At 67.3% G+C, this 111230-nt stretch carries 114 protein-coding genes and 2 tRNA genes (2 of these 116 cut by a window edge); 65 read left to right on the top strand and 51 right to left on the bottom strand.

Annotated features, from left to right (window positions below; genetic code table 11):
- The 3 genes in view from flgA to flgF are tightly spaced (at most 15 nt apart) and all read right to left on the bottom strand, a layout consistent with a single transcriptional unit that may run on beyond the window.
- A protein-coding gene (gene flgA, locus M9917_RS14450; RefSeq protein WP_297254563.1) for a flagellar basal body P-ring formation chaperone FlgA crosses the window boundary here: on the bottom strand, nucleotides 1-564 show its 5' portion. The gene continues 480 nt to the left of window position 1, outside the view; only the first 564 of its 1044 coding nucleotides appear in the window; it begins with the start codon at nucleotides 562-564; its stop codon lies beyond the left edge, outside the window.
- 10 nt (nucleotides 565-574) lie between these two features.
- The gene (gene flgG / locus M9917_RS14445; RefSeq protein ID WP_297254562.1) at nucleotides 575-1366 is read right to left on the bottom strand and encodes a flagellar basal-body rod protein FlgG; all 792 of its coding nucleotides are present in this window, start codon (nucleotides 1364-1366) and stop codon (nucleotides 575-577) included.
- A 15-nt stretch (nucleotides 1367-1381) separates the two neighbouring features.
- Nucleotides 1382-2125, bottom strand: a complete 744-nt coding sequence (gene flgF / locus M9917_RS14440; RefSeq protein WP_297254561.1) for a flagellar basal-body rod protein FlgF — start codon at nucleotides 2123-2125, stop codon at nucleotides 1382-1384.
- Between the two features lie 285 nt (nucleotides 2126-2410).
- Here flgF and fliL point away from each other — a divergent pair, with 285 nt between their 5' ends.
- The 9 genes from fliL to M9917_RS14395 all read left to right on the top strand — a co-directional run bounded on the left by fliL (nucleotide 2411) and on the right by M9917_RS14395 (nucleotide 12114).
- On the top strand, nucleotides 2411-2920 hold the full coding sequence (gene fliL, locus M9917_RS14435; RefSeq protein WP_297254560.1) for a flagellar basal body-associated protein FliL: 510 nt from the start codon (nucleotides 2411-2413) through the stop codon (nucleotides 2918-2920).
- Nucleotides 2921-2960: 40 nt separating this feature from the next.
- The gene (fliM, locus tag M9917_RS14430; protein WP_465246357.1) at nucleotides 2961-4088 is read left to right on the top strand and encodes a flagellar motor switch protein FliM; all 1128 of its coding nucleotides are present in this window, start codon (nucleotides 2961-2963) and stop codon (nucleotides 4086-4088) included.
- Nucleotides 4089-4100: 12 nt separating this feature from the next.
- On the top strand, nucleotides 4101-4556 hold the full coding sequence (locus tag M9917_RS14425) for a DUF6468 domain-containing protein (protein ID WP_297254559.1): 456 nt from the start codon (nucleotides 4101-4103) through the stop codon (nucleotides 4554-4556).
- Nucleotides 4553-5344: a MotE family protein gene (locus M9917_RS14420; protein ID WP_297254558.1), complete on the top strand. Its 792-nt coding sequence runs from the start codon at nucleotides 4553-4555 to the stop codon at nucleotides 5342-5344. Before M9917_RS14425 ends, M9917_RS14420 begins: the two co-directional genes overlap by 4 nt.
- Before the next feature lie 99 nt (nucleotides 5345-5443).
- Entirely contained in the window at nucleotides 5444-6283 is an 840-nt protein-coding gene (locus M9917_RS14415) for a hypothetical protein (RefSeq protein ID WP_297254557.1), read from the top strand.
- 541 nt (nucleotides 6284-6824) lie between these two features.
- A complete protein-coding gene (locus tag M9917_RS14410) occupies nucleotides 6825-7229 on the top strand; it encodes a YbhB/YbcL family Raf kinase inhibitor-like protein (protein ID WP_297254556.1) in 405 nt (134 codons plus the stop codon).
- Nucleotides 7230-7375: 146 nt separating this feature from the next.
- The gene (locus tag M9917_RS14405) at nucleotides 7376-7693 is read left to right on the top strand and encodes a hypothetical protein (RefSeq protein WP_297254555.1); all 318 of its coding nucleotides are present in this window, start codon (nucleotides 7376-7378) and stop codon (nucleotides 7691-7693) included.
- A gap of 138 nt (nucleotides 7694-7831) precedes the next feature.
- Nucleotides 7832-8209 (top strand): helix-turn-helix domain-containing protein, encoded by a 378-nt coding sequence (locus M9917_RS14400; RefSeq protein ID WP_297254554.1) that lies wholly within the window; start codon nucleotides 7832-7834, stop codon nucleotides 8207-8209.
- A 488-nt stretch (nucleotides 8210-8697) separates the two neighbouring features.
- Complete coding sequence (locus M9917_RS14395) at nucleotides 8698-12114, top strand: hypothetical protein (RefSeq protein WP_297254553.1); 3417 nt, start codon at nucleotides 8698-8700, stop codon at nucleotides 12112-12114.
- An 8-nt stretch (nucleotides 12115-12122) separates the two neighbouring features.
- Here M9917_RS14395 and M9917_RS14390 read toward each other — a convergent pair whose 3' ends face one another.
- The 5 genes from M9917_RS14390 to M9917_RS14370 all read right to left on the bottom strand — a co-directional run bounded on the left by M9917_RS14390 (nucleotide 12123) and on the right by M9917_RS14370 (nucleotide 16424).
- Nucleotides 12123-12467 (bottom strand): lipid-A-disaccharide synthase N-terminal domain-containing protein, encoded by a 345-nt coding sequence (locus M9917_RS14390; RefSeq protein ID WP_297254552.1) that lies wholly within the window; start codon nucleotides 12465-12467, stop codon nucleotides 12123-12125.
- Nucleotides 12467-13210: a glycosyltransferase family 2 protein gene (locus tag M9917_RS14385; protein ID WP_297254551.1), complete on the bottom strand. Its 744-nt coding sequence runs from the start codon at nucleotides 13208-13210 to the stop codon at nucleotides 12467-12469. The genes M9917_RS14390 and M9917_RS14385 overlap by 1 nt, the downstream gene beginning before the upstream one ends.
- A 76-nt stretch (nucleotides 13211-13286) precedes the next feature.
- Nucleotides 13287-14984, bottom strand: a complete 1698-nt coding sequence (locus tag M9917_RS14380; protein WP_297254550.1) for an ArnT family glycosyltransferase — start codon at nucleotides 14982-14984, stop codon at nucleotides 13287-13289.
- A 106-nt stretch (nucleotides 14985-15090) separates the two neighbouring features.
- Nucleotides 15091-15345, bottom strand: a complete 255-nt coding sequence (locus tag M9917_RS14375; RefSeq protein WP_297254549.1) for a hypothetical protein — start codon at nucleotides 15343-15345, stop codon at nucleotides 15091-15093.
- Between the two features lie 110 nt (nucleotides 15346-15455).
- Nucleotides 15456-16424, bottom strand: a complete 969-nt coding sequence (locus tag M9917_RS14370; RefSeq protein WP_297254548.1) for an NADPH:quinone oxidoreductase family protein — start codon at nucleotides 16422-16424, stop codon at nucleotides 15456-15458.
- A gap of 372 nt (nucleotides 16425-16796) precedes the next feature.
- On the opposite strand from M9917_RS14370, the gene M9917_RS14365 reads away from it, so the two are divergent.
- Both M9917_RS14365 and M9917_RS14360 read left to right on the top strand, forming a co-directional pair.
- Entirely contained in the window at nucleotides 16797-17618 is an 822-nt protein-coding gene (locus M9917_RS14365; RefSeq protein ID WP_297254547.1) for an enoyl-CoA hydratase/isomerase family protein, read from the top strand.
- 243 nt (nucleotides 17619-17861) lie between these two features.
- Nucleotides 17862-19073, top strand: a complete 1212-nt coding sequence (locus tag M9917_RS14360) for a multidrug effflux MFS transporter (RefSeq protein WP_297254546.1) — start codon at nucleotides 17862-17864, stop codon at nucleotides 19071-19073.
- 32 nt (nucleotides 19074-19105) lie between these two features.
- On the opposite strand, the gene M9917_RS14355 is transcribed toward M9917_RS14360, so the two are convergent.
- From M9917_RS14355 to M9917_RS14320, 8 genes are all read right to left on the bottom strand, one after another.
- Nucleotides 19106-20365, bottom strand: a complete 1260-nt coding sequence (locus M9917_RS14355) for an MFS transporter (RefSeq protein ID WP_297254545.1) — start codon at nucleotides 20363-20365, stop codon at nucleotides 19106-19108.
- Nucleotides 20366-20508: 143 nt separating this feature from the next.
- Nucleotides 20509-22572 (bottom strand): acetate--CoA ligase family protein, encoded by a 2064-nt coding sequence (locus M9917_RS14350; protein WP_297254544.1) that lies wholly within the window; start codon nucleotides 22570-22572, stop codon nucleotides 20509-20511.
- A gap of 123 nt (nucleotides 22573-22695) precedes the next feature.
- The gene (locus M9917_RS14345; protein WP_297254543.1) at nucleotides 22696-23832 is read right to left on the bottom strand and encodes an ABC transporter ATP-binding protein; all 1137 of its coding nucleotides are present in this window, start codon (nucleotides 23830-23832) and stop codon (nucleotides 22696-22698) included.
- A gap of 34 nt (nucleotides 23833-23866) precedes the next feature.
- The gene (locus M9917_RS14340; RefSeq protein ID WP_297254542.1) at nucleotides 23867-24718 is read right to left on the bottom strand and encodes an ABC transporter permease; all 852 of its coding nucleotides are present in this window, start codon (nucleotides 24716-24718) and stop codon (nucleotides 23867-23869) included.
- Nucleotides 24715-25617 (bottom strand): ABC transporter permease, encoded by a 903-nt coding sequence (locus tag M9917_RS14335; RefSeq protein ID WP_297254541.1) that lies wholly within the window; start codon nucleotides 25615-25617, stop codon nucleotides 24715-24717. The genes M9917_RS14340 and M9917_RS14335 overlap by 4 nt, the downstream gene beginning before the upstream one ends.
- Before the next feature lie 2 nt (nucleotides 25618-25619).
- Nucleotides 25620-26477, bottom strand: a complete 858-nt coding sequence (locus M9917_RS14330) for an enoyl-CoA hydratase/isomerase family protein (protein ID WP_297254540.1) — start codon at nucleotides 26475-26477, stop codon at nucleotides 25620-25622.
- A 390-nt stretch (nucleotides 26478-26867) separates the two neighbouring features.
- Nucleotides 26868-27896, bottom strand: a complete 1029-nt coding sequence (locus tag M9917_RS14325) for an extracellular solute-binding protein (RefSeq protein WP_297254539.1) — start codon at nucleotides 27894-27896, stop codon at nucleotides 26868-26870.
- 184 nt (nucleotides 27897-28080) lie between these two features.
- A complete protein-coding gene (locus M9917_RS14320) occupies nucleotides 28081-29253 on the bottom strand; it encodes an extracellular solute-binding protein (RefSeq protein ID WP_297254538.1) in 1173 nt (390 codons plus the stop codon).
- Between the two features lie 255 nt (nucleotides 29254-29508).
- Here M9917_RS14320 and M9917_RS14315 point away from each other — a divergent pair, with 255 nt between their 5' ends.
- Nucleotides 29509-29823, top strand: coding sequence for an ArsR/SmtB family transcription factor (locus M9917_RS14315; protein WP_297254537.1), 315 nt, complete (start codon nucleotides 29509-29511; stop codon nucleotides 29821-29823).
- 67 nt (nucleotides 29824-29890) lie between these two features.
- Here the strand turns inward: M9917_RS14315 and ccrA are convergent, their stop codons facing one another.
- From ccrA to M9917_RS14290, 5 genes are all read right to left on the bottom strand, one after another.
- Nucleotides 29891-31132, bottom strand: coding sequence for a crotonyl-CoA carboxylase/reductase (gene ccrA / locus M9917_RS14310; RefSeq protein ID WP_297254885.1), 1242 nt, complete (start codon nucleotides 31130-31132; stop codon nucleotides 29891-29893).
- Between the two features lie 681 nt (nucleotides 31133-31813).
- Nucleotides 31814-31890, bottom strand: a tRNA-Arg gene (locus M9917_RS14305).
- A 31-nt stretch (nucleotides 31891-31921) separates the two neighbouring features.
- The gene (locus M9917_RS14300) at nucleotides 31922-32227 is read right to left on the bottom strand and encodes an ETC complex I subunit (RefSeq protein WP_297254536.1); all 306 of its coding nucleotides are present in this window, start codon (nucleotides 32225-32227) and stop codon (nucleotides 31922-31924) included.
- A 70-nt stretch (nucleotides 32228-32297) separates the two neighbouring features.
- Nucleotides 32298-32374 (bottom strand) — tRNA-Pro (locus tag M9917_RS14295).
- A gap of 71 nt (nucleotides 32375-32445) precedes the next feature.
- On the bottom strand, nucleotides 32446-32928 hold the full coding sequence (locus tag M9917_RS14290) for a DUF192 domain-containing protein (protein ID WP_297254535.1): 483 nt from the start codon (nucleotides 32926-32928) through the stop codon (nucleotides 32446-32448).
- Between the two features lie 177 nt (nucleotides 32929-33105).
- Here M9917_RS14290 and M9917_RS14285 point away from each other — a divergent pair, with 177 nt between their 5' ends.
- From M9917_RS14285 to M9917_RS14275, 3 genes are all read left to right on the top strand, one after another.
- Nucleotides 33106-34926: a hypothetical protein gene (locus tag M9917_RS14285; RefSeq protein ID WP_297254534.1), complete on the top strand. Its 1821-nt coding sequence runs from the start codon at nucleotides 33106-33108 to the stop codon at nucleotides 34924-34926.
- A 106-nt stretch (nucleotides 34927-35032) separates the two neighbouring features.
- On the top strand, nucleotides 35033-35620 hold the full coding sequence (locus M9917_RS14280; protein ID WP_297254883.1) for a CatB-related O-acetyltransferase: 588 nt from the start codon (nucleotides 35033-35035) through the stop codon (nucleotides 35618-35620).
- A gap of 70 nt (nucleotides 35621-35690) precedes the next feature.
- Nucleotides 35691-36509, top strand: coding sequence for a class I SAM-dependent methyltransferase (locus tag M9917_RS14275; RefSeq protein ID WP_297254533.1), 819 nt, complete (start codon nucleotides 35691-35693; stop codon nucleotides 36507-36509).
- Here the strand turns inward: M9917_RS14275 and M9917_RS14270 are convergent.
- The 4 genes from M9917_RS14270 to aspS are packed head-to-tail and all read right to left on the bottom strand — an operon-like array spanning nucleotide 36506 to nucleotide 39898.
- Nucleotides 36506-37393, bottom strand: coding sequence for a glycosyltransferase family 2 protein (locus M9917_RS14270; RefSeq protein WP_297254532.1), 888 nt, complete (start codon nucleotides 37391-37393; stop codon nucleotides 36506-36508). The two genes, M9917_RS14275 and M9917_RS14270, sit on opposite strands and share 4 nt — an antisense overlap.
- A 42-nt stretch (nucleotides 37394-37435) precedes the next feature.
- The gene (locus M9917_RS14265; protein ID WP_297254531.1) at nucleotides 37436-37744 is read right to left on the bottom strand and encodes a hypothetical protein; all 309 of its coding nucleotides are present in this window, start codon (nucleotides 37742-37744) and stop codon (nucleotides 37436-37438) included.
- A 7-nt stretch (nucleotides 37745-37751) separates the two neighbouring features.
- Nucleotides 37752-38120: a hypothetical protein gene (locus tag M9917_RS14260; RefSeq protein ID WP_297254530.1), complete on the bottom strand. Its 369-nt coding sequence runs from the start codon at nucleotides 38118-38120 to the stop codon at nucleotides 37752-37754.
- A complete protein-coding gene (aspS, locus tag M9917_RS14255; protein ID WP_297254882.1) occupies nucleotides 38120-39898 on the bottom strand; it encodes an aspartate--tRNA ligase in 1779 nt (592 codons plus the stop codon). The genes M9917_RS14260 and aspS overlap by 1 nt, the downstream gene beginning before the upstream one ends.
- Before the next feature lie 147 nt (nucleotides 39899-40045).
- On the opposite strand from aspS, the gene rnd reads away from it, so the two are divergent.
- The gene (rnd, locus tag M9917_RS14250; RefSeq protein WP_297254529.1) at nucleotides 40046-41185 is read left to right on the top strand and encodes a ribonuclease D; all 1140 of its coding nucleotides are present in this window, start codon (nucleotides 40046-40048) and stop codon (nucleotides 41183-41185) included.
- Nucleotides 41186-41198: 13 nt separating this feature from the next.
- Here rnd and fliP read toward each other — a convergent pair whose 3' ends face one another.
- The gene (gene fliP, locus M9917_RS14245) at nucleotides 41199-41906 is read right to left on the bottom strand and encodes a flagellar type III secretion system pore protein FliP (protein ID WP_297254528.1); all 708 of its coding nucleotides are present in this window, start codon (nucleotides 41904-41906) and stop codon (nucleotides 41199-41201) included.
- Between the two features lie 197 nt (nucleotides 41907-42103).
- Nucleotides 42104-43390 carry a flagellar biosynthetic protein FliO gene (locus M9917_RS14240; protein ID WP_297254527.1) on the bottom strand — a complete coding sequence of 429 codons (1287 nt, stop codon included), beginning with the start codon at nucleotides 43388-43390 and terminating at the stop codon, nucleotides 42104-42106.
- A 226-nt stretch (nucleotides 43391-43616) separates the two neighbouring features.
- On the opposite strand from M9917_RS14240, the gene M9917_RS14235 reads away from it, so the two are divergent.
- From M9917_RS14235 to cckA, 7 genes are all read left to right on the top strand, one after another.
- Nucleotides 43617-44018, top strand: coding sequence for a flagellar basal body rod protein FlgB (locus M9917_RS14235; RefSeq protein ID WP_465246356.1), 402 nt, complete (start codon nucleotides 43617-43619; stop codon nucleotides 44016-44018).
- 3 nt (nucleotides 44019-44021) lie between these two features.
- The gene (gene flgC, locus M9917_RS14230; RefSeq protein ID WP_297254526.1) at nucleotides 44022-44432 is read left to right on the top strand and encodes a flagellar basal body rod protein FlgC; all 411 of its coding nucleotides are present in this window, start codon (nucleotides 44022-44024) and stop codon (nucleotides 44430-44432) included.
- Between the two features lie 18 nt (nucleotides 44433-44450).
- Complete coding sequence (fliE, locus tag M9917_RS14225; protein WP_297254525.1) at nucleotides 44451-44771, top strand: flagellar hook-basal body complex protein FliE; 321 nt, start codon at nucleotides 44451-44453, stop codon at nucleotides 44769-44771.
- Entirely contained in the window at nucleotides 44771-45037 is a 267-nt protein-coding gene (fliQ, locus tag M9917_RS14220; protein WP_297254524.1) for a flagellar biosynthesis protein FliQ, read from the top strand. The genes fliE and fliQ overlap by 1 nt, the downstream gene beginning before the upstream one ends.
- A 56-nt stretch (nucleotides 45038-45093) precedes the next feature.
- Nucleotides 45094-45849 (top strand): flagellar biosynthetic protein FliR, encoded by a 756-nt coding sequence (fliR, locus tag M9917_RS14215; protein ID WP_297254523.1) that lies wholly within the window; start codon nucleotides 45094-45096, stop codon nucleotides 45847-45849.
- Between the two features lie 7 nt (nucleotides 45850-45856).
- The gene (gene flhB / locus M9917_RS14210) at nucleotides 45857-46924 is read left to right on the top strand and encodes a flagellar biosynthesis protein FlhB (RefSeq protein WP_297254522.1); all 1068 of its coding nucleotides are present in this window, start codon (nucleotides 45857-45859) and stop codon (nucleotides 46922-46924) included.
- A 73-nt stretch (nucleotides 46925-46997) separates the two neighbouring features.
- Nucleotides 46998-49502 carry a cell cycle histidine kinase CckA gene (gene cckA, locus M9917_RS14205; protein WP_297254521.1) on the top strand — a complete coding sequence of 835 codons (2505 nt, stop codon included), beginning with the start codon at nucleotides 46998-47000 and terminating at the stop codon, nucleotides 49500-49502.
- Nucleotides 49503-49522: 20 nt separating this feature from the next.
- Here the strand turns inward: cckA and M9917_RS14200 are convergent, their stop codons facing one another.
- The 3 genes from M9917_RS14200 to M9917_RS14190 form a co-directional block, all read right to left on the bottom strand.
- Nucleotides 49523-50239: a maleate cis-trans isomerase family protein gene (locus M9917_RS14200; RefSeq protein ID WP_297254520.1), complete on the bottom strand. Its 717-nt coding sequence runs from the start codon at nucleotides 50237-50239 to the stop codon at nucleotides 49523-49525.
- Nucleotides 50240-50358: 119 nt separating this feature from the next.
- The gene (locus M9917_RS14195; protein WP_297254519.1) at nucleotides 50359-51234 is read right to left on the bottom strand and encodes a hypothetical protein; all 876 of its coding nucleotides are present in this window, start codon (nucleotides 51232-51234) and stop codon (nucleotides 50359-50361) included.
- 19 nt (nucleotides 51235-51253) lie between these two features.
- Nucleotides 51254-52009 (bottom strand): SDR family NAD(P)-dependent oxidoreductase, encoded by a 756-nt coding sequence (locus tag M9917_RS14190; protein ID WP_297254518.1) that lies wholly within the window; start codon nucleotides 52007-52009, stop codon nucleotides 51254-51256.
- 115 nt (nucleotides 52010-52124) lie between these two features.
- Between M9917_RS14190 and M9917_RS14185 the strand changes: the two genes are divergently transcribed.
- The 12 genes from M9917_RS14185 (at nucleotide 52125) to M9917_RS14130 (ending at nucleotide 65707) form a co-directional block, all read left to right on the top strand.
- A complete protein-coding gene (locus M9917_RS14185; RefSeq protein WP_297254517.1) occupies nucleotides 52125-53537 on the top strand; it encodes a dihydroorotase in 1413 nt (470 codons plus the stop codon).
- Between the two features lie 43 nt (nucleotides 53538-53580).
- A complete protein-coding gene (locus M9917_RS14180) occupies nucleotides 53581-54774 on the top strand; it encodes a pyridoxal phosphate-dependent aminotransferase (protein ID WP_297254516.1) in 1194 nt (397 codons plus the stop codon).
- A 98-nt stretch (nucleotides 54775-54872) separates the two neighbouring features.
- Nucleotides 54873-56084 carry a hydantoinase/carbamoylase family amidase gene (locus M9917_RS14175; RefSeq protein ID WP_297254515.1) on the top strand — a complete coding sequence of 404 codons (1212 nt, stop codon included), beginning with the start codon at nucleotides 54873-54875 and terminating at the stop codon, nucleotides 56082-56084.
- Entirely contained in the window at nucleotides 56084-57085 is a 1002-nt protein-coding gene (locus M9917_RS14170) for an ornithine cyclodeaminase family protein (protein ID WP_297254514.1), read from the top strand. Before M9917_RS14175 ends, M9917_RS14170 begins: the two co-directional genes overlap by 1 nt.
- 96 nt (nucleotides 57086-57181) lie before the next feature.
- Entirely contained in the window at nucleotides 57182-57913 is a 732-nt protein-coding gene (locus tag M9917_RS14165) for a GntR family transcriptional regulator (RefSeq protein WP_297254513.1), read from the top strand.
- An 88-nt stretch (nucleotides 57914-58001) separates the two neighbouring features.
- Nucleotides 58002-58676, top strand: a complete 675-nt coding sequence (locus M9917_RS14160; protein WP_297254512.1) for an amino acid ABC transporter permease — start codon at nucleotides 58002-58004, stop codon at nucleotides 58674-58676.
- A 4-nt stretch (nucleotides 58677-58680) separates the two neighbouring features.
- Entirely contained in the window at nucleotides 58681-59340 is a 660-nt protein-coding gene (locus M9917_RS14155; RefSeq protein ID WP_297254511.1) for an amino acid ABC transporter permease, read from the top strand.
- 29 nt (nucleotides 59341-59369) lie between these two features.
- The gene (locus tag M9917_RS14150; RefSeq protein ID WP_297254510.1) at nucleotides 59370-60161 is read left to right on the top strand and encodes a transporter substrate-binding domain-containing protein; all 792 of its coding nucleotides are present in this window, start codon (nucleotides 59370-59372) and stop codon (nucleotides 60159-60161) included.
- A gap of 320 nt (nucleotides 60162-60481) precedes the next feature.
- Nucleotides 60482-61567 (top strand): recombinase RecA, encoded by a 1086-nt coding sequence (gene recA / locus M9917_RS14145; RefSeq protein ID WP_297254509.1) that lies wholly within the window; start codon nucleotides 60482-60484, stop codon nucleotides 61565-61567.
- Nucleotides 61568-61862: 295 nt separating this feature from the next.
- A complete protein-coding gene (gene alaS, locus M9917_RS14140; RefSeq protein WP_297254508.1) occupies nucleotides 61863-64505 on the top strand; it encodes an alanine--tRNA ligase in 2643 nt (880 codons plus the stop codon).
- Nucleotides 64506-64687: 182 nt separating this feature from the next.
- Nucleotides 64688-65164, top strand: coding sequence for a hypothetical protein (locus M9917_RS14135; protein ID WP_297254507.1), 477 nt, complete (start codon nucleotides 64688-64690; stop codon nucleotides 65162-65164).
- Between the two features lie 81 nt (nucleotides 65165-65245).
- Nucleotides 65246-65707 (top strand): hypothetical protein, encoded by a 462-nt coding sequence (locus tag M9917_RS14130; RefSeq protein ID WP_297254506.1) that lies wholly within the window; start codon nucleotides 65246-65248, stop codon nucleotides 65705-65707.
- A 91-nt stretch (nucleotides 65708-65798) separates the two neighbouring features.
- Here M9917_RS14130 and M9917_RS14125 read toward each other — a convergent pair whose 3' ends face one another.
- Together M9917_RS14125 and M9917_RS14120 are read right to left on the bottom strand one after the other, a co-directional pair.
- Nucleotides 65799-67013 carry an NADP-dependent isocitrate dehydrogenase gene (locus M9917_RS14125; protein ID WP_297254505.1) on the bottom strand — a complete coding sequence of 405 codons (1215 nt, stop codon included), beginning with the start codon at nucleotides 67011-67013 and terminating at the stop codon, nucleotides 65799-65801.
- Nucleotides 67014-67207: 194 nt separating this feature from the next.
- Nucleotides 67208-67615, bottom strand: a complete 408-nt coding sequence (locus M9917_RS14120; protein WP_465246355.1) for a flagellar assembly protein FliX — start codon at nucleotides 67613-67615, stop codon at nucleotides 67208-67210.
- Between the two features lie 278 nt (nucleotides 67616-67893).
- Between M9917_RS14120 and M9917_RS14115 the strand changes: the two genes are divergently transcribed.
- The 8 genes from M9917_RS14115 to flaF all read left to right on the top strand — a co-directional run bounded on the left by M9917_RS14115 (nucleotide 67894) and on the right by flaF (nucleotide 73536).
- Nucleotides 67894-68976 (top strand): flagellar basal body P-ring protein FlgI, encoded by a 1083-nt coding sequence (locus tag M9917_RS14115; RefSeq protein ID WP_297254876.1) that lies wholly within the window; start codon nucleotides 67894-67896, stop codon nucleotides 68974-68976.
- Nucleotides 68976-69329: a rod-binding protein gene (locus M9917_RS14110; RefSeq protein WP_297254504.1), complete on the top strand. Its 354-nt coding sequence runs from the start codon at nucleotides 68976-68978 to the stop codon at nucleotides 69327-69329. Before M9917_RS14115 ends, M9917_RS14110 begins: the two co-directional genes overlap by 1 nt.
- Complete coding sequence (locus tag M9917_RS14105; RefSeq protein ID WP_297254503.1) at nucleotides 69319-69804, top strand: hypothetical protein; 486 nt, start codon at nucleotides 69319-69321, stop codon at nucleotides 69802-69804. Before M9917_RS14110 ends, M9917_RS14105 begins: the two co-directional genes overlap by 11 nt.
- A gap of 193 nt (nucleotides 69805-69997) precedes the next feature.
- The gene (locus M9917_RS14100; protein ID WP_297254502.1) at nucleotides 69998-70429 is read left to right on the top strand and encodes a FlaG family protein; all 432 of its coding nucleotides are present in this window, start codon (nucleotides 69998-70000) and stop codon (nucleotides 70427-70429) included.
- A 446-nt stretch (nucleotides 70430-70875) separates the two neighbouring features.
- Nucleotides 70876-71742, top strand: coding sequence for a flagellin (locus tag M9917_RS14095; RefSeq protein WP_297254501.1), 867 nt, complete (start codon nucleotides 70876-70878; stop codon nucleotides 71740-71742).
- A gap of 179 nt (nucleotides 71743-71921) precedes the next feature.
- Nucleotides 71922-72770: a flagellin N-terminal helical domain-containing protein gene (locus tag M9917_RS14090; RefSeq protein WP_297254500.1), complete on the top strand. Its 849-nt coding sequence runs from the start codon at nucleotides 71922-71924 to the stop codon at nucleotides 72768-72770.
- A gap of 27 nt (nucleotides 72771-72797) precedes the next feature.
- Complete coding sequence (gene flbT / locus M9917_RS14085) at nucleotides 72798-73238, top strand: flagellar biosynthesis repressor FlbT (protein ID WP_297254499.1); 441 nt, start codon at nucleotides 72798-72800, stop codon at nucleotides 73236-73238.
- Entirely contained in the window at nucleotides 73174-73536 is a 363-nt protein-coding gene (flaF, locus tag M9917_RS14080) for a flagellar biosynthesis regulator FlaF (RefSeq protein ID WP_297254498.1), read from the top strand. The genes flbT and flaF overlap by 65 nt, the downstream gene beginning before the upstream one ends.
- Nucleotides 73537-73609: 73 nt before the next feature.
- Here the strand turns inward: flaF and M9917_RS14075 are convergent, their stop codons facing one another.
- The 7 genes from M9917_RS14075 to M9917_RS14045 all read right to left on the bottom strand — a co-directional run bounded on the left by M9917_RS14075 (nucleotide 73610) and on the right by M9917_RS14045 (nucleotide 82151).
- On the bottom strand, nucleotides 73610-75130 hold the full coding sequence (locus tag M9917_RS14075) for a hypothetical protein (protein ID WP_297254497.1): 1521 nt from the start codon (nucleotides 75128-75130) through the stop codon (nucleotides 73610-73612).
- 7 nt (nucleotides 75131-75137) lie between these two features.
- Complete coding sequence (flgK, locus tag M9917_RS14070; RefSeq protein WP_297254496.1) at nucleotides 75138-76586, bottom strand: flagellar hook-associated protein FlgK; 1449 nt, start codon at nucleotides 76584-76586, stop codon at nucleotides 75138-75140.
- Between the two features lie 55 nt (nucleotides 76587-76641).
- A complete protein-coding gene (locus M9917_RS14065; protein WP_297254495.1) occupies nucleotides 76642-78018 on the bottom strand; it encodes a flagellar hook protein FlgE in 1377 nt (458 codons plus the stop codon).
- A 179-nt stretch (nucleotides 78019-78197) separates the two neighbouring features.
- The gene (locus M9917_RS14060) at nucleotides 78198-79211 is read right to left on the bottom strand and encodes a YcjF family protein (RefSeq protein ID WP_297254494.1); all 1014 of its coding nucleotides are present in this window, start codon (nucleotides 79209-79211) and stop codon (nucleotides 78198-78200) included.
- 13 nt (nucleotides 79212-79224) lie between these two features.
- Nucleotides 79225-80673 carry a YcjX family GTP-binding protein gene (locus tag M9917_RS14055; protein WP_297254874.1) on the bottom strand — a complete coding sequence of 483 codons (1449 nt, stop codon included), beginning with the start codon at nucleotides 80671-80673 and terminating at the stop codon, nucleotides 79225-79227.
- 10 nt (nucleotides 80674-80683) lie between these two features.
- Complete coding sequence (locus tag M9917_RS14050; RefSeq protein WP_297254493.1) at nucleotides 80684-81211, bottom strand: SixA phosphatase family protein; 528 nt, start codon at nucleotides 81209-81211, stop codon at nucleotides 80684-80686.
- A gap of 94 nt (nucleotides 81212-81305) precedes the next feature.
- Nucleotides 81306-82151 carry an AAA family ATPase gene (locus tag M9917_RS14045; protein WP_297254492.1) on the bottom strand — a complete coding sequence of 282 codons (846 nt, stop codon included), beginning with the start codon at nucleotides 82149-82151 and terminating at the stop codon, nucleotides 81306-81308.
- 214 nt (nucleotides 82152-82365) lie between these two features.
- Here M9917_RS14045 and M9917_RS14040 point away from each other — a divergent pair, with 214 nt between their 5' ends.
- From M9917_RS14040 to M9917_RS14025, 4 genes are all read left to right on the top strand, one after another.
- Entirely contained in the window at nucleotides 82366-84159 is a 1794-nt protein-coding gene (locus M9917_RS14040; RefSeq protein ID WP_297254491.1) for a cation:proton antiporter domain-containing protein, read from the top strand.
- Between the two features lie 146 nt (nucleotides 84160-84305).
- Complete coding sequence (locus tag M9917_RS14035) at nucleotides 84306-85226, top strand: DMT family transporter (RefSeq protein ID WP_297254490.1); 921 nt, start codon at nucleotides 84306-84308, stop codon at nucleotides 85224-85226.
- A gap of 77 nt (nucleotides 85227-85303) precedes the next feature.
- On the top strand, nucleotides 85304-85924 hold the full coding sequence (locus tag M9917_RS14030; RefSeq protein WP_297254489.1) for a helix-turn-helix domain-containing protein: 621 nt from the start codon (nucleotides 85304-85306) through the stop codon (nucleotides 85922-85924).
- A gap of 2 nt (nucleotides 85925-85926) precedes the next feature.
- Complete coding sequence (locus M9917_RS14025) at nucleotides 85927-86331, top strand: (R)-mandelonitrile lyase (protein ID WP_297254488.1); 405 nt, start codon at nucleotides 85927-85929, stop codon at nucleotides 86329-86331.
- Between the two features lie 15 nt (nucleotides 86332-86346).
- On the opposite strand, the gene M9917_RS14020 is transcribed toward M9917_RS14025, so the two are convergent.
- From M9917_RS14020 to lysM, 6 genes are all read right to left on the bottom strand, one after another.
- The gene (locus M9917_RS14020) at nucleotides 86347-87288 is read right to left on the bottom strand and encodes a c-type cytochrome (protein WP_297254487.1); all 942 of its coding nucleotides are present in this window, start codon (nucleotides 87286-87288) and stop codon (nucleotides 86347-86349) included.
- A 252-nt stretch (nucleotides 87289-87540) separates the two neighbouring features.
- Nucleotides 87541-87972, bottom strand: coding sequence for a c-type cytochrome (locus M9917_RS14015; protein WP_297254486.1), 432 nt, complete (start codon nucleotides 87970-87972; stop codon nucleotides 87541-87543).
- A 132-nt stretch (nucleotides 87973-88104) separates the two neighbouring features.
- Nucleotides 88105-90414 carry a xanthine dehydrogenase family protein molybdopterin-binding subunit gene (locus M9917_RS14010; protein ID WP_297254485.1) on the bottom strand — a complete coding sequence of 770 codons (2310 nt, stop codon included), beginning with the start codon at nucleotides 90412-90414 and terminating at the stop codon, nucleotides 88105-88107.
- 126 nt (nucleotides 90415-90540) lie between these two features.
- Nucleotides 90541-91500, bottom strand: a complete 960-nt coding sequence (locus M9917_RS14005; protein WP_297254484.1) for a YiiG family protein — start codon at nucleotides 91498-91500, stop codon at nucleotides 90541-90543.
- A 41-nt stretch (nucleotides 91501-91541) separates the two neighbouring features.
- Nucleotides 91542-91859, bottom strand: a complete 318-nt coding sequence (locus M9917_RS14000; protein WP_297254483.1) for a rhodanese-like domain-containing protein — start codon at nucleotides 91857-91859, stop codon at nucleotides 91542-91544.
- 87 nt (nucleotides 91860-91946) lie between these two features.
- Entirely contained in the window at nucleotides 91947-92387 is a 441-nt protein-coding gene (gene lysM / locus M9917_RS13995) for a peptidoglycan-binding protein LysM (RefSeq protein ID WP_297254482.1), read from the bottom strand.
- Between the two features lie 146 nt (nucleotides 92388-92533).
- Between lysM and M9917_RS13990 the strand changes: the two genes are divergently transcribed.
- Both M9917_RS13990 and M9917_RS13985 read left to right on the top strand, forming a co-directional pair.
- Nucleotides 92534-92962, top strand: coding sequence for a GlcG/HbpS family heme-binding protein (locus M9917_RS13990; protein WP_297254481.1), 429 nt, complete (start codon nucleotides 92534-92536; stop codon nucleotides 92960-92962).
- Nucleotides 92963-93064: 102 nt separating this feature from the next.
- The gene (locus M9917_RS13985) at nucleotides 93065-94126 is read left to right on the top strand and encodes an NAD(P)/FAD-dependent oxidoreductase (RefSeq protein ID WP_297254480.1); all 1062 of its coding nucleotides are present in this window, start codon (nucleotides 93065-93067) and stop codon (nucleotides 94124-94126) included.
- A 9-nt stretch (nucleotides 94127-94135) separates the two neighbouring features.
- On the opposite strand, the gene M9917_RS13980 is transcribed toward M9917_RS13985, so the two are convergent.
- Nucleotides 94136-96616, bottom strand: a complete 2481-nt coding sequence (locus M9917_RS13980) for a hypothetical protein (RefSeq protein WP_297254873.1) — start codon at nucleotides 96614-96616, stop codon at nucleotides 94136-94138.
- Nucleotides 96617-96789: 173 nt separating this feature from the next.
- Nucleotides 96790-98025 (bottom strand): urate hydroxylase PuuD, encoded by a 1236-nt coding sequence (locus tag M9917_RS13975; RefSeq protein ID WP_297254479.1) that lies wholly within the window; start codon nucleotides 98023-98025, stop codon nucleotides 96790-96792.
- A gap of 70 nt (nucleotides 98026-98095) precedes the next feature.
- Between M9917_RS13975 and uraH the strand changes: the two genes are divergently transcribed.
- Together uraH and puuE are read left to right on the top strand one after the other, a co-directional pair.
- Nucleotides 98096-98449 (top strand): hydroxyisourate hydrolase, encoded by a 354-nt coding sequence (gene uraH / locus M9917_RS13970; protein WP_297254478.1) that lies wholly within the window; start codon nucleotides 98096-98098, stop codon nucleotides 98447-98449.
- 68 nt (nucleotides 98450-98517) lie between these two features.
- Nucleotides 98518-99942: an allantoinase PuuE gene (gene puuE / locus M9917_RS13965; RefSeq protein ID WP_297254477.1), complete on the top strand. Its 1425-nt coding sequence runs from the start codon at nucleotides 98518-98520 to the stop codon at nucleotides 99940-99942.
- 7 nt (nucleotides 99943-99949) lie between these two features.
- Here puuE and M9917_RS13960 read toward each other — a convergent pair whose 3' ends face one another.
- Nucleotides 99950-100690, bottom strand: coding sequence for an alpha/beta fold hydrolase (locus M9917_RS13960; protein ID WP_297254476.1), 741 nt, complete (start codon nucleotides 100688-100690; stop codon nucleotides 99950-99952).
- A 154-nt stretch (nucleotides 100691-100844) separates the two neighbouring features.
- Here M9917_RS13960 and M9917_RS13955 point away from each other — a divergent pair, with 154 nt between their 5' ends.
- Nucleotides 100845-101003, top strand: a complete 159-nt coding sequence (locus M9917_RS13955) for a hypothetical protein (protein WP_297254475.1) — start codon at nucleotides 100845-100847, stop codon at nucleotides 101001-101003.
- 5 nt (nucleotides 101004-101008) lie between these two features.
- Here M9917_RS13955 and M9917_RS13950 read toward each other — a convergent pair whose 3' ends face one another.
- The gene (locus tag M9917_RS13950) at nucleotides 101009-102412 is read right to left on the bottom strand and encodes an SNF2-related protein (RefSeq protein ID WP_297254474.1); all 1404 of its coding nucleotides are present in this window, start codon (nucleotides 102410-102412) and stop codon (nucleotides 101009-101011) included.
- 106 nt (nucleotides 102413-102518) lie between these two features.
- On the opposite strand from M9917_RS13950, the gene M9917_RS13945 reads away from it, so the two are divergent.
- Complete coding sequence (locus M9917_RS13945) at nucleotides 102519-103907, top strand: M20 family metallopeptidase (protein ID WP_297254473.1); 1389 nt, start codon at nucleotides 102519-102521, stop codon at nucleotides 103905-103907.
- 7 nt (nucleotides 103908-103914) lie between these two features.
- Here the strand turns inward: M9917_RS13945 and M9917_RS13940 are convergent, their stop codons facing one another.
- Nucleotides 103915-104172, bottom strand: coding sequence for a hypothetical protein (locus M9917_RS13940; RefSeq protein WP_297254472.1), 258 nt, complete (start codon nucleotides 104170-104172; stop codon nucleotides 103915-103917).
- A gap of 236 nt (nucleotides 104173-104408) precedes the next feature.
- Here M9917_RS13940 and M9917_RS13935 point away from each other — a divergent pair, with 236 nt between their 5' ends.
- From M9917_RS13935 to M9917_RS13880, 12 genes are all read left to right on the top strand, one after another.
- A complete protein-coding gene (locus M9917_RS13935; protein ID WP_297254471.1) occupies nucleotides 104409-104738 on the top strand; it encodes an RcnB family protein in 330 nt (109 codons plus the stop codon).
- 503 nt (nucleotides 104739-105241) lie between these two features.
- A complete protein-coding gene (locus tag M9917_RS13930; protein WP_297254470.1) occupies nucleotides 105242-105493 on the top strand; it encodes a hypothetical protein in 252 nt (83 codons plus the stop codon).
- Complete coding sequence (locus tag M9917_RS13925; RefSeq protein ID WP_297254469.1) at nucleotides 105486-105917, top strand: hypothetical protein; 432 nt, start codon at nucleotides 105486-105488, stop codon at nucleotides 105915-105917. The genes M9917_RS13930 and M9917_RS13925 overlap by 8 nt, the downstream gene beginning before the upstream one ends.
- Entirely contained in the window at nucleotides 105914-106924 is a 1011-nt protein-coding gene (locus M9917_RS13920; protein ID WP_297254468.1) for a DNA cytosine methyltransferase, read from the top strand. The genes M9917_RS13925 and M9917_RS13920 overlap by 4 nt, the downstream gene beginning before the upstream one ends.
- A complete protein-coding gene (locus M9917_RS13915) occupies nucleotides 106921-107409 on the top strand; it encodes an endonuclease VII domain-containing protein (RefSeq protein WP_297254467.1) in 489 nt (162 codons plus the stop codon). Before M9917_RS13920 ends, M9917_RS13915 begins: the two co-directional genes overlap by 4 nt.
- The gene (locus M9917_RS13910) at nucleotides 107406-107741 is read left to right on the top strand and encodes a hypothetical protein (protein WP_297254466.1); all 336 of its coding nucleotides are present in this window, start codon (nucleotides 107406-107408) and stop codon (nucleotides 107739-107741) included. The genes M9917_RS13915 and M9917_RS13910 overlap by 4 nt, the downstream gene beginning before the upstream one ends.
- A complete protein-coding gene (locus M9917_RS13905; RefSeq protein ID WP_297254465.1) occupies nucleotides 107725-108219 on the top strand; it encodes a hypothetical protein in 495 nt (164 codons plus the stop codon). The genes M9917_RS13910 and M9917_RS13905 overlap by 17 nt, the downstream gene beginning before the upstream one ends.
- Nucleotides 108209-108577, top strand: coding sequence for a hypothetical protein (locus M9917_RS13900; RefSeq protein ID WP_297254464.1), 369 nt, complete (start codon nucleotides 108209-108211; stop codon nucleotides 108575-108577). The genes M9917_RS13905 and M9917_RS13900 overlap by 11 nt, the downstream gene beginning before the upstream one ends.
- The gene (locus M9917_RS13895; protein ID WP_297254463.1) at nucleotides 108577-109317 is read left to right on the top strand and encodes a hypothetical protein; all 741 of its coding nucleotides are present in this window, start codon (nucleotides 108577-108579) and stop codon (nucleotides 109315-109317) included. The genes M9917_RS13900 and M9917_RS13895 overlap by 1 nt, the downstream gene beginning before the upstream one ends.
- A 307-nt stretch (nucleotides 109318-109624) precedes the next feature.
- Entirely contained in the window at nucleotides 109625-109915 is a 291-nt protein-coding gene (locus M9917_RS13890) for a hypothetical protein (RefSeq protein WP_297254462.1), read from the top strand.
- Complete coding sequence (locus M9917_RS13885; RefSeq protein WP_297254461.1) at nucleotides 109908-110126, top strand: hypothetical protein; 219 nt, start codon at nucleotides 109908-109910, stop codon at nucleotides 110124-110126. Before M9917_RS13890 ends, M9917_RS13885 begins: the two co-directional genes overlap by 8 nt.
- Nucleotides 110116-110514: a hypothetical protein gene (locus tag M9917_RS13880; RefSeq protein WP_297254460.1), complete on the top strand. Its 399-nt coding sequence runs from the start codon at nucleotides 110116-110118 to the stop codon at nucleotides 110512-110514. The genes M9917_RS13885 and M9917_RS13880 overlap by 11 nt, the downstream gene beginning before the upstream one ends.
- A 260-nt stretch (nucleotides 110515-110774) precedes the next feature.
- Here M9917_RS13880 and M9917_RS13875 read toward each other — a convergent pair whose 3' ends face one another.
- Nucleotides 110775-111230 carry the 3' portion of an SOS response-associated peptidase gene (locus tag M9917_RS13875; RefSeq protein WP_297254459.1) on the bottom strand. 300 nt of this gene lie beyond the right edge of the window, so only the last 456 of its 756 coding nucleotides appear in the window; its start codon lies beyond the right edge, outside the window — the gene reads right to left on this strand; it ends in the stop codon at nucleotides 110775-110777.

The raw sequence follows: 111230 nt of genomic DNA, 5'->3' as shown, positions 1-111230 counted from the left end.
CCGCGCCTGCAGGCGCCGCGAGCGGGCGTCGAACGAAAGATCGACCACGGCGACCTCGCCGGTGAGCTCGGGCTCGACGGAGACGGCGGGCGCGCCCCCGTCGATCGCCAGCGCGAAGATGCGGGCATCGACGCCGAAGCGCTCCTGCAGGCCGGTCTTCACCGCCGCTTCGAGGTCGGCTGCGGTGATGCGGCGCGCGGTGCGCGTCACCACGACCTGGGCGAAGCCCTGGCTGTCGAGCTGCGACGCCTCGCGGACGATGCCGGCCGCGCGCGCCGCCTCGACGATGCGCGCGACCTGGATCGTGCCGGTCTCGCCCAGCGCCGGCGCCCGGAAGGCGGCGGTCGCCGCCGCCTCGCCGGTGAGGCCGGGGATGAGGTCGCCGAAGGTGACGAGATCGCGCGCCAGATGAAGCTCGGGGCGCAGCTGCAGCTTGGCCGGCAAGGTGGCGGCAGCAGGCGCGGCTGCGGCCGGGGCGACAGTAACCGGCGCCGGCCCGGCCTGCGGCGCGGCGAGCGCGGCCGTGCCGGAGAGGATGAGCGCGATCAGGCAGATGCGGATCATGATGCGCCCCCTAGCCGCGGAACATCTGGGTCGTCGCCGACATCATCTGGTCGGCGGCGGTGATGACCTTGGAGTTCATCTCATAGGCGCGCTGCGCCGCGATCAGCGAGGAAAGCTCCGTCACCGCCTGGACGTTGCCCTCCTCGAGATAGTTCTGCTGGAGGGTGCCGAAGCCCTCGCCGCCGCCGAAGCCGTCGATCGGCTGGCCGGAGGCGGCGGTCTCCAGATAGAGGTTGTCGCCGATCGACTCGAGGCCGACCTTGTTGACGAAGCGGACGAGCTGGATCTGGCCGAGCTGCTGCGGCGCGGTCTGGCCGGGCACCATCGCCTCGACGATGCCCTGCGCGTTGATGCTGACGCTGGTCGCATTGTTCGGCACGGTGATGCCGGGCTCGACCTGGTAGCCGTCGCGGGTGACGAGCTGGCCCTGCGAATCGAGGTCGAAGGAGCCGTCGCGGCTATAGGTGGTGCGCCCATCCGGCATGCGGACGCGGAAGAAGCCCTCGCCGCGGATGGCGAGATCGTAGGGCTTGTCCGTCGGGGTGAGGTTGCCCTGGGTCATCGCCCGGCCGGTCGAGACCGTCTTGACGCCGGAGCCGATGAAGGTTCCGGCCGGCGCCTGGGTGTTCTGGTCGGAGGTCGCGGAGCCCGCGCGGCGGAAATGCTCGTAGAGCAGGTCCTGGAAATGGATCTGCTGGCGCTTGTAGCCGGTGGTCCGGACGTTGGCGATGTTGTTGGAGATGACCTGGACGTTCATCTCCTGGGCCATCATGCCGGTCGCGGCTGTCTGCATGGCGCGCATGGTGCTCGCTCCCTATCAGGCCTGCTGGTCCGCCAGGCGCGAGATCGCCCGGCTGCGCAGCTCGTCGGATTTGGTGATCATGTTGGCGACGCTCTGGTAGTTGCGCTGCACCTCCATCAGGCGGGTCAATTCGACCACGGCCTTGACGTTGGAGCGCTCGATGGCGCCGGGCTCCAGCCGCGCTTCCGGCCCTGCCGGCTTGGCGGCGACCGTCGCGGAGAACAGGTTCGAACCCTCGCTCGCCAGCGCCTTCGGATCGGCGAAGCTGACCTGGCGCAGCTTGCCGCGCGTGCCCTGGTCGCTGCTGACGGTGCCGTCGGCGGCGATGCGCATGGAATGCTCGCTCGAGCCGAAGGCGATCGGCCCCGCCTCGCCCATCACCGGCAGGCCGGTCTGGGTGACGAGCTTGCCCTGCTTGTCGAGGGTGAGCGAGCCGGCGCGGGTATAGCGCTCGCCGGCCGGCGTCTGCACCACGAGGTAGTTGTCGCCCTTCAGCGCGACGTCGAGCGGGTTGCCCGTGAGCTCGATCATGCCCTGCGACAGGTCGAGCGGCGTGCCCTTGTCGACGACGTAGGAGAGCGACCGGTCGGCCGGCCGGAAGGCATCGGCCCGGGCGACCGGCATCAGATATTCGTTGAAGCGGGCGCTACGCGCCTTGAACCCGTTGGTGCCGACATTCGCCATGTTGTTGGCGATGACGTCCAGCTCGCGCGCCAGAGCCACCTGGCGCGACAGGCCGATGAGAAGCGCGTTCTCCACGGCTTAACTCCCGATCATGTCCCGCGGCGACCTCGACGCTCCCCAGCGCAGTCGCCACGGCCCATCCCCGGCAAGCCCCGTGCCAGCATGGTAAGTTTCCCTAACATACTGATATCGTTGAGTATGACCATCGACCAAGCCACCGGAGCGACCCGGCACGGGCTGTTCGAGCGGCAAGAACGGCCCGGCAAATCCTGCCGCCCTTAACGACGCGTTAACCGTAACCGACGAAGGTGGAGAAAGGGGCGCCGGGACGGCGCGCGGGCGGCCCGGAGCGCGGCAGAGATGGCGAAGAAAGCCAAGGCGGAAGAGCAGGAAAGCTCCGGCGAAGAAGCGCCGAAGAGGAAGAGCAAGAAGAAGCTCTTCATGATCATCGGCGGCGTCGTGCTGCTGGCGGCGGCCGGCGGCGGCGGCTGGTTTGTACTGAAGAAGCCCTCGCCCGAGCAGATCGCGGCCGCCGAGGCCGCGGCCAAGGCCAAGAAGCCGGTCGCCTTTCTCGAGATGAAGGACATGATGATCGGCATGTCCAATGGCGGCCAGCAGGACCGCCAGCCGGTGATGAAGATCAAGGTCGTGCTGGAGATCGCCGACGCGAAGGCTTCCGAGGAGGTCAAGCCGCTCTTGCCGCGCATCGAGGACGCCTTCCAGGTCTTCATGCGCGAGTTGCGCCCGTCCGACCTCGAAGGCTCGGCCGGCATGTACCGGCTCAAGGAAGAGCTCTTGCGCCGCGTCAACCTGACCGTCTATCCGGCCAAGGTCGACGCCGTGCTGTTCAAGGAACTGCTGGTGCAGTGAGGCTGCAAGGCCCGACCGCACCCGAGACGACGGCAAGACGATGAGCACCGAGCGCGACACCCTGGCCCCGAGCGACGAGCTGCCGACCCCGGACGGGATGGCGGCCGGCTGGTCGGCGATGCCCGACATCATCGAGGACGACGGCGAACAGGAAGGCGGTACCGACCGCCTGATGTCGCAGGAAGAAATCGACACGATGCTCGGTTTCTCCGGCGGCGACGAGAAGGACGGCCGCAACGGCATCCAGGCGATCGTCGATTCCGGCTCGGTCGCCTATGAGCGCCTGCCGATGCTCGAGATCATCTTCGAGCGTCTGGTGCGCCTGCTCTCGACCAGCCTGCGCAACTTCTTCACCGACAATGTCGAGGTCACGCTGGAGAGCATCCGCTCGGTGCGCTTCGGCGACTATGTCAACTCGATCTCGCAGCCGGCGCTGCTTTCGGTGTTCAAGGCCGAGGAATGGGACAATTTCGGCCTCATCACCATCGAATCGGCGCTGATCTATTCCGTCCTCGACGCGATGTTCGGCGGCAAGCGCGGCCAGCCGGCGCCGCGCATCGACGGGCGCCCCTTCACCTCGATCGAGATCCGCATGATCCGCCGGGTCATCGAGCTCGTGCTGAGCGATGCGGAAGCCGCCTTCAAGCCGCTCTCGCCGGTCAACTTCACCGTCGACCGGGTCGAATCCAACCCGCGCTTCGTCTCGATCTCCCGGCCCGCCAACGCCGCGATCCGCGTCGAGCTGAAATTCGACATGGAGGGTCGCGGCGGCGCGCTGCATCTGCTCTTGCCCTACGCCACGATCGAGCCGATCCGCGAATTGCTGCTCGAAAGCTTCATGGGCGAGAAGCTCGGCCGCGATCCGACCTGGGAGAACCATCTCGCGACCGAGGTCTGGCAGGCGGGCGTCGCCGTCACCTGCGTGCTGCACGAGACGCAGCTTCCGCTGAAGCGCATGATGAAGCTCGAGATCGGCGACACGCTGATGTTCGACGCCCGCCCCGATTCGGTCGTCTCGCTGCGCTGCGGCGAATTCATCGTCACGGAAGGCCGCATCGGCCGGGTCGACGACAAGATCGCCGTGCAGGTCGTGAGCCCCCTGCGCCGCTCCAAGACCACCATCGCCGCCTTCGACAGCCTCGCCAGCCATCTCGGCGCCACGACCTGAACCAGGGATGCCATGACGATCAACCTCATCGCCGACGGGCTCGTCGCCAGCCTCCTCGTCGCCACCATCGTCACCTGCTTCATCCTGGCCCGGCGCATCGAACGCCTGAAGGCCGACGAGGCCGGCATGCGCCAGACCGTCGGCGCGCTGATCACCGCGACGGACAATGCCGAGCGCGCCATCGCCGGGCTCAAATCGACGCTGGGCGATTGCGACCGCACGCTCGAGGAACGCCTGCGCACGGCCGAGCGCTACGCCGCCGATCTCGCCGCCCAGGTCGAGGCCGGCCAGGCCGTGATGGAGCGCATCGGCAAGATCGTCGGCGCGGCGGGCCTCGTCGGCGCCAAGCCCGCCCCGGCCGAGGAGCCTGCCGCACCCGCGCCGGTCTCCCGCCTCGAAAGCGCGGCCCAGTCCGCCGCCGCCATCCGCGCCCGCGCCGCCCGCCGCCTGGAGGAACAGGCGGCGTGATCGAACGGCCCCGCCTCCTGCCGGCCGTGATCCTCGGCGCCATGAGCCTGCTCGCGCTGAAGCTCATCGCCTGGACGACCGAGCCCGGCCCCGGCCGGATTCCGGTCGAGCCGGAGGTCTGGGGCCTCGCCAAGGTCATCGCGCGCGCCCATGCGCCCGACGTCTTCGATCCCGAGACGACCGGCTCCGTGCCTTCGCCCGATCCAAAGAAGGCCAAGGAGAAAGAGGAGGCCGAGGCGAAGGCGCAGGCCGCCCGCGCCGCCAATCCCGCCAACAAGGCCGGCCTGATGAATGGTTCGGCCCAGCCGGCCTCGCCGGCCGAGAAGGCTCTTCTGGAGCGCCTCGGCGAGCGACGCGAGGAGCTGGAGAGCCGGATGCGCGAACTCGAGATGCGCGAACGCCTGCTCGACACCGCCGAGAAGAAGCTCGACGGGCGCGTCGGCGATCTCAAGGCGCTCGAGGAGAAGAGCGGCGGCACGGCCGGCAAGCCCTCCGCCGAAGAGAGCAAGGCCATCCGCAACCTCGTGATCATGTACGAGAACATGAAGCCGAAAGACGCCGCGCGCGTCTTCGACCGGCTCGGCCTCGACGTGCTCGTGCCGGTGGTCGAGCAGATGAATCCGCGCAAGATGTCCGAGGTGCTGGCGGCGATGTCGCCCGAGCGCGCCGAGAAGCTGACGGTCGCGCTGGCGACGAGCGGGCGCGGCGCCGGCATCGAGCGCGTGGCGAACGACGCCCCCCTGCCCGGCAACGAACTGCCGGCGATCGCTCCCGCGCCGCAGCGCTGAGCCGTATTACCCAAGAGCACATGGATTATAGAGGCGGTCAGGGCTTGGCTGCCATGCAACAGAGGCATGGAAAGAACGGGATTTACGGCTGATTGAGCCATGGACGACTGCTTTGATGAGCTCTATATTTTAGTTCGTCTAAAAAGAATACGGGCTTCACTCATGAAACGGACCGCTATAGCGGTATCTGCAATCATTGCCTTCGCCGGAGGCGCTGTTGCATTCGACAAGCTCGTTCTGCATCCGCAGCGTCAGGCCATCAAGATTCTGCGGTATGCCAGCCTCGCCGATGCGAGACGCATCGCTCTTCTCGAACAGCAGGCGGTGAACCTGCTGAAGCAGGATCACCACCCCAGCCTGGCTCCGGTCGAGGCCTGCATCAGTCACGCGGTGCCGGCGGTGAAGGCGGACTATGATGCGCTCGGGTCCGAGTTTGCGAAGTGCAAGGAGCTGATCGCGGCCAAGATCGCGGCCGTCATTCCCTCGCCTTCGGACGAGGTGACCTTCCTGTTCTTCCTGACGGGGCTGACGAGCCAGCTCGGGGCCTATGGCGCGAGCGATTCGACCGACGCCCGGCAGATCGCCAAGGACGATACGCTCAACTGCTCACAATCCATGTTCTTCATCTCCCAGACGACCAAAGCGCTGTTCCCGTCCATCAAGGTGACGGAGATCGCCCTGTTCAATACGGCGCTGGGAGCGCATGGCCTCGTGGAGGCTCGCGTGAACGACCGCCCCTTCGTCCTCGATGGCTCGACTGGAACGGTCTATCTCGCTTCGATCCGCCAGATGACACAGCCGGGCCCGAAGCGGGTCCGGATGATCGATTTCTTCGATGAAGCCGACCCGCGCCTCGCCACCTTGCTGGAAGAGATGACGCGATCGGTCCAGCTCGGCTGGATGAAGCCTTCCGATATCGTCAGCAAGCATAGGCTGTGACGCCGAACGCCGGCGCGAGAAGGGCAGAAGTGAACGAAAAGGCCCGGTCACGCTTCCGCTGGACCGGGCCTCGGCTGCTTTGAAGAGCGACGCAAGCGCGGAAACGTCTCTATTTCGACGAGGCGACGACCCGACAGCTATCTCCGCCGTATCCGTTGCAAAAGCCCAAGGCGGCTTTTCTTGCCGCAGCCACGCTCTCAACACCGTATTTGTAGCCGCAACCCTTGGTCCTGCCTTTGGCGAAAGCCTTCGGCCCCGGCGCAGCCGAATACTTCTGATAAACGTCGTTGCAGGTTTGGCTCATCCCTGCAGGCTGGGCAAATGCCGAAGATGAAATGCCGCCAACGAGGAGCGATACAGCCAAAATTCGAATCACAGCGATCTCCAGATTCAGTCAACCCGTATGGGCCTGATGAAACGTATGGGAATCAACCCACCAGCGCAACGGCACTCTTCACAAAGAAAATGCCCTATGGCAGCATGGAGAACCGCAATACGCTGCGACACGCCGGTTTTGATCGATACGAAGGTAACAAGGCTGATGAGATCGCTTGCCCTTGCTGCTGTCGCAGCAACCCTTGTCGCGGGCTGCAACGAAAGCCGCACATCACCGGCGACGAGCGCGGCCCTTCCAAAACTGGCGGTTTCATTCGCCTGGTGCCAGGGAACCTCGCCATCGTTCCAGGTCAGCGGGATTCCGGCCGGCAGCAAGGTTCTGGAACTTCGGATGAAGGATCGGCAAGTGCCGCAATGGAACCACGGCGGCGGGGACGTTCCGGTCAAGGGAGCGTCCATGGCAATCCCGTGCGGCACCATTTCGGGCGTGTATAACGGCCCGAATCCGCCGGGAAGAGAGGTTCACGATTACGACTGGACCGTGACGGCGCGTGACGCCAATGGCGCCCCGACGGCTGTCGGCACGGCTTCCAGGAAATATCCGCAGTAGCGTCCGAACCGCCGGCAGCGAACTGCCAGCGGCCGCCCCCGTGCCGAGCCGGGAAGGACGGCCTGCATGTGTCAGTCGCCCCTTGCCGTCGAGCAGAGCACGGCAACGAAGAGACCGATGCAGGCGCCCACGGAGGCGGCAATGAGATGCGTGACGACCGCCATGGTCAGTCGCCTCCCGGAACGACGAGAAGGAGCAACCGGCCCGCGCCGACCGGTACAGCCGCGGGCAAGGCCGGCACGATGATGGCGGAGCCGACGGGCATCTATCGACGCGCCTCGGCGATCAAGGGTTCGGCGGAGGACGTCGCGTCCATGCAGATTGCGATGAACTGCTGGGCGCTCACCTTGCCGCCCGTATGCCGCTCGACGAGTCTCGCCAGCCTCACGCTGGGGTTTCGATCTCCACGCAGCGGGCGCGTGATCGTGCTCGCCGAGCATCCGATCCTGGCAGCCAGACGATAGGCATTCTCGCCCGTCTCGGCAAAATAGGCATCCAGTGCGTTCATAGTCGCAACATTTGCCGATTTGGCAAATGTAAGTCAAGAACAAATTTGCCTATTTGGCTCTGGATCATTTTTGCCAAAAAGGCAAAGTCTCGGAATGACGAATGAGAACGCGATTCAGGCTCTCCGCGAAGCGCGCGGACTGACACAGGAGCAATTGGCAGAACGCGTCGGGCTTTCGATTTCCTATGTGAGCCGGTTGGAGAAGGGCCGCAGGAACCTGTCGGTCAAGCATATCGATCGCTTCGCCGCCGCGCTCGGAGTTCCGCGGGAGCGTCTTCTCACGAAGGAGGACGTTCCGCTGACCGAGGAGGACCAGGAAGATCTGGCCCTCCTCCGCCAGGCTCGCGATCGCGGGGTGATTGGGGAAGTGCGAATGTACGTTCGCTTTCGCTTATCAGAAATTGAAGGAACCGACGCGCCTGCGCCCGGCGCTCCGGTCCGAGGGACTGTAGTTCGGAAAGGACCGAAATAAGCTCCGTATCGGTATCCATGATCCCCCACGCAACTTATGTTCCCATTATGTTCACGTTCACACAGAGGTTGACAGATCGTCAATAGCGGGAAAGTTGTCGCCTTTCGGACCGCGCCTGGACGTGCAGGAACTGTAGGTCATCACCATAAATTGCCAAACAGGTAATTCAGCCTTTAACCGTAATTTGCCAAACTGGCAATAATTAACCTCCCGCTTCCCCAGCGGAAAGCGGGGTCGCTTTCTGTATCGCACGATGGAGCCGTCAGCGGCTTGCGGCCCTGGAAACCCGCAGCGGGCATCCGCGAAACGGGCGCGGACCATGCTCCTGCAAAAATCCGCAAGCGGCCGGCCGAACGGCCGTAAACATCGCGGTCGGGGAAACAGCGGCGTTAAGACCCCATTATGGTTGACGCGCTAGCGTGTCGGAGGGCCGCCGCGTTCTGAAGGCGTCAGGCGGCCCGCTGTCGCGTTTGGTCGGGTGTCACGGTTTGCGTCTGTCGCGTTCCCTCGCCTTCGGTATCGGGCTGGCCGCTCTCACGCTCGCCGCCGGCCTGAAGACGCCCGCCTTCGCCGCGGGCGCCAAGCTCAGCGGCGAGGCGATGCCGGCCGGCTTCGGCCGCCTCTCGCTCAGCTTCGACGCCCCGACCCAGACCCGTATCCGCATCGCCAACGGCGTGCTGATCGTCGCCTTCGACGGCGAGGTTGCGCTCGATGCTGCGCGGATCGCCCGCGAATTGCCGGCTTACGTCTCGATCGCCCGCCTCGATCCCGACGGGCGCGGCCTGCGGCTCGCGCTGACCCAAGCCTACAAGGCGAACCTGATCGAGGCCGGCGACAAGGCCTTCATCGACCTCCTGCCGCAGAACTGGTCCGGCGTCCTGCCCGGCCCGCCGCCGGAGGCGATCGCCGCATTGACCGAGCGGCTGCGCCTCGCCGAGGCCAAGGCGAGGGACGCGGCGCGCCAGCCGGCCGCGCCCCCCGCGGTCATGACGATGCGCGCGGCGAGCCTGCCGACGCTGGAGCGCCTGATCTTCACGGCCCCGACTGACACCAAGCTCGCAAGCAAGCTCGCCGACGGCGCGCTGAAGCTCGTCTTCGACCGGCCGCTGGCGATCGAGACGCATGCGATCCGCGCCGCCCTGCCGGCCGGCATCGAACTTGCCGCGCTCGACGCCGGCAAGAACGCGCTGAGCCTGACCCTGTCGCTGCCGGCGGACTGGCAGGCCCGCAGCTTCAGCGACGAGACCGGGCTGGTCGTGGACCTGCTGCGCCCGATCAAGGAACAGGCGCTCTCGCTCGCCGATCTCGGCAAGCCCGCCGCTGCGCCGGCCCCGGCCCCGACGGCTCTTGCCCCGATGGCTCCTGCCCCGACGGCCGAGCCCGCGCCCGCGCTTCAGCCCGCCGCGGCGCCCGCCCCCGTTGTTGCCGCCCCGCCGGCGAAGCCGGAGCCGCCGCCCGGTCCGGTCACCATCGCGGCCGAGGGCAAGCGCCTCGACTTCCGCTTTCCCCGCCCGACGGGCGCCGCCGCCTTCCTCGACGCCGGCGTCATGACGCTCGTCTTCGACACGCGCGACACCATCGATCCGGCCAGGCTTTCCGGGCTGCTGCCCGGGCTGATCGCGGACAGCACGGTCACGCGCGAGGGCAAGGTCACCCTCGTCAGGCTCAGGCTCGCGGGCCAGCCGCTCGCCCGCCTCTTCGACGACGGCACGGCCTGGTCGCTCGACCTCGGCGAGGATGCCGGCCGGCCAGCCAGCCCGGTCGCGCCTGAGCGCGGCATGGACGAGCGCGGCCAGACCATCGTCACCGTGCCACTCGCCGGCCTGACCGGCGTCCACTGGCTCGAATCGGGGCCGGGCGGCCTGCCCGTCGCGGTCGCGACCGCCACCGGCCCGACCCGGCTCACGCCAAAGCCCTACCGCTTCGTCGAGTTCGGCCTGCTGCGCACCGCGCAGGGGCTCGCCGTCCAGCCCCAGGCCGACGATATCGCGGTGCGGGCCGGAACCGGCGAAATCCGCATCGGCCGCGGCGGCGGGCTCACCGTCTCGCTCGATGTCGGCACGCCCGCCGCCAAGGCCGAGGCGTCGGCCGAGGCGAGGCCTGAGGCCCCACCCCTGCTCGACGCCGACGACTGGGCGAGGCTGCGCGCCGGCAACCTGCGCGAGCGTGGCCATGCCCTGATGCTCGACGCCAGCGACACCTCGCAGGGCCGCCGGTCGCAGGCCCGGCTGGCGCTGGCGCGCTTCTATGCCGCCAACGGCCTGATGCCGGAGGCCGCGGGCGTGCTGAACGCGCTCTTGGCCGACGACGCCGCGATGCGCGGCAACCGCGAGGCGCTCTTCCTCAAGGGTGTCGTCGCGGCCGGCCTGCATCGCGACCAGCAGGCGCTCGCCGCCTTCGAGGCCGCCCCGATCAAGGACGAGGCCGAGACCGGGCTCTGGCGCGCGCTGATGCAGCAGCGCCTGAACCGCAACGCCCAGGCGCTCGTCGACTTCCGCCGCAGCGAGACCGTGCTCGAGCGCTATCCGGCCGATCTTCGGGGTGAGTTCCGCGAGGCGATGGCGCGCGCGGCGCTTGCCCAGCAGGACATGGCCGTGGCCGAGCGGCAGATCCAGGCGCTGGCCGAGATGCCGCCCGGCAGCTTCGAGCGGGAGCGTCTGGCCCTGCTGCAGGCGATGCTCGACGACGTCGGCGGCCACCCCGACGCCGCGATGAACGGCTACAGGCCGCTCTTCGAGGCGAGGAGCCGCCCCGTCGCGGCGGAGGCGCAGCTGCGCGCCGTCAAGCTCGCGGACGCCGAAAAGCGCGACGACCTCAAGCCCGACGAGGCCGTCGCCCGACTGGAGACGGTCGCGGTGATCTGGCGCGGCGGCCGGCTGGAGATCGAGGCGCTGGCCGAGCTCGGCCGGCTCTATGTCGACCGGCAGCGCTGGCGCGACGCCTTCATGGTCGCGCGCCGCGCCAACGAGAACTTCCCCGACGATCCGCTGACCCGGCGCATGCACGACGAGACGGCCCAGCGCTTCGCCGAACTGTTCAGCGGCGCGGGGCTCGCCGATCTGCCGCGCATCGAGGCGCTGGCGCTGTTCTATGATTTCAAGGAGTTCCTGCCGATCGGCCGGCGCGGCGACGAGATCACCCGCCTGCTCGCCGACCGGCTGGTCGAGCTCGACCTGCTCGACCAGGCCGCCGAGATCCTGAAATACCAGATGGACCGGAGGCTCACCGGCGCCGCGCGCTCGACGGTTGCGGCGCGGCTCGCCATGATCGAGCTGATGAACGGCAAGCCGGCCGATGCGGTGCGCGCGCTCAACACCACGCGGCTCGTCGAGCTGCCGGCCGACGTCAAGCGCGCGCGCCTCCTGCTCGAGGCCAAGGGGCTGTCCGATCTCTCCCGTACCGACCAGGCGCTGGAGATGCTGGAAGGCGAGCGCGGGCCCGAGATCGACCGGCTGCGCGCCGACATCCACTGGACCGGACGCCGCTGGCGCGAGGCGGGCGAAGCCTATGAGCGCCTGCTCGGCGAAAGCTGGCGCGGGGAGGACGCGCTCAGCGACGGCGAGCGCGCCGACGTGATGCGCGCCGGCGTCTCCTATGTGATGGCCGGCGAGAGCCTGTCGCTCGACCGGCTGCGCAGCAAATTCGCCACCAAGATGGCGCGCGGCCCCGATGCGCGCACCTTCGCCTTCGTCACCGGGGCTGATCGCGGCCGCGCCTCCGACATCCGCGAGATGGCGCGCGCCACCGCCAACGCCGACACCCTCTCCGAATTCCTGAAAGCCTATCGCGAGCGCTACCCGGCCTATTCCGCCGCGATGCGCGCAAGCCCGGCGCCGGCGGCCGGCAAGCTGCCCTCGCCCGCCGACGGCGCGGCGGCAGGATCCGCGGCGCCGTCGCGGAGCTGAGGCTCCACCTATCCCGGCCCGGAATTCGTGTCCTCGCCGCGCGCCCTGGCGCGCAGCACGAATTGCAGGTTGCGGACATAGACGAAGACGCCGAAACCCTGGCCGAGGATGAAGACCGGATCGCGCCGGTAGAGCGCATACATCAGGAGCAGCGCCCCGCCACCGATCGAGAACCACCAGAAGGTCATCGGCACGACCGAGCGCCCGGCCTTCTCGCTCGCCCACCATTGCACCACGAAGCGCATGGTGAAGAGCCCCTGCGCGACGACGCCGAGCAGCACCCACCAGTCGACGTTGTTGACGAAGACGTCGTGGAAATAGCGGCCGATGGTCTGCTGGAGGTCGATCAGCATCACGGCGTCTCCGAGGTGATCCGGGGCACGCGCTTGCGCCGGCGGATCAGCCACCACACCCCGGCGAGATCGAGGATGCCGACCCAGAGCCGGTCGAAGAAGCCGTAATTCGAGACGCCGGAGAGCCGCGGCCGGTCGCGCACGTCGACATGCAGCACCTCATAGCCCTCGCGCGCCATCAGCGCCGGCATGAACCGGTGCAGCGCGTCGAAATAGGGCAGAGCGAGATAGGCTTCGCGGCGGAAGCATTTCAGCCCGCAGCCGGTGTCGCGCGTATCGTCCTTCAGCACGCGCACGCGCACGCCGTTGGCGATCTTGGACTGCCAGCGCTTGAAGCCGGTATCCTTGCGCCCGACGCGCTGCCCCTGCACCAGCCCGGCCTGGAGCCCGGCCTTCTGCAGAACCTCGACCATCTGCGGCAGGAAGGCGGGATCGTTCTGGCCGTCGCCGTCGAGCGTCGCCACGATCGCCGAGCGGGCATGGCGCACGCCGCTGCGCACCGCAGCGCTCTGCCCGCAGGACCCGGCATGGGTGACGACGCGCAGCCAGGGCCGCGTCGTCGCAAGCTCCGCCAGCGCGGCGGCCGTGCCGTCGGTCGAGCCGTCGTCGACATAGACGACCTCGAACGGGCCGAGGCCCGCGCAGGCCTTCTCGATATCGGCGACGAGCGGGGCGATGTTGCCGACCTCGTTGCGCACCGGCACAACGACGCTGATGAGGGGATGGGAAGCGGTTTGGGTCAAAGGGGCATCATCCGGGAAAACGGCCCGCAAACTGCGTCAGCTCAGCCGAGAGGGCAAGGGTTTCGAAAGCGGGGTCTTAATCAGGCGTACGGGCGAAGACGGCGATCGCGAGCCTCTTCCCGCCATTGAGGTTGAAGCCGTTGATCGTGGTGACGAGGCGCGGCCTTGGCGCCTGCCCCGCCAGCGCCGCCTCGAAATCGGCGGCGAAGCGGCTCTCGACGAGGGCGATGCGGCAGCCCGGCCCATTCAGGAAGGCGGCGGCGCCCGCTCCGCTCGCGGCCATGGCGAGGTCGGTTCCGGTCAGGAAGACCAGGCTCGGCTCGCGATAGCCGAGCGTCACCACGGCGGGATCGGCGCAACCGACGGCCCTGACCGCCTCCTCGAGCCGCGGCGACAGCTTGAGCGAGCGCAGGCTCTCCACCGCTAAGGGATAGACGGCGACGGTCAGGAGGAGGCTCGCCGGGACACAGCGCCAGAGCGCGCCCTCGACATCGCCCCGCCGGAACGCCGCCACGACGGCGGCCCCGCAGATGAGGGCGAGCACGAAGAACGGCACGGCCAGGAACGGCACCGCCCGGTCGAGCGTCCAGTTGCCGTAGAGGATCACGCCCATCAGCATGAGCGGCACGATCACCACGAGGCTGGCGGTGAGCACGGCGCCGCGCCGGTTACGGTCGATGCCGCCATTCACCACGGCGAGCAGCAGGAGCGCGGTGATCGCCGGATAGAGCGGCAGCACGTAATGCGGCAGCTTGGTCGGCACCGCCTCGAAGACGAGCCAGGACGGCACGATCCAGGCGATCAGGAACAGGATCTGCGGCTCCTTGCGCCGCCCCCACGCGAAGGGCACCGCCATCGCCGCGAAGGCGGCCGCCGGCCAGTAGGTCGCGAAGAAGAACAGGAGGTAGAGACCCGGCGGCCCCCAATGCTTCTCCTGCCCCTCGGCGACCTTGCCGAGCATGTCCTGCCCGACGCTGTCGGCAAAGAAGCTGCCGCCGGTCTTGAGCATGATCGCGGCAAACCAGGGCAGCGCGACGACGAGGCACAGCAGGAGACCCCAGCCGAAGCGCAGCGGCTTCAGCCAGCGGAAGGAACGTTGGCTTGCGCTCAGCACCAGGATGGCGAGGCCCCAGACCATCGGCACGATCGGCCCCTTGATCAAGAGGCCGAGCGCCGTCGCGCCCCAGAACACCAGCCAGTTGTAGCGGCTCGGCACGAAGGCAAGCGAGCGCGTCCAGTCGAGCCAGGCCCGCGCCAGCGCGCCCATGCTCGCCACCGCGCAGGCCGCCAGCAGCGCATCGGTCTTGGCGATGCGCGCCTCGACGCCGAGCAGCACGGCCGCCGCCATCAGCGCCCCGCCGAGCAGGGCGAAGGGCGGCGACAGGAAGGCGAGCAGCGCCCAATAGGTCAGCAGAACGGTCGCGGTCGCGCCGACGAGCGAGGGGATGCGGTAGAGCCAGATCTGCGTGCGCGCCTCGGGCACGCCGAGCGCCTCGCCGGCCCTGACCGTCGCGCTCTGCAGCCAGTAGATGCCGACCGGCTTCTTGTGGCGCGCCTCGTCCTGGAAGCGGATATCGACGAGATCGCCGCTCTCCAGCATCTGCTTGCTCGCCTGGGCGAAGCGCGGCTCGTCGCGGTCGAGCGGCTGGAGCGTCGAGAAGCCCGGCAGGAATGCGGCGAGCGAGAGCACGATGAGGACGATGCAGGCCCGCAGATGGCTGGCGCTCGCCGCATCCTTGAAGCGCGTGATCGCTGGCGTGAGCGAAACCATCATCCATCCCTGCGGGCCACCGGCCTGTCCTGCCGGACCTTTCCGGCACGATCGAGGCACGGGCCGCGGGGGGTTTACGCTGCCGGGCGTGGGTCGGCAAGCATGGCGGTCAGTCGGCGGGCCTGTCGGCCTCGACGCGGATCGCCTGGAGCATGCGCGGCGACAGCGTCACGGCCGGGCCAGTTGGCGGCGCGTCCGGGCCCGCGCCGGCCGCCGGATGCGCGGGAAGCGCGCACACCGCTCTTGGGGCGAGCGCGGCGGAGAGGTCGCCCAAAGGCAGGCTCGCCATAGGGATGGAGCCGGGCTCCGCCACGGCCGGAAGCGCGAGGGTGGCAGCGAGAGCGGCGGCGAGGAGCCGTGGCATGGATGTTCTCCGCATCTTCCCCCGCTCTCGACAACCGGGCAGGAGGCCGCCTGTTCCGCGCAGGCCGGAACGAAGCCGACGCAGAGGCGGGGAAAGCCGGCCCGCTCCGGTCACATGGTGATGACGATCTTTCCCCGGACCTTCCGTTCGACGATCAGCGCGAGGGCGTCCGAGATCCGGTCGAGCGGAAAACGCGCGCCGATCTGCGGCGAGAGCAGGCCGTCGGCCACCTGCTTCAGGAGCCATTCGGTGTTGCGCCTGTGGGCGTCCTGTTCCCGCTGCGCCCAGGCACTCCAGTGAATCCCCATGACGTCGATCGATTTCAGCATCACCAGATTCAGCGGCAGACGCGGTATCTCGCCCGCCGCGAAGCCGACGACCAGATACCGGCCGCCCCACCCTGTCGCGCGCACCAGCTCCTCGGTCAGCTTTCCGCCGGTGACGTCGAGCACGACATCGGCGCCGTTTTCGCCGGTCAGCGCGCGCACCGCCAGTTTCACATTGCCGGAATCGGGGTCCACGAACATGCCGACGCCTTGCTCGCGCAGATCCGAAGGCTCGCCACGGGTGCAGGCGATGATACGCGCGCCCAGCAGATGCCCGAGCTCGATGGCGGCACTTCCCACGCCGCCGCTCGTGCCAGTGACCACGAGCGTTTCTCCCGCGCGCAGGCCGGCGCGGTCCCTGAGCGCATAGAGCACGGTTCCATAGGTGACGATGAGCGCGGCCGCCTGGTCCAGCGAGACCTGGTCCGGAACCCGTATGAGACCGGCCTGCCCGACGACGACCCGCTCGCGCGCGGCGCCGTAGCCGACATAGGCGCAAACCCGGTCGCCGACCCGAAAATCGGTGACGGCCGCGCCGACGCCGACGATATGCCCCGCACACTCGCCGCCGGGCGAAAACGGCCGCGGCGGCTTCACCTGGTAGCGGTCGTTGATGATCAGCGTATCCATGAAATTGAGCGCGGTCGCCTCCACCTGGATGACGACCTCGCCGGGCCCGGCCATCGGCGCCTCGATATCGCGGATTTCGAGGCTGTCGACCGGACCGGCGACGATGGAAAGAGCTGCACGCACGATTTTATCCCTCTTTACGACTCGATGCCGACTTCACGGACAGCCAGCGGGGCGGGCTGTCGCGCAGCCGGCCCCGCATCGCCGCCCTGGGCGCAAGCGCCCGTTTCAGCGATTGTCCTGACGTTTATCGCCCACGACCGGAAATGCCGCGCGCGCCCCAGAAGGGCGCTTGCTATAAACGTTCTATCATTTTACTATTATCGAACCGATAAGATAAGCCTGCGTGGTCCCGACCATGTGGTGAGCCTCGCATCACCGAGATCGACCTCATTTCCATCAAGGTGCTGTCAGCCCGATCCGGGCTGCGGATGCGTCGGTGCCACGATCATAAAAGGCAACCCCATCACAAATGCCAAGGAGGAGCTAAACATCATGGCCGAACCGCTCGTGCTCTACGAAGTCGACGACCGCGTCAGCATCGTGACCATAAACCGTCCCGACAAGCTGAACGCCATCAGTCCGGATCTCAAGCAAACGCTGCTCGAGACGCTGCACCGGGCCGACCGCGATCCCGACACACGGGTCGTGCTGCTCCGCGCCGCCGGGCGTTCGTTCTGCGTGGGCTACGATATCGGCAACCCCAAGGATCCGGAAAAGGAAAAATGGCGCTACGACGCGCTGCGCTGGCATGAATCGCTGCGTGCCTCGATCATCTTCGAGCTCGCGCCCTGGGACATGAAGAAGCCGGTCGTGGCACAGGTGCAGGGCCATGCGCTGGGCGGCGGCTGCGAGCTGGCGATGCTCTGCGACGTGACCATCGCGGGCGAGAGCGCGCTGTTCGGGGAGCCGGAAATCCGCTTTTCCAATGCCGGCCCGGCGATCGTGATGCCGTGGTTCATCGGCCTGAAGAAAGCGCGCGAGCTGCTCTATCTCGGCGACATGATCGACGCCAAGGCCGCGCTCGATCTCGGCATGATCAACAAGATCGTGCCGGATGCGGAGCTCGGAGCCGCGGCGCTCAAATTCGCCAAGCGCATGTCGATGATCTCGGCCGACGCGCTTTACAACACCAAGCTGTCGATCAACCGCGGCGCCGAGGCCATGGGCTTCCGCAACGCGGTCAATGTCGGGGTCGACGTGGTGTCGATGCTCTATGCGGCCCGGACGCCGGAAGGCGACCAGTTCAAGGAGATCACGGCCGAGAAGGGGCTCGGCGCGGCCCTGAAATGGCGCGGCGACCAGTTCAAGACCTGATTGTCTTCACCAGGCACGAGCGTGCGGTGATGCAAGACACCGGTCCGCGGCGCAGGCAGCGCCGGGGACCGGTTCTCCCTCGACGACGGCGCGCTCGCGCCGTTCCACGCCGGCTCCCGCCGATATCGACCTGATTGATGGCTTCCACCGCCCCCTTGGCCGAGGACCGGCATCGGCATGGAGGCGGCGGGGCGCGGTTCCGTCCCGGCAAGAATGGTTTTCCGACACTGTATCGGGGTATCCATGGACCTGAACCTGCCGAGCGATGAACAGGCCCCCCGCCGCGCGCGGACTTCGCCCGCGCGGACCATTTCCCTGCCGCTGCTCGTCGTCATCACCGCCCTGCCGGCAGTGACCATCAACATATACCTCCCGTCCATGCCGGGAATCGTCACGTATTTCCAAACCGATATTCCGACCATCCAATATGCGTTGTCGCTCTACCTGCTCGGCCTGGCCGTCGGGCAGCTCGCCTATGGGCCGCTGTCCGACAGGCTCGGACGCCGCCCCGTGCTGTTGGCGGGCATGGCGATCTACAGCACCGGCTCGCTCCTCTGCTCGCTGGCGCAGGGAATCGAAATCTTCCTGGTGGGCCGTGTGCTGCAGGCGATCGGCGGCGGTGCCGGCATGGTGCTCGGCCGCGCCATGGTCCGCGATGTCTACGACGAGGCGCGCGTCGCTTCGGTGCTGGGCTACACGGTCATGGTCACCACGATCGCCACGGCGGTCGCGCCGATCATCGGAGGCACCCTCGACGAAGCGTTCAACTGGCGCGCGCCCTTCCTGTTTCTGGCCGGGCTCGGCGCTGTCGTGGTGCTTGCCTGCATCGTGTGGGCGAAGGAGACCAGAAACCCGTCGGCCGTGCCGTCCGGCAAGGTCTGGATGGGCTATGCGCGGGTTCTGAAGTACTGGGCGTTCTGGCGTTTTCTGCTTTATTCGTCGCTGCTCACCGCATCCTACTTCGTCTTCATCGCCGGCTCGCCCGTCGTGGTGATCGAGCTATGGGGCTACAGCCCGACCCATTTCGGCGCCTGGTGGATCGTCGGCTCGCTCTCCTACTTCATCGGCAGCTACATAGCGGGCCGCTATTCCGAACGCCTCGGCACCGAGAACATGCTGCGCCTCGGTTCGCCGATCCTTCTGCTGGGGGGCGCCATGTTGATGGGGCTGCTGGCGATCGGGCCGCACCATCCGCTCTCCCTGTTCGCGCCCATCGGCGTGATCTTCATCGGCTCCGGCGTGGTGCAGCCCAACATCGTCTCGAGCGCGATCAACGTCGATCCCAAGAATATCGGCTCGGCGTCGGGGCTGCTCGGCTGCACGCAGATCCTGTTCGGGATCATGGCGATTTCGCTGCTCGGCCTGTTTCCGACGGGCGAGCCGCTCTATTTCGGCGCGATCTGCGCCGGCGCCCTTCTGGCCGGGGTGCTCGCCGGCTTCGTCCTGAAGCGTTGAGGTCCGGCGCGAACCTCGCGTCGATGCGGGATTTACACGGCTTCGACCCGGCGCGTTTGCCCCGCCGGCGGCGTCCTCATCCGCAGAACCAGAGAGCCGATCAGGATCACGTTGAGCCCGTTCCAGCCGATGCCGTTCAGGAAGGCGACGAAATAGGACCCGGTCTGGTCATAGATCCAGCCCGAAATCCATCCTCCGAACGCCATGCCGAATATGTTTCCCGCGGCGACGACCCCGATGATCGCTCCGGCGGAACGCGCGGGAAGATATTCCCGCACGATCAATGGATAGGACGGCAGGATCCCCCCCTGCGCGAGGCCGAACACGACGCTCACCAGCTGCAGCGAGGCCAGCCCATCGGCGTGGATATAGAAGGTGAGCGCCAGCATCTGCAGCAGGGAGCCGACGAAAAGGATGGTGACGGGCCCGACGATGTCGATGATCGCGCCGCAGACGAAACGTGAAGCGATGCCACCGAGAAGCATCATGGAAATGAGTTCGCTTCCCTGACTGACGGTGAAACCGAGGTCGCCGCACAGCGCCACGATGTGAATCTGCGGGATCGCCATGGCGATGCAGCAGCTCACGGCGGCCAGGACGAGTATCGATTTGATCGTCAGCGGCGACAGGCCGACATGTTTCGCCTTTTGGGACGAGCTGCGATCCGCCTCGTCGAGGACATCCGACGGAACGCGGCGGCGCAGCAGGAACGACAGCGGCACCACCATCAGCAGGACACCGCCGATCAGCAGGTGCACATCGCGCCAGCTGCCGTCGCGCACCATATTGCCGATGATTATCGCCCAGAGCGCGCCGGACAGATACCCGGCGGAGGACACGACCGTGATCGCCATGCCGCGCCGTTTTCGGAACCAGTGCGAAATATCGGCGGTGAGCGGCGCGAGGCCGACGGCGGCACCCAGACCGACGAAAAGCTGGGTCAGCAGGAACGGCCAGAAACTGTGCATCATCGCGCCGACCAGATAGCCGAGGCTGGCGAGGATGGAGCTGACCACCAGGATATTGGCCACGCCGTATCGATCGCTCCAGCGGCCGAGCACGGGCCCGCCCACCAGATAGCCGAACATGATGGCGATGTAGGGATAGGAGGCTTCCGTGCGCGTCAGGCCGAACTCGCTTTGAAGCACGGGCATCAGCGTCACCGACGTCCACATGCTCGCATTGGTGATCATGCCGATGAGCACCGAATAGAAGGCCCGCCGCCAGGAATACCAACCGTCCATGTCGATCGCCATCGCAACGGCGGCGGGCGGTGAATCGTGCTGCATCATTCGAAATCGCTCTTCCCGTTCGCTCGACCCGGCGCCGGCATGTCTCAATCCAGCTTCGTGCGGCATGACGCCGGCAACGCGCGCGAAAGAGGCACGCCGCGTGAGGCGCGCCTCTCTTTCCCTGAGTCCGGCAGGGGTTCGGGCTATCCCTTCGGGATCACCAGCGTGTCGACGATCACCGCGGCCTTGGGCGTGACCATGATCGGGTTGAGGTCGATCGCCGCGATCTTGTCGCCGAACTCGCGGGCAAAGGCATCGAGTTTCTCGATCAGCGCCACGACGGCGTCGATGTCGCAAGCCGGCTTGCCGCGAACGCCGCGCAGCAGCGGATAGCCCTTCAGGCTTTCCAGCATCGCCCTCGCCTCGCCCGCGGCCAGCCCCACCGGCCTGACGCTGACGTCGTCGAACAGCTCGGCCCAGATTCCCCCGGTTCCCACGATCAGGAACGGCCCGAGCTCCTCATGGTTGGTGAAGCCGGCAAAGAGCTCGACATCGCCTGCCATCATCGGCTGGACGACCACGCCGCCGGGCGCGATCGCGCTCAGCTTGTCGAAGCCATCGGTGACGGCCAGCGCGTCCTTGACGCCGACCAGAACGCCGCCGACCTCGGTCTTGTGAAGCAGGCTCGGATCGGCGACCTTCATGACGACCGGATAGCCGAGCTCGGACGCCGCCCGCACCGCGGCATCCGCCGAAAGCGCGTGACGGGACTCCACCACCGGCAATCCGGCCGCCGTGAGCAGATCGGATGTCGGCATGCCGGAGGACGGCGCCTTGATCGCATTGAACAGCGCGCGCGTCTTGGCCACGTCGAATGCGGGGGCGGGAGCCATCTTGTGCGCCGCTTTCCCGTCGGCGACCAGGTGGCTCAACGCCTCCAATCCTTCCGAGAGACCGGACAGGACCAGGATATTGCCCTTGAGGCCGCTTTCGGCGATCTCGCCGGGCACCGTGCCGTCGACCGTATCCAGCATCACCACGACCTTGTCGTGCTTGGCCGCCAGGGCCTTGTGCGGGATGAGACGCTCTTCCAGCTCGCCCCGGTCGGTGTTGGTCGGGTACGAGGAAAACCCGGCGGCGCTCAGGACGATGTCGATGTTCGGGTCGGACGCGATTTCGTGCAGCAGCGCCGGGTGATTGTTTTCCAGGTCGTCCATGCCCCAGTAGTCCAGGGGGTTGGTGGTCGCCAGGAAGTCCGGCAGCCGCTTCCGCAGCAGAGCGGCGGTATCGGGCGTGAACGGCACATGCGTCAGGTCGGTCTTGTCGGTCTGATCGAGGATCAGCTCGATCTGGCCGCCGGAGGCGGTGATGCTCGCCATGCGGTTCGACCGGGGGCGCCTGTCGAGCTGCATCGCCAGCAATGTCTCGAGCAGCGCTTCCATCGATCTGGCGCGATGCACGCCATGGCGCGCGAACAGGGCGTCGTAGAGGCGATCGGGCGCGGCCAGCGCGCCGGAATGCGCCGCAGCGGCCTGGGCGCCCGCCTCGCTCGTTCCCGACTTCAGGACGACCACCGGCTTGCCGGCCGCCTTGGCCCGGTCGCACTCCGCGAAGAAGCGCTCGGGATCGCGGATGGTCTCCAGGAACGCGCCGATGACCTTCACGCCCGGATCGTCGACGAAGTAGCGAAGCAGGTCGGCGCTGTCGACGACGGCTTCGTTTCCGGCGGAAACGATCTGGCTCCAGCGCACGCCGCGATTATTGTCGGTCAGGGCGGTCGTCACGGAGCCGCTTTGCGAGATCAGCGCCACGACGCCGGGCTCGTAGGCGGCCACCTTGCCCATATAGAGCGCCGTGCGCGAGGTGAAGTCGACCAGCCCCTGGCAGTTGGGGCCGACCAGCGCGAAATCCGCATCGAGCGAGATCTGCCGCATCCGCTGCTGGCGTTCACGGCCGATCTCGCCGGCCTCGGCGAAGCCGATGGCCAGCACGACGGCGCCGCCGATGCCCAGGCTGATGGCTTCCTCGACGACGGGAAGCACCCGGTCCCGGTTCAGGCCGATCAGGATCGCATCCGGAACCTCAGGGATATCGGACAGGGAAGGAAAGCAGGGCGCCCCGGCCACTTCGCTATAGCGGGGATTGACCGCGTACACCTTTCCTTCGTAGCCCATGTCGGGGAAGCTGAGTATCGATTTCTTCAGCCACTGATGGGACGGGCTGGCCCCCACAACGGCAATCGACTTCGGGCGGAAAAGCCGCTTCATTGACTTACTGTCTATATACTTCTTTTTAGGCACGACTATCCACCTCTCCAGATAGAGAACATCGAAAATTCGCTCGGACCTGCGGCAGCTCGCCCCCCTGGCGAGTCGGCGCGCGTCCCTTCCTCAGGCCGCCTCGGCCGTGTGGGAACCCTTGACCCGCTCCGTTATCGGCACGGCGACGCAGCGGGTGAGATCCAGCGCCATATCGAGATTGCGGCCCGCCGACGCGGCATCGAGATGATGGCCGGGCACTTCGATCTGGAAATCGGAGTTGGTGCCCGGTCCATGCGCGATGCCGACGATCCGGGTGACATCGCCCATGTAGACCGACTCGTGAGCCTGCAACGTGACGCGCATCTCGTTCGGCTTCACATCCTGCGCGAAGCGGAACGCCTGGGCCGGCACGGCGACGGCGATCTCCCCGGAGACATGCGTGCCGGCGAGAATGTCGACTTCCTTGTCGAAGACGGGAATGTGCACCCGGATCATGCCGTCCCCGAGCGGGCGCACGGCCTTGCCGGCAACCAGGTTGTGGCCGCCGAAGAAGGTGGCGACGAAGCTGGAGCTGGGCTGCCGGTAGAGCCGCTCCGGCGTGTCGATGGCTTCCACCCGCCCGTCGAGCATCACCGCGATGCGGTCCGACAGCGTGAGGGCTTCCTCCCGGTCGTGGGTGACGTAGACGACCGTGGTCTTGGTCTCGGCATGGATACGCCGCAGTTCGCCGGCCATGCGGATGCGCAGCTCGCGATCGAGCGCGCCCAGCGGCTCGTCCATCAGAAGCAGTTCGGGGCGGAACGCCAGCGCTCTGGCCAGTGCGACCCGCTGCTGCTGTCCGCCGGAAAGCTCACGCGGCAAGCGCGCGCCCATTCCGGCCAGACCGACCAGCTCCAGCATTTCGTCGACGCGGCGAACGCGCTCCGCCTTGCCCCATCCCCTCATCTTCAGCCCGTAGGCGATGTTGTCGCCCGCCGACATGTGGGGGAACAGCGCGTAGTTCTGAAACACCATGCCGATATTGCGCTCGGCGGGGGTCATTCTCGAAACGTCCCGGCCGCTGAGCAGGATCAGGCCGCCGGTTATATCGGTGAAGCCGGCGATCATCCTCAACACGGTCGTCTTGCCCGACCCCGACGGCCCGAGCACCGTCAGAAATTCCCCCTGCGCGACCGACAGATTGATCCCGCGAACGGCTCTCGCCGGACCGAAGTTCTTCGTCAGCGACTGCAGCTCCAGCCCCGATACGATAGACGTGCCCGCCATTGCGAAGCGCTCCTCCAGAATTAAAGTAATGCGTCTATCTCGTGCTGTTGGAGCGCCAGTAGCTCGCAACCGCAGCCAATATTCCCGTAAACACCATCAGGATCGTCGAGATCGCCAGGACCACAGGCTCCATGCCGGTCCTGAGCGAGTCGAAGATTCCCTTGGGCAGCGTCACGAGCCCCGGCCCGCCGATGAACACGATCAGCGTCGATTCATCGAACGACCCGATGAACGCGAAGACGAACGCCGCGGCCATCGCCTGCACGAGCAGCCGCGCGGTGATGTTCACCGTCGCCCGCGTCTTGCTCGCGCCCAGGGTCATGGCGACCAGCTCGAGCTCCTTGGGGATGCGGTTGATGGCCGTTCCGACGATGAGCAGCACATAGGGGAACGCATGCGTCGCATAGACCAGCACCACCCAGAACGGCGACCCCATCACGCGGGCCTGCAGGAAGACCATGTAGACCGAGACCGCGTAGGCGACGCCCGGCAGGATCAACGGCGCCAGGCCCACGCCCGCCAGAACCTGCCTGCCCCAGACCTGGCCGCGGTTCAGCGCGATGGCGGCGGGCACGGCGACGGCGAGCGCCAGCATCGCCGACGACAGCGCCAGCCCGAACGAGGTGCGCACGGCCGTCAGCCAGAACTTGGCATCGGCGAGTATCTCATATTGCCGGAAGCCCCATTCCCGCGGCGGGAAGATCATCAGCTTCTCGTTCGAGAACGAGAGCACGACCACCAGAGCCGCGGGAACGAGCGTGAACAATACCGCGATCGTCAGCACCAGGACCAGAAGTCCGGTAAAGATCGCCCTGACACTCCAATGCGCAAGGATTTGGTTCGAGCGGCTGAGAGTAGAGCCGCCATGCATGGCTGCAGTGCTCATCCCAATGCCTTCCTGATACGATCGGCGCCGACGATCTTGAACGCGAGGAGTATGACGATGGAAGCCGAGACCACGAGCACCAACGCTGTTATCGCAGCCGCGTTGAGATCGAAGAATGTGAATACATTCTGGTAGATCAGCGAGGCCGTGAACGGCGAGGTGATGCCGCCGAGGATCACCGGCGTGAGGAAGAACCCGGTCGACAGAACGAAGACCAGCATCGTCGTCGCCAATATTCCCGGGATCGCCAACGGGATCACGATCGAGACGATCGCCCGCAGGCGCGCCGCGCCGAGGCCCTCGGCCGCGCGTACGATGTCGAGATCGATGCTCGAGAAGGCCACCACGAGCGGCAGTACCGCGAAAGGCAACATCTGGCTGACCATGCCGATGACGACCGCCAGCTCGTTGTAGAGCAAGGCGAGCCGCGTCTTGTCGCTGAGGATGCCGGTCGCCACGAGGAAATTATTGACGAGGCCATTCGTCTGCAGGATCACGGTCCAGGCGTAGAGCTTGATCATCGTGCCCATCCAGAACGGGACGAGCACCGATGCGAGGATGATGAACCGGACCGTGGCGCTGCGCGTGGTCTTCAGCGTCCAGGCCAGGACCCCGCCGAACAGGATCGCCAGCACCGTCACGATGGCGGAAATCACATAGGTCGTGCGCAGCACCACCAGGTTGGAGCTGTCGCTGAAGAAATCGACGAGATTCTGCAGCGCTCCTTCGGAGAACACGGCTATCTGCGTCAGCCGGATGAACGGGTAGACGACGAAGAACGCCAGCATGGCGGCAAACGGCAGGACCAGCAGCAGGCTTGGCAGAGCGCCGATTTCCGGGCGCCAGGCGCGGCTGCGAGATTTGTTGCGTTTCGCGACGGCACTGCTGTCCAAGGCCATCGTCACTGCACTCCTCCGCTCTTTCCATACAATTCATCGACCTGGCTGAACTGCGCGTCACGCCATTTGAGGGCCGCGCGCAAGCCGTCCTTCTTCTGGACCTCGCGGAACGCCAGCCCCTCGGCCGTCTCCGAACCGTGAATGATCGCGGTCAGATTGTCATGGAAAGCGATCGCATTGCGGAAGCCCGCCATCTCATAGGTCCGGTTCAGGCCGGCCTTCAGGAGGCGCAGCGCAAGCGGCGCGACCTTCGACATCAGCTGCGCGTGATACATGGCGGCGCGCTCATGGTCGCCGTCGGGCACGACCTCGTTGATCATGCCGAGCTCATAAGCGCGCCCGGCGGCTATCAGCTTGCCCGAATAGAGGATCTCCCGCGCCGCCTTCATCGGCACCAGCCAAGGCAGCACCAGGGTGGAACTGGAGGCGAACCGGATCTCCGGCTCGCCGAACTTGGCCGTTTCCGTCGAGACCGTCAGGTCGCACAGCATGGCGATCTCGCAGCCGCCGCCGACCGCGTAACCATGGACGGCCGCGACGATCGGCTTCGGAAAATCCCAGATCGCCAGCGGGAAATGCCCGACCTCGCCGTCGTACATCTTCTGGTATTCGGCGACCGTCGGCTTCCTGTCGCCGCTGCCGCCGCCCGAAATGTCATAGCCCGCCGAGAAAGCGCGCCCCGAACCCGCGAGCACCACCGCCCGAACCCCGTCGTCGACGGCCAGTTCCGCCAGCACCCGGACGATCTCCGTGCGCAATTCGAGATTGAATGCGTTCAGGCTGTTGGGACGGTTGAACCTCAGGAGGGCAACAGGTCCGTCCCTTTCGATGATGAGGACGGGATCTGGGTTTTCGGACATTGGGTGTTCCTGAACAAGATGGCTGCCTGGGTGTTCGGTCCCGGCATTTGGTGGATTGGGCTCAACCTGATTTGCGGATGTCCACTGCTTGCAGATGGTCTACCGGGTGTCGGACACGCGAGGGTCTCGACCCGGCGGGCGGGGTTGCGTGCCGCGACGAAGCCGGCGAGGCGCCGGCAAGCCGGTGCGAGGAATAAAGGCCTCGGTTGTCGGCGTGGAGCAACAGCGCCGCGTTCATCCTGGAATGGCAGGCGGACGGCACAACATCATTCACCGAAGCGCGCGGAAGCCGGAGCTGATCCGCAATCTCAGGAACGAAACATTTCGTCAGGCTTTTGGGTAACCGGGAGCCACGGCGGTGAGCCGCGGCACCCGGCGCTGGTCACGCCCTTACCGGTTGGTGATGAACTTCTGCCAGGCCGCCCTCATATCCTTGGACTGCTGCGCCTGGAGCGGACCGGAAATGATCACGACGTCCTTGCCGACGGGAAGCGAATTCGCAATCTCCGGCGCGATGCGGCTGGCCAGTTCCTTGCTCGGCGTCGGATAGGTGAGCGCGGTGGTCCATGCCGCCTGACCTGCGTGCTGGCGGCCGAACCAGTCCAGGAAGATGAACGCGACATCCTTGTTCGGCGCGCCCTTCGGCACCAGCCAGCCACCGTCGACGCCGAGCACCGCGCTTTCCCAGAAGATCTGGAGATTTGGCAGGACATCGCGTCTCACGACATGCGCGCGCCCGTTCCAGATGTAGGAAATCGCGACCTCACGGTCGACCAGGACCTGTTCCTGCTGGGCTCCGGACTCCGGCCAGACCTTGATGTGCGGGCGGATTTCCTCGAGCTTGGCGACGGCCTTCTTGATATCGATCGGAAACAGGTTCTTGCGGTCGGCACCGGCGGCGAGCGCCGCGAACTGCAACGGGTAGCTCCAGGAACCCAATATGGAGCGCGAGCCCGGGAAATCCTTGACGTTCCAGAACTCTGCCGCGTTGGTCGGGCATTTGGCGACCATATCGCGGTTGCAGGCGATCGCGCCCGCCGTCCCGCCATAGGACACCAGATCCTCGAAGACCGTGCCTTCGCGGCTCTCCTTCTTCAAGGAGGCCATGAGCTCGGGCGGAAAGGCTTCGAGAAGACCGTCCTTGCGCAGAAGCGATGCCGTACCGCCATCGAGCAGGTCGATCTGAAGCGCACCCTGATTCGTCTGCAGGCGTACCATGGCGTCGAAATCGCCGGTCGCCGGGATGATGTTGATCTTGACGCCGGTCTGCTTTTCGAACGGCTCGAAGAAATTCTTGCGGCTCGCTTCCGTCCAGGCGCCGCCCCATGAGACGACATTCAGCTGGCGGCCCTTCAGATCCTGCGCATGTGCCGCCATCGGCGCCGCAGCGCCAAAGCCGGCCACAAGGGACAGCACCATATACGCGCCCAGGCGGGCGTTTATTTGCATCACGTTTCCCTCCCCAACTCGGTAACATTTACGATTGAACTTGATCGTCAATTCTTGATTTTGTTGTGCGTTGTTCAGGTCAAGCCAACCGTTAGGCCGATTATTGAAACTGCTGCAGCCGGCGCCGGCCCGGCGCGCCGGGCATCGTCGGCGATCATCGGGACGTGACGAATTTCTGCCAGGCGGCCCTCATATCCTTGGCCTGGTCGGCCTGAATGGCGCCATCGATCATCACGATATCCTTGCCGACAGGCAGAGAGCTGGCGATCTGGGGCGGAAGGCGGCTGGCCAGTTCCTTGCTCGGCGTCGGATAGGTGAGCGCGGTGGTCCATGCCGCCTGGGCTGCGTGCTGGCGGCCGAACCAGTCCAGGAAGGCGAAAGCGACCTCCTTGTTCGGCGCGCCCTTCGGCACCAGCCAGCCGGTGTCGCTCGGGAGAACCGCGCTCTCCCAGAAAAGCTCGAGGTTCGGCAGCACATCGCGCCTCACGACATGCGCGCGCCCGTTCCAGATGAAGGAAATCCCGACCTCGCGATCGACCAGCACCTGTTCCTGCTGGGCTCCGGACTCCGGCCAGACCTTGATGTGCGGACGGATCTCTTCCAGCTTGGCGACCGCTGCCTTGATATCGATCGGCATCAGGTGCTTGCGGTCACCGCCGGCGGCGAGCGCCGCGAAATGCAGCGGAGCGGTCCAGTTGCCGAGGATGGAGCGCGTGCCCGGGAAACCCTTGACATCCCAGAACTCCGCCGCGTTGGTCGGACATTTCTTGATCAAGTCGTGGTTGCAGGCGATGACGGTCGCCGTATTGCCGTACTGCAACACATCCGCGGAGACCATGCCGTCCCGGCTCTGCTCCTTCAAGGAGGCCACGAGCGCGGGCGGGAAGGTCTCGAGATAGCCGTCCTTGCGCAGGAGCGGCGCCTGGCCGGCATCGAGCAGGTCGATCTGAAGCGCGCCCTGATTGATCTGCAAGCGCACGACGGCATCGAAATCGCCGGTCGCCAGGATGACGTTGACCTTTGCGCCGGTCTCTTTTTCGAAGGGCTCGAAGAAATTCTTGCGGCTGGCTTCCGTCCAGGCGCCGCCCCATGAAATGACGTTCAGCTGGCGGCCTTTCAGATCCTGCGCCTTCGCCGTCGTCGGCCCGCCGCCGCCGAAGCCCGCAATCAGGAAAGATAGCACTATAGATGCGCCAATACAGGCGTTTCGCTGTCTCAAACTTTCCTCCCTGGTTCCGCTAGGGCTTCCGGTCGAGCTTGGGTCTTTGCACGAAACTAGCGAACCAGCCTCGGAAAAGACTGCTGCGGTCCTATTCGGATAAGTCAACTACACCATAACAATCCTACAACTATCGAACTGTCAAGCGACACTTGCGGGACCCGGCAGGCAGGCGCGGCATTGTCGCCGACGTGCATAAGAGCGCGCGCAATGCCTTGCCTGCCCGCAGCGCTTCCGTCTCCGGCCGCCCCATCCGGGGCCGGCTTGCGCCGTCGCGAGGCTGAGCGGCACAAGCGGCTGGATTCCCGTGCGCAATCTCATTAGATAGGTTTCGAACGACGGAACAATCAAGTTGGGAATCAGATGACCATCGAACTTGAACGCTACACCGCAATCTTCACGGCGATGGGTGAAGCGACCCGCCTCCAAATGGTGCAGATGATCGATGAGGCCGGCGAGATGCCTTGCACGGCGCTCGTCGAAAAGCTGGGCGTTGCGAAATCGACAGTTTCCTACCACGTCAAAATTCTTGCTCATGCGAGGCTGATTTCCGTGCGGAAGCATGGTCGAAACTATTTTTACACGACGCGCAGGGACGTTCTCGACGAGGCGATGCCGGGTCTTCGGGCCAAGCTCGCCGGCCCCGTCTCCGCCGGCAGCGAGCAGCCGGCCGGTTAAGTCCGGCGACGCTGCCGAAGCCTGAGAGCTGGCCGCCCGACAGCGGTCTGCGGGGCGGCTATTCTTCTCAGGAGGACGCACCGAGACCGGCGGTGGGAGCACCGACCAGTATGGTGGTGTTTCCGGCGGGAAGCTTTCCGTTCATCATGTCTTGATGGGCTTGGCCGACCTGGTCGAAGCTGCGAACCTCGCCCAGGCACGGGTCGATGCGTCCGGCGAGCACGAGCGCGTTGTAGGCGTTGGACTGCTCGGCATTCGAACCATGCGAGCCCTGCAGGCGCTTCTGCCGCACCCAGTGGTACCGCAGGTCGACGACCGCCGAGTAACCCGTGGTTCCCGCGCAGATCACCACCATCCCGGCGGTGTCGCAGCAGAAGATCGACGTGGGGACCGTGTCCTCGCCGGGATGCTCGATGATGATCCGCGGGCTGCGCCGCTCACCGAGTATATCCCAGATCTTCTTGCCGAAAGCGCGCGCCTGGGCGGTCCATGCCTTCTGGCCGGCATTGTCCGTCCAATGCGGCGGCTGTCCCCAATGCGTGAACTCGCGACGATCGATGTATCCGACCGCGCCGAGCGACTTGCAATACTCGCCCTTGTCTTCACTCGAGACGACCGCGATCGGAATTCCGCCCGCCTCGCGCGCGATCTGGATGGCCTGCGACCCGACACCGCCCGAGCCGCCCCAGACGAGAACCACGTCGCCCTTCTCGACGGCATGCTCCTTCCATCCGTGCAGCATCCGGTAGGCGGTCGCGCCGACCAGCGTGGGCGCCGCGGCCTGCTCCCATGTCAGGTGTTTCGCCTTCGGCATGATCTGATGGTCATAGGCGAGGCAGAACTGGCCGAACGATCCGAAATTCGTGTTGTAGCCCCAGATCTGGGCGCTGGGGGCCAGCATCGGGTCCTTGCCCGCCAGCACATAGGGATCGTTGGGATCCCAGCTTCCCGGCGCCACGACGACCTCGTCGCCCACCTTGATGCCGGAGACCTTCGAGCCGACCGCATAGACGATGCCTGAGGCGTCGCTTCCGCCGACATGAAAATCATGAGGAGAGCCCTGGGCCCGACGAGCCGCGATGACGTCGATCGGCACGCCCTTCGCCGCCCAAACGTTGTTGAAGTTGAGGCCGGCCGCCATGACGCCGATCAGTACCTCGTGGTCGCCAGGCGTCGGAACCTCGATTTCCTCGATCCTGAAGGCATCGGCTGGATCTCCGAGCCGGTTCGAGCGCACCGTTTGCGCATACATTCGGCTGGGGACCTCCCCCACCGGCGGCAAAGACCCAATCGGTACAATATCAGTCATGGTCGACACTCTTGCTCCTCTTGAAAAATGCAAATCCGGTCCCGCCGCGCATCCTGAAAGTCAAGTCTGGTCGGTCGAGCGTCCCCCAAGCTCAATTGCGACCCGCCCTGCGAACCACGTCAATCGTATCCGATACGGATTTGCGTAATCTCGGCCTTCATCGGGACAAGCGGCTCAGGGAAACCTTATCCGCCAGCGCCTGCTGGAGATTCCACCAAGTTTTTCGCCGTGCGCGATGGCTCCGATCTTGTCTGCCCCTATCGGCCGCCGGGATCATGTTTGACGATCGCCCCACCCTTCGCGCAGCCGCACCCCCCTAAGTTCGATAATAGTAGAACGATAAAACGTTCCCCGCAAGCGCCATTCTTGCGCGCCTCGCGACACGGCAGTGTTTGGATTGTCCGACTTTCATCTCCACCCGGGCGTTGCAGGGCGCCATGCCGGGCAGCCACTGACGGCCTTGCGCAGCCCGCCCGAAAGCCCGGACATTTCTTGCGGTGCGGCATGGGCCGCGATGAACCCGCGGGGTGAATGAAAACGGAAAATCAGGTGGAAAGCAGCAGGCTTTTTCCAACTGACGAAGCGCCGCCACAGGCGGCTGGAGCATTGGATGCTGGAACAAAAACCTGGATCGCCCTCTACGTCCGATAGGACGGAACGGCGACCAAGCGCTTGATGTGATGGCGAGCCCGGCAGGATTCGAACCTGCGACCAGCAGCTTAGAAGGCTGCTGCTCTATCCATCTGAGCTACGGGCCCGAAAGCGGGGAGAAACCCTCGCCCGTCGGCGTCAATGCGTCCACTGGCCGACGCGTGAATGCTTGAAATTGTCGGAATAGGAGATCGAACGGCGCTTCGGCTCGTGCGGCTGTTCGACGCGGTAGGCGATGCCGTTGCGCGTGGCGTAGGCGACGGCCTCGGCCTCGCTGTCGAACCAGAGCTTGAGCTGGCTCCTCATGTCCGACGACGAGGTCCAGCCCATCAGCGGCTCGATCTGGCGCGGGATCTCCGGCTCGTATTCGAGCAGCCAGCGCTCGGTGTTGGCCGTGCCGGACTGCATGGCCGTGCGGGCCGGGCGATAGATGCGTGCGATCATGAAAGCGCTCTGCCGTCACCAAACCTCATGCGGCCCGCGACGCGAACCGCCTCATGCAAGTCTGGAATGATGGTCGGGGCACCAGGATTCGAACCTGGGACCCTCTGCTCCCAAAGCAGATGCGCTACCGGGCTGCGCTATACCCCGACGGGCCATTCCAAACGTTGCGGTTGGCTATCATGCCACAGGCGGCGCCGGCAAGCGAAAGCCGTCCGTCCTCAGCGCTTGAACAGGGCGTGCTCCACCTTGTCGCCCGGCTTGATGCCGAGCTGCCGGCTGACGCCGCCATTGATCTCGAGCACCGACAGCACCGGCTCGCCGGAGGGAATCGTGCGCGTCGAGAGCGGCTCGGTGCGCTCGGCGATGCGCGCGATCGTGCCGTCCGCCCGGATGAACAGCATGTCGAGGGAGATGTAGGTGTTCTGCATCCACATCGCCACCGGCTCGCTGACGGCGAAATCGAACAGCATGCCGCGGTCGGCCGGCATGTAGTTGCGGTACATCAGCCCCCTCGCCCGCTGCTCGGGCGTGCGCATGACCTCGACATGGAAGGCATGGCGCACGCCGCCGCTGACGATGACGAGCGCCTCCAGCCCCGCCCCCTCGGCGCCGGCCGGCTGGCCCTGCGCCCACGGGCCGGACGGCACGAGCGCGATCAGTGCCAGCGCCAGCGCGGCGATTGCGGTTCTGAGGGCATGCATCGCGTCATACTCCGTGGCGGCCGGCGGCGCGCCTTCGGCAGAAAGCCGCGCCCGCCGCCTTCCGGTCAAGCCTTTCGTCATCCTATGAACGCGGGATGCGCCTTGCCGGTGACGAGCGGCTTTCTTTCGCCATCCGGTTGCGGCAGTTTCACCGGGCCCATCAAGCAGGAGATGTTCATGATCGTCGCGCGCCCTCGTCGGACGACGCAGCTCGCCGCCAGCGCCCTGGCGGCCGTTCTCGTCATCGCCGCCACCTCGGCCCGCGCTGCCGATTTCCAGATCGACGATGTCAGGATCGACCTCGGCCTCCTGGTGATCCAGGCGCCGAAGATCGCGGTCAAGGGCTCGACGCTGGAGAAGGACGCCTTTCTCGCCCTGTTCACCGGTGCTGCAGCGGGTGAATCGGCCGCGGCCCGGGCCGCGCGGCTCAACGCCGCCGAGATCAGCGCCCCCGAAGTGAGGCTGGTGCAGACGGTGGCCGACCAGAAGCAGACCACGATCTATCGCGACATCCGTCTCACCGACATCCGCGAGGGCCGGATCGGGCATGGCGAATCGGCGAGCGGCAGCGTCAGCGCCGAAAACCCGGCCTTCGGCCCGATGAAGGGCGAGCTGAAGCGCACCGCCTTCGACGCGCTCGACCTGCGCCAGACCGCGCGCGTGCTGACCGAGAAGGCCGCCCCCGGCGCGAAAGAACCGATGGTCCCGATCATCGGCAATTTCGAGCAGGACGGCTACAGCCTGGATATGGGCAAGGCCGGCCGGATGTCGCTCGGCCGCACGATCGCGCGCGGCTTTTCCGCCAGGGTCGGAGAAGAGCCGCTCCTCGAGCTTGCCGCGCGCCTGGGCAAGGCGAGCGAGGAGATCGAGCGCAAGCGGGTCGAGAAGAAGACCGGCACGAGCGCGGCGGAGCGGCAGCTCGCCCTCTCGATGCTCGGCGTCTTCGACATGTTCGAGTACGGCAGCGGCGAGACGCGCGATTTCAACGCCACCATCCGCCCGCCGGCGGTCGAGGGCGCCAAGGCGATGGACCCCGTCGACTGGACGATCAAGCGCATCGCCTTCGGCGAGAGCACGCCGAGCAAATCGGGCTTCGCGATCGAAGGCATGTCCTTCGCCAGCGGCCCCGGCAAGGGCGGCATCGAGTCGATCAGCTCTTCCGGCTTCTCCTTCGCCCCGGTCGTCAGCGCCCTGCGGGAGGCGCTGGCCCAGCCGGACAAGCCGATCGACCAGATCGATGCCCGCCGCTTCATCCCGACGATCGGCACCATCCGCCTCTCCGGCATCTCGATCGACGCGCCGGCGAGCGTCACCGGCAAGGAGCCGCTCAAGCTCGCGCTCGGAGCCTTCGAGCTCAAGGCGGGCGAGCAGCTCAACGGCATCCCCACCAGCCTCGCGCTGACGATCGACCGGCTCGTCGCCCCGGTCTCGGAAGTCCCCGGCAACCCCGCGGTGAAGGACCTGATCGCGATGGGCATCCGCTCGCTCGACCTCTCGGCGAAGCTCGATCTCGCCTGGGAGGCGGCGAAGAACGAGATCGCGATCCGCACGCTCTCGCTCGGCGGCGAGGGGCTTGCCCGGCTCGATGCCTCCGGCAGGCTCGGCAACGTCACCAAGGATCTGTTCTCGAGCGACCTCGCCCTTGCCCAGGTCGCCGCGCTCGGCGCCACGGCGCGCAGCGTCGAGGTCAGGCTGCAGAATTTCGGCCTGGCCGAGAAGCTGGTGGAGAACGAGGCGCGCAAGGGCAAGCGCAAGGTCGAGGAGGTGCGCCAGCAATTCGCCATGATCGCGAGCCTTGGGCTCGCCGCGATTCTCGGCTCCTCCGACGCGGCCAAGACGGTGTCCGGCGCCATCTCCCGCTTCATCGCCAAGCCCGGCACGCTCACCGTCCAGGCGAGCGCGAGGTCGGCTTCGGGAATCGGCCTCGCCGACGTCATCACCATGACGGAGCCGACGGAGATCTTCGAGAAGATCGATCTCAAGGCCGACGCGCAGTGAGCCTGCCGCGGTGAGTTCATTGCCTCTGCCCGCCCCGGACGCCGATTGGCGCCCGGGCGCGCTCGCCGTCTGGTGGGCCGGTCTGCCGACCGGCCCGCGCGGCTTCCTGCGCCGCTGGTTCAACCCGCACAACCAGACCCGCCTCCATCTGGCCAATCTGCTGGCGCGCCGGCCGGGGCAGGTCGCGATCGGCGCCTATACCTATGGCCGCCCCAAGGTGCGCTTTCCGGAAAGCGGCGCGAAGCTCTCGATCGGGCGCTACTGCTCCATCGCCGACGGGGTCGAGATCATGCTCGGCGGCAATCACCGCCTCGAATGGGCGACCACCTACCCCTTCCCTGCCCTGCCCGGCCTCTGGCCCGAATCCGTGGGCCTCGACGGCAGCCATGTCTCGCGCGGCGACACCCTCATCGGGCATGACGTCTGGCTGGGCTCGCAGGCCCTGATCCTGTCCGGCGTCAGCATCGGCCATGGCGCGGTGGTCGCGGCCCGCGCGGTCGTGACCAAGGACGTGCCGCCCTATGCGATCGTCGCCGGCAACCCGGCCCGCGTGGTGCGCTACCGGATGAGCGAGGAGCGCATCGCCGCGCTGCTGCGCAGTGAATGGTGGCTGCTGCCCGAGGCCGAGGTCCGGCGGCTCATTCCGACGCTGTTGTCGGAACGGATCGAGAAACTGCCGGGCGCCGCGCCATAAATCAGTGGAGAAGGCCGGCCGCCTCGGCTAGAGCCTCCTCAGCCCTACCGCAAGCGATCTGGACGGTTTTATGCACGCTTCCGCGAACGACAAGGCGCGGGTCTTCCGCAAGGCCTATCTCGCCGATGTCGAGACGACGCCCCTCACCGTGCTCGATGTCGGCTCGGCCATCGTCGACGGCCAGTCGCTGTCCAATCGCGACGTGATGGGCAACCCGGCCTGGACCCTGGTCGGCATGGACATCGAGCCGGGGCTGAACGTCGAGGTCGTCGTCGCCGATCCCTATGACTGGAAGGAGATCGCCACCGGCTCCGTCGATGTCGTCACCTGCTCCGAGGTCTTCGAGCACGCCGAGTATTTCTGGATCACCATCCTGGAGATCTCCCGCGTGCTGAAGGGCAACGGCCTGGCCTTCATCACCTCGCCCGGCGGCGGGCCGCGCCATCGCTTCCCGGTCGACTGCTGGCGCTTCTACGACGATGCCTTCCCGGCGCTTGCCCGCTATGCCGGGCTGAACCTGCTCGAGGCGCAGGTGCAGTGGGTTCCCGCCTATCGCAAGGGCATCCAGTGGCGCGATTCGAGCGCCGTGATGCAGAAGCCTGCGCTCGACGCAGCCTCGAGCCGGCTCGACGCGGCGCGGATCGCGATCGGCAAGAGCCTGCGCGGGCCGCAGCCGGCACTGGCCGAGATCAACGCCGCCGGCCTCGCCGACGCGCCGGCAGCGCTGAGCCCGATCCCGGCGAAGACCGGCAAGGCGGCCTTCGCCGCGCGCGAGGCGGAATTGCTGGCCGGGTCGAGCAATTTCATGCGCAAGGGCCGGCTCGTCCTGCGCCAGCTGCGCGAGATCCGCCGGATCATCGCGACGCCGATGAAGGACCTGCATCTTTAGAGCAGCGGCTTCTCGCTTAAGCCCTGCCGCGCCAGCGCGCTGCGGCCGGCACGGCCGGCGAGCGCGCCCAGCGCCGAGCCGGCATGGGCATGCATCTTGTCGCGATTGAGAAGCAGGCCGTAACCGATCGCCTTCGCCAGGTTTTCGACGACCTTTCCGAGGCCGGGCGGCGGCAGCCCCCATTTGCGCGCGACATGGCATTGCGACCAGGCCAGATGCCAGCGCGCGGTGAAACGGCGCTGAGGCGACGGCGCGCTCGATTGGCCGCGGCCATGCCGGGCCTCGGCGCCATGGACATGGACGAGCGCGTGCCCCGCCTCGCGCAGGCGCCGGCACAGATCGTCGTCCTCGTAGAACAGGAAGATCGCCGGGTCGAAGCCGCCGAGCGCCAGGAAAACCTCGCGCCGCAACAGGAGGCAGGCGCCCGACAGGAAAGGCAGGCAGGCATCCCCCTCCGGCAGGACGATGCGGCGCGCCCGGTTGAGATGATCGGGCGACAGGAGCGAGCGCGGCTGCAGGAAGACGCGGCCCGATGGCTCGATCAGGCGCGGCGCGAAGGCGGCAGCGTCGGGATAGGCTTCCGCCGCCGCCAGCAGGGCCGCAACCGCGCCGGGCTGGATTTCGAGATCGGGATTGACGATCAGGATGAAGGGCGTCGCGGCAGCCCGTGCGCCGAGGTTGTTGGCGCGGCCATAACCCTCGTTGCGCGCGCTGCGCAGGACACGGGCACCATAGCGCGCCGCGATCTCGGCCGAGGCGTCGCCGCTGGCATTGTCGACGACGATCGCCCCGATTCCTTCGGCAGCCAGCGCGGACAGGCAGGCCGGCAGCACTTGCGCGCTGTCGTAGCTGACGACGATGGCGGTGACGGCGGCGGCGGACATCGCGGCCTTCTGGCCCGATCGCCGGGCCGCAGGCAAGCGATTTCAGCGGCGGGCGAGCGTGCCGATCGCGCTCCTGACGCGCTCGCGCTCGGTCGCCTCGCAGCGATGCGGCGCCTTGTAGGACTTCACGGCATAGCCCGCATTGGCCGCGACGAAGCGCGGCCGATCCTGCCGGTCGAGCCCAGCGATGATGCGCCCGCGATCGACGCGCAAGCCGCAATCATAGGCGCGCGAGACGGTCGCGGCGGCATAGTCCACCGTGCCCGGCTCCGGCCCGGCGGCCGTGCAGGCGGCAAGCATCGCGAGCAGGGCCGCGGCGGCGATGGCTTTCCGGATCGATGCAGGCGGCACGGGCGGCTCAGAGCGTCGTGAAATCCCCGGCGCGGATGCGGCTCATGCGCTGCTTCAGCTCCGCCCGCTCCTCGGCCGTGCAGGGGCGCGGCTTCACGCCGTGATTGATCGTCTCGGCCTCCGACACGCCGATATAGGCGGCGCGCGCCGCCGATATCTGCTGCGCGTCGGCGCCGCGCGCCTTCTCGGCGGCGAGGAAGCGGTCGAGCGTCGTGCGCTGCGGGGCGCCGGCCTTGCAGGCGCTGGCGCGCGACACCGTCGTCGCCAGCGCCGAGGCGCGGCCGGCGCTGCTCTCGCCGGAGACACAGGCGCCAAGCAGCGGCGCGAGGAGGACGAGCGGCAGGATCCGCCCGATGGACAGCGCGGCCATCGGCATCAGCCGTTCTTCTCGGGCGTGATGACCCTGAGATTGGCCTCGCGCAGCTGCTTCGGCGTCGCCTCGGCCGGCGCGCCCATCAGGAGGTCGACCGCCTGCTGGTTCATCGGGAACAGCGCGACCTCGCGCAGGTTGGTCGCACCGGCCAGCAGCATGATGATGCGGTCGACGCCGGCCGCCATGCCGCCATGCGGCGGAGCGCCGTACTGGAAGGCGCGATACATGCCGCCGAAGCGCTCGATCACCGTCTCCTCGCCATAGCCGGCGATCTCGAAGGCCTTCACCATCGCCTCGGGGCGGTGGTTGCGGATGCCGCCCGAGGCCAGCTCGAAGCCGTTGCAGGCGATGTCGTACTGGAAGGCCTTGAGCGAGAGCGGGTCTTCCTCGGTGAGCGCCTTCAGCCCCCCCTGCGGCATCGAGAAGGGGTTGTGCGAGAAATCGATCTTCTTCTCGTCCTCGTTGTACTCGAACATCGGGAAGTCGACGATCCAGGCGAAGGCGAAGGCGTTCTCGTCGATCAGCTTCAGCTCGGCGCCGACCTTGTTGCGGGCGCTGCCGGCGAATTTGTGGAACTTGTCCGGGTCGCCCGCGACGAAGAAGCAGGCGTCGCCGGGCTTCAGCCCCATCTGCGCGATGATGGCAGCCACGCGCTCCGGCCCGATATTGTTGGCGATCGGCCCCTGGCCCTCGCCATCCTCCTTGACCATGAGATAGCCCAGCCCAGGCTGGCCCTCGCCCTGCGCCCAGGAGTTCATCCGGTCGCAGAAGGCGCGAGAGCCGCCGCCGGGCGCGGGGATCGCCCAGACGCGGTTCCTCTCGCCCTCGAGGATGCGGGCGAAGACCTTGAAGCCGGAGCCGCGGAAGGGCTCGGAGACGTCCTGCATGACGAGCGGGTTGCGCAGATCCGGCTTGTCGGAGCCGTATTTCGCGATCGCTTCGGCATAGGGGATGCGCGGCCAGTCGCGGTTGACCGTGCGGCCCTCGGCGAATTCCTCGAAGACGCCGGCGATGACCGGCTCCATCGTGCGGAAGACGTCCTCCTGCTCGACGAAGCTCATCTCGACGTCGAGCTGGTAGAACTCGCCCGGCAGCCGGTCGGCGCGCGGGTCCTCGTCGCGGAAGCAGGGCGCGATCTGGAAATAGCGGTCGAAGCCCGCCATCATCAGGAGCTGCTTGTATTGCTGCGGCGCCTGCGGCAGCGCGTAGAACTTGCCCGGATGCAGGCGGCTCGGCACCAGGAAGTCGCGCGCGCCTTCCGGCGAGGAGGCGGTCAGGATCGGCGTCTGGAACTCGGAGAAGCCCTGCTCCTTCATGCGCCGGCGCATCGAATCGACGACCTTGGTGCGCAGCATGATGTTGGCGTGCAGCTTCTCGCGGCGCAGATCCAGGAAGCGGTATTTCAGCCGCGTGTCCTCGGGATATTCGAGATCGCCGAAGACCGGCAGCGGCAGCTCGGCCGCCGGCCCCAGCACCTCGAGCGCCGTGGCGAAGACCTCGACCTTGCCGGTGGCGAGGTTGGGGTTCTCGGTGCCTTCGAGGCGGGCCTTGACCTTGCCGTCGATGCGGATGACCCATTCCGAGCGCACGGCCTCGGCATCGGCGAAGGCCGGCGAATCGGGGTCCACCACCACCTGCGTCATGCCGTAATGGTCGCGCAAATCGATGAAGAGCACGCCGCCATGGTCGCGGATGCGGTGGCACCAGCCGGAGAGGCGCACGCTCTGGCCGATATCGCCGTCACGGAGCGCGCCGCAGGTATGGGAACGGTAACGATGCAGGGTCACGGCTCTTTTGTCTTTCGGAAATGCGGTCGAGGCCGACCCGAAAGGCCGGCCGTAAGCTTGCGGGCTAAGCACACGCGCGCGTCCGAAATGTCAAGAACGCCCGCGACATCCTGCGGCTCTGTCTGCTAAGACGGGCAAACCATGCATCTGATCAGCGATACCGCCACGCTCTCGGCCGCCTGCGAACGCCTTGCGAGCCACCCCTTCGTCACGGTCGACACCGAGTTCCTGCGCGAGACGACCTATTATCCGAAGCTGTGCCTGATCCAGCTCGCCTCGCCGGACGAGGCCGTGCTGATCGACCCGCTCGCGCCCGAGCTCGACCTCGCCCCCTTCTTCGGGCTGATGGTCGACGAGAACGTCGTCAAGGTCTTCCATGCGGCGAGGCAGGACCTCGAGATCGTCTGGCTGCTCGGGCGCGTGCTGCCCGTCCCGCTGTTCGACACGCAGGTCGCGGCCATGGTCTGCGGCTATGGCGACTCGGTCGGCTACGAGCAGCTCGCCAACGACCTCGCCAAGGCGCGCATCGACAAATCCTCGCGCTTCACCGACTGGTCGCGCCGTCCGCTCAGCGAGGCGCAGCTCGCCTATGCCGAATCGGACGTCACCCATCTGCGCGACATCTACCTCGCGCTGAAGGCCGATCTCGACGCCAGCGGCCGCGAGGGCTGGGTCGCGGAGGAGATGGCCGTGCTGGCATCGCCCTCAACCTATGAGGTGAAGCCCGAGAACGCCTGGCAGCGCCTGAAGGGCCGCATCCGCAAATCGCGCGAGCTGCCGGTGCTGATGGAGGTCGCCGCCTGGCGCGAGCGCGAGGCGCAGACGCGCGACGTGCCGCGCCAGCGCGTGCTAAAGGACGACGCGCTGATGGACATCGTCCAGCGCTGCCCGCACTCGGCCGCGGCGCTGGCCGAGCTGCGCTCCGTGCCCAACGGCTTCGAGCGCTCGCGCAACGGGACCGAGGTCCTCGCCGCGATCGAGCGTGCCGCCGCGATCGATCCCAAGACCCTGCCCCGGCTGGAGCGCGAGCGCGGCCGGCCGGCCAACGGCGCGGTGCTCGACCTGCTCAAGGTGCTGCTCAAGGCGGTGGCGGAGGCCGAGCGCGTCGCGCCCAAGATCATCGCCTCCAGCGACGATCTCGAGGCGATCGCCTCCGACGACCTCGCCGAGGTGCCGGCCCTGCAGGGCTGGCGCCGCGGCGTCTTCGGCGACAAGGCGCTGGCGCTGAAGGAGGGCTCGCTCAGCCTGTGCATCAGGCGCGGCCGCGTGGTGGTGAACTGACGGCTCGCCGCGCTCACCCGCTGCCGTAACTCTTCACCAGCGAGCCCGCGACCAGCCCCCAGCCGTCGACCAGCACGAAGAAGATCAGCTTGAACGGCAGCGCCACCGTCACCGGCGGCAGCATCATCATGCCCACCGACATCAGGATCGAGGCGACGACGAGGTCGATGATCAGGAAGGGCACGAACAGCAGGAAGCCGATCTCGAAGGCCCGGCGCAGCTCCGAGATCATGAAGGCGGGGATCAGGACCTCGATGCCGACATCCTGCGGCTGCGCGGGGCGCGGCCCCGGCGACATGTCGAGGAACAGCGCCAGGTCCTTCTCGCGGACATGGCCGAGCATGAAGGTCCTGAACGGCACGACGCCGCGCTCATAGGCCTGCTGCGGCTGGATCTGGCCGGCGACCAGCGGCTGGACGGCGTTGGTGTAGGCTTCCCGCAGCGTCGGCGCCATGACGAAACCGGTCAGGAACAGCGACAGCCCGATGATCACGGCATTGGGCGGCGCCGTCTGCGTGCCGAGCGCCGAGCGCAGCAGCGACAGAACCACGACGATCCGGGTGAACGAGGTCACCATGATCAGGATCGACGGCGCCAGCGACAGGACCGTGATGACGGCGATGAGCTGCAGCGCCCGCTCCGCCACGCCCCCGCCCTGCCCGAGATCGAGCGACAGCGTCTGCGCCAGCGCCGGCCCCGCCTGAAGCACGAGCAGGGCCACGGCCGCCGCCAGAGCGCGCCCGCCTCGATACCGCCTCGCTCGCCTGCCGATGGAATCCACGCGCGCCGCCACCGCCCGACTCAATCGATCGGGCGCCCCGAGGCTAGCCACGCGAAAACGCCGCGCAACCGATGCGCAGCGCCGACACGGCCGGATGACCGACAATCCTGTTGATGGCCGCCGGGCCGGCCTTCGGCTCAGGACCTGGATTTGGGATCGCGACCGAGCAGCCGGGCGAATTCGGCCTCGATCGCGTCGACCGAGAACGGGTCGATCTCCTTCGCGGCCGGCTCCTCGGCCGGCTTTTCGGGCTCGGGCTCCACCGTCGGGCTCTCCACCGGGCCCGGCTCCTCCGCAACAGCGTCAACCGCAGCCGGTTCATCCGGAGCGGGCTCGTCCTCGACGACCGGCTCGGGCGCCGGGGGCTCGGGCTCCGGCGCGGGCACCTCGACCGGGCCGGGCTCGGCCAGCACGGGCTCGGGCGGCAGAGGTTCGGGTAGCACGGGCTCGGGCGGCGAGGGAGCGATGCGCTCCAGCGTCAGCCCGAGCGCCGCGGCAAGCTCCGCCTCGACCTCGCTCGGGACCGGCTTCTGGCGCGGCGGAGCGGCCGGAGCCGGCGGCGCCACGGGCTCGGGCTCGGGTTCGGGCGGCATGGCGACGGGCACCACCGCCTCCACCGGCGGGGCCTGAATCTCGGGGAACGGCATCGCGGCGGGCTTCTGCTCCGGGGCGGGCGGCTCCATGGCGGGCGCCTCGCCGGCGGGCTTGGCCGGGCGCACGGCGGAGAAGGGCCGCTTCAGCGCCTCCTCGAGCTGGCGGGTCATGTCGTCGAGCTCGCCGGGGCTGACGGCGGGCGCCGGCGCATGCTCGCGCGCGAAGCTCGGCGCCGGGCCGGTGGTGACGGGTGCGACCGGAGCGGCGGGCTCGGCCCGCTCCGCGGCGATGGCGCCGAGCGCGGCCGTGACGCCGGCAGCCGCGGCGGCGATGGGCGCCACGGCCTCCGCCGGAACCGGGACGGGGCGGCTCGGCAGGGGCGGCAGCACATCGGGCGCCTCGAGCCCGGCCCGGCGCGCCTCGTCGCCGGCCCGCATCGCCGGCTCGCTCGGCGGCACCAAGGTCTCGAAGGGCGGCAGCGGCCGGTCCGCCGGGGCGGCCTCGGCATAGGCCGGCTGGGCGGAACGCCCGCCGCTGCGCAGGATATTGGTCTCGACCACCACGTCCGACGCGCCGCCGATCATCAGCAGGTGCTCGATATTGTCGCGCCGGATCAGGACGAGCTGGCGCTGGCGGTCGAGATCGTAGGTGTCGACGACGCCGAGCCTGGGCTGGCGCTGGCGCCCGCCGGCCTGGCCGCGCAGCCTGAGGCGCCCGCCCTGGATCTGCCGCACGAACAGCCCGAGCAGCGCGAGAAGCACCAGAATGACGACAGAGGCGACAATCACCTTCTGCGCGGTCGAGAGTTCCAATCCGAACAAGCTCTGCAAGGTCTGTCTGCCTCTTCACGCGACGGCGGCCCGGACGGCCTCGAAGTCCCGCCCCTGCTTCAACATCGGGCTATAGCATAACGCTTTCGGGATCGGGAAACATGGTGAACGCGTGGTTAACCACACCTGCGAAACGCGGTTCCTTTAACCGGATGTTAACCATGCACCCGGCAGGATTTGCCGAGTTGACCGGCCCTGCCGGCTGCGGAAACGGGGAGCACGAGCCATGGCGAACGACGGCTTGAGCCTCAGCGGCGGCCTGATGCAGGCCCTGAAGCTGCGCATGCACTACCAGCAGTCGCGCCAGAAGGTGCTTGCCGAGAACGTCGCCAACGCCGACAGCCCCGGCTTCCGCCCGCTCGATCTCAAGCCCCCCGGCCTCGATCCGGCCCGGGCCGGGGTTACGCTCACCCAGACCAATGCCGGCCATATGAGCCTCACGACCGCCAATGGCGGCTTCGACGGCACGGGCGCGCCGCGCTTCGAGACCACACCCAACGGCAATGCGGTGAACCTCGAGGACGAGATGCTCAAGGTCGCGCAGAACCAGTCGGACTACCAGCTCGCCGCCTCGCTCTACAGCAAGGGGCTCGGCCTGATGAAGATCGCGATCGGGAAAGGGCGTTAAGCCATGGACCTGATCAAGAGCATCGCCGTCGCGGCTTCGGGCCTGCGCAGCCAGTCCGGGCGCATACGCGTCATCTCGGAGAACATCGCCAACGCCGATTCCGGCCCCGAGCGCCCCGGCGCCGAGCCCTATCGCCGCAAGGTCCCGACCTTCCAGCGCCATTTCGACCGCACGCTCGACGCCCAGCTCGTCGCGCTCGGCACGGTCAGGCGCGACCAGAGCGCCTTCAGGGTCAAGCACGAGCCGGGCAACCCGGCCGCCGACGCCAATGGCGACGTCAAGATGCCGAACGTCAACGCGCTCGTCGAGATGGTCGACATGCGCGAGGCCCAGCGCAGCTACGAGGCCAATCTCAACCTGATCTCCTCCACCCGGCGGATGATCCAGCGCACCATCGACATCCTGCGCGCCTGAACGAGGATTTGAACCGCCATGGCCACTCCCGGTTTCGCCGCGGGCGCCTATGCCTCCATCAAGGGGATGGGGGCCGGCAATCTGATGCGCAAGCCGCTCACGGGCGGCGCGGAAGCGGGCGGGACGGATTTCTCCGCCCTGCTCGGCAAGGCGCTCGATGCCACGGCGGAAGCCGGGCGCAAGGCCGATGTCCAGGCCGCGAGCGTCGCCGGCGGCCAGGCCGATCTCGTCAACGTCGTGACGGCGGTCGCCGAAAGCGAGGCGGCGATCGAGACCCTGGTCGCGGTGCGCGACCGGGTGATCGCCGCTTACGAGGAAATCATGCGGATGCCGGTCTGATGACGTCCGGCGCCATCCTCGACATCGCCCGCGACGGCATCATCGTCTTCCTCAAGGTCGGCGGGCCGCTGATGGCGATCGCGCTCGCGGTCGGCCTTTCGGTCTCGCTCGTCCAGGCGCTGACGCAGATCCAGGAGCAGACGCTGGTCTTCGTGCCGAAGATCCTCGCCGTCTTCGCCGCGCTGCTGCTGTTTCTGCCGTTCATGGGCGATGCGCTGGCGGGTTATATGGGACGAGTCGCCGCCCGAATCGCCACGGGCGGATGATCGCGCCCGCCCTGCGGCCGGCGCGACCCTGTTGGCGCGAAGGTGCCCGCGGCACGATGAAGATCGCGATCCTGCCCGAGATCAGCGCCCTTTTCGTGCTCGTCTTCGCGCGGGTCGGCACGCTCGTCATGCTGATGCCCGGCATCGGCGAGCGCTTCATCTTCTCGCGCGCGCGGCTGTCGCTCGCCTTCTTCGTCGCGCTGATGATCGTGCCCATGCTGCGGCCCACGCTCAGCGTCCCGGCCGACGCGTCCGGCGTCGTCGCGCTCCTCGTCGGCGAGGTTCTGATCGGCCTGCTGATCGGGCTTTCCGCCCGGCTGATCATGGCCTGCCTGCAGACCGCCGGGACGCTCGTCGCCCAGTCGATGGGGCTCGGCTTCGCGATGACGGTCGATCCGACCGGCGGCATGCAGAACCCCGCGATCGGCAATTTCCTGACGATGCTCGGCATCACGCTGATCCTGACCACCGACCTGCACCACATCGCCATCGCCGCGATCCATGAGAGCTATCGCCTGCTGCCGCCCGGCGGCGCGCTTAACCTCACCGACGCGATGGCGCTGGCCGTGCGCTCGACGGCGCGCGGCTTCGCCCTCGCCGTCCAGATTTCGGCGCCCTTCCTCATCTTCGGCATGCTGTTCAACCTGGGCCTGGGCGTGCTGGCGCGGATGATGCCGCAGTTGCAGGTGTTCTTCCTCGCCATGCCGGCCTCGATCATGGGCGGCATGCTCGTCCTCCTCGTCGTGCTCGGCGTGATGATGAGCGTCTTCCTCGACGATCTCGGCGCCTTCCTGCGCCAGTTCACCGGCTGAGGCTGGCATGGCGGAGGAAGCCGACAAGGAAGACAGGACAGAGGACCCGACCCAGCGAAAGCTGGACGAGGCCGCCGAGAAGGGCGACGTTCCCCGATCGCAGGAGATCGGCACCTTCTTCGTGCTTAGCGGCTTCACGCTCGCGCTGCTCGTCGCCGCCGGCTGGTCGGCGCGCGAGTCGATGCTGTCGCTGCGCGCCTTCCTGATGAACGCGCATCAGATCCCCTCCGACGGCGCCGCCTTCATGCAGGTCACGCGGCAGGGCGTGCTCACCGGCTTCATGGCGCTCGGCCTGCCCTTCGCCTTCATCCTCTGCGCGGCGCTCGTCGGCGCGCTGATCCAGCACAAGCCGCTCTGGACGCTCGATCCGCTGATGCCGAAGTTCAACCGCATCTCGCCGATGGCCGGCGCCAAGCGGATGTTCGGCAAGGACGCCTGGATCAATTTCGCCAAGGGCCTCGCCAAGACCTCGCTGATCGGCATCGTCGTCTGGTACACCCTCTGGGGCGAGCATGACCGGCTCGAAGCCTTCGCGCAGATGAACGTCGAAGCGCTGATGCCGGCGGCGCTGACGCTCGCCGTCAAGCTGATGGGCACGGTTCTGGCCCTCTTCGCCGTCATCGCCATCGGCGACTTCGTCTGGCAGCGCTTCTCCTGGTACCAGCGCCAGAAGATGACCAAGCAGGAGCTCAAGGACGAATACAAGAACTCGGAAGGCAACCCCGAGGTCAAGGCGAAGCTGCGCCAGATCCGCGCCCAGCGCGTCCGGCGGCGGATGATGGCGGCGGTGCCCGATGCGACCGTGATCATCACCAACCCGACCCATTTCGCGGTCGCGCTGCGCTACGAGCCCGGCATGGCGGCGCCGGTCTGCCTCGCCAAGGGCGTCGACGCGCTCGCCCTGAAGATCCGCGAGGTCGCCGGCGAGCACCGCGTGCCGATCGTCGAGAACCCGCCGCTCGCGCGCGCGCTCTACGCCCGGGTCGAGATCGACGCAGAAATTCCTGTCGAACACTACCAGGCGGTCGCCGAAGTCATCGGATACGTCTTGCGCCTGAAGGGCCGGCGCGCCTAACTCAAATCGGATGCGAAGGAAGTTTGGCCGCCCGCCCTCAAGGCGCGGCCGCAAGGGAACGGACTCCACCGCAATGAGCGGCACCACGGCGACCACCACGATCGATCGCTCCGACAAGCCCGGCCATATCGGGATCATCCTGTTCGTGGCGGCGCTGCTCGTGGGCGCGGCGATCGCGCTCGGCTTCCTCGCCAACGAATGGGCGCAGCCGCTGATCCTGGGCCTGCTCGCGCTGCTCTCCGTCGTCGGCGTCTTCGGCCTCTTCGCCTTCGCCATCGGGCTCGTGCAGTTCTCCGGCCGCGCCGCCCGCAACGACCTGACCAAGACCATCGTCGACCATGCCGACGACGGCATCGTGGTAACCGAGAGCGAGACCGAGATCGTCTATGCCAACGAGGCCTATCTCACGCTCGCCGGCGCGACGGGCGCGAACGACGTCAAGCCGGTCGGCCGGCTTCTGACCGGGCGCGCCGACGTCTCGGAGGCGATCTACCGCCTCGCCACCGCCGCGCGCGACCATCGCCGCCTCGTCGAGGAGGTCCGGCTGGAGCCGGCGCTCAACGGGCGCGGCGAGGTCGGCTGGTATCGCGTCCGGGTCGCCCCCGTGCGACGCCAGGCCTCGACCGCCACGCTCTGGTCGGTCTCCGACATCACGCCCGAGCGCGAGCGCCAGGAGAACGCCTTCCAGGAGCTCCAGCACGCCATCGACTATCTCGACCACGCGCCGGCCGGCTTCATCTCGATCGATGCCGACGGCGAGGTCTCCTATCTCAACGCCACCCTCTCGGGCTGGCTCGATTTCGACCTCGCCCGCTTCGGCTCCGGCGGCCTGCATCTCGACGATGTCTGCACGCCCTCGGCCGCGGCGCTGATCCAGGCGATCAGCGGCCAGCCCGGCGACGTCCGCATCGAGGTGCTCGACGTCGATCTGAAGCGCCGCAACGGCACGCCCCTGCCCGTGCGGCTGCACCATCAGGTCGCCTTCGGCCAGGACGGCCGCGCCGGCCCCTCGCGCACGCTCGTCCTCAACCGCGCCGCCGGCGAGGCCGGGGCCGATGGCGGCAGCGACGCCGAGGTCCGCTTCGCCCGCTTCTTCCATTCGACGCCGATGGCGATCGCCACCGTCGACGAGACCGGCGCGATCCTGCACGCCAACGCCGCCTTCGCCCGGCTGACCCCGGCGGGCCTCAGGCCGCGCAGCATCCACGACCTCGTCGCCGCCAGCGCCGGGCTCGAACAGGCGCTGGCCGAGGTGGTGGCGGGCCGCTCCGGCGGCCCTGCGCTCGACCTCGCGCTCGCCGGCGAGGACGGCCGCTCGGCCAAGCTCTATCTCGCCCCCGTCACCGGCACCGAGGGCAATGACGGCGAGCGCGCCATCGTCTATGCGCTGGAAACCACCGCCGAGCGCAAGCTGCGCGACAACATGGACCAGGCCGGCAAGATGCAGGCGGTCGGCCAGCTCGCCGGCGGCATCGCGCACGACTTCAACAACGTGCTGCAGGTCATCATCAACGCCTCGGAATTCCTGCTGGCGAGCCACCGGCCGACCGATCCGTCCTTCCCGGACATCATGCAGATCAAGCAGAACGCCTACCGCGCCGCGGCGCTGGTCAGGCAGCTGCTCGCCTTCTCGCGCCGCCAGACGCTGCGCCCGCAGGTGCTGGAGCTCGGCGAGGTGCTCTCCGACCTGTCGCTGATGCTGAAGCGCGTCGTCGCCGACAAGGTCACGCTCGACGTGCGCCAGGGCCGCGATCTCTGGCCGGTCAAGGCCGATCTCGGCCAACTCGAGCAGGTCATCGTCAATCTCGCCGTCAACGCCCGCGACGCCATGTCAGACGGCGGCAAGCTCACCGTGCGCACCCGCAACGTCGCCCACGAGGACTGCGCCTCCTTCGGCCAGGACGCCCTGCCGGCCGACGACTACGTGCTGCTCGAGGTCGAGGACAGCGGCACCGGCATCCCGCAGGAGCATCTCGACAAGATCTTCGAGCCCTTCTTCACCACCAAGGAGGTCGGCAAGGGCACGGGGCTTGGCCTCTCGATGGTCTACGGCATCGTCAAGCAGACCGGCGGCTACGTCTTCGTCGATTCGACCATCGGCAAGGGCACCGCCTTCCGCATCTTCCTGCCGCGCCATGTCCCGAGCCAGGAGGAGATCGCCGCCGAGGCCGCGGCCAAGGAAGCGCCGAAGAAGCTCGCCGCCGACCACACCGGCGCCGGCGTCATCCTGCTGGTCGAGGACGAGGACGCGGTGCGTGCGCTGAACGCCCGCATGCTGGTCTCGCGCGGCTATACCGTCCACGAGGCGGCGTCCGGCGTCGAGGCGCTCGACCTCTTCCTCCAGAACGACGGCAAGATCGACCTCGTCGTCTCCGACGTGGTGATGCCGGAGATGGACGGCCCGACACTGCTCGGCGAATTGCGCAAGCGCAACCCGAACACCAAGGTCGTCTTCGTCTCGGGCTATGCCGAGGAAGCCTTCCGCAAGAACCTGCCCGAGGGCGAGGATTTCCACTTCCTGCCCAAGCCCTTCACCATGAAGCAGCTCGTCGAGACGGTGAAGGCGGCGATGGCCTGAAGGCGCGGCGATGGCTGCGCTCAATGTTCCCGCAGGAGACGACCGAGCCCGCCGATCCGGGTTTTGTTGCCGCACAGCCTCAGCGCATTCCACAGAATGACCTGATTGGAGGTGAGCACCGGCAACCCCGTTTCGGCCTCGATCGCCTCGATCTCCGAGAAGGTGGGCAGATCGGTGGCCAGGAGAACGATGGCCTGCGCCCCCTCGCGCCGGAGCCCGGTCGCAAAGTCCCTCACCGTCTTGCCCGGCACCTTCGGCACGTCGGTCATGGCCAGTATGTCGAGCGTGTCGTTGGAGGCGAGATCGTAGCCGGGCCTGGCGAAGAAGGGCGGCACGAGCGCATGAACACCGCGTGGATAGGGCGTACCGAGCGCGATGCGACGCGCGCCGAGGGCCTGCAGCGCCGCTTCGAGGGCCGTCCAGGCGCTCGTGCAGACGATGCCGGTCCGTGACGCCATGGCAGCCGTGCGCTCGGCGTTCCAGTTCGGTTCCATGATGAATGTCGTCACCATGTCGGCGTAGACGAGGACGTCGACGCCGGTGGCGTGAAGCTCTTCGACCGCACGCTCGAAATGCTGTTCCATGTCATGGACCGCATCGGGAGTAAGGTCGCCCTTGGCCAGGATCCGGGTGCAGTAGACGGCCGCGTCCCGCGGCAGGTGGGCCCAGATTTCCGGCTCCAGCGTGGCGTTGTTGGCCGGCACCACGATGCCGATGCGCCCTCCAGTCCCGAACATGGCTTTTCCTTTTCGCATTTGGATCGCCATGCCTCCCGCGGGGCGCAAAGCGGCGATCTATCTCCTCGTTCAGCATCGGACTTTTCCGAAAAGCGGATGCCGCTTCTCGGTCCGGTGCCCTAGCTGTTCAGCCGGTCATAAGCGGCCTTGGCCTGCATCGGCGTGACGAGGCTGGCGCCGGTTCGCACCGTGTGGTCCATGAAGCGGCGGAAGCGGTCCAGGTAATGGGGCATGCCGAGCGAGGAGGTATGGAACAGGATGTGGACGAATTGCGGCCCCTGCCACCGCCCGCGCTCCAGTATGTGCTCCCAGACGCGCTCGAGCCTGCCGTCCTCGCCGGCCTCGGTGTAGAGCATGTTCTCGATCTCGCCGCCCAGGCCATCGGCACCGAGCGGGATTTCCAGGATGCTCGATACCGGGCCGTCGAGGCCCGCATGGCCGCCATAGCGCAAGTAATGCGCCGATAGCGGCGCGCCGCCCCAGCGCGCATCCCAGGACGGGCGATCGAGCCCGGGCGCGCTGGAGAAGTCGACGCAGACTCCCTCGCCTTCGAGCGCCGGCGTCAGGTAATCGAGATAGGCGAAATGCCCGCCCCGGTAGGATTTCGCTTGCAGCCCCGCCGCTTCCAGCTCGGCTCGGCGGTCTCGGATGACCTTGAGCATATGCGCTTCGTCGGCGTTCATCGTGCCCTGGCGGGCGATCTCCTCATGGGTGTGCAGGCAGATCTCGGCGCCATGGGCCACCGCCTTGCGAAAGAAGCCGAGGAACGGCTCTTCATAGAAGCCACGGCGATTGTAATAGCCGCTATGGACCGCATAGACGGCCTTGCCGCCCGTCAGCGAGATCATCTCGTCGACACAGGCCTCGACCTCGCGGGCGCAGACATCGAGGGGCGGCGGCTCGGCGATATAGTCGCGCTCGGGGCTGAGCGGGGCGAAATTGGCCCAGGTCACGTCGACCAGCGGCACGAAATAAACCAGCGGTTCGGTCGTCATCGCGAAACTCCGCCGCCGTTCAGCAGCCATGCCGGCCCGACAACTGCCCGCCATCGACGAGCAGGGTCGTGCCTGTGATGAAAGAGGCTTCGTCGGAAGCCAGGAAAAGCGCCGCGGCGACGACCTCCTCCGCCTTTCCGGGGCGGCCGAGCGGTTGGGTCGCGACGATCCGCGCGATCGCTTCGGGCGGGATCGAGGCGTTGATCGGCGTGTCTATGAAGCCGGGGCATACCGCATTGATGCGAATCCCATGGCGGGAGTAGTCGAGCGCGATCTGCTTGGTCAGGTTGTGAACACCGGCCTTGGCGGCGCAATAGGCCGGGTATTCGGGCCTGGCATAAAAACCGAAGGTGCCGCCCGTATTGACGATAACGCCCTGCCCACGCGCGACCATATGCGGCAGGACATGCTTGCAGCCGAGGAAAACGCTTTTGAGATTGGTGGCGAGCACCAGGTCCCAGTCCTCCTCCGAGAGATCGCAGACCGACGCCTGGCGGGTGATGCCGGCGTGATTGTACAGAATATCGACCTGCCCGAAGCGCTCGATACCTAAGTCGATCATGGCCTTTACATCGGCGGATTTCGTCACATCCGTGCGGGACGGAGCGGCACGTCCCCCCTCTCCCACGATCATGGCGGCCGTTTCCTTCGCACGCGCTTCGTCGATATCCGCCGCGACGACCTGAGCTCCCTCGGCGGCGAAACGTTGCGCGGCGAGACGCCCGATGCCGGACCCCGCTCCCGTGACGATCGCGACCTTTCCTCGGAACCGCATGTGCCTTCCCTCACTGCCGGCAGCGTTGACAGCTTTCCTCCGGCTCGTGATAATTGGATACGAAAATCCAATTATGCGCAAGGGGCATCGCCCGCCGGGCGCAGGGGAAGAGGCTATGGCGCTGTTCGATCTCGTGGTGGCCGGCGGAACCTTGATGACGGCCGGGGGCGCCGTTGAGGCCGGGATCGGCATCCACGAGGGCCGGATCGCCGCGTGGCTTTCGCCCGGCCTGGAGGTCGACGCGCGTGAGCGGATCGATGCGACGGGGCGCTTCATATTGCCGGGCGTGGTCGATGCGCATGTGCATTTCCGCGACCCCGGCCTCGTCCACAAGGAGGATTTCCAGACAGGCTCGGCGGCGGCCGCGGCAGGCGGCGTCACGACGGTGATGGTGATGCCGACCGATGATCCGCTGACGCTGACGCCCGATGATTTCGAGGCGAAGCGGCGGTTGGCCGAGGGACGAATCCATGTCGACGTCGCGCTGCAGGCCGCGCTTGTCGCCGACACGGACCATGTGGCGGCGCTGGCCGATCTGGGCGCGGTATCCTTCGAAGCCTTTCTCGGCGATATACCGTCGTCCTTGCTGATGCCCGACATGGGTCGTTTCCAGGCCGCGCTCGAAGCCGTGGCCACGGCCGGCTCGGTGCTCGGCGTCAGCGCTGCCGACGACGGCGTCATCGCCCTTGCCCTCGCCGGCGTCCGCAAGGACCCGCAGGCCGGGGGGCTCGGCTTCTTCCGGTCCCGCCCGCCGCTCAGCGAGACGGTGGGGGTGGCAAAGGCCTGCGCGGTCGCCCGGCAAGTCGGCGGGCGCATGCATTTCCGGCAGATGAGCTGTGCGGAGTCGACGCTCCTGCTCGAGCAGGCCCGGGCCTGCGTGCCGGGCCTCTCGGCGGAGGTGACGCCCCATAACCTGCTGCTCACCCAGGATGAGATCGTTCGCCAGGGGCCCTTCGCAAAGGTCCTGCCTCCTCTGCGGCAGCCGGACGACCTCGCCGCACTTTGGCGAGCCTTGAAGCGCGGCGTGATCGACATCGTGGCGACCGACCATGCGCCGCATGCGCCCGAGGAGAAAAAGGCCGGGCTCGACGACATCTGGCAGGCGCCGGGCGGCTTCCCGGGGGTGCAGACCCTGTTGCCGCTCCTGCTCGACGCGGTCGCCGCGCATCACATCTCCTGGGCCGATCTGGTGCGCATCGCCTGCGAGATGCCGGCCCGGCTGTTCGGGCTTTATCCACGCAAGGGCCATCTCGCGCCCGGGGCGGACGCCGATCTGGTGATCGTCGATCCGGCGCGCGCCATGACGATCCGCAATGAGGACCAGCTCAGCAAAGCGGGCATCACGCCTTTTGCCGGCCGCGCGGTGCGCGGCACGCCGGTGCTGAGCCTGCTGCGAGGGCGGGTCTTGATGCGCGACGGACGCATCGCGGGCTCGCCCAGGGGTGAGGTCGTCGGCCCGAGCCGGGGGGCGGCGCGCCAGGGCGCTTCCGCGATCGCCGATCTCCGGCCCGCTGTTGACAATCTTTGACAGCCGTCGACAAATGGATACAAGTATCCAAAAGATGGTGGCCATGAACCGACGCAATGACCATCCCGCGAGCCCAGCGCCGCTGCGCCCTGCCGCCCGGCGCGCGTCGAGCATGCCGCGTTCCGCCATACGCGAGATCATGGCGATGGCCGCCGGCCGGCCCGACGTCATCCATCTCGAGGTCGGCGAGCCCGATTTCGGTACGCCCGGGGACATTACCGAACGCGCCTTCGAGGCGGTGCGCGCCGGGGCCACGCGCTACACGCCCAATGCCGGGATGCCGCGCCTGCGCGAGCTGGTCGCCGGGCGCGTCGCCGCCCGAACCGGCGCGGCGGTCACAGCCGCCGAGATCGTCATCACCACCGGCGCCATCGGCGCCTTGTTCACCGCGCTCAACGTGGTGGTCGACGCCGGCGACGAAGTCCTCGTTCCGGATCCCGGCTGGCCGAATTACGAGAGCATCCTGCACCTCGCGGGCGCCACGCCGCTGCGCTACACGATGAGGCCGGACAATGCCTTCCTGCCCGATCTCGACGAGGTCGAGCGCCTGATCGGGCCGCGCACCAAGGCGATCCTTCTCAACTCGCCCGGCAATCCGAGCGGCGCCGTGTTTCCGCAGGCCGTCATGGAGCGGTTCGGCACGATCGCCCGCCGCCACGGTGTCTATCTCATCAGCGATGAAATCTACGAGGACATCGTTTTCGAGGGCGAGCCCGTCTCGGCCTTGAGCGTCGCGCCGGCCGACCGTGTCCTGCTGATCTCCGGCGTCTCGAAAAGCTATGCCATGACCGGCTGGCGGCTCGGCTGGATGGTCGCTCCGGCGCAACTTGCGGCACTCGGCGCGGGGCTGCAGGAGCCCGTCACCTCCTGCCCTGCGGCGCCGAGCCAGGCAGCGGCGATGGCCGCGCTGGCAGGGCCGCAGGACGAGGTTTTCCGTTTCCGGGATATCTTCAAGCGCCGGCGCGACATTGTCGAAGAGGTGTTCCGCGGTACCGGGCTTCTGCCATTCGTCCCGCGCGGAGCTTTCTACGCCCTGATCGACATCGGCCGGTCCGGGCGCGATTCACTAAGCTTTGCCAAGGATCTCCTGATCCGGGACAATGTGGCCACGGTTCCTGGCATCACATTCGGCCCTTCCTGCGAAAACTTCGTGCGCGTCGCGTTCACCACCGAGGACCGCAAGCTGCGCACGGGCCTCGAACGTCTCCGCGACCGTCTTCTGGCGAGCGACGGGTGACCCGCCCCGGCCCGCCGCCGGAGGCGGGCGGTTTCGAGATCCATGCCGCACCTCCTTCGACAGGGTGCACCGAACAGCAAGGGCGACACGAGGGTAAGATGGCGACGATCGAGCCAGACCGCTTGATGAGTGATCTGCGCAAGCTCGCGGAATTTGGAAAATATGGTGCCGGTGTCGACCGGATCGCCTTTTCCGAGCCCGATCTTGCGGCCCGGCGCTGGCTGCGCGACCGGATGGAAGTGGCCGGGCTCGATGCAGGGATCGACCGTTTCGGCACCGTGCTCGGCCAGGCTCCCGGTGTCTCGCGGGCGGTCCTTATCGGCTCGCATAGCGACAGCGTCCCGCGCGGCGGCTGGCTCGACGGGGCGCTCGGCGTCGTCTTCGGATTGGAGATTGCGCGCGCGCTGAGGGCCGAAGGCCTCGGGAATGTCGATGTCGTCTCGTTTCAGGACGAGGAAGGAAGCTACATTCCCTGTCTTGGCAGCAAAGCCTTCCTCGGTGAGCTCGACGAGGCGGAGCTGGCGGCGATCGAGGGGCCGGAAGGGTTGCCCCTCGACCGTGCCGTCGCCAGGCTGGCGCTCGCCCCGGACGCCTTCCGCATGGACGGCGGCCGCGTGACCGCCTTCTTCGAGGCCCATATCGAGCAGGGGCCGCGGCTCGAAGCCGCGAAGGTGCCGATCGGGGTCGTCACCGGAATTGTCGGCATCAGGCGCTTCCGGGTCACCACGCAGGGCGAGGCCAACCATGCCGGCACGACGCCCATGGAGATGCGGCGCGACGCCGGCCGGGCTCTGATCCGCTTCGCCGCCGCCTTGCCGGGCCTGATCGCCGGCAACGGCAGTCCGGATACGGTCTGGAATATCGGCGTGATGGGCTTCTCGCCGGGCGCCGCCAATGTCGTCCCCGCGGAAGCCTCGATGATCGTCGAGATGCGCGATCTCGACGCCGCGACACTGGATCGACTTGAACAGGCACTGCTTGCGGCCATACGCGCCGAGGACGGCCTGTCCGGAGTTGCGATGACGGCGACACCCGCCGGCAGAGTCCATCCGGTCGCCATGGATGCCGGCCTCCAGAGCCTGATTGCCCGTGCGGCGCAGCAGCGCGGGATCGCCTTCTCGCCCATGCCTTCCGGAGCCGGCCACGATGCGATGGTCATGGCCCGTGCCTTGCCGAGCGCCATGCTGTTCGTGCCCAGCATCGGCGGTCGAAGCCACGATACCACGGAAAACACGAACGAAGAGGACATCGTATTGGGCTGTCAGGTGCTGGCGGATGCGGTCGCCGCGCATCTGCGGAGTGTGATCTGATGAAGTTGCTGTCGGAAGCGGATGTCTACGCGCTGGCCAATCCCGACGAGGCCATCCGGGCCTCTCGCGTTGCCTTCGAGGCGCTGTCCAGCGGCCAGGCCGACATGCCGATACGGGCGGAGATCCACCGGCCCGATGTCGGCGGCGTCATACTGGTGATGCCCGGCTTGATCCGCGATCGGGTCTTCGGCCTGAAGATCATCGCCAATCGGCGCCGCGAAGGGGCCGAAGGTCTTGCGACGACATCCATGATCCTGCTCTTCGAAGCCGACAGCCTGGCCCCTCTCGGGCTGGTCTCATCCGATTATTTCACCGATTTCCGGACGGCGGCGGGGCTGGCCGCGGCGACCGACGAGCTGGCGCGCCCGGATGCCCGCGTGCTCGCCGTCTACGGCTCGGGCAAGCTCTCGGAGCCGAGCGTCCGCCTGATCGCCCGCGTCCGTTCCCTCGAGCGTGTCATCCTGGTCGGTCGCACGCCGAGCCGCGTGGCGGCGCTCGCCGAACGGCTGAGGCGCGATCCGCTTCCGGGCAACCCCCGCATCGACATCGACATCGGCCCTGACGACGCGGCCGAAAAGGCCGACATCGTCACGGCCGTGACCAGCGCCGTCGCGCCGGTCTTCGACGGCAGGCGCATCAGGCCCGGCACGCACATCAACGCCGGCGGCGCCTTCCAGCCGACGACCCGCGAGGTCGACGACCACGTTGCCGGGCGCGCCTGCTGTTACGTCGACTCCATGGCCAGTTGTCTGGAACGCGCCGGCGATATCCGTATCCCGCTGGATTCAGGCGTTCTGGACCGGCGCCGCCTGCGCGGCGAGATCGGCGCGTGCCTTGCAGGCAGAATTCCCGGCCGCCAGTCCAGAGACGAGATAACGATGTTCAAATCTCTGGGCACCGCCGTGCAGGACCTGATCCTCTGCGAGGATCTGCTGCATAAGGTCGGATCTGCTCATGGAATGACCTTCGATCATCTTGGAGATTCCGCATGCATGGCATAGCCACCCTGCAAGCTATTGACCATGGCGCGCATCTGCCAGATTTCGGCGGGCCGCTCCTTAACTGAGCGGCCACAACAGGATTCTGGAGAGATCTTCATGCGCCGCATCCGGCAGACCCCTCAGCAACTCGCCTACGAGTATTTGCGCAACCAGATCGTCTCCGGACAATTCCCCGGCGATATGCGCCTGAAGTCGGAGAGTATCGCCGAGGTGCTGGGCCTGAGCCGCATGCCGGTGCGCGAGGCGCTGCGCCAGCTCGATGCCGAAGGCCTCGTCACCTTGCGCCCCAATCGCGGGGCCGTGGTCACCAATCTCACGCCCGAGGACATCCTTGAACTGTTCGAGATGAGGGCCGCGCTGGAGGCCCTGGCGGCCGGCCTTGCCGCGCGGAAGGCGAATGCGGACGATCTGGCCGCTCTCGATTCCGATCTGGTGCACATGGCCCGGATCAAGCCGGATCATATGCAGTGGGTCGTGGAGCACGACCGCTTTCATGACCGGATCTGCCTCCTGTCGGGCCGGCAGCGGCTGTGCAATCTGATCAGCAACAGCCGGCAGCAGGTCCGCCCCTATATTCGGCTTTACGTCGGAAATCATGTCGAGCCGGAGCTGGTGGGCCATGAGCACCGCCTGATCCTCGACTGTCTGCGGGCACGCGACCCCGCCAGGGCGGAAACCGTGATGCGCGATCACGTCATGCACAACGGCGAGACGATCGTCGCGGCGCTCAAGGGCATGCGCCCGGTGGAAAGCAAGGTCGTGCCGCAGGACGAGGCGGGGCCGCGCCCTGCCCGCGCCGCCGGCGATATCGGAGCGGGATCATCATGACGAGATGGCGGGCGCCTATCCATGATCCAAATCCCGGCCGCCGCGCCGCGCCCGGATGCGCGGTCGCTCCCGCAAGCGGCCTGTCTCGATGAACACCCTCCTCGACCTGCAGCCGGGGCTGATCTGGACGTATCGGCAAACGCTGTTTGAGGCCCTGCTCATCACTCTTTGGCTGACGGTAGCCTCGTCGATCGCGGGAATATCCGTCGGTGTCGTGCTGGCTGTCGCCGAGCGCCTGATCGGGCGCAGCCTGTCCTGGCTGGTGACATGCTATGTCGAGTTGTTCCGCAACACGCCGTTGCTCGTGCAACTGATGTGGATGCATTTTGCATTGCCGATGATTACAGGCGTGCCGCTGACACCTTCGCAAAGCGGCTTTTTTACGCTGACATTGAGCGCAGGAGCCTATTTCACCGAGATCGTTCGAGGCGGCATCGTCGCCATCCCGCGCGGCCAGTGGGAAGCGAGCAATGCCCTGGGGCTGCCGCGCTGGCTGACGTTTCGCCTGGTGATCTTGCCGCAGGCCCTCAGGATCATGATGCCTCCGCTCGTCAACATGATCCTGAGCGTCTTCAAGGGCACGACCATCATGTCGATCCTGTCGGTCGGCGAACTCCTGCAGAACGTCAGCCGCATCAGCAACTACACATTCCGATCTGTAGAGATCTTCACGTTTGCTGCACTGATCTATCTTCTGATTGGACTATCGTTCGACATGCTCGCCAGGCATCTCGAAAGCCACCTGCGTCAATCCGGGAGGTAGGCTGATGTTCTTCGACTGGAGCGTTATCTTCCGCTACTGGCCAAATCTGCTGCAAGGCTTATTCGCGACTGCGTGGATAACGCTCCTGGTTTTCGTGCTTGGATCGATCATCGGCTTGCTCGTCGCCGCCATCAATGTATCCGGAAGCCGCAGCGGGCTTATAATTGGCCGTTTATACGTCAACGTATTTAGAAATATACCAGAAATGGTTTTGATATTCTGGTCTTATTATTGCCTTCCACAGATTACGAATCTCGGTCTCTCCGCCCTGTTCACAGGAATATTGGCCTTGTCGCTGGGAGCTGGCGCAAATCTCGGCGAGATTTTCCGCGCCGGCATACAGTCCGTGCCGCGCGGCCAGTATGAAGCTGCGCTCGCCCTGGGGCTATCGCCCCTGCCGCGCTGGGGACGCGTGATCCTGCCCCAGGCGATCAAGCGCATGGTCGCGCCGATCGTCAATTACTCAACCGAAATCCTGAAGCACTCAACGTTATTATCCACAATCGGAATTGTAGAAGTTGCGCAGGTTGCTTTTAGCCTTGGTGGTCAGACTTATAGATATCTGGAATTTTTTACGGTTATAGGCGTTGCGTTTTTTATAATAATATTCCCTATCAGTGTTATTTCTCGAAATTTAGCAACGAGGGAAGCCGGATCAACGTAGAACACACCATCCAACGAGGAGACATGAACATGCCGAAACTATCAAAGTTTTTTGCTTTATTGTTCGCGCTAGCCATGTCGCTCATGGCCCAGAATGCCTTCGCGCAACAGGATCAGGCCATTCAGCGTATAAAGTCCTCCGGGGTCTTGAGGGTCGGTATCGCGGAATCGCCTCCATTCGCCATCAAGAATCCTGCCAACAATACCTGGGAGGGCTTCAACGTCGATATGGCGAATGACCTCGCCAAGGCTATGGGCGTAAAGCTGCAAATCGTCGATTCGACTTGGCCGACCATCATCAGCGGCATGATGGCAGGGCAATATGATGTTCTCATGGCCTCGACTTTCGCGACGCCCGATCGAGCCATGTCGGTTGTCTTCACCGATGGCTATATCATCGCCGGTGAACTGATCCTGGTTCATAAGGATGCTCCCTTCCAGAAGCACGAGGATCTGAACAAGGCAGGCATTACCTTATCTGAACTTGGCGGCACCAGCAACGAACAGACGGCACGCACGCTCTTCCCCAAGGCGACGATACGCGTGCTGACGACGGAAAATCAGGTGGCGCCGGTGCTCGAGGTCGCGAACAAGCGTGCCGATGCGAATGTCGGCGACGCCAACAGCATTCGTGGATTCGTACGCGCCAATCCGCAGGCGCCCGTGCGCATCCTGGAGCCGGATCGCCAGCTGAACTCGCGTTTCCGGGCATATTCGGTGCGCCCGGGCGAATATCATCTTCTGAATTTCCTGAACACCTGGATCGAAAGCCAGCGCCTCGCTGGCCGCCTCCAGGAGTTGAAGGAGAAGTGGGAGCTGTAACGAATGGAAGGGGGGCGGGTGCCGCCGCGGCTGCGCCAGCCCCCCTATTTGAGGGAGCCTCGCCAAGGCGTCTGCGCAGGGCGACAAGCCACAGCCCGAACCTTGTTTATCAGCGGGTTAGAGGCCAAGCGCTCCGTGGCGCGCGCCGCCGGAGAACTTCATCGCTTCGGCGTATCCGGAAGCGACATTCTCCGCCCTCCTGACAGAACCTGACACCGGGAACAAAAAAAGAACTTGCTGGCCGGAACAAAACATGATCATCCTCATGGCAAGGCGTGATTGAGATGTCCCCGCCGCCCTGCCATAAGGAGCCGAGACCCGTGAATCAGGCAAACCTCAGACTCGTGGAAGGCTCCTCGATGGACAAGGCCAAGGCGCTCGACGCGGCGCTCTCCCAGATCGAACGCGCCTTCGGCAAGGGCTCGATCATGCGGCTCGGCAAGAACCCGCAATCGATCGAGATCGAGACGGTCTCGACGGGGTCGCTCGGCCTCGACATCGCGCTCGGCGTCGGCGGCCTGCCCAAGGGCCGCGTCATCGAGATCTACGGGCCCGAATCCTCGGGCAAGACCACGCTCGCGCTGCACACCATCGCCGAGGCGCAGAAAAAGGGCGGCGTCTGCGCCTTCGTCGATGCCGAGCACGCGCTCGATCCCGTTTATGCCCGCAAGCTCGGCGTCAATCTCGACGATCTCCTGATCTCGCAGCCCGACACCGGCGAGCAGGCGCTCGAGATCACCGACACCCTCGTTCGCTCCGGCGCCATCGACGTGCTCGTGGTCGATTCCGTCGCGGCGCTGACCCCTCGCGCCGAGATCGAGGGCGAGATGGGCGACGTCCAGCCCGGCCTACAGGCGAGGCTGATGAGCCAGGCGCTGCGCAAGCTCACCGCCTCGATCTCGCGCTCGAACTGCATGGTGATCTTCATCAACCAGATCCGCATGAAGATCGGCGTGATGTACGGTAGCCCGGAGACCACCACCGGCGGCAACGCGCTCAAGTTCTACGCTTCCGTACGCCTCGACATCCGCCGCATCTCGACGCTGAAGGAGCGCGACGAGGCGACCGGCAACCAGGTTCGCGTCAAGGTCGTCAAGAACAAGGTCGCGCCGCCCTTCAAGCAGGTCGAGTTCGACATCATGTTCGGCGAGGGCATCTCGAAGGTCGGCGAACTGATCGATCTCGGCGTCAAGGCCGGCATGGTCGAGAAGTCGGGCGCCTGGTTCTCCTTCGACAGTCAGCGTCTCGGCCAGGGCCGCGAGAACGCCAAGAGCTTTCTCAGGAACAATCCGGATCTGGCGGCGAAGATCGAGGCCACGATCCGGCAGAATTCCGGCCTCGTCGCCGAGCGCATCCTCGACCAGGCGCACCCGACCGCGGACGACCTCGACGAAGGCGAGGCCTGAGCCGGCCCGCCCAAGCCGTCATTGCGAGGGTTAAACGAAGCAATCCCAGGGCGGCGGGGCGCTACGTCGCCTGGATCGCTTCGTCGCCTCGCTCCTCGCGATGACGGCGGGCATTTCATTTGGGAAAGACACGCAGGGGGGGCAGCCACGAGCTGCCCCTTTTCGTTTGCCGATAAGACCTTGCCGGCCTTGCGTTGCAACGAGCTTTCTGGACAGCGGCGAGCCGCCTGACTAGAACCGGTCCGTCCCGCCGGGCGCGCCCGGTCCCTGCCCAAGATCAGAGCGCAAGACAGCGATGAGCGGCGTCAACGATATCCGGTCGACCTTCCTCGACTACTTCAAGTCAAACGGCCACGAGGTCGTGCCGTCGAGCCCGCTCGTGCCGCGCAACGATCCGACGCTGATGTTCGCCAATTCCGGCATGGTGCAGTTCAAGAACGTCTTCACCGGCCAGGAGAAGCGCCCCTATTCGCGCGCCACCACCGCCCAGAAATGCGTGCGCGCCGGCGGCAAGCACAACGACCTCGACAATGTCGGCTACACCGCCCGTCACCACACCTTCTTCGAGATGCTGGGGAATTTCTCCTTCGGCGACTATTTCAAGGATGAGGCGATCAACCACGCCTGGACGCTGGTCACCCGCGAATTCGGCCTGCCCAGGGACAAGCTCCTCGTCACCGTCTATTCGCAGGACGACGAGGCGCACGGCCTCTGGAGGAAGATCGCGGGCCTCTCCGACGACAAGATCATCCGCATCCCGACCTCGGCCAATTTCTGGCGCATGGGCGACACGGGCCCCTGCGGCCCCTGCTCCGAGATCTTCTACGACCATGGCGACCATATCTGGGGCGGCCCGCCAGGCTCGCCCGACGAGGACGGCGACCGCTTCATCGAGATCTGGAACCTCGTGTTCATGCAATACGAGGAGGCCGCGGGCGGCATCCGCACCGACCTGCCCCGCCCCTCGATCGACACCGGCATGGGGCTGGAGCGCATCGCCGCCGTGCTCCAGGGCACGCATGACAACTACGATATCGACCTGTTCCGCGCCCTGATCGGCGCCATCGCCGATCTGACCTCGGTCGATCCCGACGGGCCGATGAAGGCGAGCCACCGCGTCATCGCCGATCATCTGCGCTGCTCCGCCTTCCTGATCGCCGATGGCGTGCTGCCCTCGAACGAGGGCCGCGGCTATGTGCTGCGCCGGATCATGCGCCGCGGCATGCGCCATGCGCAGCTCCTGGGCGCCAAGGAGCCGCTGCTCTACAAGCTCGTGCCGGCGCTGACCCGCGAGATGGGCCGCGCCTATCCCGAGCTCCTGCGCGCCGAGGCGCTGATCACCGAGACGCTGAAGCTGGAGGAAACCCGCTTCCGCACCACGCTGGCGCGCGGCCTCACTTTGCTCGACGACGCCGCGAAGGACCTGACCGCCGGCCAGAGCCTGAAGGGCGACGTCGCCTTCACCCTCTACGACACCTATGGCTTCCCGCTCGACCTGACGCAGGACGCGCTGCGCGCCCGCGAGATCACCGTCGACACCGAGGGCTTCGACGCCGCCATGCAGCAGCAGAAGGCCAAGGCGCGCGCCGCCTGGGCCGGCTCCGGCGAGGCCGCGACCGAGACGCTCTGGTATCCGCTGCGCGACAGGCTCGGCGCCACCGAATTCCTCGGCTACGACACCGAGGCCGCCGAGGGGGTCGTCACCGCGCTGATCCGCGACAATGCCGAGGTCCAGGCGCTGAAGACCGGCGAGAGCGGCTTCGTGCTGGTCAACCAGACGCCGTTCTATGGCGAATCCGGCGGCCAGGTCGGCGATGCCGGCCTGATCCGCGGCGCCGACACGGTGGCCGAGGTCGGCGACGTGCAGAAGAAGCTCGGCGATGTCTTCGCCCATGCCGTCACGGTCAAGCAAGGCGAGCTCCGGCTCGGCCAGCCCGTCGAGCTCGTCGTCGACCATGCCCGCCGCGGCGCGATCCGCGCCAACCATTCGGCCACGCATCTGCTGCACGAGGCGCTGCGCCTCGTGCTGGGCGATCATGTCGCGCAGAAGGGCTCGCTGGTCTCGCCCGAGCGCCTGCGCTTCGATTTCTCGCATCCCAAGCCGATCAGCGAGGAGGAACTGCGCGAGGTCGAGGAGATCGCCAACGCGATCGTGCTCAGGAACGAGCCGGTCACGACCCGGCTGATGAGTGTCGACGATGCCATCGCTTCGGGCGCGCGCGCGCTTTTCGGCGAGAAATACGGCGAGGAGGTCCGCGTCGTCTCGATGGGGACCAATCCGGCCGGCCGCGCCTATTCGGTCGAGCTCTGCGGCGGCACGCATGCGGCGCGCACCGGCGATATCGGCCTCGTCAGCATCGTCGGCGAAGGCGCAGTCGCCGCCGGCGTGCGCCGTCTCGAGGCGATGACCGGCCATGGCGCGCGCCTGCGTCTCAACGCGGAATCGCGCCTGCTCGACGGGCTCGCCGGCCTGCTCAAGGTGCCCGCCGCCGAGGCCGGCAGCCGCCTCGCGGCGCTGATCGAGGAGCGTCGCAAGCTCGATCGCGAATTGACCGAGGCGCGCAAGAAGCTCGCCATGGGGGGCGGCGGCGCGGCCGAGGATCCGGTGCGCGAGGTCGCCGGCGCGAAGCTCCTGGCGCGCGCCGTCACCGGCGTCGAGATGAAGGATCTGAAGAGCCTCGCCGACGAGGCAAAGGCGCGGGTCGGCTCCGGCGTCGTCGCCATCGTCGGCGTCGCGGATGATGGCAAGGCCGGTGTCGTCGTCGGCGTCACGCCCGACCTGACCGAGCGTTTCGACGCGGTCATGCTGGTGCGCGCGGCTTCCGCCGAGCTCGGCGGCAAGGGCGGCGGCGGCCGCCGCGACATGGCGCAGGCCGGCGGCCCGGACGGCAGCAGGGCGCAGGCCGCGCTCGACGCCGTCGCGGCCGCGATGGGCTGATGGCGGCCGGGGCGGGTCGCGCCACCGCGCGCGCCCTCTCCCGCCGCGCCCTCTTGATCGCGGCCGGCGTCTGGCCGTCCGTGGCGGCCGCACAGAAACGGCAGAAGCCGGCTGCGCACCCGTCGCAGCCTTCGCTCTCGGCGGCTCGCAGCATCATGGCGGGCAGCCCGCTCAGCGTTTTCTTGAGCAACGCGCCGCCGGGCGCGCGCCTCGCCATCGCGCGCCCGGACGATCCCGCAAGCAAGGCGATCGTCGTCGTCGAGCCGAAGGCCACCGTGCCGGCCCTGCCGACACCGGGCGCCGTCGGCCATTATGAACTGCGTCTCACCGTCGAGAAGGACGGCGCTCCCGCGATCCTGCTGCGCCAGCCGCTCGCCACCACCGAGCCCTCGGCGACGCTCGCCGCGCCCGGGCGCGTCGGCCGCGGCCAGGGCCTGCCGGTGCGCGGCATCGGCCCCAATGGCGAGCAGGATCGCGTCGTGCTGGTCAGGCCAGATGCGCCGGCCGATGCGGAAGGCCCACGCTTTTTCCCGGCCGAGAATGTCGAAGCGACGCTGGAGGCGCCGGACCAGCCCGGCCGCTACGAATTGCGCTATGTGCTGCACGCGCCCCTGGCGGAGCATCGCATCCTGGCGCGGCGGCCGGTCACCGTCGAATGATCGCGCCGCGAGGGCGCCGCGGATTCAGGATTTGTTTGCGCCTCTCCCGCATCCTGTGACGCGTGCCCGAGGGAGAGCGGCATGCGGACGCTGAAGAACATCGTCGGAGTGCTCAGCGCGCTCATGGGCATCGCCTATTGCGGCAGCCTGATCCTCTATTTCGTCGGCGGCTGGGGCGAGCTCGGAGCGTTCAAGTCGCTCGCCGGCATCGAGGGCGGCATCGCGGGAGCGAACGCCATCGGCCTTGGCCCGACCATCCTCGGGCTCGGCGCCATCGGGCTCGTCTTCGTCATCACGCTCATCGTCCGGATCCTGCGGCTGATCGTTCGCCGCGACCCGTCCCCCGACCGGCGCGGCAGCCGACCTCGCGAGACGCTCGCCGATGACGACGGCGCCGCGGCCGACACCATGATCGCGCGCTATCTGGCGCAGCGCTCCGCGGAAGCGGCGGCCCCGCCGCCGCAGCAGCCCCTGGCGCCGCGCCCTGCGGTCAACCGCAGCCCCGGCCCGCAGCGCCCGAGTTTCGGCCGCAGGATCAGGTGATCGGAGCGGCGCCCGAGACGTGAGGCCCCCAGACGAAAGGAGCCCGGCCGATCGGCCGGGCTCCTGGTTGGCGTAGCCTGCGCAGGCCGCCTCAGGCGGCCATCGCCTTCTTCATGTTCTCGCTGACCTTCTCGAGGAAGCCGGTTGTCGAGAGCCATTTCTGGTCGGCGCCGACCAGGAGCGCGAGATCCTTGGTCATGTCGCCGGCCTCGACGGTATCGACCGTGACCTTCTCCAAGAGCGCGGCGAACTTGGCGAGCTCGGCATTGCCGTCGAGCTTGGCGCGGTGGCTCAAGCCCCGCGTCCAGGCGAAGATCGAGGCGATCGAGTTGGTCGAGGTTTCCTTGCCCTTCTGGTGCTCGCGGTAATGGCGCGTCACCGTGCCGTGCGCGGCCTCGGCCTCGACGGTCTTGCCGTCCGGCGTCATCAAGACCGAGGTCATCAGGCCCAGCGACCCGAAGCCCTGCGCCACGGTGTCGGACTGCACGTCGCCGTCATAGTTCTTGCAGGCCCAGACATAGCCGCCCGACCACTTCATCGCCGAGGCGACCATATCGTCGATCAGGCGGTGCTCGTAGGTGATGCCGGCCTTCTCGAACTCCGCCTTGAACTCGGCGTCGTAGATCTCCTGGAAGATGTCCTTGAAGCGGCCGTCATAGGTCTTGAGGATGGTGTTCTTGGTCGAGAGGTAGACCGGGTACTTGCGCATCAGTCCGTAGTTCAGCGAGGCGCGGGCGAAATCGCGGATGGAGTCGTCGAGATTGTACATCGCCATGGCGACGCCGGCGTTCGGGGCCTTGAAGACCTCCTTCTCGATGACCTTTCCGTCCTCGCCGACGAACTTGATCGAGAGCGTGCCCTTGCCGGGGAACCTGAAGTCGGTCGCGCGGTACTGGTCGCCATAGGCGTGGCGGCCGATGACGATCGGCTGGGTCCAGCCCGGCACCAGTCTCGGCACATTTCGGCAGATGATCGGCTCGCGGAAGATCACGCCGCCGAGGATGTTGCGGATCGTGCCGTTGGGCGACTTCCACATCTCCTTGAGGTTGAACTCCTTCACGCGGGCCTCGTCCGGCGTGATGGTGGCGCATTTCACGGCGACGCCGTGCTTCCTGGTGGCGTTGGCGGCGTCGACCGTAACCTGGTCGTTGGTGGCGTCGCGGTTCTCGACCGAGAGGTCGTAATAGTCGAGCTCGAGGTCGAGATAGGGGAAGATCAGCGTGTCCTTGATCTTCTGCCAGATGATGCGGGTCATCTCGTCGCCGTCCATGTCGACGACCGGGTTGGCGACCTTGATCTTGCTCATGCGATGACCCCTGTGCTCTCCTGACGGATCCATCCGGGATGGCGGCTTCAAGGCCACCTCCACGGCTGGCTCGCTTCCTAGAGCATCGGCCCGAAAAGGGGAATCAACTTTTCGGACGAGGGCGGCGGTCCGGGGAATGTGAACAGTCGATCGCAGCGCACCCCCCCTGTCATTCCGACAAGGATCCGCGCCGCCTACCGCCTGAGCTTCGCCAGCTCCACCGCCGCCCGCAATTCGATATGGGCGATGACCTCGTCGAGGCGCGGATCGTCGGTCGCCTCGCGCCGGAGCGCCAGCATGGTGCGCAGCCGCTCGAGCTCCGAGGGCAGCACCCGGCCGGAAAGCAGCGCCGCCTTCAGCCGGTCGAGTCCGTCGAGCAGGTCGTGCCCGCGCCTTGCCTGCCGGCGCTTGCGCTCCTGCGGGTCTTCCTGGGCCTGGACGGCGAGCAGGCTGTCGAGCGGCCCGGCAGCAGCGACGCCGCCAGAACGGGTCGTGCTCGCGCCATCCTGCGCCGGCAGCGTGAAGGCGGTGCCGCCCGAGCGTCTCGCGGAGCCGGCCTGGCCGGTCTTCGAGACGGGCGCGCGCGGATCGATCCTGATCATCGGCAGCCTCGTGAAGGGTTAACGAAGCCTTGCCGAAAGACGGTTAACAGCCGGTAAACCACCCGGCAGAAACTGCCGCCCCGGCAGGAAACGCAGGCTCCGCGGACGCTCGGCAGATTGGCAGCTGAACTGCAAACGACTGACAAACAAGGCATTTCAATTTCGTGCGGATTGGCATGGCCCTCGCAAGGGCTTTGGCGAGTTCAATCGCCCCTGGTGCCCAGCGCATGTTTCGCAACTTTGCCCTGACGACGCTGCTGAAGCCGCTGGCCGCGCTGATGGCCGTGGTCGTCGGCCTGTCGGCCGAGCCGGTGTTCGCGCTCTCGCGCATCAAGGATCTCGCCGCGATCGAGGGCGTGCGCACCAACCAGCTGCTCGGCTACGGCATCGTCGTCGGCCTCAACGGCACCGGCGACACGCTCAACAACACGCCCTTCACCAAGCAGTCGCTTCAGGCGATGCTGGAGCGGCTCGGCGTCAACACGCGCGGCGCCAACATGCGCACCGCCAACGTCGCCGCCGTGATGGTGACGGCGAACCTGCCGCCCTTCGCGACCCAGGGCACCCGCGTCGACGTCACCGTCTCGGCGATGGGCGACGCCAAGTCGCTCCAGGGCGGCACGCTGCTCGTCACGCCGCTGCTGGGCGCCGATGGCGAGGTCTATGCCGTCTCTCAGGGGCCGGTGGCGATCTCCGGCTTCTCGGCCGAGGGCGAGGCGAGCCGCATCACCCGCGGCGTGCCGACCGTCGGGCGCATCGCCAATGGCGGCGTCGTCGAGCGCGAGATCGATTTCGCGCTGAACAAGCTCTCGACCTTGCGCCTGTCGCTGCGCAATCCGGACCTGACCACGGCGCGCCGCATGGCCGCCGCGATCAACGAGTTCGTCGGCGGCGACTCCGCCGAGCCGACCGACCCCTCGACCGTGGTCCTGCAAATTCCCGCCCGCTTCAAGGGCAACATGATCAAGCTGCTCACCGATATCGAGCAGCTGCGCGTCGAGCCCGACCAGCTCGCCCGCATCGTCATCGACGAGCGCTCCGGCATCATCGTGATGGGCAAGGACGTGCGCGTCTCCACGGTGGCGGTGGCGCAGGGCAACCTCACCGTCACCATCAGCGAGCAGCCGCAGGTCTCCCAGCCCGAGCCTCTCGCGCGCGGCCGGACGGTGGTGACGCCGCGCACCAATGTCAGGGTCGACACCGAGGGCGGCAACAAGCTCGCGCTGATCAGCCAGAGCGTGACGCTGGCCGAGCTCGTCGACGGGCTCAACGCGCTCGGCATCGGCCCGCGCGACCTGATCTCCATTCTCCAGGCCATCAAGTCGGCGGGCGCGCTGCAGGCCGAAATCGAGGTGATGTGATGACTGCTGCGCTTGCGCTTCCCGTCGCGAATCTGGCGCTCGGCGTCGCCGGCAAGGTCGTCGGCGGCCTTGCCGACGCGCTCGACCCGGCCAAGGCCAAGGCGAAGAAGCAGGCCGACGAGTTCGAGACCATGTTCCTCGAGCAGATGACCGAGAAGCTCTTCGCCGGCGAGGGCACCGAAGGCCCGCTCGGCGAGAACGGCACCGGCGGCGGCATCTGGCGCTCGCAACTCACCCAACAATACGCCCGGCAGATCCAGAAAGCCGGCGGCATCGGCCTCTCCGATCAGATCATGCGCGACCTGATCAATCTTCAGGAACAGGCCGCGGGCGGGGTCGCGAATGCCGGCTAAGCCTGTCCTCGACGAGCGCCCGCGCATCGCCGATCCGCTCGGCGCCCGCGCTCTGATCGAGGCCGTGCTGGAGGCGCTTGGCGCCCTCTCCCACCTCGTCGGCGAGGAGACCGAGCTGATCCGCGCCGGGCGTCTGCCGGAAGCGATGACCCGCGAGCCGCGCAAGACCGAGCTCGCCGGCATCTACATGCGCGGCGTCGAGCAGGTGAAGCTGAACGCCGTCGCCCTCGCCCGCTTCGTGCCGGGAGAGGTCAAGCGGCTGAAGGAAGCCCACCATGCCTTCCAGGGCCTGATCGAAACCAACCAGATCGTGCTGGCGACGGCGCGGGCCGTCTCGGAATCGGTCGTCCGCGACCTTGCCGCCGATGCCAACAGGCCGATGCGGGCCAATGGCTACGGCCCCACCGCCACGGTCGGGGCCGGCGTCTTCGCCCGTCCCAATTCCGGGCCGCTGATGGTCTCGCGCCGGCTCTGAGCCGGCCTGCCTCGGTAAGCGAAAGGTTAACGGCGCGGTTACACCGGAAACCCTCAAGATTTACCTAATTTCTTGACGCCGGATTCAATCTTTTCTGCCAGTCTCCGCTATGTCGGGGCTTCCTTGTCCTGCTCCCGGCATCCGATGGGACCGGCGCGGCGGCGCCGTGAAAGACTCCAGAAGGAGTATGGTCATGGACTTTGGCAACGCACCCAGGATCGCGGCCGCGACCAGCGCACCGCCTGTCACCCGCGCCGATGTGACGGCCCAGGCCGGCGGCGTCGGCGTCGATCTTCCCCCCGAGCAGACCGTGCAGTCGGCCCCTGCCGGCGCGGCCGTCAATGTCGATGTGCGCGCTCAGGACCGGCAGGCGCAGGACCGCGCGGCCGAGGCGCAGCGCGCGCGGGCCGACCAGGAGCAGCCCGAGCAAACCATCGAGCGCAAGCTGACCATCGACCGGGAGACACGCGCGGTGGTGTTCCAGAAGAAGGACCAGCAGACCGGCGAGACCATCTCGCAACTGCCCGACGAGACGCTCCTGAAGCTGCGCGCCTATTCGCGCGAGCTGACCGAACGGGCGCGCGAGGCCGAGCAGACCCGCCACCAGGTCGAGGAGACGGCCTGACGCCGCCGGGCGCCGCGCTCGGACAGGCTGTATGGAAGGCCCGCTCGCGCGGGCCTTCGTCATTTTCAGGCCCTGCCCCCACCGTTGTCATTCCGGGGCTTCGCTTCGCGAAGAACCCGAAACCCACGACTGGGTAGACCACCGGCAACCGGGGATCGAATGTCTCACCCGGTCGTGGGTTCCGGGTTCGCCCTTCGGGCGCCCCGGAATGACGGGGGTGGTTCCGGAATCGACAGGCTCAAGGCCTCTTCCCGCTTTGTCGCCCCCTTTAATCCGCCGTTCACCATGCCGGAAGCCGGCGCCGGCAACACCGCATTCTAACGTCGAAATTTACCTGTCGTTACGAAGCGTCACGGCAATGTCTCCCCGTCCGGCAAGAACGCCGGTCCCTGACGGCCGAAGCGCCGTTTCCGCCAGAATGGCAAACACTAGAAGGTGTAACGAACATGGCTACGATGTCTCTCTCTGCCGGCGTCCGCAATTCGCTCAACTCGATTTCCGACGCCGCCTCGATCGCCCAGCAGGCTCAGCTGCGTCTGTCGACCGGCCGCAAGGTCAACTCGGCGATGGACAACGCGCAGAACTACTTCATCTCCGAAGGGCTCAACAACCGCGCGAGCGACCTCAGCACCCTGCTCGACGGCATCGGCCAGGGCGTCAAGGTTCTCGAAGCCGCCAACAAGGGCATCGAGACGATCACCAAGCTGGCTCAGACCGCCAAGGGTCTGACCAACTCGGCGAAGAACGCCACGACCCAGGCCGAGCGCGACTCCTATGCGGCGCAGTACACGGAAGTTCTGAAGCAGATCAACACGATCGCGAACGACTCCGGGTACAACGGCTCCAACCTGATCAAGGCCGGCGCCGCCGCCGGGACCGACGACCTCACCGTCAACTTCAACGAAGACGCCAGCAGCAAGCTGACCGTGGAAGCCAAGGCCCTGGATCAGGTCGGTCTCGCGCTCACCGACGTCGCCGCCGGAGATTGGGCCGACGACGCCGACATGGCGGCCGCAGGCGCCAAAAGCGCCGGCGACAAGATCAACGACAGCGCCGCGCTGATCGACACCGCCCTGAAGACGCTGCGCACCACCGCCGCGACCTTCGGCGCGAACTCGACCATCCTCTCGACGCGTCAGGACTTCACCAAGGGCATGATCAACACCCTGAAGTCGGGTGCCGACGCGCTCGTCCTGGCCGACTCGAACGAGGAAGGCGCGAACCTGCTCGCGGCGCAGACCCGCGGCCAGCTCGCCCAGACGGCGCTCTCGCTGGCGGCCCAGGCCGACCAGGCCGTGCTGCGCCTGTTCTGATCGAACCGGACCGCCGACAACATCAACCGGCGCGGCGAAAGCCGCGCCGGTTTTCGTTTGTGCTCCCCGCCCCTGCCGCCGCACGACACGAGGGAGCGTCGTTAACCAACGGTTAGGGTTAACGGTTCATGGTGGACCCTGAAGACGGTGTCGTTGCCGTCGCAGGGTCGCAGATCGCCATGTCCAACGTCGTCCTCACGGCCTCCGTCCGCCAGAGCCTTCTTTCCCTCCAGCGCACGAGCGAGCAGCAAGGCATCGTCGGAAACCGCCTCGCCACCGGCAAGAAGGTCAATTCCGCCCTCGACAACCCGTCGAATTTCTTCACCTCGGAAAGCCTCCAGAACCGGGCGAGCGACCTGAACCGCCTGCTCGACCAGATGGGCCTCGCGGTCAAGACGATCGAGGCCGCCGATGCCGGCATCACCGGCATCAAGAAGCTGGTCGAAACCGCCCAGGGCCTCGCCCGGCAGGCGCTCCAGTCCGGCGATGCCGCGACACGCGCTTCCCTCGCCGCGCAGTACGAGACCATCCGCACCCAGATCGACCAGTTGGCGGCGGATTCCGGCTATAACGGCACGAACCTCATCGGCACGGCCCCCGATCCCCTCGAGGTCGTCTTCAACGAGGACGGCACCAGCAAGCTCACCATCACCGGCGCGGCCCTCGATACCCTCGGCCTTCCGCTTCCCGCGGCAACCAACAGCTGGGCGAACAATACCGATATCAACGGCGATCCGGCCGCCACCCCTCCCACGACTGGCGCCCTCGGCGAGATGGACGCCGCGCTGCTCAAGCTGCGCGCGCAGGCCTCGACCTTCGGCGCCAATCTGGCGATCGTGAAGAACCGCCAGGACTTCACCAAGAACATGAACCTGGCGCTGACCACCGGCTCCGATGGGCTGGTGCTGGCCGATCCGAACGAGGAAGGTGCCAGCCTGCTCGCCCTCAACACCCGCCAGCAGCTCTCGCAGACCACCCTGTCGCTGGCCAACCAGGCCGATCAGGCGGTCCTGCGCCTGTTCGGCTGACGGCGCCACGCCGCAGGAGAAACGCGCATGGCGCTCAAGGTCGAACTCAAGCCCGGCGAGCGGATCATCATCGGCGCCGTCGTGCTCCGCAACGGCGATTCGCGCAGCCGCTTCGTCATCGAAGGCCAGGCGCCGGTCCTGCGCGAGCGCGACATCCTTACGGCCGCGACGGCGGACACCCCCGCCAGGAAGATCTATCTCGCCGTCCAGCTGATGTACCTGAACGGCGACCTCACCGACCACAACGAGGTCTATTTCCCGCTCGTCCGCGATTTCCTCGCGGCGGCGCCGAGCGCGCTACCCCTGATTGCAGAGATCAATAACCGGATATTAAGCGGCGACCTCTACAAAGCGCTCAAGGGTGCGGCGAAGCTGATCGATTACGAGCGGGAACTGATCGGACATGCAGTACGGGGCGAGCGCCTACGCGAAGACGGCTCGGGCAACGACATCGCCAAGGGATCTTGAGGCGAGCATCCTGATGAAGGCTGCAACGCGGCTCCAGGGCGTCAAGGACAACTGGGAAGCGCTGCGCGGCGATCTCGACGAAGCGCTCACCTATAACCGCAAGCTCTGGGTGATCCTGTCGACCTCCGCGACCTCCGCGGACAATCCGCTGCCCAAAGCGATCAAGGAAAGCATCGGCAGCCTCGGCGTCTTCGTGTTCAAGCACACGATCTCGGTGCTGGCGAACCCCGCCCCCGAGCGCCTCGCCATCCTCATCAACATCAACCGCGACATCGCCGCCGGCCTGCGCGGGCGCTGAAAGCGCCGCGGCTTGGAAACGGAAACGCCGCCCGATGGGGCGGCGTTTCCGTTTCCGGTGCCTCTCGCGCCGGTCAGAGGTAATTGGTCAGCGACAGCTTCGAGAGCATCGAGGTCACCTGGTAGCTCGCCTGGAGCTGCGTCTGGAGCGTCAGGATCTGCGCCGCGACCTCTTCGGTCGTGACGTTCTCGACGCCGCTGAGCGTCGTGGCGAGGTAGCTCTTCGTGTCCTGATGGCGCGCCTTTGCGGAAGCGAGCGCAGCCTGCGCCGAGCCGAATTCGGTGATGATCTCCATCGGCTTCTGGCCGGTGCCGGCATAGCCGAGCTGGTCGCTGACGCGCGACGCCATCGCCTTGTAGGCGGCCTGCGACGTCTCGTCGCCGGGTTGGAAGGTCGCCGCCGCCATGATCGCGAACTGGGCAAGCCCGGTGCGGAACGCCTCCTCGTTCGCCCGCGCGCCCGTGCCGACGATCTGTCCCTGGCCAATCTGGACGCTCGCCGTGCCGCGGGCGGAATCGGTGCCGTCGTCGCCGCGATACCAGATCACCGTCGTCGCCGCGCTGCCGGCATTGTCCGGCGGTGCCGTGGCGCTGGCGAAATTCGGGCCCGGCACGCGCTTGGGCGGATCGTTCAGGCTGCCGGCGAAGAAATCTTCGGCCGCGCGCTGGGCGGAAGCCGCGGGAAGGCTCGTCTTCGTCTCCCGCTCGATGGCCTTCTCGAGCGCCGTCTTCAGCGCCGTCGCGGTATCGGCGGGCGTCGCCCCGATCTCGAAGCCGTCGGCGTCCGAAGCGCCGGTCCCGGCTGCCCGCGCGGTCAGGGTGATCTCCTCCTGCGTCCCGTCGGGCAAGGTGAGCTTGAGGCGCAGCGTATCGCCGGGCTGCGGCTGAGCCGTCACGTCGACGGCGATGTCCGCCGGCGTCCCGGAATTATAGGTCACGGCGAGCGCAGCCGTGCTCGACGTGGCTCCGGCGAGCTTGAAACCGTAGTCATAGGGCTCGTCGGCGACGGTAACGGTCGTCGGGCCGGGGCTGTCCGTCGTCAGCCGGCCAAGCCCGCCGGTGCCGAGATCGGCCTCCTGGCGCTCCGTGATCAGGTCCTTGAGCCCGGCCTTGCCGGCCCCGTCGCCGTTCATGATCTCGTCGAAGCTCGCCACCGGCTTCACGTCCGAGGTCCGGCCGGAGAAGAGATAGCGCCCGTTGACGGAGGTGTTCAGCATGTCGAGCGTCTGCTTGAAGCTCTCCTCGGCCAGGAGCTGCGAGGGCGAGCGGCCGCTGGCGCTCTCCACATAGCCGTTGGTGGCGAGCGTGTTGCCGCGCGTCTCGCTGACGAGCTTCGAAAAGTTCTCGACGCCCTGCGAGGCGAGCTTGAGGTTCACATCGGAAAGCGCGATGCCGCCGAGCCAGGAATCGATCTGCGCGATCTTGCCGTTGAGGTCGAGGCTGACGCGCCGGTCGATGCCGAGGTCGCCATAGCTCACGGCGCGCTCCTTGGTGGAGAGCTGGCGCTGGAGATCGTCGAACTGGGCGCGGGTCGAGACGAATTCGTTCGGACGCGCCGCGCGATAGGCTCCGGTTCCGTAGGCGGTGATGGTCATCGCGGCCTCACACTCTCATCAGCACGTCCATCATCTCCTTGACCGTCGAGATGATGCGGGCATTGGCGGCATAGGCGGTCTGGAGCTCGATCAGCATCGACATCTCCTGGTCGACATTGACCTGCGCGGTTTCCTGGAAGCGGCTCTGGATCGAGGCGAGCGCGACCTGCTGGCCCTCGTCGAGGCGCCGGGCCGCCTCGACCGCCTGCCCCTGCGAGGAGACGACGCGCTGGACGAAACCGGTGATCGTGCCGGTCGTGCCCGTGGTTGAGCCGTCGAGGCCGAGCGGGGCGAAGCTGCGCTCATCCTGTGTCAGCGCCGCCAGCAGCGCGGCCGGGCGGGTGGCGTCTCCCGCCTGCGTGCCGGCCGGCCCCAGCAGCAGGGCGCGGTTCTGCACGATGTCGTCGTTGACCGCGATGCGGGCGGCAAGGCCGGTCTTGGCAGCCCCTCCGGCATAGGGCGTGTTGCCGGCGCCGTCGACGAAGACCGGGTCCCCGCCGGCACCGAGCGCCTCGGCCAGATGCGCGGCGATCTCGTCGAGCTGCGCCTGGGCCTGGACCAGCGTCTTGTCGCGCAACTCGAGATTGGCCGCGATCTCGCCGGAGCGGAAGATCCGGTTGGTGATGGCGTCCGAGACGTTGCCGGAGGCGTCGCGGATCGTGATCGTGCCGACGCCGCGCAGCGCCGGATCGGTGCTCCACTGGTCGCCGGCCTTGAGGCCGCTGTGCTCGTCGAAGCCGAAGCGGACCGCCGCCTGCCCGTCGAAGAGCTGCGTCCCCGAGCCGGTCACGACACTGACCGAGCCGCGGGCGTCCTCCATCGTCTTGATGTCGACATATTGCGACAGCTCGGAGAGGATCAGGTCGCGCTGATCGCGCAAACCCGCCGTCGCCGCGTCGTTCGGGCTGCCGACGATGCGGGCATTGACCTTGGTCAGCGCGCCGAGCAGGTCGTTGACCTTGGCGACCCCCTCGGCGATGCCGGCCTCGGCCTGGGAGCGCAGGGCCTGCACGCCGCTGGAGAGCGTGTTGAGCTGGCGCGCGAGGTCCGTCGCGCCGTCGATCACCTGCGAGCGCAGGCTGTAGGAGGACGGGTCGTTCTGGAGCGCCTGCAGCGACGAGGTGAACTTGTTGAAGATGGTATCGAGCGCGGTCGCGCTGCCCGGCGCGCCGTTGAGCTTGTCGAGGTTGGAAAGCGCGTCCGCCCGCGTCGACGTATAGGCGGCGCCGGAGGCCTCCTGCCAGAGCTGGTGCTGGACGATCTTGTCGAGCAGGCGCTGAACCTGCGTGTTCTGCACGCCGATCGTCAGGCCCGACAGACTGTCGGCGTTCGAGACCGTGCGCCGGACATAGCCGGTCGTCCCCGCATTGGCGACGTTCTGCGAGACGACGCCGATGCCGACCTGCGTGGCGTTGAGCCCGCTGATCGCCGTGTTGAGGGAAGTGCTCAGCCCCATCGTCAACTCCTGTTGCCGGAAGCGGCCCTTCTGGGCCGCGTTTCAAGCGCGCCGCTCAGCGGATGATGTTGAACACCGCGGTCAGCATCTCCTGGGCGGTGGTGATGACCTTGGTGTTGGCCGAATAGGCCTGCTGGGTGACGATCATCTTCGAGAACTCGTCTGCGATGTCGGTGTTCGACTGCTCGACGCTGCCGCCGACGAGCTGCGAGGTGCCGAGCCCGATGATCGGAGGGCCGGATTCGATCGTCTCCGCGAAGGCGCCGCCGTCGAGCCGCTTCAGCGAGTTGTCGGCGTTGAAGCGCGCGACCGAGACCTGGGCGAGCGCCACGACCTGGCCGTTGCTGAAGGTGCCGATCACCTGGCCTTCGGCCGAGACCGAGACGCGGTCGAGCGTGCCGGCGGTGTAGCCGTCCTGGCGGATGCTGCGCGCGTCGATCTGGCCACTGACGTCGCCGTTCTGGGTCAGGCCGTTGCCGCCGGTCGTCAGGTTGATGCCGGTGATGGTCGTGCCGCCGATCGTCATCGTCGGCAGCGCGATGTCGCCTGTCGCCGGAGAGACCATCTGCCCGGTCGGGCCGAAGGAGACGGTCTGGCCGGCCTGGACATAGGCGACCTCGGCGGCCGTCGTCGCACCGGTGTTCTGGGCGATGAACAGGCCCCAGGTGCCCGTGGTCGCCGGCGGGGTGCCGTTGTCGATCTTGGCCCAGCGCATCTCGACGCTGGTCGCCCGGCCGAGCTCGTCATAGACCGTCACCGAGCCACCTGGGATCGAGCTCGACAGGAAGCTGGTGATGGCGTCGCCCATCACCGCGTTGTTGGCGCCCGCGCCGCCGGGCGTGACGCTTGCCGCGTTGAGGAGCTCGCTGCCGCCCTGCGCCTTCTGCGTCGTCGCGGGCACGGCCGGGATGTTGGCGCGGTACTCGATCGAGCTCGTCGCCTTGGCCGGGAACTGCTCCTTGGTGATGCGCAGCACGTCGGGCTGCGTGCCGATGAGCTGGCCGGTCACCTGGTCGATCTGGAGGCCCTTGAGATAGTAGCCCGCGCCGTTGACCAGATAGCCGTTGGCGTCGAAGTCGAAATCGCCGCGGCGCGTATAGAGGTTCTGGTTGGAGAACTGCGTGTTGGCGCCGACCCCGCTCTGGCGCTGGTCGACCACGAAGAAGCCGTCGCCGTTGATCGCGATGTTGGTGTCGATGCGCGTCGGGTTGAGGTCGCCCTGGATCGAGTTCGTCGCCTGGCTGAAGGCGGCGACGGAGCCTGCGACCTGGCGGTTCAGCGCCGCGTCCGGCACGAGGTCGGCGAAGCTGGTATCGACGCGCTTGTAGCCCGTCGTCCGGGAATTCGCGATGTTTCCGGAGATGTTCTCCAGCGCATAGGACTGCGCCGTCATTCCCGAAACCGCCGTGGTCAACGCACTGAAAACGCCCATGGAACCCTCACCTCGACCGGCAGCCCGTGAAAGGCGGCCCACAACTGTCGAGGCTGGAACTGCACGGCCCGTGCCATCTTGCGGGGCAAGATATTTCAAGGGTTTCGATGGTTTACGGAGTGTTCCGCGGCACTCCGCACCGGGCAGAATCGCCTGCCCCGGCAGATTTTGCCGGGCTTTTAGCCCGCCTCGCCCTTGTCGCCGCGCCAGGAGCCGAGATCGCCCGCGACGTCGGCAAGCGTCGGCGGCCTGGCTTCGACGAAGGGCAGCGGCCGGCACACCGCCAGCGCCGAAAGCCCGATCCGCGCCGTCAGCATGCCGTTGATCACGCCCTCGCCGAGCTTGGCCGAAAGCCTGGCCGCGAGCCCCTGCCCCACCACCTGCTGGATCACGGCATCGCCCGCCGCGATGCCGCCGGTGAGCACGAGATGGTTCATCACCTGCCGCGCGAGCCGCAGCAGCCCGAGCGTGCCGGGCCGCCCGGCATAGATGCCGGCGATCGCGCGCAATAGCCGCGCGCAGGCGACGAGCACGAAGACGACATCGACCAGCGCGCGTGGGCTCACCGCCGTGACCAGCGAGACGCGCCGCGCCGCCTGCGCGATCTGGGCCGTCGCCTGCGCGTCGAGCGGCGACAGCAGGCTGCGCTCCGCCACCGTCAGCATGTCGCGCGCCGCGAAGAGCTGCGGCAGCGCCTCCTGCAGCGCGGCGCGGCCCTGCGCCGTCTGCGCCCGGCCCTTGTAGAGGCCGATAAGCTCGTCCGCGATCGCCCGGCCCTCGCCGGGCGTGCCGGCGGCGAGCGCCGCGACGGCACGCGCGCGCAGCGCCTCTACCTTGCGCTCGCGCAGGATGTCGCGCGTGACCCGCCCCAGCATGACGATGAGCGCCAGCGCCGCGACGGCGGCACACACCAGCGCGGCATAGCCGAGCGCCGGGTTCTGGCTCATCAGCGCGCGGATCGTGTTCTCGACCCAGACGCCGGCCGCAAGCGCCAGGAAGCCCGAAAGCCCCGCCACGAACAGCGAGCCCCAGGAGAAGCGCCGCCTGAGCGCGGGCGCTGCGGCGGGCTCGGGCGCATCGATCGGCTCGCTTTCCGGCAGGATGGCGAGATCGCCTTGCCGAACCGGGGCCTCGCCGGCCGCTTCGCCCGGCATGGGAGCATCGAGGCGGATCGCGCGCGGTGCCTTGCTCATGGCCGCATCCTCCTCATGCCAGCCGGTCGCCGATCAGGAAGTCGAGCGCACGGTCGAGGCGGATCTGCGGCGGCGGCTTGAGGCGCCCGCCGGCATCGGGCTCAACCAGCGGCGGCCGGAAGCGCGGCGCCCTCACCTGCCAATGCGCCTTGGGATCGAAGATCGCCTCGGGCCGCTCCGGCAGCTCGCCGGGAAAGATCGCGGCTTCCGCGATGCCGTCGAACACCTGCCCGTCGATCGCCTCGCCGGCCTCGGGCACGCCGGCGATGGCCGGCAGTTCCTCGCGCCCTTGCCTGATCCTGACCTCGTGCGTCGCCCGGACCGCCGCCAGCGCCATCGCCTCGACGCGCGCGCCGGCGCCTTGCGCCCGCGACAGCGCCCGGCCGACCAGATGCGCCATCACCGCCGCCAGCCGGTCATGGCTCGCGTGGTGGATGTGATCGGCCTTGGTCGCGGCGAAGAGCACGCGCTCGATGCGCGGCGAAAACAGGCTCGACAGCCAGGAATTGCGCCCGACCGCGAAGGCGGCGAGCGCCTGCCCGAGCGCGGTTTCGAGATCGGCCAGCGCCGGCGCCCCGGCATCGAGCGCGGCGAGCACGTCGACCAGCACGATCTGCCGGTCGAGCCTCGCGAAATGGTCGCGGAAGAACGGCGCCACCACGACGCGCTTATAGGCTTCGAAACGCTCCGCCATCAGCGCCGCGAGCGTGCCGGGCCGCACCTGCCCATCATGGCCGAGATCGAGCGGCGCGAAGGTGAGCGCCGGCGAGCCTTCGAGATCGCCCGGCATCAGGAAACGTCCCGGCGGCGTCACCGCCACCGCCTCCGGATCGGCGCGCAAGCGGGCGAGATAGCCCTTGAACAGATCGCTCGCCGCTTCCGCCGCGAGCTCGTCCGGCGCACCGTCCGGATCCCGTCCCGGCAAGTCGGCCAGCCACGCCGCCGCCGCCTCGCGCCGATGCGCTTTACGCGCATCCGCGACCGCCTGCGCCGACCAGCTCCTGTAGTCCTGCCCGATCAGCGCGAGATCGAGCAGCCATTCGCCGGGATAGTCGACGATGTCGAGCGTCAGCGTCGCCGGCCCCTTGAACCAGCCGGCCGCGCGCTCGTAGTCGATCTCGACGCGCAGCTCCGAGATCCGCCGTGTCGATTCCGGCCAGTGCCGCCCCTCGCCCTTCATGGCGGCGCGATGCGCCTCGTAGGGAAAGCGCGGCACGTCGGGGTCGGGCTGCGGCACCAGCCTGACGCGGGCGATCCGCCCTTCGGAGGCCGCCTTCAGCACCGGCAGCTTCGCCCCCTCGATCAGGTTCTGGATCAGGGCGGTGGTGAACACGGTCTTGCCCGAGCGCGACAGGCCGGTGACGCCGATCCGCAGCCGCGGGCGCGCGAGCCCGAGCAGGCTGTCGCCGAAGGCGAGCGCCGCGTTGCGGGCGCTGTCGAGATAGGAGGTGTCGCTCACGATGCCGCGGCGATCATTCGTCCGGCCCCTCGCCGAGCGAAGCCGGCGTGACGAAGCGATCGAGCCGGCCCTCCCGCTCCGCGACCGCGTACCAGTGCTCGGTGGCGAAATCGACCACGGCGAGCCCGCAGGTCGGGTATTTCCGGCTCATCCGCGCCGCCGCATAGCGGTCGCCATGGCCGGTGAGGAGGTGCGCCAGCTCCTCGAAGCCGGGGTTGTGGCCGATCATCAGCAGGGTTCGCACCTCGTCCTCCACCTCCTGCACGACGTTGAGGAGCCTTTCGGTCTTCGCCTCGTAGATCCGCGGCTCGAAACGCAGCGCCGGCCGGTCCGGCAGCATCGGCGCGACGAGCTCCCAGGTCTCGAGCGTCCGGCGCGCCGGCGAGACCAGAACGAGGTCGGGCAGCAAGAGTTCCTCGGCGAGATAGCCCCCCATCACGGGGGCGGCCTCGCGCCCGCGCGCCGCGAGCGGCCGGTCGCGGTCGGCGACACCGGTCGGCCAGTTGGACTTGGCATGGCGCAGGAGCATGAGGCGTCGCATGGGACTGATCTAACCACAGCCCGGCGAATTTGCGAGTGGGGCTGTTAGGCGCGCGTTCGCCGCGCTGAACGAGCTTCACGGATCGAGTCTGCCCTCACCGCCCCTCGCGCCGCGCCATGAAGGCGAGCTTCTCGAACAGCGAGACGTCCTGCTCGTTCTTGATGAGCGCCCCGTGCAGCGGCGGGATCAGCTTGCGCGGGTCGCGCTCGCGCAGCACCTCGGGGCCGATGTCCTCGGCGACGAGCAGCTTCAGCCAGTCGAGCAATTCGGAGGTCGAGGGTTTCTTCTTCAGGCCCGGCACCTCGCGCACCTCGAAGAACAGCCGCAGCGCCTCCTCCATCAGCCGCTTCTTGATGCCGGGGAAATGCACCTCGACGATCCGCTGCATCGTCTCGGCGTCGGGAAAGCGGATGTAATGGAAGAAGCAGCGGCGCAGGAAGGCGTCCGGCAGGTCCTTCTCGTTGTTGGAGGTGACGATCATCACCGGCCGCCGCACGGCCCTGATCGTCTCGCCCGTCTCGTAGACATGGAATTCCATGCGGTCGAGCTCGAGCAGGAGGTCGTTGGGGAACTCGATATCGGCCTTGTCGATCTCGTCGATCAGCAGCACCGGCCTCTGCTCCGAGACGAACGCCTCCCAGAGCTTGCCGCGCCGGATGTAGTTGGCGATGTCGGAAACCCTGCTGTCGCCGAGCTGGCTGTCGCGCAGGCGGCTCACCGCATCGTATTCATAGAGGCCCTGCTGCGCCTTGGTCGTCGACTTGACGTGCCAGGTGATCAGCGGAGCGCCAAGCGCCGCCGCGATCTCCTCGGCCAGCACGGTCTTGCCGGTGCCGGGCTCGCCCTTGACCAGGAGCGGACGCTCCAGCCGGATCGCGGCATTGACGGCGACGGTGAGGTCTTCGGTCGCGACGTAGTTTTCGGTGCCGGCGAAACGCATGGACGATCCTTCTGAACGCATCGGCCAAGGCTAGCCCATCGCTGCCCGGCGCGGAAACCGCTTTTTTGCCGGCCATGTCTGAGCACCCGTCCCTAAAGGCTCGTGCCGCAAGACGAATTTCTGCCCGCCACGGCGATTCCGCAGTTGTGCGGCGCCGCCGCGAGCCGCAAGAATTGACGGCACATCCTCCATCGCGAATCGCAAGGCCCTCCCCTTGGCCGGAACAGTCGATCCTTCCGTCTACAAGGACGCCGTCGTCGTGCTCGCCACCGCCGGCGTGGTCGTGCCGCTGGCGAAGAGCCTCAAGGTCAATTCGATCATCGCCTTCGTCGCCTGCGGCGTCCTGCTCGGCCCGTTCGGCCTCGGCGCGCTGGCCACCCGGTTTCCGCTGCTGGACACGGTCACCGTCTCGCATGCGGAAGCGCTCGCCGGGCCCGCCGAGCTCGGCGTCGCCTTCCTGCTCTTCGTCATCGGGCTGGAACTGTCCTTCGAGCGCCTGATGACGATGAAGCGCCTCGTCTTCGGGCTGGGCCTGAGCCAGGTCGGCCTCTGCGCCGCCGTGATCGGGCTTGCCGCCTATGCGCTCGGCCAGCCGGCGGCGGCGGCGCTGATCATCGGCTTCGGCCTGGCGCTGTCCTCGACCGCCATGGTCGTCGAGCTGCTGGCGGCGAAGAAGCGGATGATGACCTCGGCCGGCCGCGCCTCGTTCTCGATCCTGCTCTGCCAGGACCTCGCCGTCATCCCGCTCCTGTTCCTGATCACCGTGCTCGACGCCCAGAACGGCTCGGGCTCGCTCATCGCCGGGCTGGCGCAGGCCTTCATCCAGGCTTTCGCGGCGATCGCGACCATCGTCGTCATCGGCCGGCTGGCGCTGCGCCCGCTGTTTCGGCTGGTCGCCGTGACCAATTCGACCGAGAGCTTCATGGCGGCGACGCTGCTCACCGCGCTCGGCACCGGCCTCATCGCCGCCGCGGCCGGGCTGTCCATGGGCTTAGGCGCCTTCATCGCCGGGCTACTGCTCGCCGAGACCGAGTTCCGCCGGGCGATCGAGGTCACGATCGACCCGTTCAAGTCGCTGCTGATCGGCGTTTTCTTCCTCACGGTCGGCATGGGCGTGAACCCGGTCGACATCGCGGCCCATCCCTTCGCGATCCTGGGCGGCGCGGCGGGCCTCGTCCTGGTCAAGACGGCGATCATCTACGGGCTTGCCCGCGGCTTCAGGCTGAGCGCCGCGACGGCGCTGGAAACCGCGATCATGGTCGCGCCGGGCGGCGAGTTCGCCTTCGTGCTGCTCAATGCCGCGACCGGGGCCAAGCTGATCGATCCCCACGCCACCAGCATCGTGCTCGCCGCCGTCTCGCTGACCATGGTCGCGCTGCCCTTGCTCGCCCGGATCGCGCGCAATCTCGGCCAGAGGGTCGCCACACCCGTCACCTTGCCCGACGAGGCCAAGGTCCTGCCGCCCGACGCGCAGGTGCCGCGCGCCATCGTGGTCGGCGGGGGCCGCGTCGGGCGCCTCGTCGGCTCGATGCTGGACGAGCACGGCAAGCCCCACATCGTCATCGATTCCGACGCCACGCTGATCATGGAACAGCGCCGGGCCGGGCGCCCAGCCTATTACGGCGATGCGACGCGGCCGGAATTCCTGCGCCTGTGCGGCCTGGAGGACGCGACCGCGCTGATCGTGACGCTCGATAATCCGCGCGCCGTCGACGCGACCGTGCTGGCCGCCCGCTCGCTGCGCCCCGACCTCGTCATCGTCGCCCGCGCCCGCGACGCCGCCCATGCCCGCCACCTCTACGAGATCGGGGTGAACGACGCGGTGCCGGAGACGATCGAGGCGAGCCTGCAACTCTCGGAAGCGGCGCTGGTCGGGCTCGGCGTGCCGATGGGCCTCGTCATCGCCTCGGTCCATGAACGGCGCGACGGCTTCCGCGCCGAGCTCAAGCCGGCGGGCGCCGCCACCGCCCGCACGCTTCCGCGCCACGCCCGCTCGCGCCGGCTGTGACGCCCGCCGCCGCGGCAAGCCTCCGCGCCTCCCGCCCATCGCCTAGCCGGGTTGCGGCGTTCACGCTTCGCATCCCCGCTCAGCCGTGATCTAAGGAGGAAACGGTTTCACCCGAAGCCACTCCAGCCCTCCGGCCGCGCGCTCCGTTGTCTCCTCTCCTCGGCGTCTTCCTCAAGCTGCTTTCAGCACTTTTCCTCACGGTGATGGCGGCGGCCATCAAGTCGGTCTCGACACGCTACCCGATCGGTGAGATCGTCTTCGCCCGCTCCTTTTTCGCGCTGATCCCCCTGCTGATCTGGCTCGCCTGGCGCGCCGAATTGCCCGCGGCGCTGAAGACCAGGAACCTGCGCAGTCATCTCAAGCGCGGCATCACGGGCGCGTCGAGCATGTTCGCCGGCTTCACAGCCCTGCAGTTCCTGCCGCTCTCGGAAGCCGTCGCGATCGGCTACACCGCACCGCTGGTGGTGGTCGTCCTCGCCGCGCTGGTGCTCAAGGAGCGGGTGCGGATCTATCGCTGGAGCGCGGTGACGATCGGCTTCGCCGGCGTGCTCATCATGCTCTCGCCGCATCTGGGCGTGGGCGGTCCGATCGGCGGCAATGCCGCGATCGGAGCCGCGCTCGCGCTCGCCGGTGCCTTCTTCTCCGCCTTCGCCGCGGTCGAGGTGCGGCTTCTGACCCAGACCGAGCAGACCGGCGCCATCGTCTTCTACTTCATGCTGCTGACGAGCCTGCTCGGCCTGTCGACCATCGCGCTCGGCTGGACCATTCCCACCCCGCAGGACGCGCTGCTGCTGTTCGTCATCGGCATCCTCGGCGGCCTCGGCCAGATCCTGATCGTCCAGGCCTACCGCTATGGCGACGCCTCGCTGATCGCGCCCTTCGACTATTCGTCCATGCTGTGGGCCATCGCCATCGGCTGGTTCTGGTTCGGCGAGTGGCCGGCATCGGCGATCCTGATCGGCGCGGCGATCGTCATGGCCTCCGGCATCTACGTGATCCTGCGCGAGCACCAGCTCGGCCTCGCCCGCCGCGCGCAGCGCGAGGTCGACTCCAGCCGCATGAGCTGACGGGCCCGGCATGGCTCGCTTGTTCAGCGAAGCGTCCGCCGTTACAACCGTTCCACGGTCGAAACGGGAACGGACGGATGGGCATCGAGACGAAAGAGCGCGGCGGGCGGGAGCTTGAATCCGGGGCTCAGGTGATCTCGGGCCAGCTCGGCAAGACGATCCAGCGCCTGCGCAAGGCCTATAATTTCTCGCTGTCCGACCTCGCCGAGCAGTCCGGCGTCGCCAAGTCGATCATCAGCCAGATCGAGCGCAACGAGACCAACCCGACGCTGGCGACGATCTGGCGGCTGTCGCAGGCGCTCGACATCTCGATCGAGCGCGTCCTCTCCAGCGGCGAGGAGGAGCCCTTCATCGAGAAGACGACCCGCGCCGACACCCCGATCCTGGTCTCGGAGGACGGCAAGCTGCGCCTCGCCATCGTCGGCTGGATCAAGACGGTCGAATGGCTGCAATGGTACGAGGTCTCCTCCGAGCCCGGCGGCGAGCTCGATTCCGAGGGCCATCAGCGCGGCTCGATCGAATCGCTCTCGGTGACGGCCGGCGAGTTCGAGGTCGAGGTCGGCGACATCGTCCAGCGCGCCCGGGCCGGCGAGACGCTGCGCTATCGCTGCGACCGCCGCCATGTCGTGCGCTGCGTCGGAGCCGAGCCGGGCCACGCCCTGATGGTCTGCATCCTCAAGGCGGCGGTGATGGAGTAGCGATGGACATCAAGCGCATCGGCTCGCAGCCCTCGGGCAAGGGACCTGCCGAATATTTCAGCGGCACGGTCCGCATCGACCCGCTGTTCAACCCGCCCGAGCCGGCGCGGATCGCGACCGCGCTCGTCACCTTCGAGCCCGGCGCCCGCACCGCCTGGCACACCCACCCGCTCGGCCAGACGCTGATCGTCACGGCCGGCTGCGGCTGGGTCCAGCGCGAGGGCGGGCCGGTCGAGACAGTGCGGCCGGGCGATATCGTCTGGTTTCCGCCCGGCGAGAAGCATTGGCACGGCGCGACCGCGACGACGGCGATGAGCCACATCGCCCTTCAGGAGAAGCTGAACGGCTCGGCCGTCGACTGGCTCGAGCACGTCACCGACGCGCAATACGCCGGCCCGGCCGCGTAAGCGAGGCAAGCCCGCTCAGGGCGCCTTGGCCTGCGGCCGTTGCGGCCCCTCGACCGCCGGCAGCGATTTCAGATATTCCGCCATCGCGGCCCGGTCGGCGTCGGAGAGCTGCGCGATATTGCGCACCACCGCCGCCATCGAGCCGCCGACGCTGTCGAAGCTCGGCGTGAAGCCGCTCTTCAGCAGTTCCGCGATCTCGTCGGCCGACCATGTCGCCAGCCCCTTCTCGGACTGGGTGATGTTCGGCACCCAGCCCTTGCCCTCCGGATCCGGCCCGCCGGCAAAGCGGGTCGCCGCGACGATGGCGCCGAAGGCGTTGCGGGCGGAATGGCACTCGGCGCAATGGCCCGGACCGTTGACAAGATAGGCGCCGCGGTTCCAGGCCTCGCTGCGGCTCGGATCGGGCCGGAAGGGCGCGCCCTCGAAGAACAGGAGCTTCCAGCCGCCGACGATCCGGCGGATGTTGAAGGGGAAGCTGAGATCATGCGGGGCGGCCCGGCCCTCGACCGGCGGCAGCGTGCGGATATAGGCGAAGAGATCGGCCAGCGCCTTCGGCGGCATCAGCCGGTAGGAGGTATAGGGGAAGGACGGGTAGAGATGCTGCCCCGCCGGCGAGACGCCCGCCGCCATCGCATCGACGAAATCCTGCACACCCCAATTGCCGATGCCGTCGCGCGTATGCGGCGAGATGTTCGGCACGTGGAAGGTGCCGAAGGGCGAGGCGAGCGCAAGCCCGCCGCCGAGTCTGAGCCTGTCGTCCTGGCCGGGCGTGGCATGGCAGGAGGAGCAGCCGCCGGCCGCAAACAGCACCTTGCCGTTCTCGATGTCCGCCGCCGGCAGCGCTCCCACCTCGGGCGAGGGCGACACCACGCGCGGATCGGTGAGGAAATAGAAGCCCGCAAGCGCCACGGCCGCCAGGAGGACGAGGGTCACGAAAAGGCGGCGCAGCACCAGCATCGATATCTCCACCAGCAACGGCCCCGAGATTGGACGGGATGGGAGTTGTTCGGCAACCCTGAAACCGGAACAGCTCCAGAAAAGACGCGGGCCCCTCTCCTGTACGGAGAAGGGCAGGGGCGAGGTGAAGGCCATTGGACCAGTGAGGCGCCTGCCTCACGGCAAACACGGTTGGCAGCCTACCCCTGCCCTCTCCCTATGGGAGAGGGTTCCCGCGCCCCGATTTCGGGCGGCCCGGATCTGCCGGACCCCTCACTTCTTGATGCGGTAGACCTCGTGGCAGGCGCCGCAATTCTTCGTCGCCGCGCCGAAGGCGCCGCGGAAGCCGTCGAGATTGGCGACGCTCGCGCCGGCGGCGGCATCGCTCTCGAACTTGGCGAAGGCCGCCTTGAACCCGGCCTGGTCCTCCCAGATCTTCGCGGCAGCGGTGGTCTCGCCGCCGGTCTTCGACGAATCCGGGAACAGGCCGGGCATCTTCCTGGCCGCATCGGCATAGGTCTTGAAGATCGCCTGCGCCTTGGCGGCGTCGAAGGCGGCGTCGCCCTTGGCCATCGCCGCACCCTCGCGCGTCGCCGCTCCCACGCCCTTCATCGTCTGCTGGCGCTCCGCGATCGGATTTGATTGCGCCGTCACGGCGGTAAGGCCGAGCCCGAGGCCGGCAAGGACGAAAGCGGCACGGATCATTCAATTCCCCTTCTGAACAGGTCGGCGCCGAACGGCGCAGTTTCGAACTTGTCCAGAACAAGCGACGATCGCAACTGAAGCCAAATCGCTTTTGCGTGATGAGGGTTGCGGCATCGCAAACCCGTCCTTGCATCAAAGCCGATATCCGGCCTCCTTCAGCGCCGTGAAGACCTTGAGCGGCGTCGCCGGCATGTCGATCGCCTTGATGCCGGCGGCCCGGTCGAGCGCGTCGATCATCGCGTTCATCACCGCCGGGCAGGCGCCGATGGCGCCGGCCTCGCCCGCGCCCTTGACGCCGATCGCATTGGTCAGGCAGCGGACGTTGCGCGTCTCGAAATGGAAGTTGGGCACGTCGATCGCGCGCGGCAGGGCGTAGTCCATGAAGGTGGCGGTCAGCATCTGCCCGTCGGGATCGAAGCGGATCTCCTCCATCAGCGCCTGGCCGATGCCCTGGGCCGAGCCGCCCTGCACCTGGCCTTGCAGCATCAGCGGGTTCAACGTCACGCCGAAATCGTCGACCACGACATAGTTGCGGATTTCCGTGCCGCCGGTGGCGGGGTCGATCTCCAGCTCGCAGACATGGGTTCCGTTCGGATAGGTCGCCTCGGGCGGCTGCCAGCTCTGGTGCACCTTGAGCATGGCCGGCGTCGCGCCCGGCAGCGCCGCGATCGCGGCAAGATCGAGCCTCTTGTCGGTGCCGACGATCCCCACCGCCCCGTCGACGATCTCGAGATCGCCCACCGCCGCCTCGAGCGTCTCGGAGGCGAGCTGCTTGAGGTTGTCGGTCAGGATTCCCGTCGCCTTGTCGAGCGCGGCCCCACCCACGGGGATCGAGCGCGAGCCGCCGGTGCCGGAGCCGGTCTCGACCCGGTCGGTATCGCCCTGCACGACGCGGATACGCTCCATCGGAATATCGAGATGCTGCGAGACGAGCTGCGAATAGGCGGTCTCGTGCCCCTGCCCGTTCGACTGGGTGCCGATCAGCACCGTGACCGTGCCGTCCTTTTCCAGGATCACGGTCGAGCTTTCCGGCCCGCCGCCGCCGCAAGCCTCGATATATGAGGCCATGCCGATGCCGCGGATCCTGCCGGCCTTTCTCGAGGCGGCGGCGCGGGCCTTGAAGCCCTTCCAGTCCGCCACCGCCATGGCGCGGCGCATATGGCCCTCGAACTCGCCCGAATCATAGACCGGGCCGGTCTGCGTCCGGTACGGCATCTGCGAGGGCCTGACGAAGTTCCGTGCCCTGACCTTGTCTGGCGTCTTTCCGGTCTCGCGCGCGATCGCATCGACCAGCCGCTCGATCAGATAGGCGGCTTCCGGCCGGCCGGCACCGCGATAGGCATCGACCGGGGTGGTGTTGGTGAGCACGCCGCGGAAGACGACGTGCACCGCCGGGATGTCGTAGCAGCCCGGCGTCATCGTCGTGCCGACCCAGGGAATGAAGGGCCCGTATTGCGAGAGCCAGGCGCCCATCTCGGCTGAGAGATCGACCTTGAGGCCGATGAACCTGCCCTTCGCGTCGAGCGCCATCGTCGCCGTCGCGAGATTGGCGCGGCCATGGGTGTCGGCGAGGAAATGCTCGTTGCGGTCGGCGACCCAGCGCACCGGGCGCTTCAGCTTTTCCGCCGCGATCATCGCCAGCGGATATTCGCGGTAGAGGAAGATCTTCGTGCCGAAGCCGCCGCCGACATCCGGCGTCACCACGCGGATGCGCCTGGGATCGACCTTGAGCACGTAGTTCGCGAGCAGGTCGCGCATGCCGTGGCTGCCCTGGCTGCCGAGCGTCAGGGTCCAGCGCTTCCCGGCCCTGTCGTATTCGGCGATGCAGGCGCGCGTCTCCATGTAGTTGGAGGCGAGCCGGTTGTTGACGACGGTGAGCGAGACGGTGCGCGCCGCCCGGCCGAAGGCTTTCTCGGTCCGGGCGCGGTCGCCCTGCTCGCCCTCGAAGGCGATGTTGCCCGGCCGGTCGGGCCAGAGCCGCGGCGCGCCATCCGCCAGCGCCTCAGTGATGCCGGACACGGCCGGCAGCGGCTCCCAGTCGATCGCGATGGCCTCGGCCGCGTCGCGCGCCTGCGCCAGCGTCTCGGCGACGACGAAGGCGACGGCCTCGCCGACATGGCGCACCGTATCGGCCGGAAGCACCGGGACCGGAAGCGATTGCGACATCGCGCCGGAGGTCGTCTTGATGTGCCCCTTGCACGGCAGGTCGCCGTAATGGGCGACGTCCGCGCCGGTCAGGACGAGCTTCACGCCCTTCATCTCCCGCGCCGTCCCGGCATCGGTGATGACGAAGCGGGCATGGGCGTAAGGCGAGCGCAGCACGAAGGCATGCAGGGCGCCCGCGACGGCGATGTCGTCGGTATAGCGGCCGGTGCCGGTGGTCAGGCGCTGATCCTCGACCCGCCGCACCGGCTGGCCGAAGCCGAATTTCATGGGACGCATGAGGCATATCCTCGGTTTGGTCTCAATGTGTTTTCCGCTGCGGTCCGACCACGGCCCCAGCCGGTCGAGACCTCTTCTGACCGAAGACTGAGGCATAAATCGCGCCGCGTCAGCCCCACCCGCGTCTCAGCGCGACATGCGCGCCGCCGTCTCCGACAGCGAGACCATGGTATTGTAGTTGTTGACGATCCAGTTGGCGTCGTTGGCCGCCCCGCGCCGGACGTCGCCCTTGCTCCTGGCGAGCTTGTCGCTGAAATCGCGCAGCTTGCCGAGCCAGGAGCTCGCCTGGCTCTCGATGAAGGGCACGCCCTTGGGCTCCTTGTCCTTGAACGCATCCATCTCCCGGATCGCGCCGGCGTAATCGGCAACGGCGGCGTTGAACGCCTTGAGGTCGACGATCGGGCGCTCGTTGCTCGGCATCAGATCCATCACCGCGCGGGCATTGATCATGATGTTGCGCACCTGCCAGCGGGCCGAGCGGCCCTCGCGCTGCTCGATCGCGGCGAGCTCGCGCTGGTCGAGTCCCCTCTTGTAGACGCGCATCAGCGCATCGAGCTTGGCCCGCTCGTCGAGGAACGTCCTGGCGGCCGGCACCATCAGCGCGTGCAGCCTCTGGCCCTCGGCCAGATTGTCGTCGCGATAATCCTTGCGGTCGTAATAGCGCTCGGCCCTGGTGATCAGCGGCGCCAGCTCCTGATAGGCCTTGACGTAGCGGCCGACCGTCTCGTCGATCGCCGGCAGGCTGGGCTCGCGCGCCATCGCCTCCTCCGCCTTCCTGATCTCGCCGGCCACGTCGTAGAGGCTGTAGAGCCCGTAGGTGATGTAGCGCTCCTTGCCGGTCGGGCCTTTCTTCATGTCGACCCAGCTGCCGTAGCGCTCCCAGGACTGGATGGCGCGCAGCGTCCGGTTCATCAGCCCGGTATAGGCATTGGACTTGACGATCGCGGCCTGGAGGTCGGCGGCGGCGGCCTTGTCCGCGCTGCCGGCGGGCATCGTCGCGGTGCCCTGCGCCCAGCCGGCTCCCGGCGCGGCCAGGACGATCGCGGCGGCGCAGAGCGCGCCATGGCAGAAGGCTCGGATCGACATGGTCTCTCCCTCGATCGGGGGCGGTGGGGCGACGCGGATGCTCAACCCCGCGTGACCGGCCCGCCTCGCATCAGCCAGTCCCTGAAGCCGCCGGCGTAATGGCTGTCGATGTCGAGCCCGGCCGACTGCGCGAAGGCCAGCGCCCGCCGCGAGCGCACCCCGGCCGCGCAGGACAGGACGATGCGCTTGCCCGGCTCGTTCGGCAGGTCGGCCGGATCGAACCGCGACAGGGGCCGCGAGACCGCCCCCGGAATATGCCCGGCGGCAAACTCATGCGGCTCGCGCACGTCGACGAGCAGGATGGAGCCGTCCTCCAGCCCGGCCCTGACGTCGTCGATATCGAGATCGTTCACGATCATGGACGGCTGCTCCGGTCCGCTCGCGCGGCGGACATGAAAAAGCAGCCGCGGGCGACCGGCCCGCGGCTACGGTGTCGGGATAGCGCGTCAGCCCAGCGGCGGAATGCGCAGGACCCAGCCCGGCATGATCAGGTCGGGATTCTTGACCGGCGGCGTGTTGGCCTTGACGATCTCGGTGTATTTCGCGCCCTGGCCCTTGCCGTAATGCGCCTCGGCGATCTTCCAGAGCGTGTCGCCCTTCTGCACGGTGTAGAACACGGCGGCCGGAGCCTCCTTGTTCACCGCCAGCTCCGATTCGACCTGCGCCACGCCGGTCGTGTTGCCGAGCGCCAGGATGATCTTCTCGGCCTCTTCCGTCGAGACGGCCTTGCCGGAAACCTTCACCTTGTCGCCGTCGATCTGGATGTTGATGTCCGAAGGCAGGCCGTGCCCGGCGAGCTCCTTCTGCAGATCCTCGGCGGTCGCAGCCTTGGCCGAGCCGCCGAAGATCTTGGCGCCGGCATCCTTGATGAAACTGAACAGACCCATGAATCAAATCTCCTCGTGTCGCAGCGCTATCAAGACCTGTCGCGCGGTCCTATGCAAGTCGCCGCGGAAAAGCTGTTGTGCGCGAACGGCCTTTCGCGCGCGCCCCGCGGCTGGCAAGAAGGAGCCCGTCGAAACCGGAGTTTCCCATGCTGACCCTCGCCCAGGCCCAGACCATCCTCCAGGCCGCGCTCGCCCATGCCGAATCCAACCGCTTCCAGCCCCTCGCCATCGCCGTTCTGGACGCGCGCGGCGCGCAGAAGACCTTCGCCGCGCAGGATGGCGCCAGCCTGAAGCGCGGCGAGATCGCGCTCGGCAAGGCTTACGGCGCGGTCGCGCTGGGGGTGGGCACGCGCACGCTGCACAAGATGGCGCTGGACCGGCCCTATTTCATCGAGGCGGCGACCCATGCCGTCGGCGGCTCGCTGGTGCCTGTCCCCGGCGGCGTCCTGATCCGCTCGACCGCGGGCGCGCTGCTTGGCGCGATCGGCATCTCCGGCGACAGCTCCGACAATGACGAGGCCGCCGCCTGCGCCGGCATCGCAGCAGCCGGCCTCACCGCCGAGACGGGGGCCTGATCCGGCGTTTTTGCACTTGCCAACCGGGCTTCGAAGCTTCATCTCCACCCCGCGCCGGCGTTCGCTGAACCGGACGGTCTGGGCCGGCTCCAGGGTAGGATCATGAGCGACGCGGGCACCGCCAACGAAAACGAAGTCATCACCACCGACGTCGTCATCGTCGGCGCCGGCCCCTGCGGGCTCTTCGCCGTCTTCGAGCTCGGCCTGCTCGACATCCGCGCGCATCTCGTCGACATCCTGCCCAAGGTCGGCGGGCAGTGCGCGGAGCTCTATCCGGAGAAGCCGATCTACGACATCCCCGGCTTCCCGGTGGTGACCGGCCAGGCGCTGGTCGACAACCTGATCGAGCAGATCAAGCCCTTCGGGCCGACCTTCCATCTCAATCAGATGATCGAGGCGGTCGAGCCGACCGGCACGGCCGAGGCGCCGCGCTTCCGCGTCACCACCGACGCCGGCACCGTCTTCGACACCAAGATCGTGATCATCGCCGCCGGCGGCGGCTCCTTCCAGCCCAAGAAGCCGCCGATCCCCGGCATCGAGGCCTATGAGAACGGCTCCGTCTTCTATGCCGTGCGCAAGATCGAGGCGTTCCGCGGCCGCAACATCCTGATCGTCGGCGGCGGCGATTCCGCCCTCGACTGGACGCTGAACCTCCAGCCCGTCGCGAGCCGCGTCACGCTGATGCACCGGCGCGACGATTTCCGCGCCGCGCCGCATTCGGTCGAGCAGATGCGCGCCCTCGTCGCCGCGGGCGCGATGGATATGAAGCTCGGCCAGGTCATGGGCTTGAGGGGCGAGAACGGCAAGCTCGAGGCGGCCGTCTGCCGCGGCACCGACAATGCGACCTTCGAGATCGCCTGCGACACGCTGCTGCCCTTCTTCGGACTGACCATGAAGCTCGGCCCGATCGCCGACTGGGGCCTGAACCTCGACGAGAACCTCATACCCGTGGACACCGAGAAATTCGAGACCAGCGTGCCCGGCATCTTCGCCATCGGCGACATCAACACCTATCCGGGCAAGCTCAAGCTCATCCTCTCGGGCTTCCACGAGGCGGCGCTCTGCGCCCAGAAGGTCCACCGCTACGTCTATCCGGACAAGCGGCTGACCTTCCAGTACACGACCTCCTCGACCAGCCTGCAGAAGAAGCTCGGCGTCGCCTGAGCGTCGCGCTCAATACGCCATCGCGTCGCCCTGCACATGCGCGGCGGCGGTGCCATTGCGCGCCGGCTGGCCCGCGCCGAGGCCGAGCGAGTTGCGCACGGCCTGCGACGGCCCGGAGAGCACCGGCCCCTCGCCCGGCGCGGCGACGATCCGCGGCCCGTGGTGGCGCGGCGGCAGCGGCAGGGTGTCCTCCGGCTCCTCCGGCTCGATCCGCTCCTTGAGCTCGGCGATCGCCCCCTTGAGCGGCTGGAAGCTGAAGCGCACCTTATGCGTGCCGGCCGACACCTGAACGGCGCGGAACAGCACATTGGCCCTGAGGATCTCGGCCTCGGTGCCGTCGACCTCGGCCGTCCACCAGGGATGCCAGATATCGTTGAGCACGACGAAGCCCGGGGCCGGCGTCGTGACCTCGATCTCGACCTCCGCATTGCGATAGCGCGTCAGCCTGACCGTGGCCTCGACCGCGACCGGTCCCTCCGGCGTCACGACAGGCGGCTCGGCATCGAGCAGCACGATCTGGGTCGGGTCGGTCTGCGGCCAGTGGCCGGACAGCTTCATGCTCTCGAAATCGGCGGACTGCCAGCCGCCGACGAACTGCACACGCGGCAGCGCCCGCGGGTTCTCGTAGATATAGCCCTGCTTCGTCCGGGCGATCAGGGTGAGGTCACCCTCGCCGAGCGCGTGGTCGACCTGCCCGATCGGGACCGGCGAGGCGATGTAGCGCAAGCCCAGCAGGTTCGCGAGCCGGCAGCGATAGGACGGGAAGAGCGGCGTGAACTTGCGGTCGGCGGGCCTGGCGATACCGTCGCCCGTGCCCACGGCCTCCGAGAAATCCTCGAGACGCAAGGGGTTGTAGCCCAGCGTATGGTCGAAGCCGTGGACCATGCCGGCATTCGGCCATTCGAAGCCCATGCCGAGCAGCTCGACCCGGTCGCGGCGCGGCGAGCCCTGGGGCTGGGCGGTCAGCTGCTTCAGGAGCGCGATGGTGTCGTTCTTGGTGCCGGGCTCGAGCACGTCGTACATCTGCGGCGGCAGCGCGGTCGATTCGTTGGGGCCGTTGTTGGCGGCGAGATCGGCGGCGACGACGCCTGTGACCAGCACGGCCGCGGCCACCGTCCCGAGCGCGCCGCGCCGGCGCTGGAGGATGAAGAACGCCCCGCCTGCGACCGCGAACCAGCCGAGCGCCGTGCCGGCCGGCTTCCAGGCGTCGGCGAGATGGCCGAAGCCGCGCGAGACCGTAAGCGCGAGACCGAACATGCCGAGAACCAGTCCCGCCCCGATCATAAGATCGCGGCGGAAGCAGGTGCCGGGCTGCGCCGTCAGGATGCGGTGCAGCACATAGCCGGAGAGCACCGCCGCCAGCGCGCCGATCAGGAAGGTGGCGTCGGCCGGCCGGCGGAACTGCTTGACGCCGGGCAGATACTCATAGGCGAGATGGAACAGCGGCGTGAAGCGACCGAGCGCGAACAGCACCATCAGGACGAACAGCAGCGTCAGCAGGCGCACCGAGCGGTCCCAGAGCCAGCCGCGCGTCAGCCCCGGCGCCAGCAGCAGCAGCAGCGGCAGCGCCCCGACATAGACCTGCGCCATGTTCTGCGACAGGTAGAGCACCTGCGGATCGCCATAGGGCCCCCAGAATTCGACGGCCGGGTCCCTGGCGCCGAACAGGTCGCCGATGAAGGCGGAGAGCAGCGAGACCGGATGCAGCGAGCCGCGCGCCGCGAACGCGAAATCGATCTCCGGCCGCGTCGTCGCCTCGGCGAAGAGCCAGGTCCAGAGCAGCGGCAGGGCGATGATCGCGATCCCGACCACGCTCGCGGCCACAACCGGCATGAGGCTCGCCCGGAAGGCGGCCCGGCCGCCGGAGATCCAGTGCGCCACGACCATGGCGACGAGCACATAGGAGCCCAGGAGCGCGACCTGGTCCGGCTCCAGCACCATCATGCCGGCGGCAAGGCCCGCAAAGGCGCCAGTCAGGGTGGAGGAGCGCTGCAGCATCCGCGCCGTCAGCCAGAAGGCGATGGCGAAGAAGGCATAGCTCGCGATCTGCCCGACATGCTGCACCCGCCAGGCCGCCGAGGCGCCGAAGGCGAAGACCAGCGCCGCCATCAGCCCACCGGCCGGATGCCAGCCGCGATCGCGGAAGAACAGGATGAGGGCGAGCCCCCCGGCGAGCAGATGCGCCAGCACATAGGCATCGACCTCGCGGAAGCTCGGCGCCGGCGAGAGGAGCGCGAGCAGGATCGCGGGCGAGAAGATCAGCGATTGCGGATCGGCGATCTGCGGCGAGCCGGCGAAGACGTTGTGGTTCCAGAAGGGCGACTGGCCGGTATGGATCGCATTGGCGAGGAACTGCACCTGCGCCTGGAAATGCGCCTTCGCATCGAACGGAATCGTCACCGCCCCCGATAGCCAGGGCCAGCACAGGATGCCCCATGCCACGGCGAAACCGACAGCCGCCAGCAGATATCCGGCGCCCCTTGCATCCACGCGTCTCAAGCGGACCCCCAAGGTCCTCGGCACGGACGGCCCCGCTCTGGGATCCAGCCTCCGGCCTGTCGGCGGCGGGGACCATGCGACCGCATAGCTGAACCGAATCTGAACGGATCACGCGAGCGTGAACGCAAGCGGGGGCACGCCGAAAAAAGCGGAAAGAAAGCGCCTCAGCGCGCCGCGGCGAGCCAACCCGCCAGCACCTTCCGCTCGGCCGGCGTCATGCCGGAGAGGTTGTTCGGCGGCATCGCATGGGTCATCACCGCTTGCGTCCGGATGGCGCGGGCATGGCGGGCGATCTCTTCCGGCTCGTGCAGCAGCACGCCCTTCGGCGCAATCTGGATGCCCGGCCAGGACGGCTCCGGCGCATGGCACATCGCACAGCGCCCGGTGACGATATCCGAAACCTCCGCCGGCGGCAGCGCCGTCCCCGCCGCGAGGACGGGCCGGCCCGGCTCGCGCGGCTTCAGGCCGAGCCGCTCGCGCCCGCCCGGCGAGGACGACATCGCCACCCAGAAGGCGAGCCAGAGCGCCAGCACCGCCACCGCCCAGCACCACCAGGGCGATTTCGCATGGTCCGCATGTCGGACATTGAAGAAATGCCGGATCAGCGCCCCGGCCACGATCACCAGCGCCACCAGCAGCGGGATCGCGCCCGCATCGGCATAGGTCACCGGATAATGGTTCGACAGCATCAGGAACAGCACCGGCAGGGTGATGTAGTTGTTGTGCGTCGAGCGCTGCTTGGCGGCCTTGCCGTATTTCGGATCCGGCGTCTCACCGGCGGCGAGCGCCGCGATCACCTTCCGCTGCCCCGGCATGATGTTGAAGAAGACGTTGGCGGTCATGATCGTCGCCATCAGCGCGCCGGTGTGGATCAGCGCGCCGCGTCCCGAGAACACGTTGGCGAAAGCGAAGCTCGCCGCGACGACATAGCCGAAGCCGACGAGCCCCAGCCAGACGTCATGCTTCCCGAGCGGCGACCTGCACATCCAGTCGTAGATCAGCCAGCCGCCGGCCAGCGCCGCGATGCCGATGGCACCCGCCGCGAAGGGGGAGAGCTGCATCACCGCCGGGTCGATCAGATAGAGCTCCGACTGGGCGTAATAGACCCAGACCAGGAGGAAGAAGCCGGAGATCCAGGTCCAGTAGCTCTGCCATTTGTGCCAGGTCAGCTCGGCCGGCATCACGGCGGGCGCGACCATGTATTTGCGCATCTCGTAGAAGCCGCCGCCATGCACCTGCCAGGCGCGCCCGCCGGTGCCGGGGGGAATGTCCTGCGCCGGCTTCAGCGAGGCGTCGAGATGGATGAAGAAGAACGAGGCCCCGATCCAGGCGATCGCCGTGACGACATGGAGCCAGCGCAGCATCATCGCGCCCCATTCCATCAGATAGGCTTCGAGCATGGCGTTCCGCTGCCCCCGATTCGGCCTAGAATAGCGAACCGAAGCGCGCAATCCACTTACGAGGGACAAAATGGCCGGGCTGACCACCCATATCCTCGACACCCATGGCGGGCTGCCCGCCGCCGGCGTCGCGGTTTCGCTGCGCCGCATCGGCCCGCAGGGACCGCAGACGCTTGTCCAGGCCGTCACCAATGCGGATGGACGCACCGAGGCGCCGCTCATGGCGCCCGACGCGACCCGGCCGGGCATCTACGAGATCGATTTCGCGATCGGCGCCTATTTCCGCGAGCGCGGCGTCGCGCTGCCGGAGCCTGCCTTCCTCGACATCGTGACGGTGCGCTTCGGCCTGTCCGATACGACGCTCCATTATCACGTGCCGCTCTTGGCCTCGCCCTATGGCTACACGACCTATCGAGGCAGCTGAGCGGCGTTTTCCTTTCGACGATAGCGGCTTAGCATCACGACCTGAATCAGTTTGCGAGCGTGCACCCGATGACCACGACCGCCTATCCCCGCGACCTTCAGGGCTATGGCCGCCACGCCCCCCACCCGCATTGGCCGGGCGGGGCCCGCATCGCCGTCCAGTTCGTCATCAATTACGAGGAGGGCGGCGAGAACTGCATCCTGCATGGCGACGCCGCCTCCGAAGCCTTCCTCTCCGAGATCGTCGGCGCCCAACCCTGGCCGGGCCAGCGCCATATGAACATGGAGTCGCTCTACGAATACGGCTCCCGCGCCGGCTATTGGCGGCTCTGGCGGATGTTCACCGAGCGAAACCTGCCGGTCACCGTCTTCGCGGTCGCCAGCGCGCTGGCGCGCTACCCCGAGATCGTCGGATCGATGCAGGAGGCCGGCTGGGAGATCGCCACCCACGGCCTGAAATGGATCGACTACCGCGACGTGCCGAAGGAGCGCGAACGCGCCGATATCCTGGAAGCCATCCGCATCCAGGCGGAGCTGACCGGCGCGCGTCCGCTCGGCTGCTATCAGGGGCGCACCTCCGAGAACACGATTCCCCTGACGATGGAGGAAGGCGGCTTCCTCTACACGGCCGACGTCTATGCCGACGACCTGCCCTATTGGCTGAAGGGACCGAAGGGGCCGCAGCTCGCCGTGCCCTATACACTCGACGCCAACGACATGCGCTTCGCCACGCCGCAGGGCTTCAACGCCGGCGACCAGTTCTTCGCCTATCTGAAGGATTCGTTCGACACGCTCTATGCCGAAGGCGAGACCGCGCCGAAGATGATGTCGGTCGGGCTGCATTGCCGGCTCGTCGGGCGGCCGGGCCGCGCCGCCGCCCTCGCCCGCTTCCTCGATTACGTGAAGGGGCACGACAGGGTCTGGGTGGCGACGAGGCTCGACATCGCCCGCCACTGGATCAGGACGCACCCTCCCGCAGGCGGCTACATCCCCTCCAGGCTGCCGAAGGCCCTTTTCACCGAGGTCTTCGGCCGCGTCTGGGAGCACTCGCCCTGGATCGCCGAGGCTGCCCATGATGCCGGAATCGGCGCCGAGCATGACAGCGCCGAAGGGCTTCACGCGGCTATGGCCACCGCCATGCGCAAAGGCTCGCTCGAGCAGCGCATGGCGCTGCTCACGGCCCATCCCGATCTCGCCGGCAAGCTCGCGGCCGCGGGCGAGCTGACGCCGGAATCGACGCGCGAGCAGGCTTCCGCCGGGCTCGACCACCTCACGGGCGACGAGCGCGTCCGCTTCACCGCCCTGAACGACGCCTACAAGGCCCGCTTCGGCATCCCCTTCATCATGGCGGTGAAGGGGGCGAGCAAGGCCGACATCCTCGCCGCCTTCGAGGCGCGGCTGAAGAACACGCCCGCGCAGGAATTCGACACCGCCCTGGCGCAGGTCGAAAGGATCGCCCTGCTGCGGCTGAAGGAGCTGCTGCCGGCCGGCTGAGCCGGCCCTATTGCGCCCGCAGCCAGTCGATCACCTGCCGGACGGCGACGCGCGGCGTATCCGGGTGCCCGGCGGAGACCTGAATGCGCGTTCCGCGCGAATAGGGCGCGCGATCGTTCATCGCGGGCTTGTCCCCCGTCCCGATCACCCAGAGCAAGGGCCCGCCGACGCCGTTTCCCTGCGCGGCGCTGGCGGCCGGGCCGGACGGGTCGAAGAAGCTGACATAGGCCTCGGCCGTCGTCGTCACCGGGAAGACGCGGCCCTGGTTGAAATCGAGAAAGCTGGCTTTCTCCCCGCCGCGGCCGGCGGCGACCATCGCCTTGGCCCGGTCGAGGCTGTCCTGCGTCAGCGAGACGATGAAAGCCGGCCGGTGCCCCGGCGCCAGGGCCACCACGGCGGCGACGCCGCCGCTGCGCGCCGCATAGCCCATCGAGATGTTGGCGCCGAGGCTGTGGCCCATCAGAACGACCCGCGCAGCATCTGCGGCGCGGGCGCGCTGCACGGCGGCCTGAACCTCGCCCAGGGTCTGCTCATAGGTCCGGTAGCCCGACCTCCAGGACATCAGCGGCAGCACGACATTGGCGCCTTCCGCCTTGAGCGCGGCCGCGAGCGGCTGCAACGGCCCCTGCCCGCCCGCCTTGCCGTGGATGAGGATGACGGTCGTTCCCTTGAGCTCCATCGCCGATGCGGACGCCGCGAGCGAGGCCAGACCAAGGAAAGCGCCAAGAACCGAAGCCGCCAGCCTCATCGTCGTCTCCAGAGCCGATTCTTCCCCAAGGGCATCATCGCGGTTTCGCAGTCGCCGACAAGGGCCGATGTGCCCCATGCTTCATTTCACGACGGCGGAAGGGAACCGGTCACCGAAGCCGGGCGTTGATGAGCGTTTCGCGGAGGAGTTGTTCGTGTTCCGCCTGCTTCTGATCATCATCGTGCTGATCGTCGGCTACGACGCCATCGTCCACCAGGGCGCCTATACGCGCGACGCCTGGAACAGCATCGTCCGGCTGACCGGCTCGTCGGTCGAAGGAGCGCGGGAGCTCGGCCAGCGCGCCCGCGAGTAAACGCCTCATGCCGCCGCCCGCCCCTCGACGATCCCCGCGATCGCCTCCAGCATGCGTGTGTCGTCGCCGGCCAGCCCCTCCATCGCCGCCATGCGCTGGATCACGGTCCCGGCGATCGCCTCCTCCACCGTGTCCTCGGCATAGGCGTAGAAGATCGTCGCGTGCTGGCCGTCGCGGTGGCAGCGGCCCTCGATCTGCTGGAGCTGGATCGCGCTGTGGCGCATGTCGTGGATGACGAGCGCCCGCTCGCGCTCGCCGCCCGGCATCTCGCCGCGATGCAGCGAGATCGACTCGGTGACGGTGAAGATCACCGCATCGAGCCTGCCCGTCTGGAAGGCGATGCGCGTCTCCTCGTTCTGCGCGCCCGAACGCTCGCCGTTGATCTCGGCCACGCGCCAGCCGCGCCCACGCAGCGTCTCGGCCAGCATGGCGCTGGTCTCGAGGAAGGCGACCGAGATCGCCACCTGCTCGTCATTGCCGAGCAGGTCCTCGCAGAAATCGGCGGTGCCGGGAATGCGCAGCAGGCTCGCCTTCTGCCGGAAACGCAGATCGGCGGCCCAGCCTTGCGGCTTGCGCGTCGAGCCGCCTGCAAGCCCGAGCTCCTTGCGGAATTCGCGCCAGGTCGCGTCGTAGAGCCGGCGTGACGCGCTATCCAGCGCGACCGGCGCGAGCTCGCGCTGCACCTCCGGCCAGCCGGCGATCTCCTCCGGCCGCCGGCGCAGGCCGATGGCGTTCGCGCCGCGATAGAGCAGATCGGCCATCGCCTTGCGGTCGGCCTCGTTCGGCTCCCAGCTCCAGTTCTTCCAGCGGCCCTTGGCCTTGCCGATCTTCAGCCGCTTCATCAGCGCGCGGAACCCGTCGAGATCGGCGCTCGGCATCCCTGCGGCCTTCGCCAGCAGCGGGGCGAGATAGGACAACTCGTGCGGCGATTGCCCGGCGGTGGCGCTCATATAGATGGTGAAGGCGGCAGCCTTTGCCATCTGCCGGCAGACCAGCCCCTGCTGCGAATTGGGATTGCGGATGCGGTGCGCCTCGTCGATCACGACGAGCGGCCAGATCCGTTTCGGCGTGCCGAGCCTGGCGAGCTCGTTGTTCTTCGCCCGCGCCGAGCGCTTCCTGCTGTCGGCGGGCGGCGCGAGCAGCGATTTGGTCTTCTCGAAATTCATCAGCGTCACGCGCTTGGCCGGCAGGCCCGACAGCGCCATGGTCCGCCGCCATTGCGGGATCGCCCCCTTGGGGCAGATCACCAGCATCTCCTCCTCCGGCATCGCCGAGAGCGCGAGCCAGGCCGAGAGCGTCTTGCCGAGCCCGGTCAGGTCCCCGAGCAGGAAGCCGGCCTTAGCCCTGGCCCGCGCGGCGAGGATGGCGTCACGCGCGATCAGCTGATGCGGATGGGGAATCAGGATCATGGCCTGCCGCCTTTCCCGGAAAGCATGGCGCGCCCGGCCTCCCGGCACTGGCATAATCGCGCGTCGCCCGCCACTGTGCCGGGATGAATCCGGGAGAGCACGAGACATGACCCGCGCCCAGGCGATCGCGACAGCACAGGCTTATTTCGATTCGGGCCGGATGAAGAACGACCTCGCACGCCTCGTCGCGATGCCGACCGAAAGCCAGAACCCCGACCGCGCGCCCATTCTTCCCGACTATCTCGAGCGCGAGATGCGCCCGCTCTTCGAATCGCTCGGCTTTTCCTGCCGCATCCTGACCCATCCCAAGGCGAAGGGCCCCTTCCTCTACGCTGAGCGCATCGAGGACCCGGCTTGGCCTACCATCCTCGGCTACGGCCATGGCGACGTCATCCGCGGCCTCGACGCGCAATGGAGCGAGGGCCTTTCGCCCTGGACGCTCGTCGAGCGCGACGGCCGCTGGTACGGCCGTGGCACGGTCGACAACAAGGGCCAGCACCTGATCAACCTGAGCGGCCTCAAGGCCGTGCTCGAAACCCGTGGCCGGCTCGGCTTCAACGCCAAATACCTGATCGAGATGGGCGAGGAATCGGGCTCGCCCGGCCTGCGCGAGCTCTGCGAGGAGGAAGCCGGGCTGCTCGAGGCCGATATCCTGATCGCCTCCGACGGGCCGCGCCTCAATGCGCAGCGGCCGACCGTCTTCCTCGGCGCGCGCGGCGTCATCACCTTCGACCTCACGATCACGGCACGCGAGGGCGGGCACCATTCCGGCAACTGGGGCGGCCTGCTCTGCGACCCGGCGATCCAGCTCGCCCATGCCATCGCCTCGATCACCTCCCCCACCGGCCGGATCCGCATCCATGAATGGGTGCCGAAGGCATTGCCCGACGCCGTGCGCCGGGCGCTGGCCGATTGCGAGGTCGACGGCGGCCCCGACGGCCCGACGATCGATCCGGGCTGGGGCGAGCCCGGCCTGTCGCCTGCCGAGCAGGTCTTCGGCTGGTGCTCCTTCGACGTGCTGGCGATGAAGGCGGGCGTGCCCGAGACACCGGTCAACGCGGTGCCGCCGAGCGCCTGGGCCCGTTGCGGCCTGCGCTTCGTCGTCGGCATCGACGCGCATGACGTGATCCCGGCGCTGCGCCGCCATCTCGACCGCCACGGCTTTCCCATGGTCGAGATCGCGACACCCGGCACCGAGCGCTTCGGCGCGACGAGGCTCGATCCCGACGACGCCTGGGTCCGCTTCACGATCGGCTCGATCGCGAGAAGCACCGGCAAGAAGCCGGCCCTGCTGCCCAATCTCGGCGGCTCGCTGCCCAACGACATCTTCGCCGAGATCTTGAAGCTGCGCACGATCTGGGTGCCCCATTCCTATCCGGGTTGCCAGCAGCACGCGCCGGACGAGCACCTGCCGACAGCGATCGCCCGTGAGGGGCTCACCGCCATGGCCGGGCTCTACTGGGACATCGGCGCGGGCGACGCGCCACCCGTCTGATCCAAGGCTATTCCTGCGGCTGGCGCGGAGCGCGATCCGGAGGCAGGTCGACCGGGGTCGCGGGCGGTGCCTCCGGCGGGGCGTTCGGCGGCAGCTCCGGCGGCGGATCTGTCGGAATGCCTGGCGGCACCTCCTGCGGCGGCGATTCGACCGGCGGAGCCGGCGGCACCTCGCCGGGGGTGAGAGGCGGCGCCTCGGGCGGCGGATCGGGAACGGCCGGCGCGTTGCCGGGGCCGGCGTGCCATGCGGGCGTGACCATCGTCATGAGCAGGTGAACCTCCTCAACGGGCAACGCCCCACCGCGCCGAAGGTTCGCAAGGCGGCCGCGCCTGACGGTAAAGGCGGCGCATGACCTGACAGAAAGAACAACCCATCCGAAAGCGCGGCGCCCTGCCGAATTGGTAGCTGACAGGGACATTACAGAGATTTAATCCGTCCGTTCACCCCATGTTTATATTCCGGACGCCATGATCGCCCTATCAAGACGAAAGGAGATTACACATGAATAAATTGCTCACCGCCGGCATCATCGGCGCTTCTATTCTTATTGCTCCGGTCTCATCTTTCGCGCAGACCTATTACAATCCGCATCGCGGCCCGGTTCATATGCAGAAGCACATGGCTCCGCAGAAGGCCCCGGTCATGAAGAAGCATCGCTGGGCGCGCGGGCATGCCCTGCCCTCGCAATACCGCCGCAGCTACGTCAGCGATTATCGTCGCCATCATCTGCGGGCGCCCGGCCCCGGCCAGCGCTGGGTGCGCGTCGACAACCAGTTCATCCTGATCAACAGCATAACCGGCATGATCGCGGCGCTCGCCGCGGCCCGCTGAGGCATGGACGGGCGGCGGCGCGCAAGGCGCCCGCCGCCCGCTCCGGCGAAGTGCCTATCCGGCGATGTCCTGGAAAACCGTGGTGGGTGATGTAGGGCTCGAACCTACGACCCGCTGATTAAGAGGCACCTTTCAGCGTTGATTTCAAACGCTTTTCCCGCAAACCGAGGGAAAAGCCATGGACCACAAAACAAGCACTTACAGCCGTTCTGCAAACCAATTTAGCGTCTCAGGCGCATCGACTTTCCACGCCTGTAACTGCATCGGGCCGCAGAATGGCGAGCCTTACTGCCCGTGCAAAATGCGGGGGGTTGAGCGGCGCGGCGGCCGGTGGGTTGAACCAGAGCGTGACCTTGGGCCAATAGAGTCCGAGGCCCCCGGCATCTGGCCCTCGCCAAGACCTATTGGATGCATCTGCCCGCCGACCAGTGAGCAGACTTGTCAGCGCCCGCTCTGCCCTCGTCGAGGCATCAAGGTTTCCTTCACCACCCAGGCCCCTCGCCATGGGTGAGCGGATCGAAGACGGCGGGCCGGCGTTCCCGATGCTTGGGAACGTCGCGCACAACTCCGATTGGCTGACAGAGCCCGGCATGTCTCTTCGCGACTGGTTCGCTGGGCAGGCAATGTCTCGGCTTCTCGACACCTGCCGAGGCGACAACTTCGGCGTCGAGTTCGTCGACCACGTCGCGGAGCATTCCTACAGGGTTTCGGACGCGATGCTCCGCGCCCGCGCCAAGGCCTCCCCCCATGTCTGAGCGGGCAAGCACGAAGGGGCGGGGCCTCGATGCCGTGATCGATCAGGCCAGCCGTTTGATGGCGGCGGGCTGGCGCGGCAACCCGAACATGTCGGGCGATGACCGGGATTTCATGACACCGTCGATGCGGCGCCGGCACGACGACAAGGCTCGCGACATTGTCGAGTTTGTGCTCGCGGCGACCGGCTGGCAGCCACTCAGCACGGTCCCCGAGGACGAATGGTTTCTGGTCGCGACGACTGGCGGCTGGGTTGGCGAGGCCATGGTCCTTGACGGTGTGTGGAAGTGGGCGAGCGGCAACGTTTTCCACTCCGACATCGTCCCGCTCGAATGGATGCCGCTGCCTGAACATCCTGAGATTTCTGGCCGGAATCGCGCGGATGCCACCCTAAACCCCCTCTCTGAAGGGAGGGAGAGGTCATGAGGGGGGAAGCGCGCGCCTACTACAACGAAATCGATCCCTACGCGGCGCAGTGGCTCCGCAACCTGATTGCGGGAGGCCACATTGCGCCAGGCGACGTTGACGAGCGCTCAATTGTCGATGTTCGACCTTCCGACCTGGAAGGATACGCACAGTGCCACTTCTTCGCCGGCATCGGCGGATGGAGCTACGCTGCGCGTCTTGCAGGGTGGGCTGACGACAAGCCGCTCTGGACTGGAAGCTGCCCCTGCCAGCCCTTCAGTGTCGCCGGCAAGCAGGAAGGCCAAGCCGACGAACGCCACCTCTGGCCCGTCCTCTTCGAACTCATCCGAGCCTGCAAGCCTCCCGTCGTCATGGGAGAGCAGGTTGCGGCAGCGGTTGGAAAGGATTGGCTCGACGGAGTGCATTCTGACCTGGAAGCCATCGGTTACGCCTGCGGGGCGTCCGTTGTCCCGGCTTGTGCCGTCAATGCGCCCCATCGGAGAGATCGACTGTGGTTTGTGGCCGACCGCGACGGCGGTCAATCGCGATCGATCCGACGCGACGCTGGAGAAGTGTGCGGCCTTTCGGAAGAGCAACGCGAACCAGAACAGCGTGCCGCTCTATCTGACCGAGGCGGTGAGATTCGGCGCCACGATGTGGCCGACGCCGTCGGCTCGCGATTGGCGCAGCGAGAGCGCATCGCCGGAGTTCCATGCGAAGTGGGCGGCGAACCCCAAGGGCAAGACGCTGCCGATGACGATAGCGCTCTGGTCCACGCCGACCAGCCTTGCGCCAGCGCGGAACGGTCAGAACGAGGCCGGCAATTCAGCGGGGCTGGTTTCGATACGTGGTCACGCTCTGGCTGGCTCTCCGGAGCAGACGGAAAAGCCCGGCGCGTTGAACCCGGCATTCGTCTGCTGGCTCATGGGGTTCCCGCCCGAGTGGGAAAGCTGCGCGCCTACGGCAATGCCATCGTCCCTCCGCTCGCGGCGGAAATCATAGGCGCTTACATGGATGCTTGCGCATGAAGACGTGCGGGAAATGCGGCTTCCAGAAGCCGCTCTCAGAATTCTGGACCGACCGCAGGCGCGGTAAGCCGAAGTCGAAGTGCAAGACCTGCTCGACAGCAGACACTAAACATTGGCGGACCTCGAACCCCGGCTACGAAACGAGGCGGTATCAAGCCGCCAAGGCCGAGACGCGCGAGCGTCATCTCAAGCGGAAGTACGGCGTTTCGCTGGCCGACTATGATCGCCTGTTGGCGAGCCAGGGCGGCGCGTGTGCGATCTGCGCGGCCCCTGAGGCAGAGCAGTTCAAGGGCGTCTTTCACGTCGACCATTGCCACAGCACTGGATCGGTTCGAGGCCTTCTCTGCCGCGGATGCAACCACATGCTCGGGGCGATCAAGGACGACCCGAAAAAGCTGCTCATAGCCGTTCGATACCTAGTTGGCCCGCAAGTCGCGGCGGAAGTGATCGGCGCCTTCCTCGATGTCGAAGGGAGCGTCCCATGACCGACCACTCTGACCTGATCGAGCGCGTCCAGAAAGAGCTTCAGCGCGGCGGGCTTTACAGCTTTGCCGGGGAGATCACTCGCGACATCACAGCACTCCTAGACGCCCTCTCGTCTCAGTCCCTCTCCTTGTCGGAGGCGAGGGACGAAAACGACCGAAAAGACGCCGAAATCGAGAGGTTGAAGAAGCTCTCCGACCGATACGGCGTGGCGCTCATGATGATCCGCGCCGGGTGCTCAGACCCGGACCGGTTCGCCGGCAACATTCTGGATGATCGGGAGCCCGTCAACGTTGAACTCGACGAGGAAGATTTCGATGAAAATCACCGCTAAGGTCGTCCCGTACAGCAGCGTCGTCGGCTCGTCGGTCACCCTCCACGCCGAGAGCGGCATGACCATCTGCCAGCTTTCCTTGCTGAGCGTCATCCCGCCGAACTTCAAGTTCACGCCCGAGCTTCACAAGAAGACGAGCGTCCGCATCGCTGAATGGGTTGCGAGCGCGCTCAACGGCGCCGCCGAGTTCGACCCTGCTCCGGCTCTGGAGAACGGCCCTGCCGTGCTCGCGGATGCGCACACAAATCCTGCCGACACCGACCTCTCCTCACTGCGGAAAGGGGCGGAGGACGGGCTGACAGCGCTTGTGCTGGTTCGCGGCATCATCGTTGAGGCCGCAATGACGGGCTTCAACTGTCACGACGGCGACTGGGCCGAACGGCTCTATGTCAGTCAGGCCGCAACTCATGAAGCCGTGAAGAACCTTCGCGCCGCCCTCGTTTCTGGCAGCCGGGAGGATGGGGCCGATGCGCCGTGAAGCCGATTTCCCAGGAGAACCCAACACGATCGGAGAACTCATGACCACCCCCACGCGCGATGAGGCGGTGCTGCGCATCATGGACGATCTTCGCCCGTACGCCCGCAAGACGCTCGGCAGCATCCGTATCGATGTCGTTGAAGTCTGCAAGATCGTCGAGTGGTACGACAGCCTCGCCTCCGCCCCAGCCCCTGCGAGCGGCGGGGTGGTTGCGGTGGCGGTGGTCGGCTGGACCTTTGAGTTCCTTGGGTATGATGGCGAATGGGGCCGCGCGTTCGCCTTCTTGGATCAGGGTGAGCCTACCAACGGCACGGGCGCAATCGTTCGGAATGTCGTTCCTGTGCGGAGGGCAGCGTGATGGATCGCATCATCCTTACAGGCGTAGATCAAGGCGTCATGATCGGCGGTCGCTTCGATGGCTGGCTTGCCCATCTTACTCAGGCTGGTTGGGTAACGATCCGCAAGCTCGACGAAGCCGACCCCTATGCATCTCTGCCGGATGCCCTGCGACAATCGCGGGGCGCCGAACTCGGGGCGGTAGGCCCGGCAACGGGCGTAAGTCTGGGGCAGTCGGCTCATGACGCGGAGAAGCGGCGTCGCAATTTCCTATCGCAGTTTCCCGCAGTGAACGCCCAAGAGCTTCACGAGAATATGCTTGCCGCTACGGCCTCCCTCTCCCCGGCCGCGACGCCCGTGTCTGAGGCCGGGGGCGAGGCGATCACGGCGCGCTACACGAATTGGCGCGGCGAGACGGCTGAACGCACGTTCATCCCGCATCGTGTATTCTTCGGCTCGAATGAATGGCACCCGGAGCCGCAAGTCCTGATCGAAGCCACCGACTGCGAGAAAGGCGCTCTGCGCACATTTGCGGCTGCTGGCTTCGCCCTCGCCAAGCCCGCCTCCTCGCCTGCGGGCGGGGATGTGGTGGAGCGAGTGGCCACGATTATTGACCCTGAGATTTGGGCAATTGAGCAGCCAATCCCGACGCGAGGCCATGTCGAGGATTTCCACCAGCGCCGCCGTTCGTCTTGCGATCTTGCGCAACGGATCATCGCCGCCCTGTCTCAGTCCACCTCTGCCGGGAGGGTTGGGGAATGATAGGTGGCATCCGCGAGGTTCGGCCAGAACCTTGTGAGTTTTGCGGCGGGCTCCTGACGTGGGCTCACGATCATCGGTCCGACAATACCGGACTGGACGATGGGCCTCCGTTTCCAACCCGCAAGAGGCCGGCTCCCAAGCCCGCTGACGAAACCCGCGACATCCGAGCCCGCGCATGGGCGACCCGCCGTCAGAAGTACGGCCAACATGGGCATCGATAGCCATGAACTCGGAAGCACTGGCCCGCGCCGTCGCTGCCTACGATGAGGCTCGCTGCACCATGTATGGACGCAGGAACGAGCCGAGGATGAGCGATCGCAACCGCGAGACGATCGCGCCGATGATCCTGGCGGCAGTCAAAGCCTATCTGCTTGCTGCCGCCCCGACATCAAAGATCGTCCCAATCAAGCCGACCAAGGCGATGATGGACGCCGTTGATGCCGCTTACGATGCCTTTGAAGCCAGCGCTGATGGCGCATGGTGCGGAGCCGCCTCGGTCTACGCCGCAATGCTCGACGCGGCGCCGGCTCTGGAGAGCCGACCTGTAGCACTCGCGGATGCACACTCTAAAAATCCCCCGGAGGCAGAGCATGGCTGAGAAGATGACGAAGGCTCAGAGAGAGTTGCTTCGCTATTTCGCGGAGAACGATGGCTCGAAGTATCGCCCTGCTGGGTTTGCCAAGGTGACGCTGGACCGCCTTTTGACGGGCGGACACCTGCGGGCGGAGAAACCGACGTTTGGCATGACCCGCCACTTCATCACCGAAGTCGGACTCCGCGCCCTCGACGAGGCCACCCATGACCGGTGAGATGGTGAACGCGAACGCGCTCGATGCGGCGATGACCGCATATTCAGAACAGACGCAGGGGCAGCCAGATCGTCAGCGGCTGTCTCGAGCAATCGTTGCCTACATCAGTGCGCTCCCGGGCGCCCCTGCCGAGACGCCGGGGGTAGGCGCAGATTTGACCGCCTTCGTCGACCACTGGCGTGACCGCGCCCTAGCCGCAGAAGCCGCGCTCGCTGCGGAGAGGGAGCGGGTCGACCAGCTTCACGCCACGATCAGAAAAGCTCACGTCGCCATGACGATGGCTTGCGCCCTGCCCGGAGTTGCCAGCGAATACGACTTCTCGGAAGCTATCGCCTCAACCGAAGCGACGCTTGCTCGACGTGCCGCAGCCATACGGGCGGAGGAGTGACCATGTTCCGCCACCCCTCCATCCAGCTTGCAGCGGCCTTCATGGCTCTGGTGCTGGTGGCGTCGGGTTGCTCCCGAGAACAAGCCCGTTGCCAATCGCACAAGGTCTCGAACGGCGAAGTCACGGAATGCTCAAGTGAGTGAGCAACGCCGGTCGTTCATAGCCCGCTGGTGGCTGCTGATCCCGATGGTAGCCGGCGCGGTCATCTGGTGGGCCGTGTTCTTCGGCCAAGCTCGGAAGCTCTGGTCTGCGCTGTTTGGCTAAAGCAGAGAGGCTTGCGCCGGTCGGTCCTCTTCGTTGCTGTCGCCATCCTTCTTCACGCCGCGAGCGACGATATCGAGCGAGCCATCGGGTAGCGGCCGCTGCAGTCCCCTCGCCTGCTCCCATGGCGCGGTCATCCAGGTCTCGCATTCCTCTTGCGTCGTCAGAATTACCGGCATGGCCTTCGGGTGGATGGCCCCGACCTCGGCATTCGGATCGGTCGTCAGGAAGGCGTAGAGGTCGATCGTTTCCTCTCCGGTCTTGATCTTCCGCACGCTGGTCCACTGGCGCGCCCAGATGCCAGCGAAGAACGCCGTTGGCCGGTCTTCCCAGAACGCGAACCAGATGTCGCCGCCGGCGTCGCGGTTGAATTCCGAGAATGAGTTGAACGGCACGAGGCATCGGCTTTCGACCCCGAGCCACCGCTTCCAGTGCGAGCTCGACGTATTGCGGAC

It is taken from the genome of Bosea sp. (in: a-proteobacteria) (assembly GCF_023953965.1).
Lineage (GTDB): Bacteria > Pseudomonadota > Alphaproteobacteria > Rhizobiales > Beijerinckiaceae > Allobosea.
Note: the sequence above shows the minus strand (reverse complement) of the source record. Positions and strands in the feature narration are given on the sequence as shown.

Excerpts from the sequence above, each read along its gene's own strand:
- flgG (WP_297254562.1), bottom strand. The coding sequence starts at position 1,366 with ATGCGCGCCATGCAGACAGCCGCGACCGGCATGATGGCCCAGGAGATG.
- fliL (WP_297254560.1), top strand. The coding sequence starts at position 2,411 with ATGGCGAAGAAAGCCAAGGCGGAAGAGCAGGAAAGCTCCGGCGAAGAA.
- fliM (WP_465246357.1), top strand. The coding sequence starts at position 2,961 with ATGAGCACCGAGCGCGACACCCTGGCCCCGAGCGACGAGCTGCCGACC.
- M9917_RS14425 (WP_297254559.1), top strand. The coding sequence starts at position 4,101 with ATGACGATCAACCTCATCGCCGACGGGCTCGTCGCCAGCCTCCTCGTC.
- M9917_RS14415 (WP_297254557.1), top strand. The coding sequence starts at position 5,444 with ATGGACGACTGCTTTGATGAGCTCTATATTTTAGTTCGTCTAAAAAGA.
- M9917_RS14410 (WP_297254556.1), top strand. The coding sequence starts at position 6,825 with ATGAGATCGCTTGCCCTTGCTGCTGTCGCAGCAACCCTTGTCGCGGGC.
- M9917_RS14405 (WP_297254555.1), top strand. The coding sequence starts at position 7,376 with ATGCGTGACGACCGCCATGGTCAGTCGCCTCCCGGAACGACGAGAAGG.
- M9917_RS14400 (WP_297254554.1), top strand. The coding sequence starts at position 7,832 with ATGACGAATGAGAACGCGATTCAGGCTCTCCGCGAAGCGCGCGGACTG.
- M9917_RS14390 (WP_297254552.1), bottom strand. The coding sequence starts at position 12,467 with ATGCTGATCGACCTCCAGCAGACCATCGGCCGCTATTTCCACGACGTC.
- M9917_RS14380 (WP_297254550.1), bottom strand. The coding sequence starts at position 14,984 with ATGATGGTTTCGCTCACGCCAGCGATCACGCGCTTCAAGGATGCGGCG.
- M9917_RS14375 (WP_297254549.1), bottom strand. The coding sequence starts at position 15,345 with ATGCCACGGCTCCTCGCCGCCGCTCTCGCTGCCACCCTCGCGCTTCCG.
- M9917_RS14365 (WP_297254547.1), top strand. The coding sequence starts at position 16,797 with ATGGCCGAACCGCTCGTGCTCTACGAAGTCGACGACCGCGTCAGCATC.
- M9917_RS14360 (WP_297254546.1), top strand. The coding sequence starts at position 17,862 with ATGGACCTGAACCTGCCGAGCGATGAACAGGCCCCCCGCCGCGCGCGG.
- M9917_RS14355 (WP_297254545.1), bottom strand. The coding sequence starts at position 20,365 with ATGATGCAGCACGATTCACCGCCCGCCGCCGTTGCGATGGCGATCGAC.
- M9917_RS14350 (WP_297254544.1), bottom strand. The coding sequence starts at position 22,572 with ATGAAGCGGCTTTTCCGCCCGAAGTCGATTGCCGTTGTGGGGGCCAGC.
- M9917_RS14345 (WP_297254543.1), bottom strand. The coding sequence starts at position 23,832 with ATGGCGGGCACGTCTATCGTATCGGGGCTGGAGCTGCAGTCGCTGACG.
- M9917_RS14340 (WP_297254542.1), bottom strand. The coding sequence starts at position 24,718 with ATGAGCACTGCAGCCATGCATGGCGGCTCTACTCTCAGCCGCTCGAAC.
- M9917_RS14335 (WP_297254541.1), bottom strand. The coding sequence starts at position 25,617 with ATGGCCTTGGACAGCAGTGCCGTCGCGAAACGCAACAAATCTCGCAGC.
- M9917_RS14330 (WP_297254540.1), bottom strand. The coding sequence starts at position 26,477 with ATGTCCGAAAACCCAGATCCCGTCCTCATCATCGAAAGGGACGGACCT.
- M9917_RS14325 (WP_297254539.1), bottom strand. The coding sequence starts at position 27,896 with ATGGTGCTGTCCCTTGTGGCCGGCTTTGGCGCTGCGGCGCCGATGGCG.
- M9917_RS14315 (WP_297254537.1), top strand. The coding sequence starts at position 29,509 with ATGACCATCGAACTTGAACGCTACACCGCAATCTTCACGGCGATGGGT.
- ccrA (WP_297254885.1), bottom strand. The coding sequence starts at position 31,132 with ATGACTGATATTGTACCGATTGGGTCTTTGCCGCCGGTGGGGGAGGTC.
- M9917_RS14300 (WP_297254536.1), bottom strand. The coding sequence starts at position 32,227 with ATGATCGCACGCATCTATCGCCCGGCCCGCACGGCCATGCAGTCCGGC.
- M9917_RS14290 (WP_297254535.1), bottom strand. The coding sequence starts at position 32,928 with ATGCATGCCCTCAGAACCGCAATCGCCGCGCTGGCGCTGGCACTGATC.
- M9917_RS14285 (WP_297254534.1), top strand. The coding sequence starts at position 33,106 with ATGATCGTCGCGCGCCCTCGTCGGACGACGCAGCTCGCCGCCAGCGCC.
- M9917_RS14275 (WP_297254533.1), top strand. The coding sequence starts at position 35,691 with ATGCACGCTTCCGCGAACGACAAGGCGCGGGTCTTCCGCAAGGCCTAT.
- M9917_RS14270 (WP_297254532.1), bottom strand. The coding sequence starts at position 37,393 with ATGTCCGCCGCCGCCGTCACCGCCATCGTCGTCAGCTACGACAGCGCG.
- M9917_RS14260 (WP_297254530.1), bottom strand. The coding sequence starts at position 38,120 with ATGCCGATGGCCGCGCTGTCCATCGGGCGGATCCTGCCGCTCGTCCTC.
- rnd (WP_297254529.1), top strand. The coding sequence starts at position 40,046 with ATGCATCTGATCAGCGATACCGCCACGCTCTCGGCCGCCTGCGAACGC.
- M9917_RS14235 (WP_465246356.1), top strand. The coding sequence starts at position 43,617 with ATGGCGAACGACGGCTTGAGCCTCAGCGGCGGCCTGATGCAGGCCCTG.
- flgC (WP_297254526.1), top strand. The coding sequence starts at position 44,022 with ATGGACCTGATCAAGAGCATCGCCGTCGCGGCTTCGGGCCTGCGCAGC.
- fliE (WP_297254525.1), top strand. The coding sequence starts at position 44,451 with ATGGCCACTCCCGGTTTCGCCGCGGGCGCCTATGCCTCCATCAAGGGG.
- fliQ (WP_297254524.1), top strand. The coding sequence starts at position 44,771 with ATGACGTCCGGCGCCATCCTCGACATCGCCCGCGACGGCATCATCGTC.
- fliR (WP_297254523.1), top strand. The coding sequence starts at position 45,094 with ATGAAGATCGCGATCCTGCCCGAGATCAGCGCCCTTTTCGTGCTCGTC.
- flhB (WP_297254522.1), top strand. The coding sequence starts at position 45,857 with ATGGCGGAGGAAGCCGACAAGGAAGACAGGACAGAGGACCCGACCCAG.
- cckA (WP_297254521.1), top strand. The coding sequence starts at position 46,998 with ATGAGCGGCACCACGGCGACCACCACGATCGATCGCTCCGACAAGCCC.
- M9917_RS14200 (WP_297254520.1), bottom strand. The coding sequence starts at position 50,239 with ATGTTCGGGACTGGAGGGCGCATCGGCATCGTGGTGCCGGCCAACAAC.
- M9917_RS14195 (WP_297254519.1), bottom strand. The coding sequence starts at position 51,234 with ATGACGACCGAACCGCTGGTTTATTTCGTGCCGCTGGTCGACGTGACC.
- M9917_RS14190 (WP_297254518.1), bottom strand. The coding sequence starts at position 52,009 with ATGCGGTTCCGAGGAAAGGTCGCGATCGTCACGGGAGCGGGGTCCGGC.
- M9917_RS14185 (WP_297254517.1), top strand. The coding sequence starts at position 52,125 with ATGGCGCTGTTCGATCTCGTGGTGGCCGGCGGAACCTTGATGACGGCC.
- M9917_RS14180 (WP_297254516.1), top strand. The coding sequence starts at position 53,581 with ATGAACCGACGCAATGACCATCCCGCGAGCCCAGCGCCGCTGCGCCCT.
- M9917_RS14175 (WP_297254515.1), top strand. The coding sequence starts at position 54,873 with ATGGCGACGATCGAGCCAGACCGCTTGATGAGTGATCTGCGCAAGCTC.
- M9917_RS14170 (WP_297254514.1), top strand. The coding sequence starts at position 56,084 with ATGAAGTTGCTGTCGGAAGCGGATGTCTACGCGCTGGCCAATCCCGAC.
- M9917_RS14165 (WP_297254513.1), top strand. The coding sequence starts at position 57,182 with ATGCGCCGCATCCGGCAGACCCCTCAGCAACTCGCCTACGAGTATTTG.
- M9917_RS14160 (WP_297254512.1), top strand. The coding sequence starts at position 58,002 with ATGAACACCCTCCTCGACCTGCAGCCGGGGCTGATCTGGACGTATCGG.
- M9917_RS14155 (WP_297254511.1), top strand. The coding sequence starts at position 58,681 with ATGTTCTTCGACTGGAGCGTTATCTTCCGCTACTGGCCAAATCTGCTG.
- M9917_RS14150 (WP_297254510.1), top strand. The coding sequence starts at position 59,370 with ATGCCGAAACTATCAAAGTTTTTTGCTTTATTGTTCGCGCTAGCCATG.
- alaS (WP_297254508.1), top strand. The coding sequence starts at position 61,863 with ATGAGCGGCGTCAACGATATCCGGTCGACCTTCCTCGACTACTTCAAG.
- M9917_RS14130 (WP_297254506.1), top strand. The coding sequence starts at position 65,246 with ATGCGGACGCTGAAGAACATCGTCGGAGTGCTCAGCGCGCTCATGGGC.
- M9917_RS14125 (WP_297254505.1), bottom strand. The coding sequence starts at position 67,013 with ATGAGCAAGATCAAGGTCGCCAACCCGGTCGTCGACATGGACGGCGAC.
- M9917_RS14120 (WP_465246355.1), bottom strand. The coding sequence starts at position 67,615 with ATGATCAGGATCGATCCGCGCGCGCCCGTCTCGAAGACCGGCCAGGCC.
- M9917_RS14115 (WP_297254876.1), top strand. The coding sequence starts at position 67,894 with ATGGCCGTGGTCGTCGGCCTGTCGGCCGAGCCGGTGTTCGCGCTCTCG.
- M9917_RS14110 (WP_297254504.1), top strand. The coding sequence starts at position 68,976 with ATGACTGCTGCGCTTGCGCTTCCCGTCGCGAATCTGGCGCTCGGCGTC.
- M9917_RS14105 (WP_297254503.1), top strand. The coding sequence starts at position 69,319 with ATGCCGGCTAAGCCTGTCCTCGACGAGCGCCCGCGCATCGCCGATCCG.
- M9917_RS14100 (WP_297254502.1), top strand. The coding sequence starts at position 69,998 with ATGGACTTTGGCAACGCACCCAGGATCGCGGCCGCGACCAGCGCACCG.
- M9917_RS14095 (WP_297254501.1), top strand. The coding sequence starts at position 70,876 with ATGGCTACGATGTCTCTCTCTGCCGGCGTCCGCAATTCGCTCAACTCG.
- M9917_RS14090 (WP_297254500.1), top strand. The coding sequence starts at position 71,922 with ATGTCCAACGTCGTCCTCACGGCCTCCGTCCGCCAGAGCCTTCTTTCC.
- flbT (WP_297254499.1), top strand. The coding sequence starts at position 72,798 with ATGGCGCTCAAGGTCGAACTCAAGCCCGGCGAGCGGATCATCATCGGC.
- flaF (WP_297254498.1), top strand. The coding sequence starts at position 73,174 with ATGCAGTACGGGGCGAGCGCCTACGCGAAGACGGCTCGGGCAACGACA.
- M9917_RS14075 (WP_297254497.1), bottom strand. The coding sequence starts at position 75,130 with ATGACCATCACCGCCTACGGAACCGGAGCCTATCGCGCGGCGCGTCCG.
- flgK (WP_297254496.1), bottom strand. The coding sequence starts at position 76,586 with ATGGGGCTGAGCACTTCCCTCAACACGGCGATCAGCGGGCTCAACGCC.
- M9917_RS14065 (WP_297254495.1), bottom strand. The coding sequence starts at position 78,018 with ATGGGCGTTTTCAGTGCGTTGACCACGGCGGTTTCGGGAATGACGGCG.
- M9917_RS14060 (WP_297254494.1), bottom strand. The coding sequence starts at position 79,211 with ATGAGCAAGGCACCGCGCGCGATCCGCCTCGATGCTCCCATGCCGGGC.
- M9917_RS14050 (WP_297254493.1), bottom strand. The coding sequence starts at position 81,211 with ATGCGACGCCTCATGCTCCTGCGCCATGCCAAGTCCAACTGGCCGACC.
- M9917_RS14045 (WP_297254492.1), bottom strand. The coding sequence starts at position 82,151 with ATGCGTTTCGCCGGCACCGAAAACTACGTCGCGACCGAAGACCTCACC.
- M9917_RS14030 (WP_297254489.1), top strand. The coding sequence starts at position 85,304 with ATGGGCATCGAGACGAAAGAGCGCGGCGGGCGGGAGCTTGAATCCGGG.
- M9917_RS14025 (WP_297254488.1), top strand. The coding sequence starts at position 85,927 with ATGGACATCAAGCGCATCGGCTCGCAGCCCTCGGGCAAGGGACCTGCC.
- M9917_RS14020 (WP_297254487.1), bottom strand. The coding sequence starts at position 87,288 with ATGCTGGTGCTGCGCCGCCTTTTCGTGACCCTCGTCCTCCTGGCGGCC.
- M9917_RS14015 (WP_297254486.1), bottom strand. The coding sequence starts at position 87,972 with ATGATCCGTGCCGCTTTCGTCCTTGCCGGCCTCGGGCTCGGCCTTACC.
- M9917_RS14010 (WP_297254485.1), bottom strand. The coding sequence starts at position 90,414 with ATGCGTCCCATGAAATTCGGCTTCGGCCAGCCGGTGCGGCGGGTCGAG.
- M9917_RS14005 (WP_297254484.1), bottom strand. The coding sequence starts at position 91,500 with ATGTCGATCCGAGCCTTCTGCCATGGCGCGCTCTGCGCCGCCGCGATC.
- M9917_RS14000 (WP_297254483.1), bottom strand. The coding sequence starts at position 91,859 with ATGATCGTGAACGATCTCGATATCGACGACGTCAGGGCCGGGCTGGAG.
- lysM (WP_297254482.1), bottom strand. The coding sequence starts at position 92,387 with ATGGGTCTGTTCAGTTTCATCAAGGATGCCGGCGCCAAGATCTTCGGC.
- M9917_RS13990 (WP_297254481.1), top strand. The coding sequence starts at position 92,534 with ATGCTGACCCTCGCCCAGGCCCAGACCATCCTCCAGGCCGCGCTCGCC.
- M9917_RS13985 (WP_297254480.1), top strand. The coding sequence starts at position 93,065 with ATGAGCGACGCGGGCACCGCCAACGAAAACGAAGTCATCACCACCGAC.
- M9917_RS13975 (WP_297254479.1), bottom strand. The coding sequence starts at position 98,025 with ATGCTCGAAGCCTATCTGATGGAATGGGGCGCGATGATGCTGCGCTGG.
- uraH (WP_297254478.1), top strand. The coding sequence starts at position 98,096 with ATGGCCGGGCTGACCACCCATATCCTCGACACCCATGGCGGGCTGCCC.
- puuE (WP_297254477.1), top strand. The coding sequence starts at position 98,518 with ATGACCACGACCGCCTATCCCCGCGACCTTCAGGGCTATGGCCGCCAC.
- M9917_RS13960 (WP_297254476.1), bottom strand. The coding sequence starts at position 100,690 with ATGAGGCTGGCGGCTTCGGTTCTTGGCGCTTTCCTTGGTCTGGCCTCG.
- M9917_RS13950 (WP_297254474.1), bottom strand. The coding sequence starts at position 102,412 with ATGATCCTGATTCCCCATCCGCATCAGCTGATCGCGCGTGACGCCATC.
- M9917_RS13945 (WP_297254473.1), top strand. The coding sequence starts at position 102,519 with ATGACCCGCGCCCAGGCGATCGCGACAGCACAGGCTTATTTCGATTCG.
- M9917_RS13940 (WP_297254472.1), bottom strand. The coding sequence starts at position 104,172 with ATGACGATGGTCACGCCCGCATGGCACGCCGGCCCCGGCAACGCGCCG.
- M9917_RS13935 (WP_297254471.1), top strand. The coding sequence starts at position 104,409 with ATGAATAAATTGCTCACCGCCGGCATCATCGGCGCTTCTATTCTTATT.
- M9917_RS13930 (WP_297254470.1), top strand. The coding sequence starts at position 105,242 with ATGGGTGAGCGGATCGAAGACGGCGGGCCGGCGTTCCCGATGCTTGGG.
- M9917_RS13925 (WP_297254469.1), top strand. The coding sequence starts at position 105,486 with ATGTCTGAGCGGGCAAGCACGAAGGGGCGGGGCCTCGATGCCGTGATC.
- M9917_RS13920 (WP_297254468.1), top strand. The coding sequence starts at position 105,914 with ATGAGGGGGGAAGCGCGCGCCTACTACAACGAAATCGATCCCTACGCG.
- M9917_RS13915 (WP_297254467.1), top strand. The coding sequence starts at position 106,921 with ATGAAGACGTGCGGGAAATGCGGCTTCCAGAAGCCGCTCTCAGAATTC.
- M9917_RS13910 (WP_297254466.1), top strand. The coding sequence starts at position 107,406 with ATGACCGACCACTCTGACCTGATCGAGCGCGTCCAGAAAGAGCTTCAG.
- M9917_RS13905 (WP_297254465.1), top strand. The coding sequence starts at position 107,725 with ATGAAAATCACCGCTAAGGTCGTCCCGTACAGCAGCGTCGTCGGCTCG.
- M9917_RS13900 (WP_297254464.1), top strand. The coding sequence starts at position 108,209 with ATGCGCCGTGAAGCCGATTTCCCAGGAGAACCCAACACGATCGGAGAA.
- M9917_RS13895 (WP_297254463.1), top strand. The coding sequence starts at position 108,577 with ATGGATCGCATCATCCTTACAGGCGTAGATCAAGGCGTCATGATCGGC.
- M9917_RS13890 (WP_297254462.1), top strand. The coding sequence starts at position 109,625 with ATGAGCGATCGCAACCGCGAGACGATCGCGCCGATGATCCTGGCGGCA.
- M9917_RS13885 (WP_297254461.1), top strand. The coding sequence starts at position 109,908 with ATGGCTGAGAAGATGACGAAGGCTCAGAGAGAGTTGCTTCGCTATTTC.
- M9917_RS13880 (WP_297254460.1), top strand. The coding sequence starts at position 110,116 with ATGACCGGTGAGATGGTGAACGCGAACGCGCTCGATGCGGCGATGACC.